Source organism: Rhizobium sp. RHZ02 (genome assembly GCF_014851575.1).
Taxonomy (GTDB): domain Bacteria; phylum Pseudomonadota; class Alphaproteobacteria; order Rhizobiales; family Rhizobiaceae; genus Rhizobium; species Rhizobium altiplani.
The window spans coordinates 1-86,037 of record NZ_JACUZX010000027.1; the positions used below are offsets into that span (position 1 = coordinate 1).

The window sequence follows — 86,037 nt, forward strand, 5'->3', positions numbered from 1 at the left end:
CGAACGACGAACTGCTGGCCTTCCTCGAAGCGCTCTGATTATGCCGAACTACCGCATGGCCGAAACGAGGCTCGACAACGGCTAAACTCGGTCATGCGGCATAATCCGGCCCACGGCATAATGCGTCAATTCGTGACAGATGATGGCCAAGTAACAGGCGTCGTCCCGGAAGGCGTCGTAGTGCGGCATCTGAATATAGTCGTGGCCCGCGGCGTAATAGGCCGACGAGCCGCCATGACGGATCATGGCGCCGGTGTTGGCAAAGAAGCGACCGGCCTCAGCGAGGCGCTCGAATGGATCGGACAGGCTTGCTGTTGGTTGGACCCGGGCATCGAGGCCATCGATCTGATCGGCATTGAAGACGGTGTAGGCTTTCATGAAGGGGATGGAGCGTTCGACGTCATCGCCGCCATCAGCGGTTTCGGTACGGATGATCGAGCTGGCAAAGACGACGGTCGTTCCGCTTTCGCCCTTGCGAACCGCGCCGCCAAGTTCGAGCGCCTGGCGGAATGTCATCCAGGTCGAGGACGAGAAGCCGCGGGCGATTGCCTCCGACCAGAGCAGAATGACGTTGATCCCTGAATAGGGTGCGCCATTGAAGCGCAGCGGTCGCGAGACCGGATCGGACGGATAAGCGTTATGCCAGGGTTGGATCCAGGGACGGACACCCTGTTCGAGAGCGGCAATGATCTTGTCGGTGATGCGGCCGTGGATGTCGGACCGTTGGCTGGTTTGCTGCCTTGTCATGTTTGAACCTCCGCTTTGGGGTCGCGACCATCGCGACCTGCTACGGCGGTCCAAAAGCCGGGCTTCAAGCGCTGGCCGGCACCCGAAGGGCCGAAACGCCAGTGGAGGACGGCAACGCCGTTGCGGCCAGTGCGAGCCTGGCAGGACCCAAAGCCGCAGCAGGACGCGGGGGACGCCGTTTCAAGCGGATCAACAGGTTCAGGCGGCAATCACCCACACGACCGGCGCCTTGGCGTGCTACCCAAGATATCGCGCCGGCACCGATCGTCCCTGGCATCCGGTCAGGCTATGCTGTCAGCCGCGTCTTGCCAGCGACCCTGAGATGCCGACGATATCGTCGGTGCACTGCCTGTGGCATGGGGCCGTTGGGTGGGCGTTCACGTAGATGACATCGAATGAATGAGCGCAGGGCTCGGCGCCTTCACAGCAACATCGACGCTCCGCGATCAAGATAGGTGTCGAGGAACTGCTCAAGCCGAGCATTGCGCGGCTTCCTGAAGACCTCCTGCGGGGGCCCTGTGAAGACGATTCTACCGTGGTCGAGGAACGTGATCTGCTGCCCGACGGTGGCCGCAAAGCCGATCTCGTGCGACACGACGACCATCGTCATTCCCTCGGCGGCGAGATCGCGCATGACGTTCAGCACTTCGCCGGTCAGTTCCGGGTCGAGGGAGGATGTCGGCTCGTCGAAAAGCATGATCTTCGGCTTGAGGGCAAGCGCCCGGGCGATGGCCACGCGCTGCTGCTGTCCACCGGAAAGCTGCGACGGATAGTGCCCTGCCCGGGCCTCAAGACCGACTTTCACAAGTTGCGCCATGGCTCGTTCTTCAGCATCCTTGCGGCTCATCTTCTGGACGGTCTTCAGTGCCTCGCTCACATTTCCGAGCGCAGTCATGTGCGGCCAGAGATTAAACTGCTGGAACACCATGCCGATCTGGGCGCGGATCGCACGGTTAGCGGCGGGAGCGACGCGCTCCCGTAGGCCCTTGGCATTTTCGGTGAAACCCAGGATCTCGCCATTGATTGTGATGGTTCCAGACGTTGCTTCCTCGAGAAAGGCCATGCAACGAAGAAGCGTGCTCTTGCCGGAGCCTGAGGGGCCTATCAGGCAGGAGACCTGGCCTTGCGGGATCTCGAGGTCGATGTTCTGGAGGACTGTCGTCTCCCCAAACTTCTTGACGAGATTCTTGACTGCGATCGCTGGGAGGCTCATGCGTTGAAAAACCTGAATCTGGTGAATTTCGTTTCTACGAGGCGGCCAAGCCGGCCGGTGATCTCGACGAGCACCCAATAGAAGAGTGCCAGCACCGAGAGTGCTTCGACGAAGGCATATTGCTGTGCTCCGATCGCGCTCAGTGTTGCTGTCAACTCGGGAACGGTGATGATCGAAAGGACGGCCGTTTCCTTCATCAGAAGAACTGCCATGTTCAAAGACGGAGGCAGCACGAGCATGGTCATCTCAGGCAACAGGATACGCCGGATGATCTGCCCCTGTGTCAGGCCCACGCATTCGCCGGCCTCGATGTGGCCCCTGGGAACCGCCATGAAGCCGGATCGAAAGATCTCGCTATAGTAGGCGGCGCCGTAGATCGAGATGCCGATCAAGCCCGCCGGCAGGGGATCGAGAGACAGGCCAATGAAGGGACCTCCATAGTAGACGAGAAAGATCTGGATGAGGAATGGCGTCCCGCGCAAGACCGCGACGACAAAGCCGAGGGCCTTGTCGAGAAGCACTCCACCGAAGCGCCGACCCACAGCCACGAAGAACCCCAGGATCGCCGCCGCAATCGTGCCGACAACCCAGATCAGGATCGTCACGCCGGCGCCGCTTGTGATCGCCGGCAATTGGTCGAGGATGACGTTGATGTCAAAGGTCATCGCGGTAATCCCGGAAGAGAGCGCTCGATGAGGCCGCCGGCAAGGGCCACCAACCAATTGATCGCAAGATAGATGAGGCCCGCAGCAGCAAAGATCTGCAATGGCAGGAAGGTGCTGCCGGCAAGATCCTGCGCCATGCGGGTCAATTCGACGACGCCCACGACGGAAACCAGCGACGAGGCCTTGAGGATCAGGATCGCCTCGTTGACCAAGGCAGGGAACGTCAGCCTCAGTGCGATGGGCGCTTTGATACGGCGGAAGATCTGCCCCGGCGTCAAGCCGACCATCTCGGCCGACTCCACGAGGCCGACGGGGACGCTGGCAAATCCGCCGCGCATGTTTTCCGCCTGATAGGCCGCGGTGCAAAGCGACAGTCCGATAATGGCTGCGACGATGCTCGGTACGTTCAGCCCGATTGCAGGCAACATATTGTAGATAAGCAGCAGTTGCACAAGCAGCGGCACGCCGCGAAAGAAACTGATGAAGATTTGTGCAGGAACGACGAAGATAGCCTTCCTCGACAGCAGCAAGCCCGAAAGAAAGATCGCGATGGCAAAGCCGATCAAAATAGACACGACGCTTATCAGCACCGTGTAGATCGACGCGTAGAGAAGCAGTTCAAAGAGTTTGATGGACATGTCCGGCTTTTGCCCGCCTGGCTGTCATGGAGGCACGATGGCGTCTTTGATTGCGCCCTGGAAGGGGCGCAATCAACGATCGTCTTCTATCAGAACGCAGGGTCCTTGACGGCATCGGGCGTTTCGAAGGTGGCGCCAAACCACTTCTTCTGGAGCTCGGCCATACGGCCATCAGCCTTGATCTCCAGCAGTGCTGCATCGATCGCGTCCATCAGCGGCGCATGGTCGGCATCCTTCAGGCCAATGAAGCCGAAGTAGGACTTCTTGCCGAATGGTGGCAGCACGACCTCAAACGTTCCCTCGCGCTGCTTGGCGACGAAGGCGATGTTCGGCAGCGAGTTGGCGACACCGGCAATACGACCGGCGGCGAGATCGGCATAGGATTCAGTGAAAGCGGGGTATTCGCGTATATCCACCTTGGAAGGCAGCGTTGCCGAGAATTCCTTCAACTGATCGAGCTGCGAGGTAGCCTTGCCGACACCGATCGTCTTCCCGGCGATATCGTCCGGCTTGCTGATGGTCGTGTCACCGGCTTTCTTCAGGATTGCGATGGTCGCTTCGGCAATCGGCGGCGTGAAGCGGTAACGCTCCATGCGCTTTTTGGTAATGGTTGCAGGACCGGCCACAACATCGAACTTGCCGGCTTCGAGCGCCGGGAAGACGCCATCCCAAGGAAGCGCTACCCACTCAATCTTGACGCCCAGCTCCTTGCCGATCTCGGCAAAAAGATCAACGTTCAGGCCAGCATGATCGCCGGCATCGATAAAATCAAACGGCGCAAAGGCGGTTTCCGTACCGACCTTCAGCGTGCCGGCTTCCTTGACGGCGGCAAGCGTATCGGCGGCGTGCGCCGACAGCGTCGCCCCAACCAGAAAGGCAGCGCCGACGAGGCCCTTCAGCAGTGAACGTGCGATCATGATTGTCATCTCTCCAGTTTTCGCACCCGTGGATGCGTTCGAGTTCCCGATTTCAGTCCCGTGACACGGATTTCTATGATCCGCTTTTGACTATACAAATAGATATGCGCTAGCCTAAGGTGTCAACGTCAAAGTCGATGGACGCAATTTTTGTGCCGACCGGCTTCCTCGGGGCGCGAGTTTCGCGTCTGTATCGTTTCGCCAGCGGCATGATGGGGTCGCGTCTTGGAGCCAATTTATCTCAGGATATTCAAGGATATAGAGGCGAAGATCCTGGCCGGGGACTGGCGTCCCGGCCATCGGATCCCGAGAGAGCATGACCTCGTCGACGACTACAGCTGTTCGCGCATGACGGTAAGCAAGGCGATGACGGCACTGGTCGACCGCGGGCTTGTCGTACGCAAGCGCAAAGCCGGCTCATTTGTTGCCTCGCCGCAGATCGACCGCACGGTCATGGAAATCCAGGATATCGGCACCGAGGCGACCTTGGCGGGCTATGAGCATCGCTACGAGATACTGACACGAAAGATCGAGACCCTGAGCTCGGTCGAGGCCGCACAGTTGGACAGTCTGTCGGGAGCCGAAGTCCTCAGGATCCAATGTCTGCATATCGTCGATGGGAAGCCCACCGCAGTTGAACGTCGTATCATACTGCTGGACACAGTCCCGCTCGCAAGAGACGAGAGCTTCGCGACCGCGCCTCCGGCAAAATGGCTCCTCTCCCAAGTGCCGTGGTCCAGGGCCAAGCATGTGATACGGGCGGTCTCGGCCGATGCTGCGACCGCGCGCATTCTTGAGATCGATCGTGGCGAGCCGTGCCTGAACCTCATTCGTCAGACGTGGCAGAATGATCGCATGGTGACCTATGTCGAGATCACGCATCCCGGAGATCGCTTTCAGTTTGCCGGCATCTTTCATCCGGCCGAAAAACCTGCGTAACGTCGGGAGCCATGGGGAAGTGTGGTGAGCGAGGAACAGAAGTTTCGGGGAATTCCGCTGAAAGGTCTGCAGGCATTCGAAGCGGTCGGGCGCTGCGGGAGCGTGATGGCGGCTGCCGCGGAACTGAACGTGTCTGCGGGCGCCATCAGCCAGCAGATCCGCAAAGTTGAGAGCTTTCTCGGCATCACCCTTGTGGAGCGAAGTGGACGGACGGTGGAGCTAACGCAGTGGGGCCGGCTCTATCATCGGGAAATATCGAAGGGCTTTGAGCAGTTTGCGCTCGCCCAGCAGGTGCTCGAACGGGCGCGCAACGAAAATGCGCTCGTTCTCAGCGCGCTGTCGTCGGTCGTCAACAAATGGATCGGCAGGCGCATTTTTGACTGGCAAGTGCTCCATCCAGACGCTCACGTCAGGCTGACCGGCCGCGACAGGGAGCCGCGAATGGGCTTCGACGAGGTTGATTTCCGGGTCAGCTACGGGTCGGACGTTCTGCAGCACGATCACTATGCCGAGCTGTTTCGCGACTGGGTTGTTCCAGTGTGCTCCCCTGCCCTGACGGATGGCAGGAATTTGACGGCCGCCGATCTCCTGTCCTATCCGCTGCTGCATGTCGAGTGGGAACGGCATTTCACACCCTATCCCAGCTGGGCGGAATTCGCTGAGAAGATCGGGGCGAGCTTCAAAGGTCCTCCCTCCGGCTTGTCCTTTACCCTCTCGAGCAGCGCCATCGACGCCGCCATCAACAAGCGCGGAATCGTGCTCGCCCAGATGTCGATGATCGCCGACGAACTGGAAGCGCAGACATTGGTGATACCGGTCGATATCAGAATGCCGTTGCGCGAGAGTTACTTCCTTGCTTGGGACCGCTCCGCGCTGCAAAAGCCTTATGGCTCGGAGTTTCGCGACTGGGTCATGGCGATCTCGCGGCGGCAGGCGCAAATCTCCGCACCTGCGACTCTTTAGAAAAACTAGAAACGGAAGTCAGCGTTTGACGCCGAGCGCTACATTCGAGTCAGCTAACTCATTGAATTCCGTGATACTCATCCGCTGCGCGGCACGTGACAGTAGCGCCCTCCGTAGAACGTTTCGACCTCATTCCTTCTTCGGAATTTCCAGCCCGCGGTGCGATCTCAGTCCACGGGGGCACATTTCCTTGTCGTAGGTAGCGAGTTCGAAAGCTCTGATGACATCGCGGACTTCTACAAGGCCATTCGCGATAGCAATGCGTCGACAGTCTTCTTTCAATCCCGTGGCGGTAACGTTGCGACCGCTGCGACAGTGACCGCTTCGAAACGAATGGACTTCTCTGTCACGGCACATCTCCCAACAACGTCCCACGATATCTAATGTGGTTCGTCGCCGCTAAATCTACCAGAGTGAGCGCCGCTAGCGCTCTCCTGTCTCCGCTTTGCGTCGCCAATTATTGTGCCCTGCCGCCAGAGATTTGCTTCTGGCCGCCAACCATCTTGCTGATGTTCTCTCGGCTTTCCACTTGTCAATGCGACGGTAGGGGAGCCCGCGCGCCTTCCAATCACACGACTAGACCTGATCCAAGAAGGCTCAGTTAGATCGAGGACAATACCGAACGCTCTGGCCGCCCTGCCGAGCTTCGAGTCCGCATCGCGCAGTACGAAAAGAAACGCAACCTCTCAGGAAGGGACGTATAAGTGTTGAAGAACACAATCGCCGCATTCGTGCTTGCCGTGACAGCTGCAGCCGCGACCGTCACACCAGCTCTCGGCGGTGACGGAGTGGTCTATAAGCAAACCAAACACTGGATTGTCATGGCTTATCCCCAAGACATCAGGTGCATTGCGCATACTGCGTATCCGAGAACGGGTGATCAGATTTTATTTGGCATCGACACCAAGGGTTGGTTCCTATCACTAGCATCGCGGTCGGCCAACATGACTGCGGGTAACCAATACAAGGTGTCCGTGGTTACCTCGCTCGGTTCGTCCGGCACCTATATTGGTCGGGCTATCGGCAAAGATCAGATCATGATCGATAGCCTGACCAATGCGGACTTGTATGGATGGGCCAAGGCAAAATCCATCAACATCGTTGGCATGGGAGTCTATAATCTCAAGGGGTCGCTTGACGCGATTGTCTCACTAAAGTCCTGCGGTGATATGATCGTTGCCATGCAGGATGCCGGTGTTCCCCAGGCATCTGCACCACAGCAGAACGAGCCAGCGGCAGGCGTTCAAGTACCCAACGTTACGAGGCCAGCGCCAGAACCACGTCAAACAACACCGCAGCCTCCGCACGACAATCTGGTCGAAGCGATTGAACTGTGAAGGCCGTGGCCTCAAGCCAAAAACGCCGATTGAGTCCCTTCCTTCCTTTGTGTCCCAGCAGAGGGGGACGGATCTTATCCGCCCCCTACTTAGTTACCTTAACCGCCAGTCAACCAGACCGGCGCGTCTAACACATTCATGATTGCCACTAGATTGTGGAGCCTGGCATTCGTTCAGCCAGGTTCCCAGTGGGTTCTGTTCGGCACCTTAACGACTGTATTCCCTGTGCCTCTAGCCTGTGTGTAGGCTCATATCGGCGTCACTAGGCGCCAGGTTGGATAATGAAATTCCGCCGAGAAATTCAATGAAGCCTTAAGCCATCACAACTACAAGAGGTGCGACGCAACCGAAATTCTGGGATGTGCAGGCATCATGGAGACCAGCGATATAATCTACTTCTTGCCTCCCGCGCTCCTCGGGGTGATTGCGATCGCTTTCCTCCTCCTGTGGCGTATTGGTATCGTGGATACTTGGCATTGGAGTGCTGCGTTCGCGCAGGCGGGATTAGGCTTCGTAATTTCTACGTTTCCGATTGAACCGAAATTTGATGCCTTTGTGTCCGGAATGATTTTTATGGGGGCGGCTTGTTGCTACAGCATTGCCATAAGATTGCACTTTCGGGTGCCCAACTCAAAATTTTGGCATCGGACGTTCGTCACCGGCTACACCCTCCTGCTTTGCCAATTCGTTTTCGTTATGGAGAGCCTGAAGCACCAACTTTTTCTTACTGATTTCGCGTTCGCATGCGTGCTGGGAGCTGCTGTATTCGCCGTCGCCTCGAAGGCACACCGCGCTGCTGACATTGCCTTGGTTGTTACCGCCGCTCTCATTGTAGTTGATACCCTGGCGCGAACATTCCTTTTCACCTTCTTCTTCGAATCCAGCGACCAGTTGGCGGACTTCGCGGACTCCACTTACAACTTGGCCGTCCATATCACGACAATAACTATTGGCCTTTCGTTTCCTTTCGCTGCTTTGGGTGCCATGGCATCCAAAGCGATAGATCGGCACAGGGATACTTCTGAGAGAGATCCTCTCACGGGACTTCTAAATCGTCGTGGCTTTGAAAAGCAGGCCGTGCGTATGTATCGCGCGGATAGCGAAGGTGCTGTCGTGATCTGTGACTTAGACCACTTTAAGGAGATCAATGATCGCTTCGGGCACGCTGCGGGCGATCGCGCCCTTATCGAATTGGGCGCGGAGATCGAAGGCGTCATGGGTCGCAACGGATGCGCAGCACGGTTCGGCGGCGAAGAATTCATCGTTTATCTTCCAGCAAGCTCGCTTGAGCACGCGACTACACTTGCTGAAACGCTCAGAACACGCCTCGGCCGGATGGATTGGCAATCGAAAGGGATCCACCGACAGATTACCGCCAGCTTCGGCATCGCGACGGTGAATGGGTTGGATGACCAAATGAAGATCGCCATGGAACACGCCGACCAAGCGCTCTACTCCGCGAAGCGACTCGGCCGCAACCAGGTGATGGTTGCAGGCGTCTCTAGCCCGCTTTCTTCCGATCCTCATGTCTGGCGTGTTCCCGCGATCGTATAGTAGCGTGTCCATGCACCGCTCGATCATCAAGACGTGGAGCGACATGTCCTCCCTTGCCTCGATGAGCGAAATGGACTTGGCACGGAGGTCTTCTTCATCGCTGTGTAGCAGGGATAGTTTTCGGGATGGGGATTATGAAACTTCCTCCGGTTAAACTGAGAACTTTAGAGTTATGTCAGCCTTCGAGGCTGGCGCATACTTGGCGTCATAGCTTTTCAGGTCTTTGGCCAATGCGCCGTTGCTCTCGGGCGCTTCGTTGTTGACGACATGGATGATAAAGTCAGGCTCGCGCCCAAGGCTAGCGAGAAGGCGCAAGACGGTGGAACCTTCGATGATAACTGCACGCCGCCATTTTGGGTCGTCCTTATCGAGTCGTGAGCCGACAACCTGATTGATCCAGTCCTCGCGGTAGACCATCTTCCCCTGATTGGGGATGAGGAACAGATCGGTCTCGATGAGCGAGACGTTGAAGCGGTAGGCGAGGTATCGACCAAGGGTGTCTTACCGACACCCGGCAATCCGCCGATCGCGACGATTTTGCGTGGCAGGTTGTGGAGCACCGGCGTGAGGGCTTCGACAGCCGGTGCATAGTCGAGTTCTATTTGGGTCATAGATGGTCACGCCGGATCGGGCCTGCCTTCGGCCGTGAATTGCGATGACAACTACGCGCAAATTGCGGGCGTGTCCTTGCCCACAGTAGAAGACCGGGTTGGGCCCCAGGCGGACGTTTTGTCCACGCCGGAACCTATCGCGGCAGCGAACGATTTGCGACTGGGTCTTCGGTCCAGGTGGCAACGTCGTTGAACGCTCGTGACGGCCGGGCTAGGCGCCAGCCATCTGCAAGCGCCTAGCCGTTCTTCCGGGGGCGTCCGCCCTTGGCACCGTTGGCACGGCTTGCCTCTACCTTGGCCGTTGAACGGGATTGACCGCCTCGGCGCTGCGCGTCCATGAACTTCGCATTGCCAAATATGCCGTTCATCAACCCGGCGATAGTAAAATCCACGTCCAGGCTTTCCCAATGCAGGCCGGTCTCGCCGAGAAGCCCTACCTCCGCCAACTGCGCAACGGTTGCATTCTCCAGGCCCTGTATCGATCGGGCAGGCACCATGAACGCAGCGCCGTTGGTGAAATCCACGACGATGCGGCCGGATGCCTCATCGAAACGAGCTGATGCCGGAATGGGCGCGCGGGCGCGTTCTGCCTCCCCCTTCACGGTAGCTTCTCGGTAGTGACGATCTTCAAAGACAACTTCACCCATGGATACTCTCCCACTTTTCGATGAACAGGCGCTTGTTCGCCTGAACAATGGCAAGGGCTACGCTCAAATCCCGCTTCTTCATTCCCCGGTTTGATATCACGGTGAGATCGAGGATATTGATGCGGGCTTCCCCATCTCCATAGACATGGGTGTGCGCCGGTTCGTGGTCATCCGTGTAAATGACAAATCGCATTCCTGCTTCGCGGAGAACGGTGACCATGCTCCAAAATAACCTAACAACTTGGGTTTTTCAAGAGCCAGCGGTCGATTGGGGCCGCAAACAGTCATCACTCAGAAATGTGGAACCGACCCACAAATCGATTCCACATTTGAGTGAGTGGCTGGGCTATGAGCAGGACCCCTTCTGAACCCGCGACGCTCAAGGTTCCGGCGTTAACCCATCGCCTAAGAATACGTTTCCATGACGTCGAACTTGCCTAGTATGAAACCATGGCTATCGTCGCGACCTGACCCGAGATGGCGGGCCGCGGGGACCGAGCAGCTATTGCGGCAAGCTCGAACGCCAGAGGAAGGGAGGCTCGGGAGTCTCCAGAGGCAACGCCCCCGAGCCTCTCTTCCGACAGCGACGAACCGTGAGACTGGCTCCTCTCCGCAGCAATCGATTGCTTGCTCATCCCTACGATGCGAAAAGGGTCAGTTACATGCGAAATTGAGTCAAATAAAACGCGCGGCGGTATCACCACGGCGGCGGCAGGCGCAAATCTCCGCACCTGCGACTCTTTAGAAAAACTAAAACGGAAGTCAGCGTTGCGTTATTGATGAAGAAAGTCGCGTGGCGTTACCTTGGGCAATCAAAGAACCAATCCCACTGGAGAATGGCATGGCGCGTACCGACAAGATGAAACTGGGTACATTCGTCTATACATTCGGCTTTCACCCGGCCTCATGGCTGCATCCGGCAAGCGACGTCCATGGCGCCAACGATTTTAGCCACCTGCTCGATGTTGCCAAGCAATCAGAAGCGGCGAAACTCGATTTCATGTTCATGGCCGATTCTCCGGCCGCCGCCGTCGGCGACCCGGATGCTCTCGCCCGCATCCCGACCAAGATGAACCGTTTCGAGCCATTGTCGTTGCTCGCCGCGCTTGCGGTGACGACGGAGAAGCTCGGTCTCGTCGCCACTGTATCGACTAGCTACTACGAGCCCTACAACGTCGCTCGGCTATTTGCCTCAATCGACCATCTGAGCCACGGGCGGGTATGCTGGAACGTCGTTACTTCGGACCACGACGAGACGGGCTACAATTTCAATCGTGAGGGGCTGGATCCGCACGCGCTACGCTATGAGCGAGGCAACGAGTTTGTGGATGTCGTCTTTGGTCTCTGGGACAGCTTCGAGGACGGCGCGTTGCTGCTCGATCGCGAGAGCGGTGTCTACTATGACAAGACCAAGCACCATACGCTCAATCACAAGGGCAAGCACTTCCAGGTGCGTGGGCCGCTGAACATTGCGCGCTCGCCGCAGGGCCGGCCGGTCATCGCGCAGGCCGGCGGCTCGGAGCCCGGCATGGACATGGCAGCACGCACGGCCGAGATCGTTTTCAGCCTCGCCTCGAACATCGAGCGAAACCGCGCATTCTACGAAAACGTCAAGGGACGTATGCCGGCCTACGGACGTAACCCTGACGACCTCAAGATCATGCCCGGCGTCGTGCTGAACGTGGGAGAAACGGAAGCCGAGGCGCAGGCGAAGGTCAAATACCTTGTCGACTTGATGCATCCGGACGTCGGTCGCTTGATGCTTTCCGAGTTCCTCGAAGCGGATCTGAGCGGCGTCCCGTTGGATAAGCCGTTTCCGATGGATCGATTGCCGACGGAACCCAAGGGGTCGCGGGCGCTGTTTGAGGAACTCACCGATTTCGTAAAGAGCGGTCGTACCGTCGGTGAATTGGTCCGCCACTACGCCGAGAAGCACACAGGCAATGGCATCACCGGCACGCCGACACAGATTGCCGACTTCATGGAGGAGTGGTTCGAGACCCGTGCGGCAGATGGTTTCATCCTGATGTTCCCGACGCTGCCATCCAGCCTCGACGATTTTGTGAAACTCGTTCTGCCGGAATTGCGCCGGCGCGGACTTTTCCGGGAAGAATATGAGGGCAAGACGCTACGGGACAACCTCGGCCTTTCGATGCCGGCCAATCGTTTCGCAAAGGCGCAAGCCACAGGCTAACCAAGGAGAGAGCGGATGCCAGAGATGACAAGCCGACCTGTCGTCGATCAATCTGCGTTCAAGCTGTCTATGCGCCACCTGGCCGGCGCGGTGAGCGTCATCACCGTAGGCGAACGCGACGAGCGGACAGGCTTTACCGCGACATCGGTTTCGTCCCTTTCCGCCGAGCAGCCCTCGGTAATCGTCAGCCTCAATCGCGGGTCATCCTCCTGGCCTGTGGTTGAACGGTATCGCCGCTTCTGCGTCAATGTGCTTGCCGTCGATCAGCAGCATATCGCGCAGTCCTTCGCCGGCTTCGATGGGCGGCGAGGGGTCGAGCGCTATCAGGACGCGCAATGGTATAGTCTTTCGACCGGCACGCCCGCGCTGAAAGATGCGCTGACGGTTATCGACTGCGAACTTGAAACCGTACTAAACCACCATTCGCACGCGATCCTTATCGGTCACGTTTGCGCGATTAAAACGCGTGACGATGTCGAGCCGTTGCTCTACTGGCGTGGCGGCTACCGACGGCTATCGGGCGAGGCCGGCATCCGCCCCTAGCGAGCGGATGGCCGGTGATCGGGGACGCCGGCAGCATCGCGCCGAACACCAACCTGTTTGGCAATGACGCAGAGAAGTTCGAACATCATGGTGGCGCCGGCAAGTGCCGTCATGCCGGCGAGGTCAAATGGCGGCGCGACTTCGACAACGTCGGCGCCCACGATCTCAACTCCGGCAAGCAGACGGATCATTTGCTGCGCCTCACGGGTCGTGAAGCCGCCGGCCTCGGGTGTTCCGGTTCCCGGCGCCATGGATGGATCGATGCAGTCGATATCAAAGGTAACGTAAGTCGGCAGGCCACCGGCGATTTCTCGCGCCTCGCGCATCACGTCGTCTGCGCCGCGGGTGACAAACTCCTCCATGTAGATGATCCGGATGCCCTGCTCTTTCGCCCAGTCATGCTCGCCCGGATCATAGATCGACCCTCGAATTCCGATCTGAACGATTCGTTTCGGGTCGAGCAGCCCCTCCTCGATCGCGCGACGGAACGGTGTTCCGTGCGTATAGGGGTTGTCACCGAAATAGCGATCGTTGGTGTCAGAGTGCGCATCAAAATGAATCAGGCCGACCGGTCTGTTTTTTGCCACGGCACGTAGCACGGGCAGCGTTGTCAAATGGTCTCCCCCGACCGACAGCGGAATGGCACCGGCGGCGACGATCGTATCCATTCCCTTTCTGATGCGATCGAGGCCGTCGGTAAGATCGATCGGGTTCACGGAAAGATCGCCGACATCTGCGACGTTCGCGATGCTGAAAGGCGCGGTGCCCGAGACATGGTGTACGCGCCGCATGAGGCTTGACTGATTGCGAACCTCCCGCGGCCCGTGCCGTGCGCCTGCCCTGTTCGTCGTCCCGCCGTCCCAGGGAATGCCGACAAGGGCGATATCAAGCCCGATCGCGGTCTGCACGGCGGGCAGACGCATGAAGGTTGAATGTCCGGCAAACCGCGGAACTTCGGCAGCATCGACCGGTTGAAAGAAATTGCCGCTCATCGTTCCCGCCCTTTGCTTATGATGATGCCTCAATCTGTGATCCCGCCGCCTCTCGCGCAAGCCCAACTTTTCATAATGCCCAATCAGGCTGGCATGACGAGACAGCGGGTGTGTGGATTTAGCTCGCCGACAGCAAAACCGACAGCACGACGAATACGGCACACGGTGGCGCTCAGGTTCTGTTCGAGATCCTCAGCCTCCTGGTACTCAGCCCGGCGGTATCACGTCACTAAGTGCCATTGGCCTCGGCCAGCGCTAACCAGTGTGCCCTGCACCGACCGCCCTGGCATCAGACTAGGCTATGTTGTCAGCCGCGCCTTGCCAGCGACCGTGCGATGTCGACGATGTCGTCGCGGCCAGCGGTTGGATCCTCCTTGCTCCAGGCAATGCCAAGGCCGATCCGGAAGTCGATCCCGCTTACCTTCTTCAGTTCAAAGCCGCGATTGGGAAGATCAAGCGTCCACTCCGGTGCAAAGCCGATGCCAAGCCCGGCAGAGACCAGCGACACCAGCGCATAGGTGTCATCGCAGCTGAAGGCAATGTTGGCGGTGAGGTCGTTGTCGGCGAACTTCTCATTGAAGTATCGTTCCGAAAAGGACAGGTTCTGCCGGTTGAAGGCGATGATCTTCTGAGTGCGCAGATCATCGATGCTGATCTCGTCCCTGGCTACCAGTGGATTGGCATGGCCAACCGCCAGGTAGTAGCGCTCATGCGCAAGCGAGACGAAGCGCAAGGAGCCGATGTTTTCCACCGGGCGGATGAAGCCTAGATTGAGCTGGCCGGTCTCCAGGCCACGGATGATCTCGCCGGTATTGCCCGACGCGATGTGGATGCGGACATCGGGATACTTGCGGGCGATCTTGGCAAGGAAGGTTGGCAGCATGCCCATGGTGGCCGGATAGATGCTGCCGATCCTGATCTGGCGGATGCGGCTGCCGCCGGCTGCCCGGGTCAGTTCGGTGGTCAGGTCGATGTCGCTCAGGATCCGCACACAGCGATCGTAGAAGGTTTCTCCTGCCCTGGTCAGTTCCACCCTTCTGGTCGAGCGGATGAACAGCGGGCAGCCAAGTTCCCTTTCCAGCGACATCACATGGTTGCTTAAGGCCGGCTGGGCAATGCGCATCCTGGCTGCTGCCCGGCCGAAGTGCAGTTCCTCGGCCACTGCTTTGAAGTAGGAGAGTTGGCGCAGTTCCACTTGTTGTGCTCCTCCAGGCCAATAAAATCACTCGACAGCGATTTTGTAGAGTATACTCCGTGGAGAAATACTCCACAAGAATTTTCCTGCTTCGATGGAAATTCGGGAGACATTCGCGCGAAACTTGAGGCGGATGCGTCAGGCCAAGGGCCTGTCGCAGGAGGACCTCGCCTACAAAGCTGACATCGATCGAACGTACGTTAGCTCACTGGAGAGAGCAGTCTACAGCCCTACCATCGAAGTCGTCGACAAGCTCGCCAAAGCGCTCGGGACTGATGCGGCCGAGCTACTTAAGCCGTTTTAAAAAATGATGCTCTTGAAGGTATTCGAACCGCTGACGCATCAAATGCGCGCTGCTCATCGACAAGGGCCCACGTAAATCGACATAGCCTACTTCTCCAGAATGGCTTTCATGGACTGAAGCGGCCCGTCTCGCTCAGAGCAGCTCTACCATCGCATCAAGGAAAGCGCGGACGGCAGGGTTGGTCCGGCGGCTCTCCGGCCAGACGGCCGTGATGTTGTGGCGGTCGAATAAGAGGCCGGCGACATGGCGACGAGCGCTTGCCGCTCTTGATGGGATTCGGACGATGTTCCGGAAAATAAAACAGCGCAAGCGTCTGAAATTTCGAACTTTGTGGCGTAGGTTCTATTATGGACCTCCCAAACATCCTCGCGGTATTACAATACCACACTTCGGGATAACGCAGCTTATGGAACCGGCGAGCCTGCGACACATTGCGGCGTAAGACTCTATTGTGGAACTGCCAAGAAAACGCTGCCGCCAATCATTCCTATGCAACCAAAACGTCAGGCGCTACTCGCAACGCGTTTCCAGCGATCTTTGGAGATGCGGTTATAGCAAGGGGTTTGAGCCAACGACAACATTCTGCCAATACACCCGGAAGGAACGCAGAAGTGCGTCTTCGCTTATAAGACAGCTGCTCTCAAGCAGTCAAATAAAATTCATTTTTAAGTATTCTTATACGAAATAAATTGTATTTCCTTAATTTAGTTTGCACGACAACAGGAGGAAACGTCATGCATATGCCCCTACGCATGCTGGTCCTAGTTTTAGGCGCAGTGGTTACATTAACTTCCGCCGCGTCGCTTACTCTACAGGCCTACGCCCTCAATACCCATTCGGTCGGCAGCGCGGAGTATAGGGACCTTTCGCAAAACCGGGAGTTCATTGCGGAGATAGTCCCTCCCTCCCTCAACTTGCTGCAACCCTATGCGATCGCGATGGAATCTTTTGTCTACCACCGCACCAGCGAGAACAATCTGCAACAACTCGAAACGCTGCACGCGGCTTATCTTGGACGCAAGGCATTCTGGCTGAGCTCAACAACACTGCCATCAGACCTTCGCAGCAAGCTAAACAAGGACGTTGTTCCTGACACGGAGGCATTCTGGTCTGTTGTGATGGACAAACTCATTCCGGCAATTCGAGACAAGGACCAGCCAGCGATCGCTACTGCAGGTATCGCACTTAAGGACACCTTCGCCCGTCATCAGAAGACGATGGATGACCTGATGAAACTGACCCGAGTTGTGGTTCAAAATGGCGAAGCCCTATCGGAAAGCCAGAGTCAATTTCTAAAAAGAGCAGGGACAGCAGTAGCTTTGCTTTCGATCGCTTTTCTGGTTGGTGGCCTCGCCTTGCTCAGAAAAAGAGCGATCCTCCCGGTACTCTCACTAGCAAGCTCAATGCGCGCACTGTCCGAGGATAAGCTGAACACAGTGATACCGTACGCGAGCCGCCGTGACGAGATCGGTGACATGGCGGACGCATTGGCTATTTTTCGAGAATCCGCAATCGAGCGACGTCGCCTCGAAAGCGAAGCAAGAGATACGCGCATTAGCGCCGAGTCCGAGCGGGTGCGGGTCCAGCAGCGGGCGGAGGCTGACGCTCAAGCAAGACTCGCGAAGGCTACTTCCGGTCTGGCGTCAGGTTTGCGTCACTTGGCGTCCGGTACACTTGCAACCAAGCTCAACGAGCCCTTTTCATCCGAATTCGAAGGCCTACGTGGCGATTTCAATCAGTCGGTTGAGCAGTTGGGAACTATGCTGATGAGCATCTCGGCTGTCGCCAAGGTTATCGACTCGACAACTTCCGAAATTAGTGCAGGGACTAATGATCTTTCCCGACGCACGGAGCATCAAGCTGCGAGACTAGAAGAAACGGCAGCCGCACTGAGCGATGTTACCCGAAACGTAGGAACAACCTCAGCGATGGCTGACCAAGCACGGTCCGTTGCAATTGCCGCAAACCAATCCGCAAGCCAGTCTGAGGCTGTTGTCGACTTGGCAATTTCAGCAATGAGCCGCATCGAGGCATCCTCGCAACAAATGTCTGGCATCATAAGTGCGATCGATCAGATCGCGTTCCAGACGAACCTGCTCGCATTAAATGCTGGCGTTGAGGCCGCCCGCGCGGGCGAGGCAGGAAAGGGATTTGCGGTAGTCGCACAAGAAGTGCGACAACTCGCGCAGCGTTCCGAAGTAGCTGCGCGAGAGGTCACCCAACTTATCTCCGACTCCAACCATGAGATCATCATCGGGGTCAACCTAGTCAAACAAGCGGGCGACGCTTTGAGAGCGATTGGCGTCTACATCGATAGCATGAACTCTCAAATGGAAGAAATCGCGCGCTCTGCCCAACTACAAACGTCAAGTCTCACAGAAGTGAACGCTGCAATTGGACAGATGGATCAGGTGACACAACAGAATGCCGCGATGGTCGAGGAAACAACCGCAGCAATCGCCCATCTTGCTCAGGAGGCGAGCCGATTGACCCAGGCTCTTTCAATTTTCTCGGTCGAACATCTCGCGGCATAGAGGGCCGACAGTGTCATACCTGCAAAGAAAATATGCTCGTGGCCTACCGAGCATATTTCTTTGATGAGCAATTACTCCTAGTCGGCGAGTTCGCGCAGCGATCCGGAAAGCGATAAAAGCCCGATAGGGGTAGTAAAAAAGGTCAGCGAGGAACCCTTCTCGAAGTTATCGATATGGACGACGGTCGAACCGTCAGCCTCTTGCCAAGAAATGACGAAGTTCCCTCCATCGAGCTCCTTCCACTCGAAGGCGACCTTTGCGGTCGCACCCTTGAGTGAACCGCCGGTGATTTCGTAGGTCAAGTTGTTCTTGTCAGCCGCATAGGTGTTGGTCGCAACGAGATCGCCGTAGTTGACCTCGAAGGTGCGTCCGGCAAAGTGGAATCGGCTCATGTCACTCTCCAGTTTCGAGCAATCCGCAGACCGCGATGTTATCCTAAGGCTCGGAGGGGCCGTCGGCCCCTCCCTCGGTATCAGGCAGCCTTGTCCCAGACCGGTGCCAGACCGTCTGGCGAAACGGTCCGGCCATCGGCCTTCGCCAAACCGTGGATGGCTGCCATTTCTTCGGCGGACAGGGCGAAGTCGAAAATGGCAAAGTTCTCAGCGGCGCGAGCCTCACCGACCGTTTTGGAAAGCGCGATGACACCCTCCTGCTGGATAAGCCAACGCAAAACGACCTGCGCCACAGACTTGCCATGCGTGGCGCCGATGTCCCTCAGGACGGGATCGGCAAAGACCTTGCCATCGGCCATGCCGTAATAGCCTGTCACCGACATGCCGGCCTTCTTGGCCGCCGCGATCACCACGTCCTGGTTTAGATAGGGGTGGTACTCGACCTGGTTGGTGACGAGCGGCGCCTTGGAGAGCTTGACGGATTCGGCCACCAGAGCGGTATTGAAATTGGAAACACCGATGTGGCGAACCTTGCCCGCTTCCTTCACTTCGTTCAGCGCGCCGATTTGTTCCGCGAGTGAGACGGCTTGGTTCGGCCAGTGCAGCAGCAGAAGGTCGACGTAGTCGGTCTTCAGCTTCTTCAGGCTTTCGTCAACGGACCTGATGAAGGCATCGTGCTTGTAGTTCTCGACCCAGACCTTGGTGGTCAGGAAGATATCGCCGCGTGCCACGGCCGAGCCGGCAATCGCCTCGCCGACCTCGGCCTCGTTGCCGTAGATTTGGGCAGTGTCCACGTGGCGGAAACCCACTTTCAGGGCATGAGGAACGATCCTGAGCACGTCTGCGCCGGGCATTCGGAAAGTACCGAAGCCGAGGGCTGGAACGGTGGCGCCATTTGCGGTTACGCTAAGCATTGCTAGTACTCCTTGGCTATTCCGCAGCGGTCTTCGCTGAGGGGGATTGGGCGTTGAGGGTTGGCAGGATGTCGCGTGCCAGTTCGTCGATAACTTCGTTCAGCGGCCGGCGCGACGGGCGCAGCAAGAGTGCCAGATGATCGACACCGGCGTCTTCCAGCGCGTTCAGATGCTCGACGAAGGCATTGCGGCCGGTGCGCGCGCCGAAGCGGCGCGGTGTCGCCGGTTCGTTGGGATCGTCAGCGAGATCAAGGTGGAAGGCGCTCACGAAGGCACCGCGGGGCAGATCAAGAGCCTGGCGGGCAGCGCGCCAGTCGTGCGCCTGGGCCGCGAGCCGCTCCAGTCCGTTCGGATAGACGAACCGGCCCTCCATGTTGGCAGCGATCCAGTCCGGCGACTGACGGCCCTGACCGGCAATGATCATCGAGATTTGGGTCTGCTGGGGCTTTGGCAGCAGGTCGAGGCTAGGCTCGACACGCCCGTCGCCGATCGGCAGGCCATCTGTCTTCCACGCATCGCGCAGATACGAAACCGCGCTCCGGAAAGCTTCGCCGCGCTGTTCGAAATCGAGCCCGAGCAACGGATATTCCACCGGGCGGTCGCCAGATGCCACCCCGAGGATTAGCCGACCGCCGGAGAGCTGATCGACCGAGGCGGCCGCCTTCGCGACCATCATCGGATGGCGCAACGGCAGGACAATGGCAGCAGTACCCAAAGCGATGTTTTCGGTAATGCCGGCGAGAAAGCCGAGATTGACAAAGGGATCGTAGACGGAACCGGCGTCGCCGAAGTTGTTGGGATCGAACACCGGCACGTCTCGCATCCATACGGCAGCAAAACCTGAACGGTCGACCTGGCGGACAAGATCGGGATAGTCGGCGAGATCAGGAACACCGAAGGGACGGTTTTCCCGTATGCGTCGCGCTTCCCGCTCCGGTGACCAGTCGTTGTCGAGGGGAAGCTCTATGCCGAGCGTCAGGCCGCCTTCCGGCTTACGGATGCGGTCCAACGCAGACAGCTGACCAGCATTGAACTTAGACATAAGAATTCTCCGGGTAGGGTTCATTAAGGGAACCCGGCGCTCTTCGCGCCGGGTTAGTCACGATTTAGGCAGCCTTGAGGATGGGGGTCGTTGCGCGGCGATCGAGAGCGCCACTCCAAATAGTCAGTAAGAGCGCGACGACGACCAGGATTGCACCGACCCAGGGGGTTGCTCCGAGACCTAGTGGGGACTCTACCACGAGGCCACCAAGCCATGCGCCAATGGCGATACCCAGGTTGAACGCGGCAATGTTGAGAGCCGATGCGACGTCAACGGCGCCTGGGCGATGCTCCTTGGCAAGTTTCACCACATAGAGCTGCAGGCCGGGCACATTGCCGAATTGAAGGAAGCCAAGTGCCACAAGGGTGACGATTGCCAGGGTCGGCGAAACTGCTGTGAATGTCAAAATGACCAGCACAAGCGCCTGCAGAATGAACAGACCGATCAGCGCCTTGACCGGGTTGTGGTTGGCGATCTTGCCGCCGGCGATGTTACCGATGGCAATCGCAATGCCGTAGAGCACGAGGATCAAGCTAACGCTCTGTTCCGAAAATCCAGTAATTTCCTGCAGGATCGGAGCCAGGAAGGTGAAGGCGACAAACGTGCCACCGTACCCGAGTGCGGTCATGGCGAAGACAATCAGGAGGCGTCCAGAACCCAGAACGCGGACTTGATCGAGCAGGCTTGCTGGTGCGGCCTTCTTGAGATTATTCGGCAGAAGGGCGGCAATAGCGAGGAAGGCGATAACGCCAAGCGCAGCTACGGCCCAGAAAGTCGCACGCCATCCGAGGATCTGACCGATATACGTGCCGAGTGGAACACCAGTGACTATTGCGACAGTCAACCCCATGAACATCATGGCGATAGCCGAGGCGCGGCGGTTTTCCGGAACGAGATCAGCGGCGATAGTCGAGCCGACTGAAAAGAAGACGCCGTGGGCGAAAGCCGCCAACACGCGAGCCACGAGCAGAAGTTCATAGCTCGGCGACAGAGCAGCAACTGTATTGCCGACGACGAACAGTGCCATCAGCCCAAGCAGCAGCGGCTTTCGTTCGATCTTGCCCGTCAGAGCGGTTAGGATCGGCGCACCAAACGTGACGCCGAGCGCGTAGACGCTTACGATCAGGCCCGCGAGCGGCAGGGTAATCTGGAGGTCGTTTGCGACCGTTGGCAAGAGCCCGACGATCACGAATTCGGTGGTACCGATCGCGTAGGCTGCGATCGTCAATGCAAAGATGGCTAAGGGCATGACAAGTTCCTCTCCGCTCACGGTCTGAGCGGGTTGTGAAAACAGCTGTGCTGTCGGTTGAAGGACTGCTGTGCTGCAATATCGTCGAAGAGGGCTTGAATGATAATCAGGAGCACTGGATAAATACCTGTGAATTTCATTCATAGGCAGAGCAATGGATAATCGAACAGGCGAAATGGAAGTCTTTGTAATAGCTGCTGAATTGCAGAGCTTCTCCGCCGCTGGGAGGCGTCTCAAGATGTCACCCTCCGCCATCAGCAAACTCGTAACGCGGATTGAAGATCGGCTTGGTACCCGTCTGCTGGTCCGGTCAACTCGGATGATGACGCTTACGCCCGAAGGCGAGGTTTACCTTGAGCGAGCTCGGCGCATTCTCGCAGAGATACTGGAAACCGAGCAGATCGTTGCTGGCGGCGGCCGAATGGTTCCGCGCGGGCTGCTCCGCGTCAATGCAACTTTGGGATTTGGCGAACGCTACCTATTGCCGCTCGCGCCGGAGTTTCTGGCGCTCTATCCAGAGGTCGAACTGGATATCTCCTTAACGGATGGCGTTATCGGCCTCATCGAAGAGCGCACCGATATTGCGATTCGATCCGGGGCCATGGACGACTCATCTCTGAAGGCACGCAAGCTTCTAGAAAGCCGCCGAGTCATTGTGGCCTCCCCTGCCTACCTTGACGCAAAGGGTACACCGAAAACCCCACAGGATCTTGCGGTCCACAACTGCTTCACCTTCAATTTCCGACGGGCGTTGAATGAATGGCCGTTTCGAGATCCTGGATCATCGGAGGTCTATCGCGTTCCTGTATCGGGAAATACAACTGTCAATAGTGGCATGATCATGCACCGCCTCTGCCTTTCAGGCAGCGGTTTGGGGAGGGTTGGGCTATTCCATGTGCAGCCGGATATTGACGCAGGAAGACTGATCCCGCTGCTCGAGGAATACAATCCGACGGACATCGAACAAATTCACGCAGTCTTTGCTGGACATGAACATCTCGCTGCCCGGATCCGCGCGTTCATTGACTTCCTGGCGGAGCACCTCGTCGAGGAGGGAAGATCGAAGCCGGACGTGAGAGAGCACCCTCGGCCCCTTTGAGCGTCTCGTACGGCACGCCGTGGTCAACCCCGCAAATACGTCCCCAAGAATGCTGTGCGCCCTCTACTGAGGCGCAGTGATCGCTTAAAAGTTCGATTGGTCTCAATCCGTTCGCGGATGCGTCTCGTATAGGTCCGCCCCCTCCTCGACCCTGGTTGAGGCTTGCGTGCAGTGAGCAACGCCAGCACCTTTTGGACTGGAGGAGATTTGGAGAGAACTGGAGGGAACAAAAGTGCGGTGCATCTCTTCGGCGCTTAAAAGCGACGTGGTTCCCTCCGGCACCTCGGTTATCGCTAGGCGGTCATCGGTGCGTCAACGCGCAGCCGGAGCAAATAGTAAGGCGGTCGACTTGCATCGTCTCCACTGTTCAACAGCGGATGCCGGTGCAACTGATTGCTAGTGATATAGAGCCAATGCCCCTCCACATCTAATTCGACGCCATCCGGCCAGCCAAGCCGTTCTGTATCCTCGACGAAAACGCGATATCCGGAAGGCGATGCAACGCCTATTGCGCTTTTGACAATATCCGTGATGTAGACATTGCCGACAGCATCGACATCGAAGCCGTCGCAGGGCGGTTTTGCGCACCAGAATTCAACACCACCTGCAACCACTTCAGCACTCACGGTCTCGTCGGAGAGAATGTTAGCGTCGATCCGATATACTGATTTGCCCGACAACGCGCCGAAGTAAACCCATCGTCCGAGCGGGTCGATAGCGATCGGATTGAGACCATACCGGTAAGGAACTGTGCGTCCGTCCGCCGTGACGGTCGCAACTGTCTTCCCGTCGATGACGACCGGCGCTTCGTCAGGCTGCAGGGCAGGATGGTTTTCTAGCGCCCTTCGGGCAAGCCCAGTCACGAGATCAACTACAATAATGGCGGGATAATCACTGGAGCCATCAGCATTCAGCGTCATATCGGCGATGTAGATGCGTTTGCGTTGCGCGTCGATTATAAAATCCTGTACAAACGAACTAGGACGCAAGACACTTTGCGGTAAAACAATAAACTGGTGAAGCCTGTCCGCGCGGTCGTTCCAGGCAACCAGTTTTGGCTGGTTACCAGCGTCACCCATATCCAGCATCCACACGACGTCATCCTTGTCCGCCCGAATGCCGATCACGCCCGTCATCAACCCGGGGATCATCCAGCGTTCGATCGGTTAGCGGACCCAGCTTTGCTGGATATGGATTCCCCATCCTTCTTTCCCTTTTTATTGGGCGGAGTGGAGACCGGACGAGGCGCCTTTCTTGGACTTGGAATCGAACACACGCTGCCCGAAGTCGTCACTGCAATGTATGAAGGCGTAGCGTTTGCCCATACTCAAGACTCTGCGCCGATCTGGCCGCTGGCTCGCGACCACGAGGCAATTCGCCTGGCTGGCGGAGCAGCTACGAGCCACACGTGGGCACAACTCTTCGCAGACTGCTTTGGACGTCAAGTTGAGACGCTGGATTGCAGCGAGCTCGGCGCAAAGGGTTGCGCCATTACGGCGGCGGTGTCCCTCGGCGCCTATCGGAATACTAACATCGCTGCGAGGACTATGGCGCGGGTAGCAACCCGGTTCAGCGCCAACGCAGATCGCCATAGACTGCTCAAGAGGCGCTTTGATCGCTGGACACGCGATGCGGAATGGATTGCGAGTCGGAGCTAAAGGCAGCGCAGGGTCTGTGCAACTTCCAAAACTCGCTTCAAAAGGGGGCTAGCCGCTCGACTTCGTAGCAGGTAGAGGCTCACCGAGCCTTCAATCCGTCCGCCTTCTAACCGGGCACGGTTTAGATTTAGTCCTTCTGGGATCTCCGCATCGGCAATAGGAGCCACCCCGAGCCCTGCCGCGGCGGCGTAAGCCTGAGCTTCGCGGGTCGTGATTTCGAGTACCCCTGCGGGTTGCATAGCGTGATGCTCCAGGTGCCCAAGGACGGCCGTTCGTGTCTGGGATCCCGGTTCACGCAGGAGCAGCGTCTTGCTGGAGAACTCTGTTCGGCTGAGCGTCATACCATCGGTAGGGATGTGTGCCTTCGTCCCAACCAATAGAATTTCACGACGCTCATGGGGTATTGCAATGAGATCGGCCTCGTTCACGTACCCACCCGCAATACCGAGGTCAGTTCGACAGTCAAGCAAATCTCCGACGACACGCGCCGAATTTGCCTGGGAGATCGAGATTTCCAATGCTGGAAAAGTCTCCCGCAAACGAGTCACGATACGGATCATCGCACGCGGCGCAGTAGAGCCCAGACACAGCCTCCCACTTACGCAACCGGACGAATTGCGCAGCACAAGTTCAATATCATTCTCATGCTGGAACATCTGGCTCGCGCTGCGCATCACGCTCTCTCCAGCCGACGTTAGCCCTACGAATTTGCCCCGGCAACGTACTATCAATTCGACGCCGTACTGCTTTTCAAGCCGGTCGATCATAATTGTCACTGTCGATTGCGTCCGCCCGAGTAACTGCGCGCCCGCTGAGAACCCACCTCCGGTAGCCACAGCGTGAAACGCCCGTAAGGCCGGCACATTGACTGGCATTAGTTTCTCCACAAAAGCCTTCGGCAACACCCGGTGGATGCATCCTCTACGTGGACTACGTGTGCTCCGAAGCTTCAAGCACTCTATTGTAGAGTCTAACAGTCTCGCCGAGGCCGAATTCCAATGCATCCGCCATCAACGCGTGACCAATCGAGACCTCCGACAGAAAAGGAAGGCGTCGAAGGAGGGCCGGTAGGTTCTTACGGTTGAGATCATGACCGGCGTTTATTTTTAGGCCTGCTTTGACAGCCGTCCGCCCCGCTTCCTGCAGTGCTCGGAGATATCTGACAGCTTCCGCCGGATGGTCATGGCAGGACGCATATGGCCCGGTAAATAGCTCAAGACGGTGCGCTCCCATGTCGGCGGCCCGTGGTGCCGTTTCGTCTTCACTTTCTGCGTCGACGAATAGAGAGACACGGATATTCTGTGCGGATAACAGGTGGATGGCGGGCTTTAGCAACTTCGCCTTGGCTCGGAGATCCCATCCATGATCGGAGGTTTCCTGTGAGGGATCATCCGGCACAAGAGTGACCTGTGTCGGATTTAGATGCAAACAAGCGTCCAGGAACAGCCGGCTTGGATAGCCCTCGATATTAAACTCCGCGTGCGGAAATTCGTCCCGAACAAGATCGCGTAGCGGTTCAAGGTCGGAAAATCGGACATGGCGCTCATCGGGTCTCGGGTGGACGGTAAGGCCGCAAGCACCTGCGCGTAGCGCTAGGCGTCCAAAATGCAGCAAGTCCGGCCACGGCAAATTGCGCCTGTTTCGCAGGAGCGCGACCACGTTCAGGTTGACTGAGAGGCGTGGCGTCATGTTCTACTTCCCTCTGTCGCCATGGCTAGATCCAACCGGCTTCACCAAAACCCGACAAGTTTTTCTAGGGAGACTTTGGCATCGCCATAAAACATGCGGGTGTTCTCCTTGAAGAACAACGAGTTCTCGATGCCGGAATAACCGGTTCCCTGGCCACGCTTAGAGACAAAGACCTGTTTGGCCTTCCATACTTCTAGCACCGGCATTCCTGCGATCGGTGAATTTGGGTCGTCCTGGGCGGCAGGGTTGACGATGTCGTTAGAGCCAATGACAATCACAACATCTGTCTTGGGGAAGTCCTCATTGATCTCGTCCATTTCCAGCACAATGTCATATGGCACCTTGGCTTCTGCCAACAGCACGTTCATGTGCCCCGGCAGACGCCCCGCAACCGGGTGGATAGCGAAGCGGACGTCCTTGCCTTCGGCGCGCAGACGCCGCGTCAGTTCCGAGACGGCCTGCTGCGCCTGCGCAACCGCCATGCCATAGCCCGGGACGATAACGATTGATTCCGCTTCGTTAAGCGCCGAGGCGACACCTTCGGCATCAATCGCCACTTGCTCGCCAATAATTTCCATCGTCGGACCTGCGGTAGTTCCGAAACCACCGAGGATGACCGAGACGAAGGAGCGGTTCATGGCCTTGCACATGATATAGGACAGAATGGCGCCCGAAGAACCGACCAGCGCACCGGTAACGATCAAGAGATCGTTGCCGAGCGTAAAGCCGATTGCGGCAGCGGCCCAGCCCGAATAGCTATTGAGCATGGATACCACTACCGGCATGTCCGCGCCACCGATACCCATTATGAGATGGTAGCCGATGAACAGGGCGAGAGCTGTCATGACGATCAGCGTCCAAGTCTCGCCGCCGTTCGCATACATCAGTAGCATGATAAGGGAAAGGATAGCTGCAGCAGCATTTAGGTAATGTCCACCGGGCAGCTTCCTTGCCTTGCCATCGACCCTTCCGGCAAGCTTGCCGAATGCCACGATCGACCCCGTGAACGTGACGGCCCCAATGAAAACCCCAAGGAAGACCTCGACTTTCATGATGCCGAGCTCGATCGGCGTCTTGTGGGCGACAATGCCGGCGAATCCATCGAGTGCCGCGCGCATACCCTCGTCCATGCCGCCGACGCGCCAAGCTTCGATATGCGTGTTGAAGCCGATGAAGACAGCAGCGAGACCGACGAAGGAGTGTAACGCTGCGACTAGCTGCGGCATCTCGGTCATCTGCACTCGACCGGCGACATAGGATCCGAGAACGGCACCGCCTGCTATCGTAAGCGTGACAACAAACCAACTTCCTACGCCCGGACCGAAAATCGTGGCGATGACGGCGAGCGCCATACCAACAATGCCGTACCAAACGGCGCGCTTGGCGCTTTCCTGACCGGAGAGACCACCGAGCGAGAGGATAAAGAGAACCGCCGCGGAAATGTAGGCCGCGGAAACAATACCGATAGTCATTGTAATGAACCCCTACCCGATCAGGATTTCTGAAACATTGCGAGCATGCGTCGCGTCACAAGGAAGCCCCCGACGATGTTGATCGTCGCGACCAATAGTGAAAATGCAGCCAGCGTCTCTACCAGCCAATGTGCGGAACCGATCTGCAGCAGAGCGCCGAGTATGACGATCCCGGAGACTGCGTTGGTCACCGCCATAAGGGGCGTATGCAGAGAGTGGGAGACGTTCCAGATAACCTGAAACCCGACGAAGCATGATAGAGCAAACACAACGAGATGGCTCATGAAGCTGCTCGGTGCGTAGACGCCGACCAGGAGAAGGAGTGCCGTGCCGATCAAAAGAAGGAAGCCCTGGTTACGGGTCTGTGCTTTGAAGGCGGCGGCATCCCGCGCCTTCTTTTCCTCAAGCGTTAGTTCTTTGACCTTTTCTCTCGGCTTCTGGACGGCGATTGCCTGTACCTTCGGCGCGGGGGGCGGATAGGTGATGTCGCCATCTTTCGTCACAGTCGCTCCACGGATGACGTCGTCCTCCATGTTATGAACGACCTTTCCGTCCTTGCCGGGTGTCAGGTCTGCGAGCATGTGTCGAATGTTGTTAGAATAGAGTATGGAAGATTGTGCGGCCATTCGGCTCGGGAAGTCAGTATATCCAATGACGATGACATCGTTGTCGGACACGATGCGCCGGTCGGGTATGGTCAGTTCGCAATTTCCACCGCGCTCTGCGGCCAAGTCGACCACAACCGATCCGGGTTTCATCCTCGCCACCATGTCGGCGAGCCAAAGTTTCGGCGCGTCACGACCGGGGATCAGGGCCGTCGTGATGACGATATCCATGTCAGGCGCCAGCTCACGGAATTTCTGAAGTTGCTTCTCGCGGAACTCGGGAGAGGACGGTGCCGCATAGCCACCTGTCGTAGCGCCATCCTGCTGCTCGGCAAAATCGAGATAGACGAATTGCGCACCCATGGATTCGATCTGTTCGGCCACTTCCGGGCGCACATCGAAAGCGAAGGTGATGGCACCGAGCGAAGTCGCCGTGCCGATAGCCGCCAGCCCCGCGACACCGGCACCAACTATCAAAACCTTGGCGGGCGGCACCTTGCCGGCTGCAGTAACCTGACCGGTGAAGAAGCGCCCGAAATTGTTGCTCGCCTCGATCACAGCCCGATACCCGGCGATGTTTGCCATCGACGAAAGGGCATCCATTTTCTGGGCGCGAGATATCCGCGGCACCATATCCATTGCCACGACATTCGCGCCGGATGCACTCGCAGCATCCAGAAGTTCCCTGTTCTGCGCTGGGTATATGAATGAGATCAGTGTCTTGCCTTGAGACAGCTGGCTCACCTCGTCGATCTCGGGTGGTCGTACTTTGCCAATGACGTCAGCAGCCTGGAATACCGCATCTGCACTGGCTAGTACGGTCGCTCCCGCAGAACGGTACGCCTCGTCAGAAATCCCCGATGCCAGTCCAGCCCCTGTTTCGATGAAACACTCGTACCCCAACTTCTGTATAGCCCGCGCAGACTCAGGCGTCATCGCCACGCGCGCTTCATTTTCCGCGCGTTCTTTTAACGCTCCAAATTTCATGATCGTCCTTTCACTAGCGGCTCGACGAGCCAATCTTGACGCTACACCACCAAAGGGTATCGTAGTTCAGTCGACGCTTCGCGATCCTTGGCGTCGTGTAATTCTAAAACCGAGCCAGCCTAAGAAAGGTAGGAGCGCCAACCCTAGGGCGAGCCCGTCGCGACGCGGCTGTACGACTACGATCTCCCGGTTGAAAGTCCGATCGCCATCCACTCCCGAGGTTACGTGGCCGCGCGCGTGTTGTCCGACAGGCGGCACCGTGATCGCAAAGGCTGTAATGTCTTCTTTTTCGGCATTGCGCACCGCCCGCACACGATAGCCGAAACCGGCCCCGCTGGTCTGTTCCACCTTGAGTCTGGAGAGAGCAACTTCGCGTTCGTCCGGTCCAAAACGCGTCTCGACTGCGGTTACCTCGGAAGGCTTGCGACGCACGAAAGTCTGGCGTCCGACCACCGCATCGCTCTGCGGAGAGACAACAGGAATGTATTCGCTCTCGTCGAAACGATCGGCATCGAACAGCGTCAGATAGAAGGTTGACCCTGGGCGCACGAAAATGCGCTGGCTGTCTGTATTCGACGGAATCGGTCTGGTCCAACGTTCTTCCGGAACAACCTCGCCGACGAGTGTCGCGCGTTGTGAGAGATCAAGAACTTGCAAGTGGCGAGCCGTGTCGACGACCGGCTTCCCGGCTTCATAGAGCATCATATCGTATTCGCCCGGGCCGAGCGCAATACGATAGGCCGGAACAGGCTTGGTCACCAATCTCAGATTTGGTTCGGGAAGCGGCTCCGGCGGCTGGATTACCGGAGCCGTTTGCCCCTGCATCCTCGCAGCGCCTGTTTGAACCAATTTTCGTTCGTAGTCACTCCGTCGTTTGGACGCTTCTTCGTAACGGCGGGCGAAGCTGCGTTCCTCTTCCTCGTAGGTATCGAAAGCGGCCGCAGCATCGTCGCCCCAAAGGAGCCTCGCATCACCGTTCACAGCGCCTTTCGGAAAGACGGTGGCGTACGACGCCGGCAAGACGGTTGCGACGAGGCGTCCGTTACGGGTGATACGCAATTCGCCGCCCAGTTCATCTCGCTTGCCATCGAAATCGACGTAGACCTGCCGAGACAGCGGCCAGTAATATTCCCGCGTCTCGACGAAGGTGATGGCGCTGTCGCTGCCGCCCATCAAATGCAAGGTCGACATCTGCGATGGCAGGAACATGTCCTTGAACGCAAATCCATCCCACACCCGCCCGGCGACCACGACCGCATCGCGCCTTTCCGGCTCCATAGCCCGCGATGGCACTGCAACGAGAAGCGCCAGGACACAGAGGTACGAAATGTTTCTCACGCGCGTGCTCCTTTGCGAGCAATTAGCCAGGCCGCAGCGAAAAGAAGGAGTGTAAGCCCGAGCGACGACATCGATTGTCCGATCGCAGGAACGTCCTGATGCATCGCATTATCCACGAGCAAAGCGATCCCCGAGACCGGCGACAAGGGTCTCACAAATGGAGCGGCAGCCTCCAACGCAGCCCGCAAATAAAGCGCGAAGAGGCTCATCTCGTCGACGGTCATCGCTCGCAAGAGACCGAAAACCGCCTCATAAAGGCAGAGACCGCAAAGAACTGACAGATACATGACCACCGCCATGCGAACGGTACCGGCCAAAACCGAAACGACTAAACCCGTCGCCATCACCGGCAACACGAACGCCATATTTCCCAGAACCGGTAGCAAAATTTCCGGTCCGATCATCGCGTCGCCAAGCGGTTGCGCAATCAACAGGTAGGCCACGTAGATTGCGCCAAGAGCCCCTAGAACAGCGACTTCTGCAAGGAATTTCGCTACGAGTAGATCCAGCCACGAGACAGGGCCCGCGCGCAAAACTTCTAACGTTCCATGTTCACGTTCCCAACTGATCCCACAAGCCAGGCGTAGTCCCAGAACGAGTCCGAGAAACCCGACAATCGTCGTGTTCAGGCCCAAGAGCGGATCGGCCGTGACGACGACCGATTCCGTCTGAAACGTCTGCTGAAAGCCGCCGCCGTAGCTATACGCCATTAGCCCCAGAAGGCTCGCCACCATCCAGAACCAAAGAGAACTGAATTTCGACATTACCTCTCGACGCGCAAGCAAGATAGTGCGCCGAATTCGACCCGGGGGATCGAGGGAAATGCCGATGAAAACGGGGGGAACGTGTTCCATCATAGGTCCGGTCACATGACAGTTCGGATCAGACCGCCATCGATACGAAGGGCCGCACCGTTGACGATACCCGTACGAACGGATCCTAGAAACGTGACGAAATCGGCCACTTCTTGTGGCTTCGAGAGCCGCTGGATCAGCGACGTCGGCCTATTATCGGAGACGAACCTGCGCTCCGCCTCCTCCTTCGGCAAATCTGGATACAGGCCGGCGATCAGTGCCGCGACCCCTTCGGTGCTGCAGGGCCCCGGCAATACTGAATTTACGGTGACATTGGTTCCTTTGGTCGTTTCGGCAAGGTTGCGAGCGAGCGAAAGCTGCATCGTCTTTGTGGCACTGTAGGCAGGCATTTCGGGGGCGGGATTGATACCGGATTCGCTCGCCATAAAGATCACTCGCCCGCTATCACGGGCGAGCATTTTCGGCAAATAATGCCGAGCCAAACGCACGCCACTCATGACATTGACCTCGATCAGCTCGTACCAGCGATCGTCTCCAGCCTTGTAAATGTCAACAGCCTCGTAGATGCCGAGATTGGCGACGAGCACGTCTACGTCCGGGCAATTCTCGATTAGCGTTTCGCAGCCCTCCCGGGTCCCGGAATTGCCGACAGCACCTTCCAGTTGAGCGTCCGGAAACTCGGCGCGAATGCGTGCGATCGCTTTGTCGACGGTTTCGCGGCCACGCCCGTTGACGACGACCGTAGCTCCCTCCCCGGCCATCGCACGTGCGATGGCAAATCCGAGCCCTCCCGTCGATGCCGTTACGAGGCAGCGCCGATTTCTATATCCAAGGTCCATTGAACTTACTCCTTCATATTGTGTCCAACGGTGGGTGCCGTGGGGCATCCTCGCGCGTCAGGCTGATAAACACGTCTTCCAGCGACGGCGCCTCGTCGGTGAGCGACAGGACCGTCAGCCCAAAGGCCGTCAGCGCCCTGGCAGCGTCCGCTCGTGCAGCGCGCCGATCGGCCGGTACGCCGACAAGGGCAAACTTCAAACGATTTTCGCCGACCGCTCTCAACTCGGCGAACCGTTCGCTGGCCTGTATCGCTGAAAGGGCGATACTTGCGGGCTCGAACAATTCCGCTTCGAACACATTTCTACCTAATCGCTGCGGAACGATGTCTTGCGGACTACCAGAAGCGATCACCTCACCGCCACGCATGAAGACGACGCTATCGCAGACGCGCTCCATCTCCGCCAGTTGATGCGACGAGAAGAGCAGCGTGACACCTTGCGCCTTCATCTCGCGAAAGACTGTGCGCATATCGGCCACGCCACGCGGATCGAGACCGAGCGTGGGCTCGTCGAGCATCAGGAACTCCGGGCGATGGAGCATCACCCGAGCGAGACAGGCACGCTGTTGCATTCCCCGTGAGAAGGTGCCCAGCGGTCGCATGGCGGCGGAAGTCAGACCGACACGCTCCAACGTCTCCTCGACGCGCTTGCCAGCGTCGGGCACGCCATAGAGATCGGCAAAGAAGCGGAGGTAAGCGCGCGCGCTCATCTCCGGATAGACCCGTGGCTTCTCCTGCAGAAAGCCGACGCGCAATCGCGTTGCCGCAAGTCTGCTGCCGTCGCGCTGGCCCAAAAGCTCGATCGTTCCGGCGTCTTGCTTCACCAGTCCCATGATGGCGCCCATCACCGTCGTTTTGCCCGCGCCGTTCGGTCCGAGAAACCCCGTGATCTCACCGCGCCGTACGGAGAATGTCGCGCCCTTGACGGCACGCTTCGCGCCGAAAGAAACCGTCAGCCCGGAAACTGAGAGAGCTTGGTTGGTCACGGCACTCTGTCCCTCTCAGTAGGCCATCGGCAACATATAGAGCCGAGCGAGATTGATGACGATCATCGTAACGCCGGCGGCGAGCAGAAACTCCATCGGCCAGGCGAGGATTTTTACCCGGTCGTTCCACAGCTTCATCGCGATGATGACGACAACGGCGACGAGCGAAGCGGGCCAGTGGGAAACGCCGCCAGCAATGACCGAGCACGATCCAAGCAACAGGGCCATGATTATGAACAGCACGAATGGGGACTTCATCTCAGTTCTCCGTCGTATCGGGCCGGCTCGCCAGCGCCTGAGCAATCGTCCGCCCCGAGCCGGGTTCGAAAAGATAGATCCAATTCGGGTCGAACCCCGCGTAGAGGCGACTGCCGTCTTGCTTGGAGAGCCCGGCAGTCTCGGTAGTGGACGAGCGAGTGGTAATCGTAACGTCACCACATTGGAGCACGTATAGGTTTTCCGCCCCCGTCGGCTCGAATGAGAAGAGTTCGGCCGGGATGGCGCAAGCCGCGTCGGCCTTTTCACTGACGCTGATGTTTTCCGGGCGGACGCCCAGCCGCAAGGGCGAGTCGAGCCTTTTTTCCAATCCCCAGCGCCGCACCCAATCCTGCTGGAGCGGAATATTGAAATCACGCGTTTTGGCGATGATCGAACCGTTCTCGTTGACCAAAGTCACATCGAAAACATTCATTTGCGGCTCGCCGACAAAAGTTGCGACGAACTCGGTCGCCGGCCGCTCGAAAATTTCGCGCGGCGTAGCGAACTGCAGCATCTCGCCATTCTTCATGACGATGATACGATCCGCCATGGTCATGGCCTCGAGTTGGTCATGAGTGACGAAAATCGTCGTTACCCCGACGCTCTTTTGAATGTGACGCAACTCGGCGCGCATCTGCCCGCGTAATTGTGCATCAAGATGTGACATCGGCTCGTCCATCAAAAAGACGTCGGCGTCGCGCACCAGCATGCGGGCGATCGCGACACGTTGCAATTGACCTGCCGAGAGCTGATCCGGCTTCCGTTGGAGAACATCGGTAATTTGCATCGTGTGCGCCACGGCTTTGACCTTGGCATCAATTTCTTTACGCCCGAACCGCCTGACTTCCAGGGGATAGGCGATGTTTCCGAAAACGGTCAGGTGCCGGTAAAGACCGTAGTCCTGGAACACCATGCCGACATTGCGATGTCTGGGTCGGAGAAAAGTGACGTTGCGCTCGCCGATCGCGATTCGGCCGCTGCTCGGCATTTCCAAACCCGCGATCATCCGCAGCGTCGTCGTCTTTCCACACCCGGACGGACCAAGAAGGAAGACGAATTCACCGTCCTTGACCTTGATGTTGACGTCCGTCACTGCGCGAAACGCGCCGAATTGCTTTATCAGGCTGTCGATCTGAATTTCAGCCATGGCGATTTTCCATTTCCTGGTTCGTGCAGTTGTTGGAGAAAATCATTTGCGTATCACCCCTTGTGACAGGCCACTGATGAATTGGCGTTGCAAAAGCAGCACGAAAAGGATGATAGGCGCGGTAATCAGCACCACGGCGGCGCCGAGTACGTTCCAGCGGATATCTGCTCCAATGGAGTATGCCATTACCGCAGGAGGCATGGTCTTGGCATTGTTGCTCGTCAGGAAGGTGGCGAAGGCGAATTCGTTCCAGGAGAGGATCATGACGAAGATCGCCGTCGCTGTGATTGAAGGCATCATCACCGGCAGTGTCACCTTGCGGAAGGCGGCAAACCACGTGTCGCCGTCGACCATCGCCGATTCTTCGTACCTGCGCGGGATGTCTCGGAAATAGCCGGTGAGCATCCAAACCACGAATGGCAACTGCATCGCGGTATAGAGGATGATGAGGCCGATCAAACTGTCGAGCAGCCCGACTGTCTGAAAGATCACGAAGATCGGTATCAGGACGGCGACGGGCGGCATCATGCGGTTGGTCAGAACCCAGAAGGATACGTCGTCACGACCTACGAACTCGTAACGCGCCAGCGCATATGCGCAGAACATTCCGATCGTGACTGACAAGAAGGTAGACGAGAACGAAACGATGACGCTGTTGAAGAAGTTCTTCAGGATTCCCTTGTCGACTATCAGAAACTGGAAAGCTTCCAGCGACGGTGTAAACAGCCATTGCGGCGTTGGGGCTGAGGCGCTGGCCCCATCCATGAATCCTGTGAGCACGACCCAAAGGTAGGGAAGGACGTTGAGAGCACAGACGACCGCTAGAAGCAGGTAGACCCACCAGTTCCGCTGGCGAGGTGGCACCGCCGGAGACTCAATAGAATAAGACAATTTTCTCATCTGGCCCTCCTTATTCGGCCACTTCGGTCTTCGAGCGGAAGACGCGGATGAACACGAAGCTCATGACGACGATGATCATCATCATGATCAGCGAGAGAGCGGCTGCCTTGGAGGCATCGAAGAATTCCAACCCCGTTTTGGTAAGAAAGACGTTGAGCGTGGTGGTCGCGTTGCCTGGACCGCCTCGCGTCATGATCACGATCAACTCGTAAGTTCGGAAGGCGTCCATGGTGCGAATAATCACCGCGATCAATATCGCTGGTCGCAACAAGGGCATCGTGATCGTCCAAAAGACGCGCCACGAGCCGGCGCCGTCGATTTCGGCAGCTTCGTAGGGCTGACGCGGAATAGACGCGAGGCCCGCCGACAGCATTAGAAACATGAAGGGCGTCCATTCCCAGACGTCGACGAAGACCAGCGTCTGAAAAGCGATTGTTGGATTTGAGAGAAAGGGAATTTCGCCCAGGCCGAGCGCTCGTGTGATGCCCCCAACGTAGTAGGTGACCAAGCCAGCGCCCGGATAAAACATGTACCGCCAGATCAAAGCCGCGACGAGGGGTGGCAGGATCATCGGAATTAGGATGAAGACACGCATCAGTGCGATCCCGCGCAACTGACGCTGGAACAGGAGCGCAAGGCCTAGCCCGAGCCAGAATTGGATGAAGACCGCCTCGACTGTAAAGATCAACGTCTTTCGCAGCGCATGCCAGAATTCCGGATCCTGTACGACTGCCTGGTATTGATAAAGGCCAACGAAGAAACGCGGAATATACGGTTTCGACAGGATGAAGTTGTGCCCGGCGATGTAAAGTGAATAGAGGAATGGGAAAATGCCGATGGCGAACAGTATGATCAGCGTCGGTGCCATGAGCACCCATGGAAAGACCTTCCGGTTCGAAGGGCCGAAACCGGAAAGGAAACTCCGCTCCCCGAAGGTGATGGGCGCAGCTGTTGTGGTGTTTTCCGAGATCGACATTGTCTCAGTCCCTTTGAGTTGCGATTGAGGGAACCGACACGTCCCAGGAAGGAGGACGTGTCGGCGTGCGTGTCCGACACTCGGCCGGACTACGCGTCAGTTCGTTAATTCCACTTTGACGGCATGCGGTCGTAGTAGCTGAGATCACGCCACAGTTGTTTCGGCAGGTCGGAGCGACCGGGGATGTAGTAGCCACCCTTGCGCATCGCTTCTGTCATCCGCTTTTCCATATTGGCGGCTGCGGTCTTGCTGTCGATCTCGCCGATCCAGACGCGGTTGCCTTCTTCGCCCATGACGTCGGACATTTCCGCCCATTCCGGCACGCGAATGCGTTCGTCTGGATTGGTTTCCTTCAGCATGAAGTCGTATACGCCCGGCCACCACGGCTGATACTTGGCGAGCGTCTCGCTCTTGTAAGTCGAGTGGCGCGATGGACCTGCACCGTACTGGGTAGCTCGCTCCTGCACGTCTTTGGAGGTCAGCCACTGGATGAAGGTCCAAGTTGCTTCCTTGTTCTGGGAATCTTTGGAAAGACCCAGTGACCATGCGCCGAACCAAGGATCGATTACACCGTTCGGACCCGCTGGCGTATGCAAATGCACGTTCTTTCCAGCGACTTTCGCTTGGGTCTGAGAGTCCTCGAAGAACCCCTTGATGAAGTCTTGGTAGTTCCAGGTGCCAAAGGCGTTACCCCCCTGGTAAACCGCCGTCGCTTCGCCGATGCCCCAGTTCGCACTATCCGCCGGCATGAACTGCTTCAGACTGACGAAGTAGTCGATCGATGCGACGGTTCGCTCGTTGTTGATCGTAACCTTCCAGTCCTTATCGACATATTCGTCGCCCTTGGTCTGCGGCGTCTGGAAAGCGTAAAGGTAAGGAAGATAAGTCACCCCCCAGAACCAGCGGCCGGGGATGTTTGCGAAGCCGATCATGTTACTTTCGGGCTTGTGAACCTTTTTGGCTGCGTCGAACATGTACTGCGTGTTGAATTCCGGCGAGAAACGCTCCGGAAGTTTGAAGCCAGCCTTCTCGGCGACATCCGCACGGAAAGTCGTGCCAACCGGGCCGGCGCCAATCGGTATCGTGTAGAGCGTGTCGTTAAAGACTCCGGTACCGCTTATTACACGCGGCAAGAAGTCGTCGATGTCGTAATCGGCGTCTGTCAGGTCCGGGTTCTTGACATAAGACATCAACGGCTCAAGGAAGCCGGCGGCCGCGTATTCAGCCAACCACATGACGTCAACTGCAAAAATATCGTAAGTTCCTGTCCCTTGCTGCATCTCGACGAGGGACTTCTGACGATAGTTCTCGAACGGAATTTCGTCGATCACCACTTTGATCCCGTATTTCTGCTCGAACTCGGGAATGAATTTTTCCAATGCCGCAAATTGCGGCATCGACGGGGCAAGGAAATGCACAGTCTTGCCCGCGAGGGCTTTCTGCGCTTCGGTTTGCGCTTCGGCCGGCAGGGTCTGCAGCCAGAGGGCAAGACCCGCCGCCATAGCGACGGTCAATTTCATCACTCTCATTCTCTCCTCCTGATTTTGATGTTGCATGCGCTTCGCCGTCACGCCGCCTCAGGCATGTGCCGGCGCTTTCTGCCTCTGCGTGAAGCGCGCCTGGCGCACTGTGCGCCCGGTCGTCTTATCGAAAAGGTAGATGAAGTTCGGATCGATCTTGAACGACACGGGGGCGCCGATCGTGCTTGGATGGCCCTGGGCGGCGTCGACGGAAGTCATGGCCCTGATGACGTGGCCAGCCGTATCGATGTCGAAAACAACACGTGATCCGAGGGTCTCAACAGCGAAGAGTTTGCCGTTGACTTTGCAGTGATGGTCTGTCTCTGGCTCACATAGAGAGAGATGCTGGGGCCGGAAACCGATAAGGTATTCACTGCCCGCGCGTAGGGGATCGCCTTCGGCCATCCAGTTGCGGTCGACCTCGATCCAAGCGTCTCCAACCCGCAGACGATAGTACCCTGAATCATCCGAGATCGTTGCAGGAATGACGTTCATTGGCGGCTCGCCGATGAAGGTTGCCGCAAAGAGTGTATCGGGCAGATCGAAGAGCGTTTGCGGCGCTGCGATCTGCTCGATCCGGCCCTTGTTGATCAGCACGATGCGATCCGCCATGGTCATGGCCTCGAGCTGGTCATGCGAGACATAAAGCATTGTCGCGCGGAAATCGCGCTGCAATCGCTTGAATTCGACCCGCATGCGAGCCCGCAGCTGCGCGTCGAGATGAGATATGGGCTCGTCCAAAAGAAAAACGTCGGCATCGCGCACCAGCGCCCGGCCAATTGCCACACGCTGCTGCTGGCCGCCCGACAATTCGTTGGGGCGGCGTTCCAGCAATTTTTCGATCTGCAGCGTCTCGGCGACGCCGGAAATGTGGCGGACGATCGCGGACTCGGCCATTTTGCGAATTCGCAAGGGATAGGCAAGGTTCTCGAAAACTGTCAGATGCGGAAAGAGCGAGTGCTTGTCGTAGACCATCGCTAGGTTGCGCTCACGCGGTGTCCAGCGGGTCACATCACGGCCGCCGATCATAATGCGGCCGGCGGTCGCTTCCTCGAGACCCGCGACGAGCCGCAGGGTCGTGGTCTTCCCCGCGCCTGAGGGCCCGAGCAGAAAAACCGCTTCACGGTCCGCGACGTCCAGCGTGATCCCGTTTAGCGCGGTGAAGCCGCCTTTGAAGGTTTTCGCGAGGTTTTCGATTTGAAGGTCAGCCATAGTCGTTTCCGGTTCGAAATCAGAGAATTGCGCGGATCGTCCCGCCCTCGGCCCGCATCGCCATGCCGTTGAGAGCGGGAGATGCGGCGAGATGAACGACGCTTGCCGCAACCTCTTCAGGTGCAATCATTCGACGGATGAGCGATGTGGGCTCCGTTTTGTCGAAATAGGCGGCGACGACCTCTGCACGAGTAATACCCTCATCGCGGGCGATTTCCTCGTGATAGCGGCGCACGGCGGTCGTGTCGGTCGGCCCTGGGAGGATGGTGTTCACCCGCACCCTGGTGCCGCGTGTCAACTCCGAGAGCGCGCGTGAAACACCGAGCAGACAGGCCTTCATCGCTCCATAGTGTGGCATCCACGCCTGTGGCTTCACCGCGCTCTCGCTGCTAATGAAAACAATCGACCCTTCGCCACGCTCCAGCATATCCTTGAGAACGAGGCGCGACATGCGTACGCCGGTCATGACATTGACGTCGAAAAAGCGAAACCAATCCTCATCACGCGTTTCGAAGAACGGACGTACTTCGAATATGCCCACCGAATTGATAAGGAAATCGATAGGCGCCTCCGCCCGGGCGAACTCGGCAAGGCGCTTGTCTTCGCCAGCTGCGGTGAGGTCGCAAGCGATACCGCGAGTGCCCGGCCCAAGCTGCGCGACAGCTGCGCTCACATCTGCCTGCGAGAGACCGGTGATTGTCGCCTTCGCACCCTCGGCAATGAAAGCCGCGGCAACTGCGAGACCGATGCCCGTAGCACCGCCCGTCACCAATACGTGCTTGCCTGCCAGACCGTAATCCATCGTCAATACCTCCCGTGACATGCGTAGCGTGTTAGCTCCCGTGTGCCGCCCCTCCAGGCGCTACACACGTTTCCCGTTGGCCGGATGGCCGTCGTCGCCCTCCCGGCCATGGAACATGTCCTGGCCGATAGAACTAATTTTTTTTCGTATGTTTTGCAAGAAAAAAAATTTTACACGATCATGCAGCGTTCTGTCGCCAGCCCAGAGATTGCGATCCCTGACCCTTTGCAAAATGACGCAGTGCGAAATCGATAAATGCCGCCGTGCGCGCCGGAAGCCGCCGACGCGGGTCGCTGATCAAAGAGACTGGCATGGGGGCGGGCTCGAATGCCTCCAAAACAGCGTGCAGCTGACCGGAACGAAGTTCCGGGTCAATGTCCGCCCGCGCCAGGCGGAAGATACCGAGACCTTGCAACGCGAAGGTTTTTAGTGTTTCCGGGTCGCTTGCGCGAAATCGGCCGTCGACCGGCAAATGCCCAACACCCCCACCGTCAAACGTCCAGACGTCGCCAAATATCGACGAACCCTCCAGGCGAAGACACTCGTGGACCGATAGGGCCTCGGGGGTGCCCGGGCATCCGCGCTCCGCAAGATAGGACGGGGCCGCGGCGCTGACCGTTGCCATATCGAAAAGCTTGCGGACCGTAAGGCCGGAATCTTTCAGGGACCCGGCCCGCAACGCCACGTCGAAATGGTTTTCATGCAGGGCGGCGGGCGGGTCGAACCGAACAGAGAAATCCACGTTGGGATGCGCCCGAGCGAATGCTTGCACAAGCGAAAGCACGTGACTTCGACCAATGTCGGTTGCGCAAGACAGAATTAAGCCGCCCGCAATAGCGTTACGCCGCCCGCCCATATCACGCTCCAATTCTGCGAATCCCGATAGTACCGGCTGAGCGCGCTCCAAGAGCAACTTACCCTCCTCCGTTAGAAGGAACGAGCGCGTCGTGCGTCGAACGAGCGCCACGCCGTAGTGGTCTTCAAGCGCCTTTAAACGTCCGCTGATCGTCGCCGGGGCCATGCCAAGGCGGCTAGCGGCACTCGCCATACTTTGCGACCGAGCGATTTCGGAAAACATCCTGAGATCGGCCAAACAATTCATTGAGTTCCTCCTTGCAGGCCAGCATCCTGCGGCCACCGGTTCCCAGGCGCCGTTCAACGGACGCCCTCCTCTGGAAACACGAAATGCACCCAACGAGTAACATTGCCGGCAGGATTCCGCCGGCGAAAAATGATCACTTCATTCTGTACGAAACTTCACAAATCGTGCGATTAAGGTGCGACATTCTGCACGAGGTAATCCACGAAGACCCGAATACGTGGCGCGAGAGGCGTTCGGTCAGCATAAATGATCGAAACCGGCTCGCGGTCACCCGGATTGAAGGTGTCGAGCACCGAAACAAGTCGTCCGGTGCGAAGGTCAGAGCCGATGTGAAACTCGGAGAGGCGCGCGACGCCGATGCCATCAAGGGCAAAGCGCCTCAAGCTTTCGCCATTGTCGAGACTGAGATTGCCTTTGACCGCCAAATCGAGTTGCGTGACAACGCCGTCCTGGTCGACTCGGAATGGCCATTTGCCATAGCTGCGACTGAACCCGAGCGTCAGGCAGTTATGTTCCAGCAAATCGCGGGGTTCCACTGGCACGCCGTGCCGCGCTAGGTAGTCGGGCGAAGCAACGACATGGCGCAACGACGCAGCGAGCCGTCGAACGCGAATCGTAGAGTCCGTCAAAACACCCGTCCGGATCGCGACGTCGACGCCCTCGCGAATGAGGTCCGCTGTCGTATCGGAAAGCGAAAACTCGAGCGCTATGTCGGGATAAGCGGCGAGAAAGCCCGAAACGATCGGCATGATCCTGTGAATCCCAAAGGGTACGTTGCAGCTGACGCGGAGCGTGCCGCCGATTTGCCCCGCGCTTTCCCGCACGCCGCGCTCAAGGCTCGAAATATCCTGCAGAATCTGCTTGCCACGGGCGAAATAGTCTTCGCCTTCAACCGTCAAGCGTAACTTCCGTGTCGAACGGATCGCCAGCGGCAAGCCGAGGCGAGCCTCAATGCGGGCGATGATCTTGCTGATTGCCGATGGCGAAAGCCGCAAAGCATCTGCTGCGGCTGTAAAGCTCCCTGTCTCGACGACTTTTATGAAGACCTCGATCTCAGAAATGCGTCCGGACATGTCGGCTCCTCATTAGTGACAACAGTTCACTTCACTTATGACAATGGGCAGCTTACTCGGGCAAGACGTAAATGGCACTTCTAATCCTCCAACTCACATGAGGAGACTGAAGTCATGTATCAGAAACGGGCACTTGTCGCAGGCGCGACGGGAATCGTCGGACTAAACGTTGCCGAGCATCTGCGCGACCGTGGCGGTTTTGAAATCACGGGGCTGGCGCGCAAGCCGTCGATCGGCGCGTCCTACATGCGGCCCCTAGCGGTCAATCTTCTCGATCGCGAGGCCGCGCTGAGGACACTCGCGACGCTCAGGCCGACACATGTTTATTTCTGCACATGGACTTTAGGGCGAAACGAAGACGAAAATATCCGCCTTAACGGCGGAATGCTTCGCACCCTACTCGACGGGGTTGTCGCTGCCGGGACGGTCGAGCACGTCGCTGTCGTCACGGGCACCAAGCACTATCTCGGCCCGTTCGAGGACTACGGAAAAGTGACCCCGGTCACGCCATTTCGCGAGGACGCACCACGGCTGGAAAAAAAGAACTTCTACTATGAACTGGAAGACGTCGCGTTGGACTATGCGTCGCGGCACGGCTTTAGCTGGTCGGTGCATCGGTCGCACACAATCATCGGCTATGCGGTCGGTAACCTGATGAACATCGGCGCAACTCTTGCGACTTTCGCGTCGATCTGCAAGGCGACGGGGCGTCCTTTCACGTTTCCGGGTACCCCGACCGCATATTACGGGATCAACGACATCACCGATGCGCGTCTGCTGGCAAAGCACATCGTATGGGCATCGACGGAACCGAATGCGCGTAATGAAGCCTTTAACGCCACGAACGGCGACGTTTTTCGCTGGGAACAATTGTGGAAGAGAATCGCCGACTATTTCGACGTCGAGGTGGGCGCTTATCCAGGTCAATACAATTCGCTAACAGACCGCATGCAGGGCCTTGACCCAGAGTGGCAGACCCTAGTGACACAGCACGGTCTTCAGCCTCACAAGCTGGAGCGCCTCGCCTCGCCTTGGCATACGGACCTCGACCTCGGTCGCCCCATGGAATGCCTGCATTCCATGGCCAAGAGCAGAGCTCTGGGCTTCAAGGAATTCCAGGACACAGAGCGGTCGTTTATCGACGTCTTCGACAGGCTGCGCGCGGAACGGCTCATTCCGTAAACCCAAAGACTCTCGACGCCCGGAAGCGCATCGGTCGCCCGATGCGCTTCCTCGCGTTCTAAGCGCCGACGACTACGCTGCGGGATAGGGATGGGCGTTCAAGAGGTTGGCAAGACGCGATAGTGCCCTCGGAGCTGCCTTCACCTGCTCGCATTCGACCTCCTGTACGCCAGGTACTTCCATCAGATAACTCCGGACGGATCCGACGAAAGTCATCGCGAGGTTCGGGCAAGCACGACAAGCGCCCGTTAGCGCAACAGTTACGGTGCCGTCCTCGGTTACGCCGGTGATCGCTATGTCGCCGCCGTGACCGAGAATGAGGGGGCGCGCCCGGCCAAGAGCGGCTGCCAGCATGTCTCTGTCGATCATGGCGTCAATCCCAGTTCGCGCTTCTTCGCATCCAGGTCGATGCCCATGCCGCGAGCGAAAGCCTTGCCCAGAATGTTTTCCTTCATTTCCCGGGTTATCTCGGGATACCCATAACGATCCTGCAATTCCTCCGGCATTTTGAGATTTGCGAGCGTGTCGATGTAGGTCTGAACATGCGGCCAGATGAAGGCCTCCGAGCCGTAACAAATTCGCTCGGAACCGACATACAGGAGCGCCTCGCCGAGTCGTTCGAGCATCTTCCACGGCTGGAGGTAGTACTGGTTGAACCAAAGCGGCAGGATCAAGAAAATGTTTTCGAAACGGCTGGCGATGGAGATGGTCTCATCGACATAGGGGTCGCCTAGATGATGAATTCCGAAGTTGAGTTCCGGAAAATCGGCTGCCGCATATTGAATGTCGTTTGGCTTGAAAGCTTCTACCGGGCCTAGTTCAAGGGGAAAGCCCTTGTGGAACTGGACCATCTTGACGCCAAGCTCGAGAGCCTTTTCCCACAATGGATAGGCAATGTCCCGATCGTCCGCACGCCAAGAGCAACCCCGAGACTGATATTGATAGAATTTGAAGCTAACGGCACCAAGCTCGTGAACCTGGCGTTCCATTTCCTTCAATGCCGGCCCGAGCCCGTGATAGGCAGGATCGACGCCACCGGTCAGCACTATCCGTTTCGGATCCTTTTGTGCGAGTGCGTGGCTAAGTTCAACAGGACCGAGGCCAGCGCGCCAATGAGAAAACAGCGGCACAGAACAGGCGCACGCCATATCCGTGTCGGATTTCCCGAACAACATGTCCATGGCCCAATCGAGATCCGGGTTTGAAAAGGTTTCTGGCTCGGGCGGCGGGCCGCGCCGGCCGGTAAGGTTGATGAATCCGGTCAGCTGTTCGCGCAGAATGCGAACTCGTCGGCCATCGCTGCCGTCTTTGATCTGACCGTCACTGAAGTCTTGGCAATGCACCGCTGCGTCAAAGACAAAAATTCCATCCTTCATTCGCTTAACTCCCATTGGCTGCTAGCGCTTGACGGCGCTTTGGCTTTCGTGAAAAGCCAACCGTATCAATAGCATGGGGAGGTGTGGGCCAGTCTTCGCTTTATCCGAAGATTGCCTTCAAGATCGACGCAGCAGGCGCGTTCGCTCAAGGGATCTCGAAAAGATCGGAAAGATCACGGTAAAGTGCCGGACCACTCGCAAGGACGAGACCACCCTGCTCTAGTGGGGCCCCGAGGTTCGGATATGGAACAACACGCCCACCTGCTGCCTTGATGAGGGCAAGGCCAGCAATGGCATCCCAGGCCCACATATGGCGCTCGAAGTAGCCATCTACGCGGCCAGCCGAGACATAGGCCAGCATCAACGCCCCCGCGCCTACCTGCCGGAAGCTTCCGCCCGCGGCGAAAAGCCTTTGCGCATCTTTAGCGAATGTCTCTGGCGGCACGCGGTGATTATGGCCGAGGCCAAGGCTTGTCCGGTCGACCGAGGCTGTGCTGCTCGTCGAAATCACGGCGCCGTCGATTGTTGCGGCAATACCGTCTGCGCCGGCGAAAAGCTCATCGCGCAGCGGATCGTAAATTACACCGAGAACTGGCTCGCCTTTCGACCACAGTCCGATCGACACGCACCAGTTATGCGCACCCCTCAAGAAATTCGTGGTGCCGTCGAGTGGATCGACACACCAGACATAGTCCGCTTCGAGCGATCCGGAGCGACCCGTCTCCTCACCGAGGAAACCATCCGTCTGGAAGGCCGGCCGCAGAATCGCGGCGATCACGTCTTCGGCCTCGCGATCCGCAACCGAGACGAAATCATTCAGCCCCTTTTGTTCGATTACCAACCGGCTGCGACGGCCGTAGTGGGTAAGCAACGTGCGGCCGGCCTCTCGGGCGGCGTATTCCGCTGCGGCCAGACGAGATCCGAGACGCTCGACGCGAGGCTCTTCCGCAGGCATTCGTCGCTCCTTCAATAGCGCGTCAGAGCGGTCACATCGGAGGTTCGTTCGAGCCCTTCCATTGCTCTGCCAAAATTGCGAACGGCATAGAGCGAATAGAGCACATCGATGACCTGGAGCTGTGCGATTTTCGAGACCATGGATTCGTGGTATTCGCCCGGCCCGACGACGCCGGTGATGGTCGGTGTGAAGAGGCAGATATCAGCATGCCGAACGATAGGCGAATCCGGAAACGATGTTATCGCCAGCGTCGTCGCACCTTGGAGTTTCGCATGTTGCAAGCTGTCGACAGTCGAGATCGTGCGTCCGGAATTCGAAACGCCGATCGCGAGCGAATTGGCTCCCAGCGTAGAGGTCGAGATCTGCCGTATGCCGAGATCTCGGAAAAAGAGGCACCGCTTGCCGACCCGCATGAAACGCAGCAGCGCGTTCTCAACGCATATCAGCGAAGCACCCATCGCGAAAAACCCGAGCACGTCGGCATTCTCGATTGCCGCAACGGCGCGTTCGAGTTCTTTTTCCGCGAGCCCGGCGCGGGTATCCGAAACCGTCATCGCGTAGCGAGCAGCGACCTTTGAAAGCACCGAGGACGTATCGTCCTCGTCGGTGATATCTTCGTAGACGTGTCGCTCGGAGATTGGCTCGCTCGTCGTTGAACCTTGCGACAATTCTTCCGCGATCAAGATCTTGAACTGCTGAAAGCTCTGGACATCGATCTCTCGGACGAAACGCGTGACCGTTGATTCCGATACCTCGCATTGAACTGCGAGATCTTTGATCGAAATTGACTTTATTTCTTCGGGTGTCTTCAGCACTCGGTCAGCGATCCGCCGAAGGGCCGGATTCATATATCCGGCCTTCCAGCGTATTCTCATTAGTATGGATTGCCTGTTGTCTGTAGCGTTGTCCATCGATTATGACTCCGACTCATTTGCCGCAATTCTATAACCGTCAAATTCCAAAGAATGAAATTTCTTTTCTTACCACACTTTGCATCCAACGCGCGCTTTTTCTTGCGCTACTCGAATCACGTCGAAGGCAAGGCGTGCCGCGACGAGGGAATCATCCCAAGCTTCACGCCATAACCGAATACCTGCGACCAGCGCATCGCTCAGTACCTTGGACGAAAAAGCTTCGACGGTGAAATCCCCCTTGTAGCCGGCGCTTTCGAGGGCACCAAAATAAGACGTGAGATCGAAGTGCCCGCCGCCGAGGATTCCGCGATTGCTGTCGGCAACATGAGCGTATCCGAGCAAAGGTGCATTGCGTTGGATGGCCGCGGCAATGTCGCCCTCTTCGATGTTCATATGAAACGTATCCATGTGAATGAATAGATTAGCGCCACCCGACGCGTGGATAAGAGACGCCGCCTCGTCCAAGGTGTTGACGAGGTAGCTTTCATATCGATTGACCGGCTCCAGCCCGAGCCGAACGCCCAACTCCCCGGCTCGCCGGTCGAGACGAGAAAGCCGTTCGGCAACTCGCTGCCGCGCCTGCACCGTCGCAGGAGCTCCGTAATTTGCAAATGCCGCGTAGGTTATGCCCGATACCGCCGGCGCCCCGAGCTCCGAGGCAATTTCCAGAGCACGCTTCACAGTCTTTTCGCCTCGCTCGGCGATCGAGCTGTCGGCCGACGAAATGTCGGCCTCGGGACCTAGCGCCATGCCGAGCCGCAATTCTAGTCCGGCGTCATTGACGACTTTTCGGGTGAGTGCGACGTCGAGTGCCTCTGGGTCGAACATCAGCACCTCGATCAATTCGAAGCCGATCTCGGCCGCGGCTCGGCAGCTATGTGCTGCCTTTTCCCCCGACCAATCGTCAGTGAAAACGAGACTGTGAATGCCTAGCTTCCCCGCCATTTCTGCCTCCCTATCAACCGAATATGGAGCGAATGGTACCACCGTCAGCCCTATGGCAGACACCGTTCATCGCCGCGTTGGTCATCAGTTGCACCACGCCGCGCCCGTGCAATGCGGGATCGATAAGCTTTTGAACGAGGTTGGAGGGTTGGACGTCGCGGTAGAAGTCGGCGAGCGTTTGTTCGACCGTTTTTCCCTGCTCTGCGGCAAGATCGGCGAAATAGGTTTCGACCGACTCAGTTGCGGTCGAGCCTGGCATATAGCTGTTGACGCGCACGTTCGTGCCACGGGTCAACTCCGCCAAGGAGCGGCTCAGTCCGAGCATCGCCGTCTTCGTGGTGGAGTATGGCGTCATGTTGCCAATCGAGCGGATTGCCGCTTCGGAAGAAATGAAGACAATGCTGCCGTCGTTGCGCGACAGCATGTCCTTCATCACAAGACGCGTGATGCGGATCGCTGTCATCAGATTGTGTTGGAAATACTCCATCCAGCGCTCGTCGCTGACCTCGAAGAAATCGTTGACGTCGAAGACGCCGATATTGTTGACGAGGAACGAAACCGGGCCGAAGCCGGCCGCATAATTCGCCAGGGTCAGTGCGCCCTCTTTCGTCATCAGATCTGCAACTACGCCGTAAGCGCGTGGTCCGATTGATGAGGTCGCCTTGTGGAGCTTAGCTCTGTCGCGGCCATTGATGATAACAATCGCACCCTCTTCGTGGAAGGTTCGGGCAATCGCGTGGCCGATTCCGGTTGCTCCGCCCGTCACAATAACGATTTTTTCTTTAAGTCCGAAGTCCATGGTTCTCACTCCCTTATTCCGTGATCCATCAAGTCGTTCGCGCGAATTGCGCCAATCGCTCGCAAGCGGTCGATATCTGATCGAAGACTGCTTCGAACGCCTCTCGCGGTTCTCCCCACGGATCGATGATCGTCGCTTCCTCTCCCGGTGACGAATAGGCGCCGAGTCGGCCGATGCGCGCGTGACTGCCTTCCGGACGCAGTGTCCGAATGCCCTCCATGTTCTGATCGTCCATGCCGAGGATCAAGTCGAATTGGTCGAAGTCTGTCTTCTGAATTTGGCGGGCGATGAGCTTATCGAGCGCGACACCTCGTCCGGTAGCGACGGCGACGGTTTCGGCGTGAGGCGGTTTCCCGACGTTCCAGTCCCTTATCGCGGCGCTATCGATCCGATGGCCCGGAAGAGCGGCACGCAAGATGCCGTCGGCAGTCGGAGAACGGCAGATGTTGCCGCGACAAACGATCAGGATCGAAAGCGGCTCCCGCTTGACGGGACTGATCCGATACGCAGTCGCAACTTCCGCCAACCTTATGTCGGCAACCGGGTTAAGCGACGCGAGCCGCTGCACCCCTTCCTGGGGATCGATCGTATTGAAATCGAACAGCCCGAAGTGGTGGCCAATCATGGCCCTGGCACCGATCTCGTCGGCGAGACCGACAGCTTCCTCCAGTGTGAGGTTCCCAGGGACGCCGTTTGCGGCACGCAGGGCGTCTCGACCGTTGACGGGCAGAAGGGCCAGATCGACCCGAAAGGGCATCAGCCACTCGGCCAAACCTGGGAAGGGGATTGTGTCTCCGGAATGCCAAATCGTTACACCGCCGCCAGACAGAACAAATCCGAGAAAGAGGTAACCATCCTCGTTGCGCCGCAAATCCTCGTGAGCTGAGGGGGTCGCAGTAACTGTCACTCCGCCTAGATCAACGCTTTCACCGGCGTCGATAAGGACCAGCCGGTCTTCCGGTACGCCTCGCTCGATCGCTCGCGCTTTTTCAGCCCGCGGCGCCAGCACTCGCGCTTGCGGGTTGGCGGCAAGGAGCGCCGGGATGGTACCGGGATCCATGTGGTCGGTGTGGCCATGGGTGCAAAGCAGCCATTCGACGCCGCGCAGTTCGTTCGCCGCGACCGGAGCGGGCATCATCCGTCGGTGCGGAAACCTGGTGTCACGATATTTTTCCGCAAGAGAGTCGGAAAGATAGGCATCGATAACGATCGTCAGACCGTTTTGGCGGATGAGAAAGCCCGCCTGGCCAAGCCAGGCGAGCGTTGCACCCTCGCCCGACTTGAGGTTTTTCGGTGTTCCAAGAGGCACGGCATCGACAACGCTCATCGTCACACCAGGTTCTTCAGCAAATTGTCAACGGCGACACTCGTCGCGCGGTCGACGCTTTCCTCGGTGAACCCTCCTGCATGCGGCGTGAGAATGACCCGCTCGTGGCTGAGCAGTGCAGAGCTTTCCGGCGGTTCCCGATGAAAAACGTCCGTCGCCAACGTCATCACCTGCCCGCTTTCGAGTGCTGCGAGCATCGCGACGTCGTCGATCAATTCGGCTCTCGCCGTGTTGACCACGATTACGCCTTTTTTCATACGTGAAAGCATCGCGCCGCCAAGCAATGGATTCTGCGCCGGTGGACAATGGAATGACACTGCGTCGGCGGTGACTAGAGCCTCTTCCAAGTTGGCGAAGCGAAAACCGGAGGGCGCAAAACGGCTGTCGGGATAGGGGTCGTAACCGACGACCTCCATGCCGAGTCCGAGCGCCATCTCCACGACCTCTCGGCCAATGGCACCGCAACCGATGACCGCAAGCTTGCGTCCCTTCACCTCCTGGCCGATCCGCCTGCACCACTCTCCCTTAGAAAGATGCTGGTGCGACCATGGAATGTGACGGAAAGACGAAAGCAGGAGCCCGACAGCAAGTTCGGCGACCCCGCGCGCATTCGCGCCCATGGCCCGTTCGACAGTGATGCCCCGAGCTTCCGCTTCCCGAAGGTCTATATTGTCGACGCCGGTACCGTTGCGACTGATGACGCGCAGACCCTTTGCCGCGTCGAGCACGCGCGTGCTGATCGGTTCGACGCCCGCGAGCCAGCCAACGCAACCGGGGACGGCACGCAAGAGGTCGTCTTCCGACGGGGTTTTACCCGGTGCCGGAAAGACAATTTCGAACCCCTGGTCCATAAGCCTCGCCAGAACCGGATGACCGGACCCTGACAGGGAGCGAGGCGTGACGGCGATCCTACCCGACATCGTTTTCCTCGCTCAGCCGTTCCATCGCGGATTGTCGATAACCGTGGGCTTGCCATCGCGCTCGACCATCAGCTTGCGGAAGCCCTTGCTTTCGATGGTGCCGTAGTCGTGGCCGGCATTACCGGGGAAGGCGAAGAACGTGACCAGCGGCTCGGTTGGATGAACGTTGATCGAGCGATGGGCCCAGCGACCGGGCACGTAGACCGCCTTGCCCGGAAGGAACTCGAGCCATTCTGTTTTGCCCTCGGGGGTTTCCATCATCATGTAACCGTGACCGCGGAGGCAATAGTACACTTCGGCGGTGTCGATAACCGTGTGAAAATGACCCTTGGTCATGTGATACTCGTCCCCGACCTTGCCGGGATACGTGATGGAAGTACCGTAGGCTACGTCCTTTTCGCTATCCGGGACGCCCATGTCGTAGAATTCGTAGAGGAGTGTGTCGCCCTTGGCGAGCTCTGCCTCGTAGGCTGCCTGATCGTGGAACATGCCCTTCATTTTGGAGAGCGTGCGGCGGATTGGCTCGCGAGTGGAACTCAGGCCATTATTGAGATTGAAGTCGTGAAGTGTGGGGAGCAAGTCAGCCATGCTGGTTTCCTTTCATTGAGAGACGTCGCGGGCAATCCGGCTTAGATCGTCGAATGCCGGTCCGGACATTGGGATATTGATGTCAAAGACTTCCGCGATGACGCGTGTCCAACCGTGTATGAAGTAGACCCAGCCGTCATGGACGGTGAGGCCCCGTGCTTCCGCGGCCGCCTTTGCCTGGTCCAGGAAGACGAGGTCGCCGCGATAGTTGAACTCCCAAACCAGTCCGTCCTTCGGGAAGCTCACCGCGTCACTCAAAGGCGAACCGGGTCCGTCCTTTCCGAGACCGGTCGCGTTGACCACCATCGAGGCGTCGGGAAGGTCGCCAACGATCCGGTCGGCTTCGGCCGGTCCGGGAGCCAGGCGATATTCGATCGGTATCGCGAAACCAATCTCCTCATGCACATGACGCATCTCGGCCAGCGAGGCTTCTCGGCGCGCGGTGACAACGATCGTGCTCGGCACGTCGCCACCGGATTTGACTTTGTTGTGAAGATAGAGCGTCAGCGCCAGCGAGGAGCCGCCCGAGCCGAGAATGCACAAGGAAGCTCCGGTCCTTGCCCAGTATCCATCCGGTACGATCGCCTCGAAGCTGGCACCGGCCGTGATCGGATCCTTGGCGTGACCGACCAGCCTGTCGCCGCGCTTGGAAATCGAACTTATCTCGTGCAAGGTCATCGCGTAAGGATCGAGTTCGTCAAAAAGCGCGCGTGACGCCTTCAGCAGATTGACCTTGTGAGTGGTCACCAACGCCCCAAGTGACAAGGGATCGGCTTTGATGAATTCCACCGCAGCGCGGTAGGCCGCAGGATCAGAGTTCGGAGCGAAATCGATCCCCTTCATCTCGGCATCGAGACCCAAATGGCGAGACCAGGCCGGGAAGACCTTCATGATAGATGACTTGCCCGTGGTAACGCCGATAAAGTACATGGTGCGCCGGGCGGCGGAAATGTATGACATTGAGTATCCTCACTCGTGTTCGGCCCAGTCCCGCGACCGGTCAACGGTGCGGCACCAGCCTCGATAGAGCATGTCGGCCGTCGCGCGGTCATTCGACGGGTTGAATTCCCGATCGAGCGCGAAAGCGGTGTGTAGGTCGGCCATGTTTTCCCAGTAGCCGACTGCAAGTCCGGCAAGAAACGCGGCGCCGCGCGCCGTCGTATCGATGACTTTTGGACGCAGAACGCGCACACCCAATTGGTCCGCTTGGAATTGCAGCACGAAATTGTTCATCGCAGCGCCGCCGTCGACCTTGAGTTCGGCAAGCGCAAGACCGGAGTCGGCCTCCATGCGGCCGATCACATCGCGGATCTGATAGGCCATGGATTCAAGCGAGGCGCGGATCAGATGGTTGCGGTTTGCCCCGCGAGTGATACCGACGATCGTTCCACGCGCGTATTGGTCCCAAAATGGGGCCGACAGCCCGTTGAAAGCCGGGACGATGTAGACGCCGTTGGTGTCGGGAACCTCGAGCGCAGCCACCTCTGTTTCTGAAGCGCTGTGGATGATCTTCAATTCGTCTCGAAGCCATTGAACGACCGAGCCGACAGAGAACAGCGTCCCTTCCAGCGCGTATTCGAGTTTACCGCCCAGTCTCCAAGCAACGGTCGTCAAAAGGCCGTTCTCTGAGGCGCGCATATGCGGTCCGGTGTTCATCAGCAAGGTGCCACCTGTACCGTAGGTGGCCTTGACCATCCCCTCGCTGAAACAGGACTGACCAAAGAGGGCTCCCTGCTGATCACCGATTGACGAGGCAACGGGAACCTCCCTGCCGAACAGGCCAGCCTGCGTCACACCGTAAATTTCGGAACTGTCGCGAACTTCCGGCAGGATCGAGCGTGGAACATTCAACTCGGCAAGGAGCCGCTCGTCCCAATCGCCGGTACCGATATTGAACAGGAGAGTGCGGGAAGCGTTCGATGCGTCCGTTACGTGAACCTTTCCGCCGGTCAAGTTCCAGATCAGCCAGCTGTCGATCGTACCCCCCGCCAGTTCACCGCGGGCTGCTCGTTCGCGCGCGCCGGGCGTATTGTCGAGGATCCATGCTAATTTTGTGCCGGAGAAGTAAGCGTCTATGACCAGGCCGGTCGCGTCCTTGACGTAGCGCTCAAGCCCCTTCGCTTTCAAGTGATCGCAGGCTCCGGCCGTACGGCGATCCTGCCAGACGATGGCGTTGCTCAGCGGGTTCCCAGTCTTGCGATCCCAGATAAGGCAGGTCTCACGCTGATTGGTGATACCGATAGCGGCGATCTGGTCAGCACCGATCCCGGCGTTATGGATGACCTCGCGGGCCACCGACAGCTGGGTCGACCAAATCTCATTGGCGTCGTGTTCCACCCAGCCCGCACGTGGATAGATCTGCCGGAATTCGCGCTGGGCCAGAGAAACGACATTACCTGCTCTGTCGAAAAGGATGGCGCGCGCACTGGACGTTCCCTCGTCCAACGACATGATGTAGCGTTCCATGATGATCTCCTCCCATACGCATCAATTGTTCGGCGTGAACAGGATCTTGTGATACTTGCCGAAGCTGCGGTCTTTAAGTGCCTTGAAGATGGACGGCGCTTCCTCCAGCGCCGCACGGTGTGTAATGAGTGGCTCGACGATCAAGCGACCATCCGCAAGCAGACCGATAATGTCGAACCACTCTTTGCCGGGGAACGGCAGGGAATAGGAATTCCACGAGCCGACGACCTGCAGCTCTTCGCGTACGATGCGTGCGAACGCTTTCTCCGCGAAAGTCACGTCGCCATAGGCCGTGCCATAGAACATGATCGTGCCCTGCTTGGCGGCGACCATGATGGATAGGTCGCGCCCTGGAGCAGATCCCGCGCATTCGAGCGAGACGGCGACGCCCTTGCCGTTTGTCGCCTCTCTTACACGGGATACCACGTCGTCGCGCGACGGGTTGAGGCACAGGTCCGCTCCAACCTGCCGTGCAAGGTCCAGCTTGTCATCATCCACGTCGATGGCGATGAGAGGCCGTGCCCCCGAAAGCTTCGCGAACTGGAGGGCGAAAAACCCGAGCGCGCCGCAACCGACGACCGCAACGGCGTCGCCGAGTTTGATGTCGAGCTTGTGGATGCCATGCAAAATGATGGCAGCGGGTTCGATTGTCGCGGCAACTTCGTAAGAGACACTATCCGGTACTTTGATGACGTTCGTGGCAGGCGCGCACAGATATTGCGCGAAGGCGCCGTCACTGCGCGAGCCCATAAAATCGTAGTCGTCGCAAAGATGGAACTTACCCGCCTCACACCACTGACATTTCCGGCAGGGCATGAGTGGCGCGACGGCGACACGATCGCCGACCTTCAGGTGCTCGACTGAAGCGCCTACCTTCTCCACCCGCCCCGAGAACTCATGTCCGGGAATTGTCGGAAAGTGGTAGGTTCCTGTCACCATGACGCGACCGATATCCGAGCCGCAAATACCTGCCGCTTTCACCAAGACCAAAACATCGTCGGGGCCGATCTCTGGAACCGGAACGTCTTCGACCCTCAGGTCGCCGGGTGCATGTAACACAGCCGCCTTCATTGCAAACTGTCCTCCTGCGGATAAATGATTGTTTTCATGCCCTTCCCAGAAAGAGCATGGTCGAAAGCGGCCACTGCATCGTTCATGCCGAACCGATGCGTCACGACCTCACTCACCTTGATCTTGCCGGTCTCGACCAGTTGCATTGCTCGCGAGTAGTCGCTGACACTCGAGCCAGTCGAGCCGAGGAGCTTCAGTCCCCAGTAATGGACCTTGTTGCTGTCGAGGTCGACGCGGGTGCCCTTGTTCAGTCCCGAAAAGAAATTCATTCTTCCCAGGCGGGCAAGGCACGCGAGACCTTGGCTCTGCAATTCCGGCGCCGGCGCACACGTTAGGGCCACGTCGACACCTCTGCCCCCGGTTAGACGCATCACTTCATCGACGACGTCGACCTTGCTGGAATCGACCAGATCGGTTGCGCCCAGAGGCGCGATCTCCGCAAGCCTTTCAGCGCGCCGCCCGACGACGATTACCTGTCTAGCTCCATAAGCTTTGGCTAATTGCAGAAACAGGCCGGCGATCGGCCCCGTCCCCAAGACGAGGACCCTGTCTTCCGGCGTGACCGCTAGATCTTTCCATGCGTTCACACAGCAAGACAACGGCTCGACGAGCGAGGCCTCTTCGAAACTCATACTCGCCGGGATCTCGATGAGATTGCCACCGTAGATCGCCTCGGCGGTGACGATCATGTATTGCTGGAAACCGCCGTCGATGCTAATTCCGAAGGCGTCATAATCAGGGCACATGTTGTTCAGCCCTTTGCGACACATTTCGCAATGACCACAACCAATATTTGGCACCACGGAGACGCGCTGGCCTGTCTTCCAGTGGGCTACGTGCTTGCCGACCTCAACAATCTCGCCCGCCAATTCGTGACCTAGGACGCGTGTTTCGTTGGGCCCGACTCTGAAATGGCCGCCGCGCAATACCTTCAGGTCCGTTCCACAAATCGAGGCCGCAAAGACCTTGACCAGCACTTCGTCGTCGCGTGGCGTGGGCCTAGGCCGTTCGTCGAGAACGACCCTACCCTGCCCCTGATATACGGCGGCTTTCATCACCCTAAACCTCCATGCCGTAGCGATGAGCCTTGTGGGTTGGGTAAAGCGAGATGGTCGGGATCGTCACATCCGGAGTGCGGGTCGCGACATAGAGTGCGAGCCACGCGACATTGTCGACGTCGATGCAGGAAGCGTGGATGCCTTCCTTAATTTCCTTTTCGTCCAACCAGCCGTCCGTGTAAGCTTCGAGATCGCCGTCGTAGAGGCCCTTGTCGATGATCTCCGTCATTGGCGTCTTGACATGGCTCGGGTTAAGGACCGTGACGCCGATCTTTTTGTCCTTGCCTTCGAGAAGGATGTTCTTCGAGAAGCCGAGCATGCCATGCTTCGAAGCACGGTAGGGGCTGTGGCCCGGACCGGAAGCAACGCGCGTGGACGAGGATCCCATATTGATAATGCGGCCGCCGTTGGCCTGCTTTTCCATATAGATGAAGGCTTCGCGGCAGCAGAGGAAGACAGCCGTCAAGTTTGGCGCGATCGTCTTGTTCCACTCTTCCAGTGTGACGCGGGTTACCGGCGGAGCAAGGCTATCACGACCAGCGGAGTTCACGACGACGTCGATGGAACCAAACTCATCGTTTACCTGCTTAAAGAAGGAACGTACCGTTTCTTCCTCGCAGACGTCTGCGAAGATTGGCAGCACAATACCGCCTGCCTGACGAATTTCGTCGGAAACGCGCGCGAGACGCTCGCGATCAAAATCGACCATCGCGACCTTGGCGCCGTTGGCCGCATAGATGCGGGAGACCGCCTCGCCGATTCCTGAAGCCGCGCCGGTGATGATGCACGACTTTCCCTTGAGAGAAAGTCCCTCGGACAGGGTATTGCTGGACATTTGAACCTCCGTGTTACCGCCTCCGTGAGGCGCTTGTTTCGTCGAATGTTTCTTCAGCGTGCCGAACCGGCAAGCGCCACGGCCTCGGCCGTCAATCGGGTTATCTCATCGAACCTGCCGTCGCGAACGAGCTTGGTGTCCACCATCCACGATCCGCCGCACGCAACTACTGCCTGCAAGGCAAGATAATTTGCGAGATTGCCCGGCCCGATACCTCCGGTCGGCACAAACCGGATCTCTGGATAAGGCCCGGAAAGCGCTTTGATGAACGGGACACCACCGCTCGGCTCGGCCGGAAAGAACTTCACTGTTTTCAGGCCCAGGGACATCGCCTGCTCTACACCCGTCGGATTGTTGACCCCCGGAACGATCGGCAAGCCGGCCGATTGCGAGGCCTCGACGATGGCAGGATTGAAACCAGGGGTAACGATAAATTGCGCACCCGCGTCTCTCGCCGCCAGAAGATGGCTTTGCGTTAGAACGGTGCCCGCCCCGAGCAACATGTTCGGCACCTCGTCACGAATGCGCGATAGCGCTTCGGAGGCGGCCGCCGTGCGGAACGTGATCTCAGCGACCCCGAGCCCGCCGGCGAGGAGAGCCTTGGCGAGGGGAACTGCGTCCGCTGCCTGCTCAATCACCACGACAGGCAGGATGCGAGCACGTTCGATGCGTGATTCGATGTCGGCTCCCGTGGCGCCCATTGCTATCTCCCCGTCGAATTTCTTACCGTGCAAATTAGATAGAATGAAATTCGTTATTGCGCAATAGTCAAAAAAATGATTTTTATTTTTTGCATGAGAGGCGGCCGGAGGCCGCCTGCAAAACGCCGGCACCGCGCCTTCATAGGCAGTACTTTTTCAAACGCCGGCGGGACAACCAAGCGAGAGAACGATGAAGAAGGCAGTCTTGTGGGATATGGACGGCACGTTGGTCGACAGCGAGCATATTGCAGTACGCGCACTAGGACGCGCGATGGAAGAAGCGGGACTAACGCCGCCAAAAGATCTCATGGAGCGCGTCGTCGGTCGTTCGGCGGATGAGATTTACCGCTACATGTGCCGCGAGTTCGACCTCGATTCCGAGCCGTTGCATTGGGAGGGACGCAAGCACTACCATTACTTCAACGAAGCGAACCTACTGCGGGGATTCTCGGCTGCACTCGACGTCTGGCATCGCCTCGATGCGGCCGGGATCCGGCAGGCTGTGGTTTCGAACAGCGATCGCGCCATTGTCGATGTCAATTTGCGCAGCGTTGGTCTCGTAAAACCGGGCCTCGTGACGGTCGCCCGCAACGACGTGAGAGAGGGGAAACCCCACCCCGAGGGATATCTGAGAGCAGCCTACCTGCTCGGCGTAGATCCGAGGGATTGCTTGATCGTAGAAGATAGCAGCAGTGGGGCGGCGGCCGCCTTGGCCGCCGGAATGGAGACTGTTTTCGTCCCCCACAGCCACAGCGCCGCGCCGGCTGGCGTCCGGACCCTCTCCTCGATGAGTGAGCTGGAAAAGGCGGTCCTGGCTTAATTGGACTGGTGGGACCGGCCGTCGCGGTCCCACCAAAACGATTCCGAGTTGCTTCAAAGCGTCACTATTCGTTTCCCGGGATTTGGTCCCTGTTTTTGCCGCATGAGCGCCTCGCTCAACTCGGTGAATTTCACCACCTCAACGAGTTGCGGATCGAACCGCCCCGTGACGGCATCAGCCGCAATGCGTGCACCCGCTGACATGAGCCGACCCCACTGTGCCTTGTCACCGAAGTGGTGCATGGCGTTGAGGCCGACCTCGTGCAGCGAGATTGTGGTAGTGAAGGCCGGCAGCGGAGCGCGCTCCTGCCGATCCTGGATGCAAACGAGATGCCCGTTGGCGGCGACGAGCGGGGCGAGGCCGGCAGCGTGGTCGCCACTGACGGTGTCAAACACGGCAAAGAGCGGCTGCTCCATATTGCGTTCGGCGAAGGACTCACGCCATCCCTCCCGCCGGTAGTCGGTCGTGGTGGCGGCGCCGAGTTCTCGCACGCGCCCAGCCTGTGATGCTGAGCAGACAGCGTGTACGATCCAGCCGCGTCCACGCGCGAGTTGCAACAAAGCCCCGCCGACGGCCCCGGAAGCGCCGATGATGAGCACGTGCGCTCCTTCAAGCGCCGGCACCTTTTCGATCGCCTGAATAGCGGTCAACCCAGGACAGGGGATCGCGGCTCCAGCCGAGTACGAAAGACCATCCGGCAGCGGAATGAGCGCACGGACAGGCACGGCCGTATATTCGGCAAAGGAACCAGGCTTCATGAGATCGTTGTGATAGGCGACACGCGCGCCGATGCGAATATGACCTGCGCCCTCTCCTGTTTCAACGACTTCGCCGGCACCGTCGACTCCGGGAATATGGGGCCATTCCCAATCGGGGTGGCCCCATTCTACAAATTTCCAGTCGACCGGGTTGAGGCCGACCGCTCGATTTTTGATCAGCACCTCTTCCCGGCCAGGCGTCGGACGCGGGCGTTCCTCCAGTCGAAGACAATCGGGCATACCCGGTTCGTGATGGACCCATGCTTTCATGGTCAATCTCCCGTGCTCAGCAGACCGAATAGCCGCCGTCGATAGGCAGCATGACACCGGTGACGTACGCGGCATCGGCGGACAAGAGGAAGTGGATCACTGAAGCGATTTCCGATGGTTGAGCCCAACGTCCCATCGGGATCCGTGAGCCGATCTTCTCGGAACGTTCGCTGTTGGTACGCGCACGCTCCGACATGCGGGTCTCGACCCAACCCGGGGCAACCGAATTCGCCCTCACGCCTCTCGGCGCCCAGGCAACAGCCATCGAACGCGTGACGGCCGCCACCGCGCCCTTGCTGGCCGTATAGGCCGGCGCGCCGGCCGAACCGAAGATCGACCACATCGATGCCAGCATGACGACCCCGCCACCAGCCTTTTCGAGCTTTGGCAGAAGAGTTGTTGCAAGCGCAAAGCCTGCCGTCACATTGATGTTCATCACAGCTTCAAAATCCTCTTTCTGCCATTCGCGTTCATGGCGAAGGATACCGGCACAGTGGACGAGGCCATGCAATGCATCCTCCCCCGCAAGTGCGGCAACGACAGCATCCGTGTCTGAGACGTTTGCCTTGTGGAAAGCGATTTCCTTCGGCAGGTCCTCATCGTGATCGAGTCCGACCGCCAGCACGCGCCAGCCTTCGGAGAGGAGACGTTCGGCCGTAGCACGGCCAATGCCAGTGCCGCCGCCAGTAATGAGCGCGAGTGGTTTTGTCATGCAGATTTCCTCCGGTTTGTTTCCCTCTCCTCGACCCGGCGAATTGCCGCCGTCAGCGCGGAAGGCTGAAGAGAAAAAGGGAGATTGTGAACATGGCGGGCCCCAACCGTTGCCTCGGCTAGTTCGGCCAGCGCTTCGTCCGTTTGTTCGGAAAGACCGAGATCGGCCAGCGAGAGCGGCAGACCGGTCAGACGATAGAGCTCAACAAGCTCGGACGGCGGCTCGACGCCGAGCACTTCGAAATGGACCATCAGTGCCCAAGCAACCTGAAGGCCATGGGCAACCACATCGGCGCCCGGCAATACGGGAATGCCGCGCGTCATGGCATGCGGAAGTGACAAACCGCCGCTTTCGAAGCCGAGACCAGCCATCAATATCATCGCTTCAACGGCGGCGTCGAAATCCTCCGTTACAGTCTTGGCGTCGAGCGACCGCCACGCTCCTGGGGCGGCACTGATGAGTGTGTCGTAGCAGTGGCTTGCAATCGCCTGCGCCAGTCGCGTTGGACGCGCCATGAACAACGTAGTGCCGCCACGCGCCATACAGGCGTCCGCTTCGAATTTCTTCGCCAATGCGTCGCCAAGACCAGCGCGAAACAGGTTCTTTGGCGCGGATATCAAGAGCTCGGTATCGACGACGACGAAATCGGGGTTTCGCAAGAGATGGCCAACTTCAACCAACCGGTGACGCTCATCGTAGAGAACGAAATTCTTCGAGGTCGGGGCATCATTGGAAGCTACCGTTGGAACGGTAATGAGGCCGCAATCCGATAGTGAAGCCAGCGCCTTGCCGGCATCGATCGCTCGTCCACCCCCGGCAGCGATGACAAGCGTTGGATCGGCAGTCAGTAGCCGGCGGAGATCCGCGCCGGTCTGGCGGGTGAGCTCCCCCTCAAATGGCAGCACGGTGATTTCCACGCTGGCAAGTTTGCAGCTTTCCCCTATCAATCCAGCGACTAGATGTCGTATCTGTGCATCGACCACCAGGACGGCCCGCGCACCGATCGTGGCCGCACAATCACCGACGAGGTGGATTGCGCCCCTTCCCTGGATATAACGACCGGGAGCCCCAAACACCGCGACCCGTGTGTCAAATAACTCCATAATGCCTTTCGGCCTCTCGGGCATACCGTGATCCTTATTTCTTCATTTACAAAATATATCATATATCATATTTTGAAGCATGCAACTCTATGGAGGACTACAGTTGACTTTCGACACGATTTCCGGCCGATCCCGCGTGATCGTTCATATAGCCTATCCCTCGCATCATCTGCGGACCCCCCAATTCTTTAACGCCTACTGCCGCGACCAGATGCTCGACGCGGTTCTTGTGCCCTGGCAGGTATCTCCCGAAAATCTGCGCATGGCCTTTGAGGGCCTTCGCCGAGTTGAAAGCCTCGCTGGCGTGATCGTGACCATTCCTCATAAGGCCAGTGTTGCAGCCCTTTGCGACAGCCTTTCGCCGACCGCCGATTTCCTCAAGGTTGCCAACGTCGCTCGCCGCGGAGCCGACGGCCGCTTCCACGGCGAAATGTTCGACGGCACCGGCTTTGTTCAGGGCCTGAAGAATCAGGGTCTTAGCGTTATGGGCCGACGGGCGCTGCTGATTGGTGCTGGTGGCGCGGCGACCGGTATCGCCGAAGCCCTGGTCCGGGCCGAAGTCGCCGAGCTTGCGATCGCCAACCGCTCCATCGACAAGGCCATGGAGTTGGCCAGCCGGCTCCGGCTTCTTTTTCCCGACCGGTCCATCCGAGCTACACAAGCCGACGCCCGAGGCTTCGACCTCGTCGTCAATGGCACTTCGCTCGGCATGAACGATGGCGATCCCTTGCCGGTACCAGCCTCGACGCTGGCCCCCGGAACACTGGTCTGCGAAGTCGTTATGCAGCCTGACACAACCCCATTGCTTGAGGCCGCTGCGGTGCGGGACTGCGTTGTTCACAAGGGCAACCATATGATCACCGGCCAGATTGAATTGCTTGCGAAATTTCTGTTGGGGACGGAAGGGGCCTGACGGCCCCTTCCAGAACGGTCAGGTCCGCTTCAGTTCGCCATTAATGTTCTGCAGCAGAACCGCAAAAACAATGATCACGCCTTTGATGATCTGCTGCGGATAGGCAGGCACCGACAACAGATTCATGATGTTTCCGATGAGGCCCAAGATCAGCACACCAACGATGGTATTGATGACAGAGCCCTTGCCGCCCGATAGCAACGCGCCGCCAATGACGCAGGCGGCAATCGCATCCAGTTCCAGGCCGATGCCCGTATTGGCAGTACCGACGGCCGTGCGCGAGGTCGCGACAATGCCCGCCAGCGCAGCGAGCGCGCCAGCAATGACGTAAACCATCAGCTTATATCGCCCAACGGCGAGACCGGCGAGGCGCACTGCGACTTCGTTGGAACCAGTCGCCGTGACAAGGCGTCCGAATTTCGTTTGCGACATGATTACGACAAATGTGGAAATCACCGCGAGTGCCAATAGCACCGGCCATGGCATACCTATTCCTGGCAAGGCGGAGCTGCCGAAGGATCGCAGCAGATCTCCTGTGACGGAGCCAGTTGGGAACCGAACAGGCTGCCCGTTCGACATCATAAAGGCGATACCACGCGCGACCGTCATCATCGCCAAAGAGGCAATGAACGGGGCCATGGAAAAGGCGGCGACGAGTGACCCGGTGACTGCCCCCAACGCGGCCCCTCCCACCATGGCAATGAGCACACCGACAAACAGGCCGATTGCGCCTCCCTCGGGCAAATATGGTAGAAGCATGGACATAATCATCGCGCCGATGGCAGCCAGTGCCCCAACGGAGAGATCAATGCCACCCGTCAAAATTACCAGCAGCATTCCTATCGATACCAGCGCCAAGGGCACGAGCTGCCGCGCAAGATTCCACAGGTTCTGCGGTGACAGAAAGACGTCTGAAAGGGAGGCCGAGACGACAATCAGAATAATCAACATCAACAGCGTGTTGTATTGGATAAGCCAGCTTGCCAGCCGGGATTTGGTGGTCATGGTATTCAAGCCTCTGTTCCCATCGCGAGATGAATGATTGCTTCCTCGCTGATTTGATTCTTTTGCAGTTCGCCCGCGATCGTACCTTGGCGCATCACGATCACCCGGTCGGACATGCCGACAACCTCCAGCATGTCCGAAGAGATCATGACGATCGCCGTGCCGGCTTCCGCCAGTTCGTTCATCACGCGGTAGATTTCGACCTTCGCACCGATATCGACGCCGCGCGTCGGCTCGTCGAAAATCAGGACGTTACAGCTTGCGGCGATCCACTTCATGAGTGCGACCTTCTGCTGGTTTCCGCCCGACAAACTACCCGCTGTGGCGTCGATACCCGCTGATTTGACCCTGAGGCTCTTGGCGATATCCTCCACAGCAGCAATCTCGGCCTTGTTGCGGATGAAACCAAAGGCCGAGATAAACGGGTTGGCGGGGGTCATCATCGCGTTGATGCGGATTGGAAGATCAAGAAGCACCCCCTGCTGCTTACGGTCCTCCGGCAGCATCCCAATGCCGTTTGCGACAGCCTGTCCTGGTGAGCTATTGACGATCGTGCGACCTTTGAGCCGCAGTATCCCGGACTGCAGCGGATCGGCACCGAACACCGCCCTCATCGTTTCGGTGCGCCCAGCACCAACCAGTCCACTAACGCCAAGCACCTCGCCCGCGCGCACATGGAAGGATATGTCTCTGACCATTGGCCCGGCATTTAGGCCTTCCGCCGCCAATAGTATCTCGCCGATCACCGCGTGACGGGGCGGAAAAAGGTCTGAAAGCTCGCGCCCAATCATCAGCTGCACGAGTTTGCGTTCGTCGAGTTCGCCGATCGGCCAAGAGCCGACCGTCTGTCCATCTTTCATGACGGTCACGCGATCGCACAGCGTGAAAATCTCTTCCAGTCGGTGTGATATATAAAGGATGCACACTCCCCGCGACTTCAACAGCTTTATGAGCCGGAACAGCCGTTCCGTCTCATGATGAGTCAACACTGCTGTCGGCTCGTCGAAGACAAGAAGACGGCTTTTGCGTGAAAGTGCTTTGCAGATCTCGACAACCTGTTGGTACGCTACTGGCAGTTCACCCGCCGGCTGCATTGGATCTATATCCTCAAAACCCATCTCCGCTAGAAGAGCACTAGCCCGGGCGCGAAGATCTCCCCAATTGATCCGCCATCCCGGCTTGCCGAACTCTTCGATCAGGATGTTCTCGGCCACGGATAGATGTCCTGCCAGCGAGAATTCCTGATAGATAACCGAAATGCCCTTTTCGAAGGCGTCATGCGGGGACGTGATTTCGGCGCGCGTTCCGTCGAGTTCGATCTCGCCGGCATCGCGGCGATAGGCTCCTGCCAAGATTTTCATGAGCGTGGACTTTCCCGCTCCGTTCTCGCCCATCAGTCCATGGACCTCGCCGCCGAACGCCTCCAGCGCGACGCCGCGCAACGCCGAGACGCCACCGAAAGATTTGGCGATGTTCTGCATTCTCAAATGCATCGTATTTCCTCCCGATGGACGCCGCCGGTGGCGGCGTCCAATTGGTTCCTCATCCGCGCAGATCAGACACCGTTCGGAAAGGCGGGACCTCATACTTGAAGAACGGGTTCGACTGGTCCGGATCGTAAAACTTGTCGACGTTCTCCTTCGTAATGATCTCCGAGGGGAAGTACGACCCAAGCGGCAGATCATTGGCGTCGAAGTTCTTGTGGAACATCTCGTCGAGCAGTTTCATAACGCCCTCGCCGGTCGATCGCCCACTGTTGGCACCCGTAACAAGCAGGTCACCACTTTTGATCAGGTCCAGCGCTACGCGGAATCCATCGGCGGCGCAGGCCACGACGATTTGGCCCTTCTTCCCGACGTTCTCAATCGCCTTGATCGCCCCGATACCCATGAAGTCATTCTCGGCGAGAATGAGATTAATCTTCCCGCCATATCCGGCCAAAAGATCCTCTGCGCCCTTCAGGCCTCCCTCCTCTGTCCAACCGCCTGGTTGGATGCCGACAACTTCAAACCTGCCTTCGGTCCAGTTGAAGGAACCCTTGTTCTTCAGGTCCTGAAACAGGTTGAAACCCTTGAGCTGGGCATCTTCGCGGCTCATGCCGAGTTTGAGTTCCTCGGAACGTTCGAAGACGACCCCAGACAGAAGGCCCGTGATGCGGCTCTCCGAAGTAGAGTTCCCGAGCGTGCCAATCGTCACACCGGCCACAATCGGCGTATCCTTACCGATATGCTTTGCCGTATAGATCCCGGCTTCAAAGCCGTTGCCGAAGGGATTTGCGAGCACAGTGGTCACGAAGGGGCCGCTGGCATCCGGAACTGTACCAAGTGCGACTACCGGGATACCTGCATCGACCGCGCGCTGTGCATCGGTGGCCGCGCCGACGACATCGGTTGGATCGACTACAATCACATCCACGCCCTGTGCAATGAAGGAGTCGAAGTGGGCAGAGGTCTTGGACGGGTCGCCGTCGGCGACCTGGACGTCGATGGTGAAGCCACCATATTCCTTGGCCTTGCGCTTGGCTGCTTCGACGACCTCAACGAACCAAGGGTTACCGAGTGTAATTTCCGTCCAGCCAATGACGATCTTATTCGGATCTTTGGGCGTTTTCGGTAGTGCCTTCGCGATGCTAGCACGCGAAGCCATCTGCGAATCGATCACCCCCGAAAGAGCTGTGTTGGGCAAATGAGAATAAAGTTCATGCTTGTCTGCGGCGGTGGCAACGCCGGGCAAAATGAGCGCCATGGCGGTTGCCATTGCGATGTTTCGATAATGTCTCATACTTTCCTCCTCCCGATCCCGGGCCCATCCCGGGACGATCTCAAATCGATGTCGATGGGTCTCGTCAGCCAATTGCGTTGCGGACAACCTCCTCGATGCCGTTTTCATCCAGCTTGTAGTGCCGGTAGAGATGCGTAGGAGGTGCGATGAGGGCATATTCGTCCCGTATGCCGTGACGGATGAGGCGCTTTCCTATGCCTTCATCGGTTAGGACTTCGCTGACCGCCGCGCCAAGGCCACCGAGAATGTTGTGCTCTTCAATGGTCATTAGCAGCTTCGAACGCGCAGCCGCCTCAAGCACCGCGTCGCGATCAATCGGCTTAACTGTCGCCATGTCGATTACGCCGACAGAACGACCCGCCGCGTTCAGACGGCGAGCAACCTGCACGGCTGGATGGACCGGGAGACCGCAGGCAATGATCGTGAGTTCCTCACCTTGAGCATGTTCGATCGCTTTACCGAATACGAAATCGGCCTTCGGGTCGTAGAGGTCCGGCTCACGGCCACGTCCGGTGCGAAAGTAGATTGGTCGATCGTGGTCGATGCTTGCACGGATCGCAGCTTCCAGCTGCGGGCCATCAGCGGTCGAGACAACAGTGAGATCGGCGATCGATCGCATCGTGCCGATGTCTTCGGTCGCATGGTGCGAAGTCCCATAAAACCCCATCGCTATCCCTGTATGATGGCCAATGAGACGAACAGGGAGCGCGCAGTAGGCAACATCCATTCGGATTTGTTCGCAGGTGAGAAGCCCGAGAAACGATGCAAAGGTTGCCACGTAAGGCATCATACCCGTTGTCGCGATACCCGCGGCCGCCGAGACCATGTTCTGCTCGGAAATGCCAAACCCGACATAGCGATCGGGATAACGCGCGGCAAAGCGGTTGAGTCCATTCGAGTATTGCAGGTCAGCCGAGCCCGCCATGATTTCGTGTCCGGCCTTCACCAATGAGATGAGCCCGTTCGAAAGATGATCCAGTCCAGGATTTTTTTGATTCAGCTCCCGATAGTGCCAGGAGTTGGGTGACTGCGGGCGCTTATTGATCGAAACATTCATATCAGATCACCTTGGAGAGAATTTCGGCACGGGCGGCATCGGCATCGACCGGGTCCAGGTAGCCGAGATGCCAGCCGGGCTCGGTTTCCATGTAAGAAACGCCCTTGCCCTTGAGTGTGCGGGCGATAATGCAGCAGGGCCGATTGCGGCTTCTGTCAGCCTTGGCGCGGCGCAACGCCGCTGTCAGCTCGGCGACGTCGTGACCGTCCACGACTTGCACTTCCCATCCGAACGCTCGCCACTTCTCGTCCAGTGGTTCAATCCCGATGACGTCATCAACCGCACCGTCAAGCTGGTAGCCGTTCCGGTCCACGATGGCGATCAAGCGATCGAGTTTGTGATGGGCCGCACCTAGAGCAGCTTCCCAAACTTGGCCCTCCTGCATTTCGCCATCGCCGAGCATGACGAACGTTGTAAAATCCAATCCCTGCATTCGGCCTGCGAGCGCCATGCCAAGACCGTTCGATAGGGCGTGGCCGATAGAGCCCGAAGAAAAATCGATGCCAGGTACCTTCCGCATGTCAGGATGATCGCCGAGCGGGCTTCCGAGACGGGTATAGCCATTGAGTAGCTCGGCTGAGAGGTAGCCGAGGTCAGCGAGGATCGGGAACAAGCCCACTGCAGCGTGACCTTTTCCCATGAGGAACCGATCACGACTAGGCTCCTTCGGGTCTTGGCTGAGCTTCATGACGTCATAATACAGCGCTGAGAAGATCTCGGCGGCCGAGAAGACGGATGTGTAATGCCCTACTTTGGCAATTTCGATTAGCCGGATCGTTTCGAGTCGAACGAACTGCGCACGATCGCGAATCCTCGCGATCGTCGCCTCGCTGGGACGATAATCGTTTCTCAATTCATTGCTCAAGCTGTTTCCTCCAATGCCGCGATGGCGCAAATCGTGCTTGCGGCAGAGCATCTAACATCATATATCATATATGTCATCTGAAAATTTAAGGGAGGTTGCAATGGGACTGAGTTTAACGAAGTCGGAAATCGAGAGAATTCACGGAGCTCTGAAGATCAACGGTCAAGCGTTCATCGACGGCAGGTTTGTCGACGCCACCTCCGGCAAGACGTTCAACAACATATCGCCAAGGAACGGCCAAGTAATCGCGAGTGTCGCGGCTTGCGACGCGGCAGATGTTGATAAGGCCGTCATGGCGGCCCGCCGCGCTTTTGAAACCGGGGTTTGGCGCGATCAATCTCCAAAGGCTCGCAAGAAGGTGCTGCAGCGCTTCGCTGCTCTTTTTGAAAAGCATATGGACGAGTTGGCTATTCTCGAAACCATCGACATGGGCAAGCCGATCTCTGAAAGCCGCGAGATAGACGTAAACGTCGTGCTGGACACTTTGCAATGGTATGCCGAATGCCCCGACAAGCTCTATGACGAGATCGCTCCGACAGGGCCAGGACAGCTGGCCACGATTACGCGAGAGCCAGTCGGCGTCGTCGGGGCCGTGGTGCCATGGAACTTTCCTATGCTGATGGCGACCTGGAAGCTTGCTCCGGCGCTGGCCACCGGTAATTCTGTCGTCTTGAAGCCAGCCGAACAGTCGCCATTGACGGCAATTCGTATGGCTGAACTCGCAGCCGAGGCAGGTATCCCCGAGGGCGTCTTCAATGTCGTGCCCGGCTTCGGTCCAACTGCGGGCAAGGCGATCGGTCTGCATATGGACATCGACTGTATCGCCTTTACGGGTTCGGGCGACGTCGGCAAGCTCTTCTTGCAATACGCCGGGCAGTCGAACATGAAGCGTGTCTATCTAGAATGCGGTGGTAAGTCGCCCAATATCATTCTGGATGACGTGCCGGAACTGCGCGTGGCGGCCGAACGTGCAGCGACCGCGATCTGCTTCAACCAGGGAGAAGTCTGCGTTGCGCCCTCACGGTTGATCCTGTCGGAGCGTATCCAGGACCAGTTCCTAGACATCGTCGTCGAGACGGCTAAGTCCATCCGTCCGGGTGACCCGCTCGACCCGCAAACAAAACTTGGAGCGCTAGTCGAGGATGGCCATCGCACGCGCGTTGAGAACTACATCGCCAAGGGCCGCGAAGAAGGCGCCCGACTTGTTCTTGGCGGCGATAGGCCTACCACGGATCTGGGTGGCTATTACGTCAACCCTACCATCTTCGCCGACGTTAAGAATTCGATGACTATCGCCCAGGAGGAAATTTTCGGACCAGTGCTGTCCACCATTACAGTCAAAGACGATGAGGAAGCCGTCCGCATCGCGAACGACACCAGCTACGGGCTGGCGGCCGCGGTCTGGACGCGCGACCTCTCTCGGGCCCACAAGATCTCTCGCAAGCTGCGGGCTGGCACGGTCTGGGTGAACTGCTACGATCATGGGGATGCTACGGTCCCATTCGGCGGGTTTAAACAATCCGGCAATGGTCGCGACAAATCGATTCATGCGCTTGACAAGTATACCGAGCTGAAAACCACCTGGATTGAGCTTTAATTTTGCCGGAGGCGGCCTCCGCCGCCTTCTCGTTCCCTTCTAATCACGAGACTCCAATGCAAGACCCATTGAGCTATCAGGTGGCGCTGCCAACGCGCCTTCGCTTCGGCCCCGGCGCAAGCGATACGCTGGCGCAGGAGGCGGCGCTCCTAGGCGGTAATGCCTTCGTTCTGTTGGATCCCTTCCTCAAGTCGTCCGCGCTCGAAGGCGCACTCGTCGCCAGCCTTTCTGCAGCAGGCGTGCGGACGAACTTGTGGCACGAGATCGTGCCTAACCCACGTGCTGCAACTTGCAACAGTGCTGCGGCCAAGGCGCGCGACCTTGGTGTCGATCTGGTGATTGCCATCGGCGGCGGATCGACAATCGATGCCGCGAAAGCCGTATCACTTGGTATCACTAACGGTGGTGACGTCTGGGATTTCACGAGCCGGCGAAACGCGCAGGTTCGTGTTCCGGAAAAACGCGGCCTGCCACTCATTGCAGTGCCGACCAATGCGGGCACCGGTGCCGAAATAACCCCATTCGCCGTCTTATCTAGCCCGGAACGCAAGCTCAAGGCGACGATTATCCATCCTTTCTGCTACCCGGACGTGGCGCTGGTGGATCCGAATCTGCACTTAACCAAACCGCGGCGCCTGACGGCCTCGACGGGCATCGATACCTTCCTACACGCTTTCGAAGGTTTCATCGGCACTCGGCCAAACGGCTGGACGGACGTCTTCTCGATCCGAGCCATGGAATTGGTCGCGGCCCATCTACCCACAGCCTGCGACAACCCCGATGATCTTAGTGCGCGCGTGAGTATGGCTGAGGCCTGTTACATGGCAGGCATTACGCTCGGAAACATCGGCGTCGGCATCCCGCATGCTCTCGGCCAGGCGATGGGTGCGCTCAAGGACACTCCGCATGGAGAGAGTTGTGCAGCGTGCTTGGTGCCGACCGTGCGCTGGACACTTCCCGTGGCTGAAGAACGCCTTGCCCGCGTATCGGCTATCTTTGATCCCAGCTGCGCCGGGAGACCGGTCGCGGATGCATCGCAAATGCTTCCAAGTATTCTGGAAACCTTCATGAACTCAATTGGCTTGACCGGTGGCTTTGAGCAGCTCGGACTTTCGCGCGATGAAATCGAACCTCTAATTGACATTGCGACAACAAACTACGGACAGGATGTCGGCTGCTCGCGCCGAGCAGCCGGCCACGAGGATCTAAGGCAGATTGTCCTTAACAGCCTCTAGTCAGGGCGGTAGCAGAGGGCGAAATGTCAGTCCGACTTCGCCCTCTGCTGTTCGAGCCAGCCAATAAGCGCATTGCCCCATGCAATATCAGCCTGTAGCGCAGCACGCGCCCCCGCCGCGTCGCCGTTCCTGAGCGCGGCCAACAAGTCGTAATGTTTATGAGAACCACTCGTCAGGTCACGTACAGGCATGGTCTTGTGGAACGTTCTGAGCAACGGCCCCATAAGAACCCACATGTTCTCCACTGTGGCATACACAAGGGGCATACGTGCGGCCGCAACGACGGCAAAATGTATCTGCCGATTAAGAAGGGCGGCTTCTTCGGGATCAACCGCCGCGGCATTACGAAACTTCTCTTGCAAGATCTCCAATTCAGCTAGCTCCTTGGGCGTGATTCGGCTGGCCGCTAACGCGGCAGACTCACCCTCCATGAAATGCCGAATAAATTGAATCTCCCGCAATTCGTCGGGTGCGATATCGCGAACGTGGATGGCCGTCGCGGCTTTCATTTCGAGCGCATGCTCGCTGACCAGCCGGAAAATCGCCTCGCGTACGGGGGTGATGGAAACCCCAAGTTCGGATGCCAGCCCGCTGATGCGTAGACGTTCACCGGGTTCGTAGCGGCCATCCATCAAGGTGTTGCGAATGACAGCGTAAACCTGCTCTGAAAGATTGCCGTTCTCAAGCTTCGCCAGACTCGCCATGTACCCTTCCACGATTTCCTAAAGCCACATATCACTGCACCAAGCCTTGCTTGCCATCAAGCATTGCTCGGCTGCAGCGGCATGATTCCTCGTATCATATCTGATGCCTTCTCGCCGATCATAATCGCCGGTGCATTGGTATTTCCCGAGATCAACGTAGGCATGATGGAATTATCTACAACCCTGAGATTTCGTACTCCATGCACTCGCAGCTCGGGGTCAACCACTGCCATCTCGTCTTGACCCATGCGGCAGGTTCCGACCGGGTGGTAGACGGTTTTTCCCTTGGAGCGGATATAGGAGCGCAAGGTATCTTCATCGACGGCGTTGGATCCCGGGAATGCCTCCTGTCGCTCGACAAAATGTGAGAAGGCCGGCTGGGCAAGAATTTTTCGAGCGAACTCCAGACCCTTTATTGACAGCCGCATGTCGTCGGGGTGCGACAAATACTTGGGATCGATGACCGGATCGTCCGCCGGGTTCGTCGAGCGTAGGCGAACTTCACCACGACTCTGTGGCCGCAACACGCAGGGATTGACGGTCGCGCCCGCACGCTTGATCGGCACCTGGTCGCTGTCCATGAAAACGATCGGCACGAAATGAAGCTGGATGTTTGGTTCCTCTTCGAGATCGTCCACATTCACGAATGCGCAGGCCTCCGTCACGTTCGACATCACCGGACCTGACTTGAAGAGCAGATATTGGAGTCCGTTCTTGGCGGACTTCATAAGCGTATCTTCACCGAAATAGCCGTAAGGTCCTGTGCAATACCGAATGGCGGGAAATTCGAGGTGATCCTGGAGGTTTCTTCCGACGCCTTCCAATCGGTGTTGGACGGCGATGCCGTGCCTCTTAAGCTCCCCTTCGGGCCCAACGCCGGAGAGCATCAAGAGCTTTGGCGTCTGAATGGCGCCCCCAGAGAGGATAACCTCGCGCTCAGCCATTACTGTGTACAGCTTGTTGTTTTGGCGATACTCCACACCGACCGCGCGATCTCCCTCGAATAGCACCCGCGTTGCCAGGCAACCGGTCCTAATCTCCAGATTTCCCGTCTTTAGCGCCGGACGCAGATAGGCGACCGCCGCGCTGCAACGCCGCCCATTTCGGGTCGTCGTCTGATTGTAGCCGACGCCGCGTTGCCGGGCGCCGTTGAAATCGGAGCTATAGGGGATACCAGCTTCTTGCGCACTTCGTACGAAGGCGCGTGTCAAGTCCGTAATCTGGCGAAGATCGGACACGCCAAGCGGTCCTCCCGTGCCGTGGTAGGCATCGGCGAACCGATCGTTGTCCTCTGCGCGTCGGAAGTAAGGCAATACCTCCGCGTAGGACCAGCCAATGGCCCCAAGTTTTGCCCATGTGTCGTAGTCGCCTCGCTGGCCCCGAATGTAGATCGTGGCGTTGACGGAGCCGCCGCCTCCTAAAACGGCACCTTGAGGCATGATCGGCGTACGACCATCCAACCCGTCCTGCCTCTCGGTCTTGTAGTGATACAAAAGCTTGGAATCCAGGAGTTTCACGAAACCCGCCGGAATATGAATGAGCGGGTTTCGGTCCGGCGGGCCCGCTTCCAGTACCACCACCTTGCCAACGTCGGCCTCGGCGAGGCGGCCAGCCAACGCGCTTCCCGCAGACCCACCACCGACAATTACATAATCCGCCACCGCATTCCTCCCACGGGCTATCACGTGCCAATCGCAGCGCGGGGCCAGCCCGCGCCCTTGAACCAAAGTCATATCAAGCGACGCCGCCGAGGCAGACGTATTTGATCTCGAGAAAATCATCGATGCCGTATTTGGATCCTTCTCGGCCGAGACCCGATGACTTCATGCCACCGAAAGGTGCTTCGGCTGTCGAGATCAGCCCGGTATTGACACCGACCATTCCGTATTCCAGCGCCTCCGCTACCCGGAACACGCGGGCGAGATCCTTTGCGTAGAAATAGGATGCTAGACCGAACTCCGTGTCGTTCGCCTGGAAGATCACATCGGCTTCATCCGTGAAGCGAAAGAGCGGCGCTACTGGACCGAAGGTCTCCTCCGTGGCCACCGCCATTTCTTTTGTCACGTCGGCGAGCACGGTCGCTTGGTAGAAGGTTCCGCCAAGAGAGTGCGGCTTCCCGCCCTGGAGAACTGTAGCGCCTTTGGAAACCGCGTCGGAGACATGTTCCTCTACCTTCTCCAGTGCCGCGTCATCGATGAGCGGCCCAAGGACAACGCCTTCGTCAAAACCGTTGCCCGTCTTCAGGCCACCAACCGCTTTCGCGAGCTTGTCTGCAAAAACTTCGTAGACGGCTTCCTGCACATAGAAACGGTTGGCGCACACGCAGGTCTGGCCATTGTTGCGGAATTTGGCGATCAACGCACCCTCTACCGCAGCATCCAGATCCGCATCGTCAAAGACGATGAAGGGTGCGTTGCCACCAAGCTCAAGCCCAAGTTTCTTGATCGTTGGAGCGGATTGTCGGTAAAGCTCGGCCCCTACTTCCGTCGATCCGGTGAAGGTCAACTTGCGTACGACAGGGTTTGCGGTCATTTCGGCGCCTATTTCACGGGCGGAACCAGTGACAACCGAGAAGAGGCCCGCCGGAAAACCGGCGCGTTCGCCCAGCACAGCAAGCGCGATGGCCGAGTATGGGGTTTGCCCCGCGGGCTTCAAAACCATGGCGCAGCCAGCGGCGAAGGCTGGGGCCGCCTTGCGAGTAATCATCGCGTTGGGAAAGTTCCACGGCGTGACGGCCGCAACGACGCCGATCGGCTGCTTCATCACCAGGATACGCTTGTCTTTCTGGTGACCCGGAACAATGTCGCCATAGATGCGGCGGGCCTCCTCGGCAAACCATTCAATGAAGCTCGCGCCATACGCGATTTCGCCCTTGGCTTCAGCAAGCGGTTTGCCTTGCTCTGCGGTAAGGATGCGGCCAAGATCGTCCTGGTTGGCAATCATCAGCTCGAACCATTTGCGCAACACGCTGGCGCGTTCCTTCGCGGTACGGCCCGCCCATTCTTTCTGGATGGCTTCTGCAGCGGAAATCGCCGCCTTTGTTTCTGCGGCACCTAGCTTCGGCACATGACCGATCACCTCACCCGTGGCAGGGTTGGTAACGGCGATGCCCGCGCGATTCGCCTCAATCCATTTGCCGGCCACATACGCGGCCTGCCGAAACAATGTTGGATCTTTCAATTGCATTGGATAAATCTCCAGTAATCCTACGCTTTAGTCGTTTTCAAGCTGCCTCGAGGCGGGTCATCCCGCATAACGATGTTCGGCCAGGCCCTTTGCTCCGGTACCGTCAATCACGAGGAGGCCACCCGCCCAAGGCGATGTTTCAACTACATCGTCAGAGGTCGGACGCATCATCGTCGTGGCATACAACCTGTCCAAATTGCGCCCTCCGAACATAACGCTCGTTACGCTCAGCACGGGCATTTCGATCGTCAGTAGCCGTTCTCCAGTGGGTGAAAAGCGGTGCAGCTTTCCCTTGAAAACGCCCGCACTCCAGACGCAGCCTTCCGCATCGACCGTTGCCCCATCGGGAAGCCCGTCCTGCGGTCCGAATGTTGCGAAGGTGCGCTTGCCGCTGACACCTCCCGTGTCAAGATCGTAGTCGTAGGCAAAAATTGTGTGGGCACGACTGTCTGAAAAGTAGAATATCCTCCCATCAGGGCTCCAGCAGGGCCCGTTCGAAACCGTGATGTCGCTAGCCAGCACGCGAATTGTGCCCTCCTCGTCGAGGCTGTAGAGTGCTGCGTCGTCATGCGCTTCCGTGACGTTCAGGCTTCCAGCGATAAAGCGCCCGCGAGCGTCAACTTTGCCGTCGTTCATTCGCACCTGCGCGCTTGCATGATCAACGAGCGCCAATGGCGCGGTTTGGCCCGTCCTGAAATCTAGGGTATGGAACCCATCCGCCAGAGAGAGCACCGCGCCGCCCTCGCGGCGTAGCGCCAGCGAACCTATATTCTGCGGGACGGTCCACTCACGGAAGTCGCTCCCGTCCTCGTCGCACGAGAGAACTCGATTTCCGAGGGAATCGATCCAGTAAATACGCTCACTGCCCACATCCCAGAGCGGGCTTTCCCCGAGGATCGTTCGTCCGTCTACCAGCAACTTTATATCGATCACAATTACACTCCTCAAAGGCAGCAGAAGATGGGCTCCGATCGCAGCGATCAGCGAACCGTCCCAGCGTCGCAGGAAGCACGCCTGCTGCCGGTTCTTTACCGATGCCGGGCAGGTTTTCAGAGGCAAGACAACTGAAGACGACGTTCACCAGTGGATGACGCCCACCTGAAGGTTGATCGAGTACCCAAATCATCGGCACTTTCCGCGAAGATTGGTAACTCTAGACTCGTGCTGCGTGACTCCATCAACCTTGAAGGTAAGGCAAGTTTCGCGGACGCTGCGGCTTCAGACATGGTCAGACCTTCATATTGTCATTAGATTATACATCATATATCATGGATTCTTACGACGTAATCAACCCAAAATCTAGGCCGTCGGACCGAGTTAAGAAAACAAAGAGCTAAGTTGATCAAAATGAGGAGGACGGGGTGAACCCAGACTACGCTGATAGAATTGCAGACATTTCTCAGGTTGCCGATATTGCCCTTTACGGGGCTGAAGATGGCGTCGCGCGAGGAGCGAGATTTTTGATCGGACGCACGCTGTCGGGTCTCAATTTCAGAATTGCCGTCGATCGCGGGTTCGATCTTGCCGATTTTGATTTCCGTGGCATCTCGCTCGGTTGGCGGGGGACACAGGGCTTCCCCGCTCCCGCCCTGCACGCGCCAGACGGCGAAGACGGGCTGGCATTCGTGCGTGCCTTTTCAGGATTTCTGATAACCTGCGGCTGGGATCATTACGGCCCGGCGCGAACGGGACCACAGGATCACTTTGCTTATGCCTTGAAGACGGAGGCGAAGTATCCCCTGCACGGCCGTGCAACCTTCATCCCGGCCTCAAATATCTCATACGGCGTAGATCTCGATGCGGCAGACGGGCCGTGCGTCTTTGCCGAAGCCATTCTACGGCAGACCGCTATGTTCGGCGAGCAGATTGAGGTGCGGCGACGTTATACCTTCGGTATCGAGCAGCCTGTCGTCCATCTCACCGACCGCGTCAGCAACATAGGCCGCAAGCGAACGCCACATCGAGTTCTCTATCATGTCAATCTCGGCTATCCCCTCGTGGACGACGGCACGATCATTAGCGGGCTTCCGGTGGATCCGCGTATGCCTGCCATCTGCCAGCCACTCGAGTTGGAAGGTACTGAGCAGTTCCGGGTGATAAACCGATCGGAATGTGACGACACCATTACCTTGCATCAACCTCGCCTGGAAGGAGGCCTCACTTTTGGGCTCGCAATGCGCTCTTCCAATTTTTCGCATGTGATTGAGTGGTACAATCGCTACCCTGGCATGAACGTCATCGGCATCGAACCTGCCTCCGCAGCAATGCCGGCCGTTTCCACGGCTCCGTTCGAGCCCGACGCGTGGCTCGAACCGGGGTCATCCGAGACCTATCGCCTGGAGTTCCGAATTGGCGCAGCAGGAGTTGTTAATGGTATCGCTTGATGGGAAGGTCTGCATCGTCACCGGGGCTGCCCAAGGAATTGGCGCGGCAATTCTTAGAACGTTTGCCAGGGCCGGAGCAACGGTTGTCGGCTGCGACATCGACGTCGCGCGAGGTCAGAGGATAGTGGACGACCTGACGACGGAAGGCGCGCGGGCGCTCTTTATCGTCTGCGACCTAGGTTCCGGCGAGGCAGTGCAAACCGTGGTACGACGAACGGTAGAGCATTTTGGCGGAATCGATGTCGTCGTCAACAATGCAGCCATCCTGCCGGATCCCGCGCTGCCGATCACGGATTTTCCCGAGGCAGACTGGATGCGAATCATCGACGTCAATCTGGGGAGCGTGTTTCGCATGTGTTCTGCCACTATTCCCCATCTCACTGCGCGCGGTGGAGGTACGGTGATTAGCCTTGCTTCCATCCATCATGAACAATCCTTTGCAGGCCTTTCCCCCTATGCGGCATCGAAGGGAGCAATCGTGTCACTCACCCGGCAGCTCGCGGCCGAATATGGAGAGAAGAATATCCGCTTCAACACGATATCCCCCGGCGCGATACTCACTCGAATGACAGACCAAGTGATGGAGAGCGATCCGAGCGGCGAACTTGCCCGAAGATTTGCGCACATGCATCTGCTCGAGCGGATCGGATCAGTCGATGAAGTCGCCGCGACGGCGCTGTTTCTGGCTTCTCAAGGAGCGGCCTTCATTACCGGTCAGGACATCCTCGTTGACGGCGGAATTTCACGCGCAACGAGATTGTAGGTTAATTCAGCAAGCCTGGCATCCGCTGGAAGCCAGGCTTCCCCCTCCAATTTCACAAAGCTTCAAACTCGTTTGCAGTAAAGCCACGGCTTCCGGCTCGTTCAGCGACGATGCGTTGCCAACGCTCGAGATCTGATCGCTACCGATCGCCGAACAAAACCCCAGGATTCATCCGCCCATCCGGGTCTATCGCGCGCTTCACGGCGTTCATTAGTTTACGTTGAACGGGTTGGACCCCCGCTAAGAAGTCATCGCGCTTTTCACGACCGATTCCATGTTCCGCGCTTATACTGCCCTGATAGGTGGCAAGAACATGATTAACGACCTTTTTTGCGGCACTTATCGACGAGGTGCGCTTCTCATCTGAGCACCCTGCTGGCGGCAGGACATTGAGGTGCACGTTGCCGTCCCCTACGTGCCCGTACGAAATGGCCATGCAATCGGGCAGCGTTTCTTTCAGCTGCTTTTCTGCTTTATCGACGAAATCCGCGAGGTCAGAAAGAGGAACCGAGACATCCGTTCGCAGATGACGCCCTCGCTTGACTTGCCCTTCGACCATTCCTTCGCGAAAACTCCAAAGGGTACGGGTCTGGATTTCCGAGGATGCAATCACGCCATCAAGAATGAGTTCCCTTTCAAGGCCAAGTTCCAGAAATTGCTGAATGAGAGCGGCGGTATCCACGAGGCCGGAGCCACTGATCTCCAACAGCACGTAAGCGTCGTATTTGGAGGACATTGGCATCACCAGATTGGGCATTGCTTCTTGGGCCAAGGTGAATGCTGTCGGCGGCATGAATTCGAAGGCCGTCATGAGATCGCAGCATTCGCGGCGTGCAAGACGGTACAAGGCAACCGCATCTGCGAGAGATTTCACCGCGAGCAGGGCTGTTTCCCGCCGCGTCGGCTGCGGGGTCAGCTTGAGGGTCGCGGCTGTAATGATCCCCAAAGTACCTTCCGCGCCGATGAAAAGTTGTTTCAAATCGATTCCACGATTGTCTTTCCGGAGGCTCGACAAAGCGCTCCAAATCTGTCCGTCCGGTAGGACGACCTCAAGACCGAGCACCAGGTCGCGCGTCATTCCGTAGCGAAGCACGTTGATGCCGCCCGCGTTCGTGCTGACGTTGCCGCCAATTTGGCAACTGCCTTGAGCTCCCAATGCCAATGGGAAGAACAAGCCCTCCGCCGCCGCGCGGTCCTTCACGTCGGAAAGAATGCAACCTCCCTCCACGGTCATTGAGAAATCATCTGTGCTTACCTGCCGGATTTTGTTCAGCCGCTCGAGACTTATCACGACCTGATCGGGAGCTTGCGCTAACCCACCGAATACCAGTCCCGTGTTTCCACCGTGGGGAACGATGCTAAGACTGAGTTCGCCGCACGCTATGACGGCTTTGGCAACGTCATCTGTTGATCGCGGACGTAATACGGCAAGCGCACTGCCTTCTGCGTCGCGGTGCCAGTCATGAAGATACTTTGACTTCCCCGCCTCGTCCCAAATGACAAGATCGGTACCTAGTATATTAATCAAGTGTTCAAGGGCGGTGGTTGTCATCGAACCAGTTCCAACTTTTTAAAAGGGACATCAGAGAACTTTCGCGCGATAGCCAGACGCCAGAGCCGAACGGCGACCGACTTGCCCGACGGCCCCGGAACACTTGATCCAAGACCCCTCCGGGCAGCAAGCCAGTCTTCAGCGCGCCCGCAGGAATATCAACGAATCGCTTGCGGTCAGACTGCGTGAATTTTCCTTCACCCGCCGCCCCATCGGCCAGCGAAGTCGCCGGTAGCGCAGATTGTTTCGGATGCTTGCGGCCATGATATTTGCGCTACTCGGTTTGCCTACGGGAGGATGCAGACATACAAGACAAAAAGCTCAATGTAATCCATCCACTGAGCCTCGCGAGGCTCAAGATCGACTATGGATGTGCCATGGGCTCCAAACAATTGCAAACACCCGATAGACGTTAGCAAAAGCTTGGTTTTGAAGGGATCCGGATCCTCGTACCTTGTTGTTTCCGGAGCCACGACACTGATTTTCATCGAGAATCCCGGTTCGATCGAAATTCCAAGCCTAGCTATAGCTAAGCTTAAGCACCTTTCCAAGCAAACAAAAGGTCGCCGAATCCTCAAACAACGACACCTGCCGCACCCGTCTCACGTCTACCGGACATGTTTGTAGACTGTAGTCCGCGACAAACCAAGGTCATGCGCAGTTCGCGAGATATTGCCTCCGGTCCGCCGATGGACCGTTCTGATATTAGGTCGATGAGAAACCGCTTTCTCTTTGGAGTTGAAAGAAAGGAAAAAAGCACCGTGCGGCTGAGGTGGGATGACGCTACCGTCAGGCAGGTATGAACGATCTTGATTATGGAGTGAATCCGATGCCCGAAGCCTTGGAAAATGTAAGGGTAACGCTGGCATCAAGGCCCAAGGGGCTGCCGTCGCCCGAGAACTTCCGAACCGAGCGCAGCCCCCTGCCGACGGCCGCAGAAGGTGAGGTCCTTCTGCAGGTTCTTTATCTATCACTCGATCCCTATATGCGCGGACGCATGGATGACGCGAAATCTTATGCTCCGCCCATTGCTATCGGCGGGGTCATGGAAGGCGGCACGGTTGCCCGCGTCATCGGCAGCCGCAACAGCAATTTTGCGCCGGGCGACATCGTCCTGTCCCATTCGGGCTGGCAGACCTACGCTACATCGAGCGGCGACGGGCTGAGAAGGCTTGACGCCACGCAGGCACCCCTGACCGCGGCGCTCGGCGTGCTCGGCATGCCAGGCTTCACCGCCTATGCCGGACTTCGCAATATCGGCAGGCCAAAGCCCGGCGAGACCGTTGTTGTCGCCGCAGCAAGCGGCGCCGTCGGATCGGTTGTCGGCCAGATTGCGAAAATTGAAGGTGCAAGGGCTGTCGGCATTGCCGGCGGCCCGGAGAAATGCGCATTCGTCCGCGACGAACTAGGCTTCGATGTTGCAATCAATCACCGCGCCAAGGATTTCAACGCCCAACTCGCGTCAGCGTGCCCCGATGGGATTGACGTCTATTTCGAGAATGTCGGCGGCCCCGTTGCCGAAGCGGTCTTTCCGCTTCTCAATGATTTCGCACGCATACCCGTCTGTGGCCTGATTGCCCACTATAACAACGAACCGGCACAAGGCGTCGATCGCCTCCCCGGCTTCATGCGAGACGTGCTTCGCAAGAGCCTGACGGTGCGTGGCTTCATTCAGCGCGAATTCGCCGACCAGCGGCCCGATTTTCTGAGCCAGGCGTCGGCATGGCTGGCCGACGGCCGCCTGAAATTCCGCGAGGACATCGTCGATGGTCTGGAGAATGCCCCCGTGGCCTTCATCGGCCTGCTGCAGGGCAGGAATTTCGGGAAGCTGATTGTACGTGTCAGTCAGTAAAATCAGGATATCCGCCTGGCTTCGACGGCCACCGGATATCAATCAGGCGACCGTCACAGCTTGTCTTTGCAGCAGCATGCGCCTGAACGACTATCTGCGGGACGAGGTCACTATCGGCGAGAATCCCGAGGCCGATCGGACCGTCTGCAAAGAGCCCCGGGTACGCTGGCTATCAGCGCGTGCCGTATCACGCACCGGTCGTGGTCCACCAATCTCCTTTGTTGCTCGCAACGGGCAAGCATGAGGGAGTGTAGACAGAGCAACTTTCGATCGCGTCGTCCCTGCAGGCCCATGCTCTGAGCGTCAAGCGGTTGCTCGAAACGGCGCGGTCCCAGACACCATATTATTATTCGCTTTGTTGCCGAGATAAACATCGTTGCCGTCGGAACCGTTCGATTTGTAGATAATAGGGGGTGCTTGTCGTACATCGTACACGATAGGCAGAGCAGTCGAGCCAGCAGAGCCTGTTGCGAATCTGCGCTTGGCGCAGCTCTTTGGTAGCTAGCCGAAGAAGCGGGATTTGCCGCCTCGCACTGCAGAGCGTTGCGGACGGCGACAGCCACTAACCGTCTCTGGCGAGGAAATCGATGAGCGTCCGTGTCGCTGTCGAGAGACGGCGGTGTGGCGCGAAGATCAACGAAAAAGGCCGGGACCGGCCGCGTGCGTGCTCCAGTACATCGACAAGGCGCCCCTGTTCGATACGGTCCCGCGCGATAAAGTCGTAGATCTGGCAAATGCCAAGACCGTTTTCGGCAAGCGACACCACACCCAGCACGTCGTCGAAAACCCGGATGCGGCCGGCCGGCGACCAGTCCACATCGCGGCCGTCGACACGAAACAGCCATGGAGCGCAACGGCCTGTGCTCGGCATCACGAAAGGCAGGCACTGATGTTTCGCCAGCTCTTCCACATGCCTCGGGATGCCAGCCCGTTCGAGATAATGCGGGGCGGCGACCAGACGCAACGGCGCATCTTCCAGTTTACGCGCCACCAGCCCGCTATCGGGCAAGGGACCTAGGCGGATCGCCAGGTCGTAACCTTCTGCTACAAGATCGACATTGCGGTTGGTGATGCTCAATTCGATGTGGACTTCCGGGTAGGCCTGCATGAAGCTGTCCAGCATCGCGGGCAGCCGGTAATGGCCGTAGGTCGTTGGCACGCTGATGCGGACATGGCCCGTCAGCGACGCGCCAGTCGGCCCCTGAATCGCTCGTTCCGCATCGTCGATCATCGAAAATGCGGCGCGTGCCTGTTCGAGGTAAGCGCGGCCTTCCTCCGTCAGACTTAAACGCCGGGTGGTCCGGCGCATCAGTTGCGCGCCAAGCCGGGTTTCAAGACGGGTGATCGCCCTGCTGAGGACCGACGGCGTCGTCGAAAGCGCAACCGCCCCCTCGGTCATCGAGCCTTTTTCGGCAACGGTGACGAACGCCTCCACGTCGCCAAGATGATCAAACCTCCGCCCCATTTTGGCCCCTTGCGAATAAATCCGTTTTCTCCCAAGCAGGTTTACCCCCGATTTTGGCATCAATAAAGTGTTTCAGGCACCGCTTCTAAGGCGGACTACCAGCTGTCGCACAGCGTGCTGTTCACCGCCATTCTGTCCTCTTGCGAACAAATGAATTCCTCGGCGGCCCATTTATCCGCCCTTCGAGCTTTAATACATTCACATCATCGAATCCGACCCAACGTCATCCCCGATTGCAGGAGCAGATCATGAGAAGCGCAACTCAGGACATCAAACCGGTTCTCTTCGTCCTCACCAGCCATGGCGTCAAAGGTGATGAAACCGGCGAACCCACAGGCTTCTACCTCGGCGAAGTCACCCATCCCCTCGCTGTGCTCGATGCCGCCGGCATCCCGGTCGAGTTCGCCTCGATCGATGGCGGCGAGCCGCCCGTCGACGGTCTCGACCTCAATGACGCGACCAATGCCCGCTACTGGAACAGCGAAGGCTTCCGCCACGCCGTTCGCAACACTTCGCGCCTTTCCGACGTCGATCCGAAAAACTACGCCGCCATCTTCTTCGCCGGCGGTCACGGCGCCATGTGGGACTTCCCGATAAGTCCGGCCGTCAACAACGTCGCCCGCGATATCTACGAGGCGGGCGGTGTCGTCGCCGCCGTCTGCCACGGCCCCGCCGCACTGGTCAACATCACCCTGAGCAATGGCGCGTATCTTGTCGCCGGCAAGAATGTCGCCGCCTTCACCGATGACGAGGAGCGGGCCGTCAAGCTGGACAGGGTTGTTCCCTTCCTGCTTGCCAGCACCCTTTCTGCCCGCGGCGCGCACCACCATCCGGCCGCCGACTGGACGGCCAAGGTCGTCGTCGACGGAAGGCTCGTCACCGGTCAGAATCCGCAATCTGCCACTGGCGTCGGCGAGGCGCTCCGCGACCTGCTGACCGCATAACCGAATACCCCGCATCACTCATGACAGATCATCCGCCATCTCTGCCCGTGCGGTTTGGGATTGGCCTTCGCATGGAGAAAAACATGAAACCCGTCCGTACTCTCGCTCTCTCGCTTGCTCTTGGAACAAGCACCTTCAGCGCACAGGCCGCCAATGTCCTGGTCGTCCTTTCCGATTCCGATCATCTCGACCTAAAGGACGGCAAGGTTTTCGAGACCGGCTTCTATCTCAACGAGTTGATGCAGCCGGTAAAGGCGCTGACCGAGGCCGGCCACGACATCACGTTTGCGACCCCGAAGGGTACGGCGCCGACGCTGGACAAATCCTCCGTGGACAAGATGTACTTCGGCGGCGACGAGGCCGCGATGCAGGAAAGCATCGCTTTGCTCGACAAGCTCAAACTGACCTCGGACAAGGCCTCGCCGGTCGTCAGCCTCGCCCGCGTAGAGCAGATCGGCTACGATCATTTCGATGCCGTCTATGTGCCGGGCGGTCATGCTCCGATGCAGGATCTTCTCGTCAGCCCGGAACTGGGCAAGCTGCTCGCCGACTTCCATGCGAAGGGCAAGACGACCGCGCTTGCCTGCCACGGCCCGATCGCGCTCCTCTCGACCCTGTCCGATGTGACGGCCTTCACCACGAAGCTGGAGACAAGCGGTTCGGCCAAGGCCGGAGGCTGGATCTATGCGGGCTACAAGATGACCGTCATCAGCAATCAGGAAGAGGAAATCGCCAAGGGCCTGCTTAGTGGCGGCGAGATGAAGTTCTATCCACAGACGGCATTGCAGGCGGCAGGAGGCGATTTCGTCAGCAATGACTCGCCGTGGTCATCCAACGTGGTGACCGACCGTGAGCTCATAACCGGCCAGAATCCTGGTTCCGCCCCGGCCGTTGCCGCGGAGCTGCTCAAGCGCCTGAAATAAACCAGCCAGACAATTGGCCAGCGCCGCTCCCTGATCGGGAACGCCTCGGCTTCCTTCCCCAATTCAGCAGCTTGACCGGTGTTCCAGATTGCAAGCTGTGACCAGCCTGACAGGACAGACAAATGACTAGCAGCATCAAGGTCGTGGCACGTGTCATGATCACCCCCGGCAGGGAAGAGGCCTTCGAAAAGCATGCGGCGGAACTGTCCGTCGCGACGCGTGCCGAAGAGGGGTGCCTCTCCTATCATCTCCATCGGAACCTCAACCAGACGGGCGTGTACGTCTTTGTCGAGGAATGGGCCTCCCGCCAAATCTGGGAACGGCACATGTCCGGCGAAGCCATCCGCGTCTTCAACGCGCATCTGCCGCCGGGGACGATCGCCCACATCGAAATCCATCCCCTCGAACAAATCGCCTAGACGGCGGAAGGGTATAACAATGACCAAAATGAACATCGGAATAATCGGCACGGGTTTCATTGGACACCGGTAATGGGTCTTTACATGTCGCGTCCGGACCGGGCGGTCGTGCTTTGTGTGGATGAGAAGTCGCAAAGCTAGGCCTTGGATCGCGAGCAGGCTGAGCTGCCCATGGCACCGGGCGTCGCCGAACGGCGCACCCATACCTATGTCCGCAACGGCACGACATCGCTGTTCGCCGCGCTCGACATGGAGCGGTCATCGGTCATTGCTACAAGCGTCACCGGGCCACTGAACTCCTCGACTTCTTGAAGCGGATCGACGCCGAAATGTCCGATGGGCCGGACGTGCATTTGGTGATGCACAACTATGCGACCCGCAAGACGCCGAGAATCAAGGCCTGGCGCGCGCCGCCCACACTAGCATGTTCATTTCACGCCAACGTCGGCATCCTGGATCATCAGGTCGAGCGGTGGTTCGCAGAGCTGATGCGAAAGCAGTTGCAGCGCGGCGTACACCGTTCCACTGCAGAACTGGAAGCTGACATCGACGCCTTCATCGAAACCCACTACGAGAACCCCACCCCATACAAGTGGGTTAAATCCGCCGACCAAATCCTCGCCTCGGTCAAGGATCCTGCCAGAAGACAATGAACCGAACTTGAGATTCAGGTGACTAGCCGGAAGTGTTCCTCGGTCTCGAACGGATACGAACCCACGACCTGCTTATTAGACCCTCTAAGTAGCTGAAATCTCGATTTCTCGTCGGGGCGTAAGGCTTTGTCGCGGAAAAAAAAGTTCAAGCAAGAGGCGGTTGGACTGCCCCACGTTTCCGCGTCGGCTGGCGAAACGGTATCATTCGGCCGTGCCAGGTGCCTTTCTCGCAAGCATAGAAGCCGATATAGTCCTGCCTTTGGAACACGTCCGGTTGGCACCCGCAGGTTGACAGGTGCCGATCGGCGGCTGATCCATCGGCGTGGGGCTAGTAATCCGTGATCTTGAGAAAGAGATCTTCACCATCGTCGTCGTCTTCGCCGTACCAGCTCGATGTGTCGATCCGGGCACTAGCGTTTTCAAATTGGCTTATGTTTCCGACAGGCGCCGTAGTCGTCATGCTGAACGGAAAGTCGGTACTGATCTCGGCCCCCATATCGTTGCGAAAATCGCTTTTGGATCCATACGAAGATCAGCATAGATCTGGCCGGAAACCGCGTAAGTGATGAAAGCGGGGCCTATAGCGACCACTTCGGACTTCTCGATCCGGACCGCATCGACGCTCGAGCGGGTCGAAAGGATGTCTATTTCATTATAGACATCCTGCGTGAAAACTTCGAGAGCGTGTTCGTCGACACTATCCTCGACAGCTCTTCGAATGCTCATGCGGCAGTCAACTAAAGCACGTCGCCCGTTTTTTGATTCAGGTTCTCGAATCGGCCGATTTGTGATTCCTTCGTAGCTGGAAGGAGACCGGTCATGGGCAAATCACATCCGATCGAGTTGCGTTCCCGTGTTGTTGCGTTCGTTGA

82 protein-coding genes and 4 pseudogenes are annotated in these 86,037 nt (G+C 58.1%); 22 read left to right on the forward strand and 64 right to left on the reverse strand.

Features of this window, described 5'->3' with window-relative positions:
- Window positions 1-117: 117 nt before the first annotated feature.
- From IB244_RS25980 to IB244_RS26000, 5 genes and pseudogenes are all read right to left on the reverse strand, one after another.
- Window positions 118-747, reverse strand: a pseudogene (locus IB244_RS25980) (ArdC family protein); the annotation flags it as partial.
- Between the two features lie 421 nt (window positions 748-1,168).
- Complete coding sequence (locus tag IB244_RS25985) at window positions 1,169-1,960, reverse strand: amino acid ABC transporter ATP-binding protein (RefSeq protein WP_192306134.1); 792 nt, start codon at window positions 1,958-1,960, stop codon at window positions 1,169-1,171.
- Window positions 1,957-2,625 carry an amino acid ABC transporter permease gene (locus IB244_RS25990; protein ID WP_192306136.1) on the reverse strand — a complete coding sequence of 223 codons (669 nt, stop codon included), beginning with the start codon at window positions 2,623-2,625 and terminating at the stop codon, window positions 1,957-1,959. The genes IB244_RS25985 and IB244_RS25990 overlap by 4 nt, the downstream gene beginning before the upstream one ends.
- On the reverse strand, window positions 2,622-3,263 hold the full coding sequence (locus IB244_RS25995) for an amino acid ABC transporter permease (protein ID WP_192306138.1): 642 nt from the start codon (window positions 3,261-3,263) through the stop codon (window positions 2,622-2,624). Before IB244_RS25995 ends, IB244_RS25990 begins: the two co-directional genes overlap by 4 nt.
- 89 nt (window positions 3,264-3,352) lie before the next feature.
- The gene (locus IB244_RS26000; RefSeq protein WP_192306140.1) at window positions 3,353-4,180 is read right to left on the reverse strand and encodes a transporter substrate-binding domain-containing protein; all 828 of its coding nucleotides are present in this window, start codon (window positions 4,178-4,180) and stop codon (window positions 3,353-3,355) included.
- Between the two features lie 225 nt (window positions 4,181-4,405).
- On the opposite strand from IB244_RS26000, the gene IB244_RS26005 reads away from it, so the two are divergent.
- The 4 genes from IB244_RS26005 to IB244_RS26020 all read left to right on the forward strand — a co-directional run bounded on the left by IB244_RS26005 (window position 4,406) and on the right by IB244_RS26020 (window position 8,973).
- Window positions 4,406-5,119 (forward strand): UTRA domain-containing protein, encoded by a 714-nt coding sequence (locus tag IB244_RS26005; RefSeq protein ID WP_192306142.1) that lies wholly within the window; start codon window positions 4,406-4,408, stop codon window positions 5,117-5,119.
- A gap of 24 nt (window positions 5,120-5,143) precedes the next feature.
- Entirely contained in the window at window positions 5,144-6,082 is a 939-nt protein-coding gene (locus IB244_RS26010; RefSeq protein WP_112649765.1) for a LysR substrate-binding domain-containing protein, read from the forward strand.
- 704 nt (window positions 6,083-6,786) lie between these two features.
- A complete protein-coding gene (locus IB244_RS26015) occupies window positions 6,787-7,419 on the forward strand; it encodes a hypothetical protein (protein WP_192306144.1) in 633 nt (210 codons plus the stop codon).
- Window positions 7,420-7,791: 372 nt separating this feature from the next.
- On the forward strand, window positions 7,792-8,973 hold the full coding sequence (locus IB244_RS26020; RefSeq protein WP_192306146.1) for a GGDEF domain-containing protein: 1,182 nt from the start codon (window positions 7,792-7,794) through the stop codon (window positions 8,971-8,973).
- A 150-nt stretch (window positions 8,974-9,123) separates the two neighbouring features.
- Here the strand turns inward: IB244_RS26020 and IB244_RS26025 are convergent, their stop codons facing one another.
- From IB244_RS26025 to IB244_RS26035, 3 genes are all read right to left on the reverse strand, one after another.
- Complete coding sequence (locus IB244_RS26025; RefSeq protein WP_192306148.1) at window positions 9,124-9,390, reverse strand: hypothetical protein; 267 nt, start codon at window positions 9,388-9,390, stop codon at window positions 9,124-9,126.
- Between the two features lie 430 nt (window positions 9,391-9,820).
- Window positions 9,821-10,231: a DUF2442 domain-containing protein gene (locus IB244_RS26030; RefSeq protein WP_113163172.1), complete on the reverse strand. Its 411-nt coding sequence runs from the start codon at window positions 10,229-10,231 to the stop codon at window positions 9,821-9,823.
- Window positions 10,224-10,424, reverse strand: a complete 201-nt coding sequence (locus IB244_RS26035) for a DUF4160 domain-containing protein (RefSeq protein ID WP_062369716.1) — start codon at window positions 10,422-10,424, stop codon at window positions 10,224-10,226. Before IB244_RS26035 ends, IB244_RS26030 begins: the two co-directional genes overlap by 8 nt.
- A 648-nt stretch (window positions 10,425-11,072) precedes the next feature.
- Between IB244_RS26035 and IB244_RS26040 the strand changes: the two genes are divergently transcribed.
- Complete coding sequence (locus IB244_RS26040; protein ID WP_113469810.1) at window positions 11,073-12,425, forward strand: LLM class flavin-dependent oxidoreductase; 1,353 nt, start codon at window positions 11,073-11,075, stop codon at window positions 12,423-12,425.
- Between the two features lie 24 nt (window positions 12,426-12,449).
- A complete protein-coding gene (locus IB244_RS26045) occupies window positions 12,450-12,968 on the forward strand; it encodes a flavin reductase family protein (RefSeq protein ID WP_113469813.1) in 519 nt (172 codons plus the stop codon).
- Here IB244_RS26045 and speB read toward each other — a convergent pair.
- Window positions 12,965-13,960: an agmatinase gene (speB, locus tag IB244_RS26050; RefSeq protein ID WP_192306150.1), complete on the reverse strand. Its 996-nt coding sequence runs from the start codon at window positions 13,958-13,960 to the stop codon at window positions 12,965-12,967. The two genes, IB244_RS26045 and speB, sit on opposite strands and share 4 nt — an antisense overlap.
- A 307-nt stretch (window positions 13,961-14,267) precedes the next feature.
- Window positions 14,268-15,155, reverse strand: coding sequence for a LysR family transcriptional regulator (locus tag IB244_RS26055; RefSeq protein ID WP_192306152.1), 888 nt, complete (start codon window positions 15,153-15,155; stop codon window positions 14,268-14,270).
- 94 nt (window positions 15,156-15,249) lie between these two features.
- Between IB244_RS26055 and IB244_RS26060 the strand changes: the two genes are divergently transcribed.
- On the forward strand, window positions 15,250-15,459 hold the full coding sequence (locus IB244_RS26060) for a helix-turn-helix domain-containing protein (RefSeq protein ID WP_018855775.1): 210 nt from the start codon (window positions 15,250-15,252) through the stop codon (window positions 15,457-15,459).
- Window positions 15,460-15,591: 132 nt separating this feature from the next.
- Here IB244_RS26060 and IB244_RS32560 read toward each other — a convergent pair.
- Window positions 15,592-15,684: pseudogene (locus tag IB244_RS32560) on the reverse strand (LysR family transcriptional regulator); the annotation flags it as partial.
- Window positions 15,685-16,193: 509 nt separating this feature from the next.
- Here IB244_RS32560 and IB244_RS26065 point away from each other — a divergent pair.
- On the forward strand, window positions 16,194-17,993 hold the full coding sequence (locus IB244_RS26065; RefSeq protein WP_192306154.1) for a methyl-accepting chemotaxis protein: 1,800 nt from the start codon (window positions 16,194-16,196) through the stop codon (window positions 17,991-17,993).
- A gap of 77 nt (window positions 17,994-18,070) precedes the next feature.
- On the opposite strand, the gene IB244_RS26070 is transcribed toward IB244_RS26065, so the two are convergent.
- From IB244_RS26070 to IB244_RS26085, 4 genes are all read right to left on the reverse strand, one after another.
- Window positions 18,071-18,385 carry a MoaF-related domain-containing protein gene (locus tag IB244_RS26070; RefSeq protein WP_192306155.1) on the reverse strand — a complete coding sequence of 105 codons (315 nt, stop codon included), beginning with the start codon at window positions 18,383-18,385 and terminating at the stop codon, window positions 18,071-18,073.
- A gap of 80 nt (window positions 18,386-18,465) precedes the next feature.
- Window positions 18,466-19,299 carry an aldo/keto reductase gene (locus IB244_RS26075; protein WP_192306157.1) on the reverse strand — a complete coding sequence of 278 codons (834 nt, stop codon included), beginning with the start codon at window positions 19,297-19,299 and terminating at the stop codon, window positions 18,466-18,468.
- 16 nt (window positions 19,300-19,315) lie between these two features.
- Window positions 19,316-20,341: an LLM class oxidoreductase gene (locus tag IB244_RS26080; RefSeq protein ID WP_192306159.1), complete on the reverse strand. Its 1,026-nt coding sequence runs from the start codon at window positions 20,339-20,341 to the stop codon at window positions 19,316-19,318.
- A 64-nt stretch (window positions 20,342-20,405) separates the two neighbouring features.
- Entirely contained in the window at window positions 20,406-21,590 is a 1,185-nt protein-coding gene (locus IB244_RS26085; RefSeq protein WP_025661379.1) for an MFS transporter, read from the reverse strand.
- Window positions 21,591-21,744: 154 nt separating this feature from the next.
- Between IB244_RS26085 and IB244_RS26090 the strand changes: the two genes are divergently transcribed.
- A complete protein-coding gene (locus IB244_RS26090; RefSeq protein WP_192306161.1) occupies window positions 21,745-22,689 on the forward strand; it encodes a LysR family transcriptional regulator in 945 nt (314 codons plus the stop codon).
- A 293-nt stretch (window positions 22,690-22,982) separates the two neighbouring features.
- Here IB244_RS26090 and IB244_RS26095 read toward each other — a convergent pair whose 3' ends face one another.
- Window positions 22,983-23,825 (reverse strand): L-dopachrome tautomerase-related protein, encoded by an 843-nt coding sequence (locus IB244_RS26095; protein WP_210334335.1) that lies wholly within the window; start codon window positions 23,823-23,825, stop codon window positions 22,983-22,985.
- Between the two features lie 54 nt (window positions 23,826-23,879).
- Between IB244_RS26095 and IB244_RS33240 the strand changes: the two genes are divergently transcribed.
- Complete coding sequence (locus tag IB244_RS33240; RefSeq protein ID WP_409564088.1) at window positions 23,880-24,347, forward strand: FGGY-family carbohydrate kinase; 468 nt, start codon at window positions 23,880-23,882, stop codon at window positions 24,345-24,347.
- On the opposite strand, the gene IB244_RS26105 is transcribed toward IB244_RS33240, so the two are convergent.
- The 17 genes from IB244_RS26105 to IB244_RS26185 form a co-directional block, all read right to left on the reverse strand.
- Window positions 24,344-25,351 (reverse strand): LysR substrate-binding domain-containing protein, encoded by a 1,008-nt coding sequence (locus IB244_RS26105; protein ID WP_312867267.1) that lies wholly within the window; start codon window positions 25,349-25,351, stop codon window positions 24,344-24,346. The genes IB244_RS33240 and IB244_RS26105 overlap by 4 nt on opposite strands.
- Window positions 25,278-26,036 (reverse strand): pyridoxine 5'-phosphate synthase, encoded by a 759-nt coding sequence (locus IB244_RS26110; protein WP_192306169.1) that lies wholly within the window; start codon window positions 26,034-26,036, stop codon window positions 25,278-25,280. The genes IB244_RS26105 and IB244_RS26110 overlap by 74 nt, the downstream gene beginning before the upstream one ends.
- Before the next feature lie 41 nt (window positions 26,037-26,077).
- Entirely contained in the window at window positions 26,078-27,508 is a 1,431-nt protein-coding gene (locus IB244_RS26115) for an NAD(P)(+) transhydrogenase (Re/Si-specific) subunit beta (RefSeq protein ID WP_192306171.1), read from the reverse strand.
- A gap of 20 nt (window positions 27,509-27,528) precedes the next feature.
- The gene (locus tag IB244_RS26120; protein WP_192306173.1) at window positions 27,529-29,100 is read right to left on the reverse strand and encodes a Re/Si-specific NAD(P)(+) transhydrogenase subunit alpha; all 1,572 of its coding nucleotides are present in this window, start codon (window positions 29,098-29,100) and stop codon (window positions 27,529-27,531) included.
- Between the two features lie 66 nt (window positions 29,101-29,166).
- The gene (locus tag IB244_RS26125; protein WP_029792450.1) at window positions 29,167-30,438 is read right to left on the reverse strand and encodes a hypothetical protein; all 1,272 of its coding nucleotides are present in this window, start codon (window positions 30,436-30,438) and stop codon (window positions 29,167-29,169) included.
- On the reverse strand, window positions 30,435-31,295 hold the full coding sequence (locus tag IB244_RS26130; protein WP_409564089.1) for an ABC transporter permease: 861 nt from the start codon (window positions 31,293-31,295) through the stop codon (window positions 30,435-30,437). Before IB244_RS26130 ends, IB244_RS26125 begins: the two co-directional genes overlap by 4 nt.
- Before the next feature lie 8 nt (window positions 31,296-31,303).
- Complete coding sequence (locus IB244_RS26135) at window positions 31,304-32,092, reverse strand: SDR family NAD(P)-dependent oxidoreductase (protein ID WP_025661365.1); 789 nt, start codon at window positions 32,090-32,092, stop codon at window positions 31,304-31,306.
- 13 nt (window positions 32,093-32,105) lie between these two features.
- Entirely contained in the window at window positions 32,106-33,077 is a 972-nt protein-coding gene (locus tag IB244_RS26140) for an ABC transporter ATP-binding protein (RefSeq protein ID WP_025661364.1), read from the reverse strand.
- 15 nt (window positions 33,078-33,092) lie between these two features.
- Window positions 33,093-33,335, reverse strand: coding sequence for a hypothetical protein (locus IB244_RS26145; protein WP_025661363.1), 243 nt, complete (start codon window positions 33,333-33,335; stop codon window positions 33,093-33,095).
- 1 nt (window position 33,336) lies between these two features.
- On the reverse strand, window positions 33,337-34,482 hold the full coding sequence (locus IB244_RS26150; RefSeq protein WP_025661362.1) for an ABC transporter ATP-binding protein: 1,146 nt from the start codon (window positions 34,480-34,482) through the stop codon (window positions 33,337-33,339).
- A gap of 42 nt (window positions 34,483-34,524) precedes the next feature.
- A complete protein-coding gene (locus IB244_RS26155) occupies window positions 34,525-35,382 on the reverse strand; it encodes a carbohydrate ABC transporter permease (RefSeq protein ID WP_192306177.1) in 858 nt (285 codons plus the stop codon).
- A 10-nt stretch (window positions 35,383-35,392) separates the two neighbouring features.
- Entirely contained in the window at window positions 35,393-36,358 is a 966-nt protein-coding gene (locus IB244_RS26160; protein WP_029792453.1) for a carbohydrate ABC transporter permease, read from the reverse strand.
- A gap of 104 nt (window positions 36,359-36,462) precedes the next feature.
- Window positions 36,463-37,887, reverse strand: a complete 1,425-nt coding sequence (locus tag IB244_RS26165; protein WP_025661359.1) for an ABC transporter substrate-binding protein — start codon at window positions 37,885-37,887, stop codon at window positions 36,463-36,465.
- A gap of 48 nt (window positions 37,888-37,935) precedes the next feature.
- Window positions 37,936-39,090: an ABC transporter ATP-binding protein gene (locus IB244_RS26170; RefSeq protein ID WP_029792455.1), complete on the reverse strand. Its 1,155-nt coding sequence runs from the start codon at window positions 39,088-39,090 to the stop codon at window positions 37,936-37,938.
- Between the two features lie 19 nt (window positions 39,091-39,109).
- Window positions 39,110-39,892 carry an SDR family NAD(P)-dependent oxidoreductase gene (locus IB244_RS26175; protein ID WP_029792456.1) on the reverse strand — a complete coding sequence of 261 codons (783 nt, stop codon included), beginning with the start codon at window positions 39,890-39,892 and terminating at the stop codon, window positions 39,110-39,112.
- 178 nt (window positions 39,893-40,070) lie between these two features.
- Window positions 40,071-40,994, reverse strand: coding sequence for a substrate binding domain-containing protein (locus IB244_RS26180; RefSeq protein WP_192306219.1), 924 nt, complete (start codon window positions 40,992-40,994; stop codon window positions 40,071-40,073).
- A gap of 170 nt (window positions 40,995-41,164) precedes the next feature.
- Window positions 41,165-42,067 (reverse strand): LysR family transcriptional regulator, encoded by a 903-nt coding sequence (locus IB244_RS26185; RefSeq protein WP_169682194.1) that lies wholly within the window; start codon window positions 42,065-42,067, stop codon window positions 41,165-41,167.
- A 114-nt stretch (window positions 42,068-42,181) separates the two neighbouring features.
- Between IB244_RS26185 and IB244_RS26190 the strand changes: the two genes are divergently transcribed.
- Window positions 42,182-43,249, forward strand: a complete 1,068-nt coding sequence (locus IB244_RS26190) for an SDR family oxidoreductase (RefSeq protein ID WP_192306179.1) — start codon at window positions 42,182-42,184, stop codon at window positions 43,247-43,249.
- A gap of 72 nt (window positions 43,250-43,321) precedes the next feature.
- Here the strand turns inward: IB244_RS26190 and IB244_RS26195 are convergent, their stop codons facing one another.
- The 15 genes from IB244_RS26195 to IB244_RS26265 all read right to left on the reverse strand — a co-directional run bounded on the left by IB244_RS26195 (window position 43,322) and on the right by IB244_RS26265 (window position 57,204).
- Window positions 43,322-43,618: a NifU family protein gene (locus tag IB244_RS26195; protein ID WP_192306181.1), complete on the reverse strand. Its 297-nt coding sequence runs from the start codon at window positions 43,616-43,618 to the stop codon at window positions 43,322-43,324.
- Window positions 43,615-44,625: an amidohydrolase family protein gene (locus tag IB244_RS26200; RefSeq protein WP_169682191.1), complete on the reverse strand. Its 1,011-nt coding sequence runs from the start codon at window positions 44,623-44,625 to the stop codon at window positions 43,615-43,617. The genes IB244_RS26195 and IB244_RS26200 overlap by 4 nt, the downstream gene beginning before the upstream one ends.
- Before the next feature lie 145 nt (window positions 44,626-44,770).
- Complete coding sequence (locus IB244_RS26205) at window positions 44,771-45,580, reverse strand: inositol monophosphatase family protein (RefSeq protein WP_169682190.1); 810 nt, start codon at window positions 45,578-45,580, stop codon at window positions 44,771-44,773.
- Window positions 45,581-45,591: 11 nt separating this feature from the next.
- The gene (locus IB244_RS26210) at window positions 45,592-46,491 is read right to left on the reverse strand and encodes a MurR/RpiR family transcriptional regulator (RefSeq protein WP_025661350.1); all 900 of its coding nucleotides are present in this window, start codon (window positions 46,489-46,491) and stop codon (window positions 45,592-45,594) included.
- Between the two features lie 69 nt (window positions 46,492-46,560).
- Window positions 46,561-47,439, reverse strand: a complete 879-nt coding sequence (locus tag IB244_RS26215) for a sugar phosphate isomerase/epimerase family protein (RefSeq protein WP_192306183.1) — start codon at window positions 47,437-47,439, stop codon at window positions 46,561-46,563.
- A gap of 13 nt (window positions 47,440-47,452) precedes the next feature.
- Complete coding sequence (locus IB244_RS26220; protein ID WP_169682188.1) at window positions 47,453-48,238, reverse strand: SDR family NAD(P)-dependent oxidoreductase; 786 nt, start codon at window positions 48,236-48,238, stop codon at window positions 47,453-47,455.
- A 28-nt stretch (window positions 48,239-48,266) separates the two neighbouring features.
- A complete protein-coding gene (locus tag IB244_RS26225) occupies window positions 48,267-49,565 on the reverse strand; it encodes an MBL fold metallo-hydrolase (protein WP_192306185.1) in 1,299 nt (432 codons plus the stop codon).
- Between the two features lie 2 nt (window positions 49,566-49,567).
- The gene (locus tag IB244_RS26230) at window positions 49,568-50,485 is read right to left on the reverse strand and encodes a phosphoglycerate dehydrogenase (protein ID WP_192306187.1); all 918 of its coding nucleotides are present in this window, start codon (window positions 50,483-50,485) and stop codon (window positions 49,568-49,570) included.
- Window positions 50,486-50,497: 12 nt separating this feature from the next.
- On the reverse strand, window positions 50,498-51,073 hold the full coding sequence (locus tag IB244_RS26235; protein WP_169682185.1) for a glucose-6-phosphate isomerase: 576 nt from the start codon (window positions 51,071-51,073) through the stop codon (window positions 50,498-50,500).
- A gap of 12 nt (window positions 51,074-51,085) precedes the next feature.
- Window positions 51,086-52,033 carry a shikimate dehydrogenase family protein gene (locus IB244_RS26240; RefSeq protein ID WP_169682184.1) on the reverse strand — a complete coding sequence of 316 codons (948 nt, stop codon included), beginning with the start codon at window positions 52,031-52,033 and terminating at the stop codon, window positions 51,086-51,088.
- 9 nt (window positions 52,034-52,042) lie between these two features.
- Complete coding sequence (gene glpK, locus IB244_RS26245; protein ID WP_169682183.1) at window positions 52,043-53,539, reverse strand: glycerol kinase GlpK; 1,497 nt, start codon at window positions 53,537-53,539, stop codon at window positions 52,043-52,045.
- 21 nt (window positions 53,540-53,560) lie between these two features.
- A complete protein-coding gene (locus IB244_RS26250) occupies window positions 53,561-54,610 on the reverse strand; it encodes a galactitol-1-phosphate 5-dehydrogenase (RefSeq protein ID WP_169682182.1) in 1,050 nt (349 codons plus the stop codon).
- On the reverse strand, window positions 54,607-55,665 hold the full coding sequence (locus IB244_RS26255) for a zinc-dependent dehydrogenase (RefSeq protein ID WP_169682181.1): 1,059 nt from the start codon (window positions 55,663-55,665) through the stop codon (window positions 54,607-54,609). The genes IB244_RS26250 and IB244_RS26255 overlap by 4 nt, the downstream gene beginning before the upstream one ends.
- A gap of 4 nt (window positions 55,666-55,669) precedes the next feature.
- Window positions 55,670-56,503: an SDR family oxidoreductase gene (locus IB244_RS26260; RefSeq protein ID WP_192306189.1), complete on the reverse strand. Its 834-nt coding sequence runs from the start codon at window positions 56,501-56,503 to the stop codon at window positions 55,670-55,672.
- A 53-nt stretch (window positions 56,504-56,556) separates the two neighbouring features.
- The gene (locus IB244_RS26265; RefSeq protein WP_192306191.1) at window positions 56,557-57,204 is read right to left on the reverse strand and encodes a bifunctional 4-hydroxy-2-oxoglutarate aldolase/2-dehydro-3-deoxy-phosphogluconate aldolase; all 648 of its coding nucleotides are present in this window, start codon (window positions 57,202-57,204) and stop codon (window positions 56,557-56,559) included.
- A 190-nt stretch (window positions 57,205-57,394) separates the two neighbouring features.
- Here IB244_RS26265 and IB244_RS26270 point away from each other — a divergent pair, with 190 nt between their 5' ends.
- Window positions 57,395-58,024, forward strand: a complete 630-nt coding sequence (locus IB244_RS26270; protein ID WP_192306193.1) for an HAD family hydrolase — start codon at window positions 57,395-57,397, stop codon at window positions 58,022-58,024.
- Between the two features lie 53 nt (window positions 58,025-58,077).
- On the opposite strand, the gene IB244_RS26275 is transcribed toward IB244_RS26270, so the two are convergent.
- From IB244_RS26275 to IB244_RS26285, 3 genes are read right to left on the reverse strand one after another with little or no spacing between them, the layout of a single operon-like run.
- Complete coding sequence (locus IB244_RS26275) at window positions 58,078-59,052, reverse strand: zinc-binding dehydrogenase (protein WP_192306195.1); 975 nt, start codon at window positions 59,050-59,052, stop codon at window positions 58,078-58,080.
- A 16-nt stretch (window positions 59,053-59,068) separates the two neighbouring features.
- Window positions 59,069-59,764, reverse strand: coding sequence for an SDR family NAD(P)-dependent oxidoreductase (locus IB244_RS26280; protein WP_025661336.1), 696 nt, complete (start codon window positions 59,762-59,764; stop codon window positions 59,069-59,071).
- Window positions 59,761-60,867: an iron-containing alcohol dehydrogenase gene (locus IB244_RS26285; RefSeq protein ID WP_192306197.1), complete on the reverse strand. Its 1,107-nt coding sequence runs from the start codon at window positions 60,865-60,867 to the stop codon at window positions 59,761-59,763. Before IB244_RS26285 ends, IB244_RS26280 begins: the two co-directional genes overlap by 4 nt.
- Before the next feature lie 103 nt (window positions 60,868-60,970).
- On the opposite strand from IB244_RS26285, the gene IB244_RS26290 reads away from it, so the two are divergent.
- A complete protein-coding gene (locus tag IB244_RS26290) occupies window positions 60,971-61,780 on the forward strand; it encodes a shikimate dehydrogenase family protein (RefSeq protein ID WP_246733699.1) in 810 nt (269 codons plus the stop codon).
- 18 nt (window positions 61,781-61,798) lie between these two features.
- On the opposite strand, the gene IB244_RS26295 is transcribed toward IB244_RS26290, so the two are convergent.
- From IB244_RS26295 to IB244_RS26315, 5 genes are all read right to left on the reverse strand, one after another.
- Window positions 61,799-62,785, reverse strand: a complete 987-nt coding sequence (locus IB244_RS26295) for an ABC transporter permease (protein ID WP_169682175.1) — start codon at window positions 62,783-62,785, stop codon at window positions 61,799-61,801.
- A gap of 5 nt (window positions 62,786-62,790) precedes the next feature.
- A complete protein-coding gene (locus IB244_RS26300; protein ID WP_192306199.1) occupies window positions 62,791-64,278 on the reverse strand; it encodes a sugar ABC transporter ATP-binding protein in 1,488 nt (495 codons plus the stop codon).
- Window positions 64,279-64,327: 49 nt separating this feature from the next.
- Window positions 64,328-65,566 carry a sugar ABC transporter substrate-binding protein gene (locus IB244_RS26305; RefSeq protein ID WP_025661331.1) on the reverse strand — a complete coding sequence of 413 codons (1,239 nt, stop codon included), beginning with the start codon at window positions 65,564-65,566 and terminating at the stop codon, window positions 64,328-64,330.
- A gap of 64 nt (window positions 65,567-65,630) precedes the next feature.
- A complete protein-coding gene (locus IB244_RS26310) occupies window positions 65,631-66,623 on the reverse strand; it encodes a transketolase family protein (RefSeq protein WP_025661330.1) in 993 nt (330 codons plus the stop codon).
- 1 nt (window position 66,624) lies between these two features.
- Window positions 66,625-67,488, reverse strand: coding sequence for a transketolase (locus IB244_RS26315; RefSeq protein WP_051420081.1), 864 nt, complete (start codon window positions 67,486-67,488; stop codon window positions 66,625-66,627).
- Between the two features lie 100 nt (window positions 67,489-67,588).
- On the opposite strand from IB244_RS26315, the gene IB244_RS26320 reads away from it, so the two are divergent.
- Window positions 67,589-69,085 (forward strand): aldehyde dehydrogenase, encoded by a 1,497-nt coding sequence (locus tag IB244_RS26320; RefSeq protein WP_025661328.1) that lies wholly within the window; start codon window positions 67,589-67,591, stop codon window positions 69,083-69,085.
- Between the two features lie 2 nt (window positions 69,086-69,087).
- Window positions 69,088-70,320 carry an iron-containing alcohol dehydrogenase gene (locus IB244_RS26325; protein ID WP_192306201.1) on the forward strand — a complete coding sequence of 411 codons (1,233 nt, stop codon included), beginning with the start codon at window positions 69,088-69,090 and terminating at the stop codon, window positions 70,318-70,320.
- A 26-nt stretch (window positions 70,321-70,346) separates the two neighbouring features.
- Here the strand turns inward: IB244_RS26325 and IB244_RS26330 are convergent, their stop codons facing one another.
- From IB244_RS26330 to IB244_RS26345, 4 genes are all read right to left on the reverse strand, one after another.
- Window positions 70,347-71,024, reverse strand: a complete 678-nt coding sequence (locus IB244_RS26330; protein ID WP_025661326.1) for a GntR family transcriptional regulator — start codon at window positions 71,022-71,024, stop codon at window positions 70,347-70,349.
- Window positions 71,025-71,080: 56 nt separating this feature from the next.
- Entirely contained in the window at window positions 71,081-72,685 is a 1,605-nt protein-coding gene (locus IB244_RS26335; protein WP_025661325.1) for a GMC family oxidoreductase, read from the reverse strand.
- Between the two features lie 73 nt (window positions 72,686-72,758).
- Window positions 72,759-74,210: an NADP-dependent succinate-semialdehyde dehydrogenase gene (gene gabD, locus IB244_RS26340; protein WP_192306203.1), complete on the reverse strand. Its 1,452-nt coding sequence runs from the start codon at window positions 74,208-74,210 to the stop codon at window positions 72,759-72,761.
- Between the two features lie 57 nt (window positions 74,211-74,267).
- Window positions 74,268-75,143 (reverse strand): SMP-30/gluconolactonase/LRE family protein, encoded by an 876-nt coding sequence (locus IB244_RS26345; protein ID WP_037217392.1) that lies wholly within the window; start codon window positions 75,141-75,143, stop codon window positions 74,268-74,270.
- Between the two features lie 428 nt (window positions 75,144-75,571).
- On the opposite strand from IB244_RS26345, the gene IB244_RS26350 reads away from it, so the two are divergent.
- Together IB244_RS26350 and IB244_RS26355 are read left to right on the forward strand one after the other, a co-directional pair.
- Window positions 75,572-76,594, forward strand: a complete 1,023-nt coding sequence (locus IB244_RS26350) for a DUF4432 family protein (RefSeq protein ID WP_169682167.1) — start codon at window positions 75,572-75,574, stop codon at window positions 76,592-76,594.
- Window positions 76,581-77,357, forward strand: coding sequence for an SDR family NAD(P)-dependent oxidoreductase (locus tag IB244_RS26355; RefSeq protein WP_192306205.1), 777 nt, complete (start codon window positions 76,581-76,583; stop codon window positions 77,355-77,357). The genes IB244_RS26350 and IB244_RS26355 overlap by 14 nt, the downstream gene beginning before the upstream one ends.
- A gap of 139 nt (window positions 77,358-77,496) precedes the next feature.
- On the opposite strand, the gene IB244_RS26360 is transcribed toward IB244_RS26355, so the two are convergent.
- Both IB244_RS26360 and IB244_RS33245 read right to left on the reverse strand, forming a co-directional pair.
- Window positions 77,497-78,909: an FAD-binding oxidoreductase gene (locus IB244_RS26360; protein ID WP_025661320.1), complete on the reverse strand. Its 1,413-nt coding sequence runs from the start codon at window positions 78,907-78,909 to the stop codon at window positions 77,497-77,499.
- 608 nt (window positions 78,910-79,517) lie between these two features.
- On the reverse strand, window positions 79,518-79,778 hold the full coding sequence (locus IB244_RS33245) for a helix-turn-helix domain-containing protein (protein WP_192306207.1): 261 nt from the start codon (window positions 79,776-79,778) through the stop codon (window positions 79,518-79,520).
- Here IB244_RS33245 and IB244_RS26370 point away from each other — a divergent pair.
- Window positions 79,739-80,761 carry an NADP-dependent oxidoreductase gene (locus IB244_RS26370; RefSeq protein WP_192306209.1) on the forward strand — a complete coding sequence of 341 codons (1,023 nt, stop codon included), beginning with the start codon at window positions 79,739-79,741 and terminating at the stop codon, window positions 80,759-80,761. The two genes, IB244_RS33245 and IB244_RS26370, sit on opposite strands and share 40 nt — an antisense overlap.
- Window positions 80,762-81,323: 562 nt before the next feature.
- On the opposite strand, the gene IB244_RS26375 is transcribed toward IB244_RS26370, so the two are convergent.
- Complete coding sequence (locus IB244_RS26375) at window positions 81,324-82,226, reverse strand: LysR family transcriptional regulator (RefSeq protein ID WP_192306211.1); 903 nt, start codon at window positions 82,224-82,226, stop codon at window positions 81,324-81,326.
- A gap of 248 nt (window positions 82,227-82,474) precedes the next feature.
- On the opposite strand from IB244_RS26375, the gene IB244_RS26380 reads away from it, so the two are divergent.
- From IB244_RS26380 to IB244_RS26395, 4 genes and pseudogenes are all read left to right on the forward strand, one after another.
- A complete protein-coding gene (locus tag IB244_RS26380; RefSeq protein WP_192306213.1) occupies window positions 82,475-83,170 on the forward strand; it encodes a type 1 glutamine amidotransferase domain-containing protein in 696 nt (231 codons plus the stop codon).
- Window positions 83,171-83,253: 83 nt separating this feature from the next.
- A complete protein-coding gene (locus IB244_RS26385; protein ID WP_192306215.1) occupies window positions 83,254-84,093 on the forward strand; it encodes a type 1 glutamine amidotransferase domain-containing protein in 840 nt (279 codons plus the stop codon).
- Between the two features lie 122 nt (window positions 84,094-84,215).
- A complete protein-coding gene (locus IB244_RS26390) occupies window positions 84,216-84,512 on the forward strand; it encodes a putative quinol monooxygenase (protein ID WP_169682162.1) in 297 nt (98 codons plus the stop codon).
- A 69-nt stretch (window positions 84,513-84,581) separates the two neighbouring features.
- A pseudogene (locus IB244_RS26395) lies at window positions 84,582-85,165 on the forward strand (IS630 family transposase); the annotation flags it as partial.
- Window positions 85,166-85,493: 328 nt separating this feature from the next.
- On the opposite strand, the pseudogene IB244_RS26405 reads toward IB244_RS26395, so the two are convergent.
- Window positions 85,494-85,891: pseudogene (locus tag IB244_RS26405) on the reverse strand (hypothetical protein).
- Window positions 85,892-86,037 lie beyond the last annotated feature (146 nt).

Coding starts and splice junctions, on each gene's coding strand:
- IB244_RS25985 (WP_192306134.1), bottom strand. CDS start 1,960: ATGAGCCTCCCAGCGATCGCAGTCAAGAATCTCGTCAAGAAGTTTGGG.
- IB244_RS25990 (WP_192306136.1), bottom strand. CDS start 2,625: ATGACCTTTGACATCAACGTCATCCTCGACCAATTGCCGGCGATCACA.
- IB244_RS25995 (WP_192306138.1), bottom strand. CDS start 3,263: ATGTCCATCAAACTCTTTGAACTGCTTCTCTACGCGTCGATCTACACG.
- IB244_RS26000 (WP_192306140.1), bottom strand. CDS start 4,180: ATGATCGCACGTTCACTGCTGAAGGGCCTCGTCGGCGCTGCCTTTCTG.
- IB244_RS26020 (WP_192306146.1), top strand. CDS start 7,792: ATGGAGACCAGCGATATAATCTACTTCTTGCCTCCCGCGCTCCTCGGG.
- IB244_RS26025 (WP_192306148.1), bottom strand. CDS start 9,390: ATGGTCTACCGCGAGGACTGGATCAATCAGGTTGTCGGCTCACGACTC.
- IB244_RS26030 (WP_113163172.1), bottom strand. CDS start 10,231: ATGGGTGAAGTTGTCTTTGAAGATCGTCACTACCGAGAAGCTACCGTG.
- IB244_RS26035 (WP_062369716.1), bottom strand. CDS start 10,424: ATGCGATTTGTCATTTACACGGATGACCACGAACCGGCGCACACCCAT.
- IB244_RS26040 (WP_113469810.1), top strand. CDS start 11,073: ATGGCGCGTACCGACAAGATGAAACTGGGTACATTCGTCTATACATTC.
- IB244_RS26045 (WP_113469813.1), top strand. CDS start 12,450: ATGACAAGCCGACCTGTCGTCGATCAATCTGCGTTCAAGCTGTCTATG.
- speB (WP_192306150.1), bottom strand. CDS start 13,960: ATGAGCGGCAATTTCTTTCAACCGGTCGATGCTGCCGAAGTTCCGCGG.
- IB244_RS26060 (WP_018855775.1), top strand. CDS start 15,250: ATGGAAATTCGGGAGACATTCGCGCGAAACTTGAGGCGGATGCGTCAG.
- IB244_RS26065 (WP_192306154.1), top strand. CDS start 16,194: ATGCATATGCCCCTACGCATGCTGGTCCTAGTTTTAGGCGCAGTGGTT.
- IB244_RS26070 (WP_192306155.1), bottom strand. CDS start 18,385: ATGAGCCGATTCCACTTTGCCGGACGCACCTTCGAGGTCAACTACGGC.
- IB244_RS26075 (WP_192306157.1), bottom strand. CDS start 19,299: ATGCTTAGCGTAACCGCAAATGGCGCCACCGTTCCAGCCCTCGGCTTC.
- IB244_RS26080 (WP_192306159.1), bottom strand. CDS start 20,341: ATGTCTAAGTTCAATGCTGGTCAGCTGTCTGCGTTGGACCGCATCCGT.
- IB244_RS26085 (WP_025661379.1), bottom strand. CDS start 21,590: ATGCCCTTAGCCATCTTTGCATTGACGATCGCAGCCTACGCGATCGGT.
- IB244_RS26090 (WP_192306161.1), top strand. CDS start 21,745: ATGGATAATCGAACAGGCGAAATGGAAGTCTTTGTAATAGCTGCTGAA.
- IB244_RS26095 (WP_210334335.1), bottom strand. CDS start 23,825: ATGACGGGCGTGATCGGCATTCGGGCGGACAAGGATGACGTCGTGTGG.
- IB244_RS33240 (WP_409564088.1), top strand. CDS start 23,880: ATGGATTCCCCATCCTTCTTTCCCTTTTTATTGGGCGGAGTGGAGACC.
- IB244_RS26105 (WP_312867267.1), bottom strand. CDS start 25,351: ATGCATTGGAATTCGGCCTCGGCGAGACTGTTAGACTCTACAATAGAG.
- IB244_RS26110 (WP_192306169.1), bottom strand. CDS start 26,036: ATGACGCCACGCCTCTCAGTCAACCTGAACGTGGTCGCGCTCCTGCGA.
- IB244_RS26115 (WP_192306171.1), bottom strand. CDS start 27,508: ATGACTATCGGTATTGTTTCCGCGGCCTACATTTCCGCGGCGGTTCTC.
- IB244_RS26120 (WP_192306173.1), bottom strand. CDS start 29,100: ATGAAATTTGGAGCGTTAAAAGAACGCGCGGAAAATGAAGCGCGCGTG.
- IB244_RS26130 (WP_409564089.1), bottom strand. CDS start 31,295: ATGATGGAACACGTTCCCCCCGTTTTCATCGGCATTTCCCTCGATCCC.
- IB244_RS26135 (WP_025661365.1), bottom strand. CDS start 32,092: ATGGACCTTGGATATAGAAATCGGCGCTGCCTCGTAACGGCATCGACG.
- IB244_RS26145 (WP_025661363.1), bottom strand. CDS start 33,335: ATGAAGTCCCCATTCGTGCTGTTCATAATCATGGCCCTGTTGCTTGGA.
- IB244_RS26150 (WP_025661362.1), bottom strand. CDS start 34,482: ATGGCTGAAATTCAGATCGACAGCCTGATAAAGCAATTCGGCGCGTTT.
- IB244_RS26155 (WP_192306177.1), bottom strand. CDS start 35,382: ATGAGAAAATTGTCTTATTCTATTGAGTCTCCGGCGGTGCCACCTCGC.
- IB244_RS26160 (WP_029792453.1), bottom strand. CDS start 36,358: ATGTCGATCTCGGAAAACACCACAACAGCTGCGCCCATCACCTTCGGG.
- IB244_RS26165 (WP_025661359.1), bottom strand. CDS start 37,887: ATGAGAGTGATGAAATTGACCGTCGCTATGGCGGCGGGTCTTGCCCTC.
- IB244_RS26170 (WP_029792455.1), bottom strand. CDS start 39,090: ATGGCTGACCTTCAAATCGAAAACCTCGCGAAAACCTTCAAAGGCGGC.
- IB244_RS26175 (WP_029792456.1), bottom strand. CDS start 39,892: ATGGATTACGGTCTGGCAGGCAAGCACGTATTGGTGACGGGCGGTGCT.
- IB244_RS26180 (WP_192306219.1), bottom strand. CDS start 40,994: ATGAATTGTTTGGCCGATCTCAGGATGTTTTCCGAAATCGCTCGGTCG.
- IB244_RS26185 (WP_169682194.1), bottom strand. CDS start 42,067: ATGTCCGGACGCATTTCTGAGATCGAGGTCTTCATAAAAGTCGTCGAG.
- IB244_RS26190 (WP_192306179.1), top strand. CDS start 42,182: ATGTATCAGAAACGGGCACTTGTCGCAGGCGCGACGGGAATCGTCGGA.
- IB244_RS26195 (WP_192306181.1), bottom strand. CDS start 43,618: ATGATCGACAGAGACATGCTGGCAGCCGCTCTTGGCCGGGCGCGCCCC.
- IB244_RS26200 (WP_169682191.1), bottom strand. CDS start 44,625: ATGAAGGATGGAATTTTTGTCTTTGACGCAGCGGTGCATTGCCAAGAC.
- IB244_RS26205 (WP_169682190.1), bottom strand. CDS start 45,580: ATGCCTGCGGAAGAGCCTCGCGTCGAGCGTCTCGGATCTCGTCTGGCC.
- IB244_RS26210 (WP_025661350.1), bottom strand. CDS start 46,491: ATGGACAACGCTACAGACAACAGGCAATCCATACTAATGAGAATACGC.
- IB244_RS26215 (WP_192306183.1), bottom strand. CDS start 47,439: ATGGCGGGGAAGCTAGGCATTCACAGTCTCGTTTTCACTGACGATTGG.
- IB244_RS26220 (WP_169682188.1), bottom strand. CDS start 48,238: ATGGACTTCGGACTTAAAGAAAAAATCGTTATTGTGACGGGCGGAGCA.
- IB244_RS26225 (WP_192306185.1), bottom strand. CDS start 49,565: ATGAGCGTTGTCGATGCCGTGCCTCTTGGAACACCGAAAAACCTCAAG.
- IB244_RS26230 (WP_192306187.1), bottom strand. CDS start 50,485: ATGTCGGGTAGGATCGCCGTCACGCCTCGCTCCCTGTCAGGGTCCGGT.
- IB244_RS26235 (WP_169682185.1), bottom strand. CDS start 51,073: ATGGCTGACTTGCTCCCCACACTTCACGACTTCAATCTCAATAATGGC.
- IB244_RS26240 (WP_169682184.1), bottom strand. CDS start 52,033: ATGTCATACATTTCCGCCGCCCGGCGCACCATGTACTTTATCGGCGTT.
- glpK (WP_169682183.1), bottom strand. CDS start 53,539: ATGGAACGCTACATCATGTCGTTGGACGAGGGAACGTCCAGTGCGCGC.
- IB244_RS26250 (WP_169682182.1), bottom strand. CDS start 54,610: ATGAAGGCGGCTGTGTTACATGCACCCGGCGACCTGAGGGTCGAAGAC.
- IB244_RS26255 (WP_169682181.1), bottom strand. CDS start 55,665: ATGAAAGCCGCCGTATATCAGGGGCAGGGTAGGGTCGTTCTCGACGAA.
- IB244_RS26260 (WP_192306189.1), bottom strand. CDS start 56,503: ATGTCCAGCAATACCCTGTCCGAGGGACTTTCTCTCAAGGGAAAGTCG.
- IB244_RS26265 (WP_192306191.1), bottom strand. CDS start 57,204: ATGGGCGCCACGGGAGCCGACATCGAATCACGCATCGAACGTGCTCGC.
- IB244_RS26270 (WP_192306193.1), top strand. CDS start 57,395: ATGAAGAAGGCAGTCTTGTGGGATATGGACGGCACGTTGGTCGACAGC.
- IB244_RS26275 (WP_192306195.1), bottom strand. CDS start 59,052: ATGAAAGCATGGGTCCATCACGAACCGGGTATGCCCGATTGTCTTCGA.
- IB244_RS26280 (WP_025661336.1), bottom strand. CDS start 59,764: ATGACAAAACCACTCGCGCTCATTACTGGCGGCGGCACTGGCATTGGC.
- IB244_RS26285 (WP_192306197.1), bottom strand. CDS start 60,867: ATGGAGTTATTTGACACACGGGTCGCGGTGTTTGGGGCTCCCGGTCGT.
- IB244_RS26295 (WP_169682175.1), bottom strand. CDS start 62,785: ATGACCACCAAATCCCGGCTGGCAAGCTGGCTTATCCAATACAACACG.
- IB244_RS26300 (WP_192306199.1), bottom strand. CDS start 64,278: ATGCATTTGAGAATGCAGAACATCGCCAAATCTTTCGGTGGCGTCTCG.
- IB244_RS26305 (WP_025661331.1), bottom strand. CDS start 65,566: ATGAGACATTATCGAAACATCGCAATGGCAACCGCCATGGCGCTCATT.
- IB244_RS26310 (WP_025661330.1), bottom strand. CDS start 66,623: ATGAATGTTTCGATCAATAAGCGCCCGCAGTCACCCAACTCCTGGCAC.
- IB244_RS26320 (WP_025661328.1), top strand. CDS start 67,589: ATGGGACTGAGTTTAACGAAGTCGGAAATCGAGAGAATTCACGGAGCT.
- IB244_RS26330 (WP_025661326.1), bottom strand. CDS start 71,024: ATGGCGAGTCTGGCGAAGCTTGAGAACGGCAATCTTTCAGAGCAGGTT.
- gabD (WP_192306203.1), bottom strand. CDS start 74,210: ATGCAATTGAAAGATCCAACATTGTTTCGGCAGGCCGCGTATGTGGCC.
- IB244_RS26355 (WP_192306205.1), top strand. CDS start 76,581: ATGGTATCGCTTGATGGGAAGGTCTGCATCGTCACCGGGGCTGCCCAA.
- IB244_RS26360 (WP_025661320.1), bottom strand. CDS start 78,909: ATGACAACCACCGCCCTTGAACACTTGATTAATATACTAGGTACCGAT.
- IB244_RS26370 (WP_192306209.1), top strand. CDS start 79,739: ATGCCCGAAGCCTTGGAAAATGTAAGGGTAACGCTGGCATCAAGGCCC.
- IB244_RS33245 (WP_192306207.1), bottom strand. CDS start 79,778: ATGCCAGCGTTACCCTTACATTTTCCAAGGCTTCGGGCATCGGATTCA.
- IB244_RS26375 (WP_192306211.1), bottom strand. CDS start 82,226: ATGGGGCGGAGGTTTGATCATCTTGGCGACGTGGAGGCGTTCGTCACC.
- IB244_RS26380 (WP_192306213.1), top strand. CDS start 82,475: ATGAGAAGCGCAACTCAGGACATCAAACCGGTTCTCTTCGTCCTCACC.
- IB244_RS26385 (WP_192306215.1), top strand. CDS start 83,254: ATGAAACCCGTCCGTACTCTCGCTCTCTCGCTTGCTCTTGGAACAAGC.
- IB244_RS26390 (WP_169682162.1), top strand. CDS start 84,216: ATGACTAGCAGCATCAAGGTCGTGGCACGTGTCATGATCACCCCCGGC.